97 protein-coding genes and 3 pseudogenes (1 of these 100 running past the window's edge) are annotated in these 115,343 nt (G+C 63.2%); 55 read left to right on the top strand and 45 right to left on the bottom strand.

All coding sequences use genetic code 11. The annotated features are described in order from the left end of the window. A protein-coding gene (locus BW995_RS08320; RefSeq protein WP_076399751.1) for a DMT family transporter crosses the window boundary here: on the top strand, nucleotides 1-546 show its 3' portion. The gene continues 342 nt to the left of window position 1, outside the view; the window shows 546 of its 888 coding nt (coding positions 343-888); the start codon falls outside the window, past its left edge; the stop codon is at nucleotides 544-546. A gap of 4 nt (nucleotides 547-550) precedes the next feature. On the opposite strand, the gene BW995_RS08315 is transcribed toward BW995_RS08320, so the two are convergent. Further along, complete coding sequence (locus tag BW995_RS08315; RefSeq protein ID WP_076399750.1) at nucleotides 551-1,465, bottom strand: trypsin-like serine peptidase; 915 nt, start codon at nucleotides 1,463-1,465, stop codon at nucleotides 551-553. A gap of 6 nt (nucleotides 1,466-1,471) precedes the next feature. Beyond that, nucleotides 1,472-3,916 (bottom strand): sensor domain-containing protein, encoded by a 2,445-nt coding sequence (locus BW995_RS08310; RefSeq protein WP_245821353.1) that lies wholly within the window; start codon nucleotides 3,914-3,916, stop codon nucleotides 1,472-1,474. A gap of 441 nt (nucleotides 3,917-4,357) precedes the next feature. Here BW995_RS08310 and BW995_RS08305 point away from each other — a divergent pair, with 441 nt between their 5' ends. Then, on the top strand, nucleotides 4,358-4,771 hold the full coding sequence (locus BW995_RS08305; protein WP_076399749.1) for a bacteriohemerythrin: 414 nt from the start codon (nucleotides 4,358-4,360) through the stop codon (nucleotides 4,769-4,771). Nucleotides 4,772-4,933: 162 nt separating this feature from the next. On the opposite strand, the gene BW995_RS08300 is transcribed toward BW995_RS08305, so the two are convergent. Further along, nucleotides 4,934-5,116, bottom strand: a complete 183-nt coding sequence (locus BW995_RS08300; protein ID WP_076399748.1) for a hypothetical protein — start codon at nucleotides 5,114-5,116, stop codon at nucleotides 4,934-4,936. 297 nt (nucleotides 5,117-5,413) lie between these two features. Here BW995_RS08300 and BW995_RS08295 point away from each other — a divergent pair, with 297 nt between their 5' ends. Next, nucleotides 5,414-5,827, top strand: coding sequence for a bacteriohemerythrin (locus BW995_RS08295; protein WP_076399747.1), 414 nt, complete (start codon nucleotides 5,414-5,416; stop codon nucleotides 5,825-5,827). 106 nt (nucleotides 5,828-5,933) lie between these two features. Here the strand turns inward: BW995_RS08295 and BW995_RS08290 are convergent, their stop codons facing one another. Further along, nucleotides 5,934-6,356 (bottom strand): MerR family transcriptional regulator, encoded by a 423-nt coding sequence (locus BW995_RS08290; protein WP_076399746.1) that lies wholly within the window; start codon nucleotides 6,354-6,356, stop codon nucleotides 5,934-5,936. Nucleotides 6,357-6,432: 76 nt separating this feature from the next. Here BW995_RS08290 and BW995_RS08285 point away from each other — a divergent pair, with 76 nt between their 5' ends. Then, nucleotides 6,433-8,412, top strand: a complete 1,980-nt coding sequence (locus BW995_RS08285; protein WP_076399745.1) for a heavy metal translocating P-type ATPase — start codon at nucleotides 6,433-6,435, stop codon at nucleotides 8,410-8,412. A 3-nt stretch (nucleotides 8,413-8,415) separates the two neighbouring features. Here BW995_RS08285 and BW995_RS08280 read toward each other — a convergent pair whose 3' ends face one another. After that, complete coding sequence (locus BW995_RS08280) at nucleotides 8,416-8,736, bottom strand: hypothetical protein (protein WP_076399744.1); 321 nt, start codon at nucleotides 8,734-8,736, stop codon at nucleotides 8,416-8,418. A gap of 394 nt (nucleotides 8,737-9,130) precedes the next feature. On the opposite strand from BW995_RS08280, the gene BW995_RS08275 reads away from it, so the two are divergent. The 3 genes from BW995_RS08275 (at nucleotide 9,131) to BW995_RS08265 (ending at nucleotide 13,332) form a co-directional block, all read left to right on the top strand. Further along, nucleotides 9,131-10,153 (top strand): aspartate-semialdehyde dehydrogenase, encoded by a 1,023-nt coding sequence (locus tag BW995_RS08275; RefSeq protein WP_407656305.1) that lies wholly within the window; start codon nucleotides 9,131-9,133, stop codon nucleotides 10,151-10,153. 153 nt (nucleotides 10,154-10,306) lie between these two features. After that, a complete protein-coding gene (locus tag BW995_RS08270; protein WP_076399742.1) occupies nucleotides 10,307-12,916 on the top strand; it encodes a hemerythrin domain-containing protein in 2,610 nt (869 codons plus the stop codon). 8 nt (nucleotides 12,917-12,924) lie between these two features. Next, nucleotides 12,925-13,332 carry a MarR family winged helix-turn-helix transcriptional regulator gene (locus BW995_RS08265; protein WP_076399741.1) on the top strand — a complete coding sequence of 136 codons (408 nt, stop codon included), beginning with the start codon at nucleotides 12,925-12,927 and terminating at the stop codon, nucleotides 13,330-13,332. Nucleotides 13,333-13,638: 306 nt separating this feature from the next. Here the strand turns inward: BW995_RS08265 and glgB are convergent, their stop codons facing one another. Beyond that, nucleotides 13,639-15,912, bottom strand: coding sequence for a 1,4-alpha-glucan branching protein GlgB (glgB, locus tag BW995_RS08260; protein WP_076399740.1), 2,274 nt, complete (start codon nucleotides 15,910-15,912; stop codon nucleotides 13,639-13,641). A gap of 214 nt (nucleotides 15,913-16,126) precedes the next feature. Next, on the bottom strand, nucleotides 16,127-17,035 hold the full coding sequence (gene fdhE, locus BW995_RS08255; protein WP_084194680.1) for a formate dehydrogenase accessory protein FdhE: 909 nt from the start codon (nucleotides 17,033-17,035) through the stop codon (nucleotides 16,127-16,129). A gap of 422 nt (nucleotides 17,036-17,457) precedes the next feature. Here fdhE and fdnG point away from each other — a divergent pair, with 422 nt between their 5' ends. The 5 genes from fdnG to BW995_RS08230 all read left to right on the top strand — a co-directional run bounded on the left by fdnG (nucleotide 17,458) and on the right by BW995_RS08230 (nucleotide 26,559). After that, nucleotides 17,458-20,508: a formate dehydrogenase-N subunit alpha gene (gene fdnG / locus BW995_RS08250; protein ID WP_076399739.1), complete on the top strand. Its 3,051-nt coding sequence runs from the start codon at nucleotides 17,458-17,460 to the stop codon at nucleotides 20,506-20,508. Nucleotides 20,509-20,522: 14 nt separating this feature from the next. Next, complete coding sequence (gene fdxH / locus BW995_RS08245; RefSeq protein ID WP_076399738.1) at nucleotides 20,523-21,398, top strand: formate dehydrogenase subunit beta; 876 nt, start codon at nucleotides 20,523-20,525, stop codon at nucleotides 21,396-21,398. Beyond that, nucleotides 21,395-22,012, top strand: coding sequence for a formate dehydrogenase subunit gamma (locus BW995_RS08240; RefSeq protein WP_076399737.1), 618 nt, complete (start codon nucleotides 21,395-21,397; stop codon nucleotides 22,010-22,012). The genes fdxH and BW995_RS08240 overlap by 4 nt, the downstream gene beginning before the upstream one ends. Before the next feature lie 483 nt (nucleotides 22,013-22,495). Beyond that, entirely contained in the window at nucleotides 22,496-23,800 is a 1,305-nt protein-coding gene (gene urtA, locus BW995_RS08235) for an urea ABC transporter substrate-binding protein (protein WP_217696061.1), read from the top strand. Next, on the top strand, nucleotides 23,797-26,559 hold the full coding sequence (locus BW995_RS08230) for a hybrid sensor histidine kinase/response regulator (protein WP_076399735.1): 2,763 nt from the start codon (nucleotides 23,797-23,799) through the stop codon (nucleotides 26,557-26,559). The genes urtA (BW995_RS08235) and BW995_RS08230 overlap by 4 nt, the downstream gene beginning before the upstream one ends. A gap of 89 nt (nucleotides 26,560-26,648) precedes the next feature. Here the strand turns inward: BW995_RS08230 and BW995_RS08225 are convergent, their stop codons facing one another. The 3 genes from BW995_RS08225 to BW995_RS08215 all read right to left on the bottom strand — a co-directional run bounded on the left by BW995_RS08225 (nucleotide 26,649) and on the right by BW995_RS08215 (nucleotide 31,232). After that, on the bottom strand, nucleotides 26,649-27,677 hold the full coding sequence (locus tag BW995_RS08225; protein ID WP_076399734.1) for a hypothetical protein: 1,029 nt from the start codon (nucleotides 27,675-27,677) through the stop codon (nucleotides 26,649-26,651). Nucleotides 27,678-28,170: 493 nt separating this feature from the next. Then, nucleotides 28,171-29,481 (bottom strand): sigma-54-dependent transcriptional regulator, encoded by a 1,311-nt coding sequence (locus tag BW995_RS08220; RefSeq protein ID WP_076399733.1) that lies wholly within the window; start codon nucleotides 29,479-29,481, stop codon nucleotides 28,171-28,173. Continuing rightward, nucleotides 29,478-31,232, bottom strand: coding sequence for a sensor histidine kinase (locus BW995_RS08215; RefSeq protein ID WP_076399732.1), 1,755 nt, complete (start codon nucleotides 31,230-31,232; stop codon nucleotides 29,478-29,480). Before BW995_RS08215 ends, BW995_RS08220 begins: the two co-directional genes overlap by 4 nt. Before the next feature lie 255 nt (nucleotides 31,233-31,487). Here BW995_RS08215 and BW995_RS08210 point away from each other — a divergent pair, with 255 nt between their 5' ends. Then, a complete protein-coding gene (locus tag BW995_RS08210; protein WP_076399731.1) occupies nucleotides 31,488-32,780 on the top strand; it encodes an MFS transporter in 1,293 nt (430 codons plus the stop codon). 60 nt (nucleotides 32,781-32,840) lie between these two features. Here the strand turns inward: BW995_RS08210 and BW995_RS08205 are convergent, their stop codons facing one another. After that, complete coding sequence (locus tag BW995_RS08205) at nucleotides 32,841-33,545, bottom strand: response regulator transcription factor (protein ID WP_076399730.1); 705 nt, start codon at nucleotides 33,543-33,545, stop codon at nucleotides 32,841-32,843. A 477-nt stretch (nucleotides 33,546-34,022) separates the two neighbouring features. Between BW995_RS08205 and urtA (BW995_RS08200) the strand changes: the two genes are divergently transcribed. From urtA (BW995_RS08200) to ureG, 13 genes are all read left to right on the top strand, one after another. Beyond that, entirely contained in the window at nucleotides 34,023-35,294 is a 1,272-nt protein-coding gene (gene urtA, locus BW995_RS08200; RefSeq protein ID WP_456152099.1) for an urea ABC transporter substrate-binding protein, read from the top strand. Nucleotides 35,295-35,395: 101 nt separating this feature from the next. Next, nucleotides 35,396-36,973, top strand: coding sequence for an urea ABC transporter permease subunit UrtB (gene urtB, locus BW995_RS08195; protein ID WP_076400393.1), 1,578 nt, complete (start codon nucleotides 35,396-35,398; stop codon nucleotides 36,971-36,973). Nucleotides 36,974-36,983: 10 nt separating this feature from the next. Continuing rightward, nucleotides 36,984-38,129, top strand: coding sequence for an urea ABC transporter permease subunit UrtC (gene urtC / locus BW995_RS08190; RefSeq protein ID WP_076399728.1), 1,146 nt, complete (start codon nucleotides 36,984-36,986; stop codon nucleotides 38,127-38,129). Nucleotides 38,130-38,151: 22 nt separating this feature from the next. Then, on the top strand, nucleotides 38,152-38,922 hold the full coding sequence (gene urtD, locus BW995_RS08185) for an urea ABC transporter ATP-binding protein UrtD (protein ID WP_407656314.1): 771 nt from the start codon (nucleotides 38,152-38,154) through the stop codon (nucleotides 38,920-38,922). 3 nt (nucleotides 38,923-38,925) lie between these two features. After that, on the top strand, nucleotides 38,926-39,636 hold the full coding sequence (gene urtE, locus BW995_RS08180) for an urea ABC transporter ATP-binding subunit UrtE (protein WP_076399727.1): 711 nt from the start codon (nucleotides 38,926-38,928) through the stop codon (nucleotides 39,634-39,636). Then, nucleotides 39,611-40,462 carry an urease accessory protein UreD gene (locus BW995_RS08175; protein ID WP_076399726.1) on the top strand — a complete coding sequence of 284 codons (852 nt, stop codon included), beginning with the start codon at nucleotides 39,611-39,613 and terminating at the stop codon, nucleotides 40,460-40,462. Before urtE ends, BW995_RS08175 begins: the two co-directional genes overlap by 26 nt. Nucleotides 40,463-40,503: 41 nt before the next feature. Next, nucleotides 40,504-40,806, top strand: a complete 303-nt coding sequence (locus BW995_RS08170) for an urease subunit gamma (protein ID WP_076399725.1) — start codon at nucleotides 40,504-40,506, stop codon at nucleotides 40,804-40,806. A gap of 24 nt (nucleotides 40,807-40,830) precedes the next feature. After that, the gene (locus tag BW995_RS08165; RefSeq protein ID WP_076399724.1) at nucleotides 40,831-41,148 is read left to right on the top strand and encodes an urease subunit beta; all 318 of its coding nucleotides are present in this window, start codon (nucleotides 40,831-40,833) and stop codon (nucleotides 41,146-41,148) included. Continuing rightward, nucleotides 41,145-41,915 (top strand): DNA alkylation repair protein, encoded by a 771-nt coding sequence (locus BW995_RS08160; protein ID WP_076399723.1) that lies wholly within the window; start codon nucleotides 41,145-41,147, stop codon nucleotides 41,913-41,915. The genes BW995_RS08165 and BW995_RS08160 overlap by 4 nt, the downstream gene beginning before the upstream one ends. Nucleotides 41,916-41,960: 45 nt before the next feature. Then, on the top strand, nucleotides 41,961-43,667 hold the full coding sequence (gene ureC, locus BW995_RS08155) for an urease subunit alpha (RefSeq protein WP_076399722.1): 1,707 nt from the start codon (nucleotides 41,961-41,963) through the stop codon (nucleotides 43,665-43,667). A 2-nt stretch (nucleotides 43,668-43,669) separates the two neighbouring features. Beyond that, nucleotides 43,670-44,152, top strand: a complete 483-nt coding sequence (locus BW995_RS08150) for an urease accessory protein UreE (RefSeq protein WP_076399721.1) — start codon at nucleotides 43,670-43,672, stop codon at nucleotides 44,150-44,152. Further along, nucleotides 44,149-44,859 (top strand): urease accessory protein UreF, encoded by a 711-nt coding sequence (locus BW995_RS08145; RefSeq protein ID WP_076399720.1) that lies wholly within the window; start codon nucleotides 44,149-44,151, stop codon nucleotides 44,857-44,859. Before BW995_RS08150 ends, BW995_RS08145 begins: the two co-directional genes overlap by 4 nt. After that, nucleotides 44,856-45,467, top strand: coding sequence for an urease accessory protein UreG (ureG, locus tag BW995_RS08140; protein WP_076399719.1), 612 nt, complete (start codon nucleotides 44,856-44,858; stop codon nucleotides 45,465-45,467). Before BW995_RS08145 ends, ureG begins: the two co-directional genes overlap by 4 nt. 316 nt (nucleotides 45,468-45,783) lie before the next feature. On the opposite strand, the gene BW995_RS08135 is transcribed toward ureG, so the two are convergent. From BW995_RS08135 to BW995_RS08100, 8 genes are all read right to left on the bottom strand, one after another. Further along, entirely contained in the window at nucleotides 45,784-46,395 is a 612-nt protein-coding gene (locus tag BW995_RS08135; RefSeq protein WP_084194678.1) for a serine integrase family protein, read from the bottom strand. 271 nt (nucleotides 46,396-46,666) lie between these two features. Next, the gene (locus tag BW995_RS08130) at nucleotides 46,667-46,864 is read right to left on the bottom strand and encodes a hypothetical protein (protein ID WP_076399717.1); all 198 of its coding nucleotides are present in this window, start codon (nucleotides 46,862-46,864) and stop codon (nucleotides 46,667-46,669) included. Between the two features lie 128 nt (nucleotides 46,865-46,992). Then, nucleotides 46,993-47,784: an SDR family NAD(P)-dependent oxidoreductase gene (locus tag BW995_RS08125; protein ID WP_076399716.1), complete on the bottom strand. Its 792-nt coding sequence runs from the start codon at nucleotides 47,782-47,784 to the stop codon at nucleotides 46,993-46,995. Beyond that, complete coding sequence (locus tag BW995_RS08120) at nucleotides 47,774-49,816, bottom strand: AMP-binding protein (RefSeq protein ID WP_076399715.1); 2,043 nt, start codon at nucleotides 49,814-49,816, stop codon at nucleotides 47,774-47,776. The genes BW995_RS08125 and BW995_RS08120 overlap by 11 nt, the downstream gene beginning before the upstream one ends. Further along, the gene (locus tag BW995_RS08115; RefSeq protein ID WP_076399714.1) at nucleotides 49,809-50,396 is read right to left on the bottom strand and encodes a thermostable hemolysin; all 588 of its coding nucleotides are present in this window, start codon (nucleotides 50,394-50,396) and stop codon (nucleotides 49,809-49,811) included. The genes BW995_RS08120 and BW995_RS08115 overlap by 8 nt, the downstream gene beginning before the upstream one ends. A 154-nt stretch (nucleotides 50,397-50,550) precedes the next feature. Continuing rightward, nucleotides 50,551-51,915 (bottom strand): sensor histidine kinase, encoded by a 1,365-nt coding sequence (locus BW995_RS08110; RefSeq protein ID WP_076399713.1) that lies wholly within the window; start codon nucleotides 51,913-51,915, stop codon nucleotides 50,551-50,553. After that, nucleotides 51,912-52,589 (bottom strand): response regulator, encoded by a 678-nt coding sequence (locus tag BW995_RS08105; RefSeq protein ID WP_076399712.1) that lies wholly within the window; start codon nucleotides 52,587-52,589, stop codon nucleotides 51,912-51,914. Before BW995_RS08105 ends, BW995_RS08110 begins: the two co-directional genes overlap by 4 nt. A 6-nt stretch (nucleotides 52,590-52,595) precedes the next feature. Then, nucleotides 52,596-53,243, bottom strand: a complete 648-nt coding sequence (locus BW995_RS08100) for a DUF6134 family protein (protein ID WP_076399711.1) — start codon at nucleotides 53,241-53,243, stop codon at nucleotides 52,596-52,598. 178 nt (nucleotides 53,244-53,421) lie between these two features. On the opposite strand from BW995_RS08100, the gene BW995_RS08095 reads away from it, so the two are divergent. The 5 genes from BW995_RS08095 to BW995_RS08075 all read left to right on the top strand — a co-directional run bounded on the left by BW995_RS08095 (nucleotide 53,422) and on the right by BW995_RS08075 (nucleotide 57,894). Then, a complete protein-coding gene (locus BW995_RS08095; protein WP_076399710.1) occupies nucleotides 53,422-54,135 on the top strand; it encodes an outer membrane protein in 714 nt (237 codons plus the stop codon). Nucleotides 54,136-54,534: 399 nt separating this feature from the next. Next, nucleotides 54,535-55,575: a methionine ABC transporter ATP-binding protein gene (locus BW995_RS08090; protein WP_076400391.1), complete on the top strand. Its 1,041-nt coding sequence runs from the start codon at nucleotides 54,535-54,537 to the stop codon at nucleotides 55,573-55,575. A 1-nt stretch (nucleotide 55,576) separates the two neighbouring features. Beyond that, complete coding sequence (locus BW995_RS08085) at nucleotides 55,577-56,236, top strand: methionine ABC transporter permease (RefSeq protein ID WP_245821349.1); 660 nt, start codon at nucleotides 55,577-55,579, stop codon at nucleotides 56,234-56,236. A 35-nt stretch (nucleotides 56,237-56,271) separates the two neighbouring features. Then, a complete protein-coding gene (locus BW995_RS08080; RefSeq protein WP_076399708.1) occupies nucleotides 56,272-57,054 on the top strand; it encodes a MetQ/NlpA family ABC transporter substrate-binding protein in 783 nt (260 codons plus the stop codon). Nucleotides 57,055-57,123: 69 nt separating this feature from the next. Then, nucleotides 57,124-57,894, top strand: coding sequence for a MetQ/NlpA family ABC transporter substrate-binding protein (locus BW995_RS08075; RefSeq protein WP_245821347.1), 771 nt, complete (start codon nucleotides 57,124-57,126; stop codon nucleotides 57,892-57,894). A 170-nt stretch (nucleotides 57,895-58,064) separates the two neighbouring features. Here BW995_RS08075 and BW995_RS08070 read toward each other — a convergent pair whose 3' ends face one another. The 10 genes and pseudogenes from BW995_RS08070 to BW995_RS08025 all read right to left on the bottom strand — a co-directional run. After that, the gene (locus tag BW995_RS08070) at nucleotides 58,065-59,639 is read right to left on the bottom strand and encodes a PepSY-associated TM helix domain-containing protein (protein WP_076399706.1); all 1,575 of its coding nucleotides are present in this window, start codon (nucleotides 59,637-59,639) and stop codon (nucleotides 58,065-58,067) included. A gap of 5 nt (nucleotides 59,640-59,644) precedes the next feature. Then, nucleotides 59,645-59,935 carry a hypothetical protein gene (locus BW995_RS08065; RefSeq protein ID WP_076399705.1) on the bottom strand — a complete coding sequence of 97 codons (291 nt, stop codon included), beginning with the start codon at nucleotides 59,933-59,935 and terminating at the stop codon, nucleotides 59,645-59,647. Next, nucleotides 59,932-60,243 (bottom strand): hypothetical protein, encoded by a 312-nt coding sequence (locus BW995_RS08060; protein WP_076399704.1) that lies wholly within the window; start codon nucleotides 60,241-60,243, stop codon nucleotides 59,932-59,934. Before BW995_RS08060 ends, BW995_RS08065 begins: the two co-directional genes overlap by 4 nt. 149 nt (nucleotides 60,244-60,392) lie before the next feature. Beyond that, nucleotides 60,393-62,735 (bottom strand): TonB-dependent receptor domain-containing protein, encoded by a 2,343-nt coding sequence (locus BW995_RS08055; protein ID WP_076399703.1) that lies wholly within the window; start codon nucleotides 62,733-62,735, stop codon nucleotides 60,393-60,395. Nucleotides 62,736-62,829: 94 nt separating this feature from the next. Then, nucleotides 62,830-64,020 carry an MFS transporter gene (locus BW995_RS08050; RefSeq protein ID WP_076399702.1) on the bottom strand — a complete coding sequence of 397 codons (1,191 nt, stop codon included), beginning with the start codon at nucleotides 64,018-64,020 and terminating at the stop codon, nucleotides 62,830-62,832. Nucleotides 64,021-64,081: 61 nt separating this feature from the next. Next, the gene (locus BW995_RS08045; protein ID WP_076399701.1) at nucleotides 64,082-65,134 is read right to left on the bottom strand and encodes a FecR family protein; all 1,053 of its coding nucleotides are present in this window, start codon (nucleotides 65,132-65,134) and stop codon (nucleotides 64,082-64,084) included. Continuing rightward, nucleotides 65,127-65,657, bottom strand: a complete 531-nt coding sequence (locus tag BW995_RS08040) for a sigma-70 family RNA polymerase sigma factor (protein ID WP_076399700.1) — start codon at nucleotides 65,655-65,657, stop codon at nucleotides 65,127-65,129. The genes BW995_RS08045 and BW995_RS08040 overlap by 8 nt, the downstream gene beginning before the upstream one ends. Nucleotides 65,658-65,789: 132 nt before the next feature. After that, nucleotides 65,790-67,889, bottom strand: a complete 2,100-nt coding sequence (locus tag BW995_RS08035) for a methyl-accepting chemotaxis protein (protein WP_076399699.1) — start codon at nucleotides 67,887-67,889, stop codon at nucleotides 65,790-65,792. 456 nt (nucleotides 67,890-68,345) lie between these two features. Then, complete coding sequence (locus BW995_RS08030) at nucleotides 68,346-70,445, bottom strand: methyl-accepting chemotaxis protein (protein WP_076399698.1); 2,100 nt, start codon at nucleotides 70,443-70,445, stop codon at nucleotides 68,346-68,348. Nucleotides 70,446-70,732: 287 nt separating this feature from the next. Then, nucleotides 70,733-72,415, bottom strand: a pseudogene (locus BW995_RS08025) (efflux RND transporter permease subunit); the annotation flags it as partial. Nucleotides 72,416-72,544: 129 nt separating this feature from the next. On the opposite strand from BW995_RS08025, the pseudogene BW995_RS08020 reads away from it, so the two are divergent. Then, nucleotides 72,545-74,011, top strand: a pseudogene (locus tag BW995_RS08020) (efflux RND transporter permease subunit); the annotation flags it as partial. A 120-nt stretch (nucleotides 74,012-74,131) separates the two neighbouring features. Here BW995_RS08020 and BW995_RS21345 read toward each other — a convergent pair. The 3 genes and pseudogenes from BW995_RS21345 to BW995_RS08005 all read right to left on the bottom strand — a co-directional run. After that, nucleotides 74,132-74,557: pseudogene (locus BW995_RS21345) on the bottom strand (TetR/AcrR family transcriptional regulator); the annotation flags it as partial. Between the two features lie 113 nt (nucleotides 74,558-74,670). Beyond that, nucleotides 74,671-75,411 carry a DUF3142 domain-containing protein gene (locus BW995_RS08010; RefSeq protein WP_139332828.1) on the bottom strand — a complete coding sequence of 247 codons (741 nt, stop codon included), beginning with the start codon at nucleotides 75,409-75,411 and terminating at the stop codon, nucleotides 74,671-74,673. 4 nt (nucleotides 75,412-75,415) lie between these two features. Continuing rightward, nucleotides 75,416-77,509: a hypothetical protein gene (locus BW995_RS08005; protein ID WP_076399696.1), complete on the bottom strand. Its 2,094-nt coding sequence runs from the start codon at nucleotides 77,507-77,509 to the stop codon at nucleotides 75,416-75,418. A 128-nt stretch (nucleotides 77,510-77,637) separates the two neighbouring features. On the opposite strand from BW995_RS08005, the gene BW995_RS08000 reads away from it, so the two are divergent. The 3 genes from BW995_RS08000 to BW995_RS07990 all read left to right on the top strand — a co-directional run bounded on the left by BW995_RS08000 (nucleotide 77,638) and on the right by BW995_RS07990 (nucleotide 82,060). Further along, the gene (locus tag BW995_RS08000) at nucleotides 77,638-78,897 is read left to right on the top strand and encodes an HD-GYP domain-containing protein (protein WP_076399695.1); all 1,260 of its coding nucleotides are present in this window, start codon (nucleotides 77,638-77,640) and stop codon (nucleotides 78,895-78,897) included. Nucleotides 78,898-78,981: 84 nt separating this feature from the next. Beyond that, entirely contained in the window at nucleotides 78,982-80,718 is a 1,737-nt protein-coding gene (locus BW995_RS07995) for a sensor histidine kinase (protein WP_076399694.1), read from the top strand. Continuing rightward, a complete protein-coding gene (locus BW995_RS07990) occupies nucleotides 80,708-82,060 on the top strand; it encodes a sigma-54-dependent transcriptional regulator (protein WP_245821346.1) in 1,353 nt (450 codons plus the stop codon). The genes BW995_RS07995 and BW995_RS07990 overlap by 11 nt, the downstream gene beginning before the upstream one ends. Before the next feature lie 7 nt (nucleotides 82,061-82,067). Here BW995_RS07990 and BW995_RS07985 read toward each other — a convergent pair whose 3' ends face one another. Genes BW995_RS07985 through BW995_RS20760 form a run of 3 tightly spaced genes read right to left on the bottom strand, consistent with a single transcriptional unit; the run spans nucleotide 82,068 to nucleotide 84,578 of the window. Then, nucleotides 82,068-83,432 carry an MBOAT family O-acyltransferase gene (locus BW995_RS07985; RefSeq protein ID WP_076399693.1) on the bottom strand — a complete coding sequence of 455 codons (1,365 nt, stop codon included), beginning with the start codon at nucleotides 83,430-83,432 and terminating at the stop codon, nucleotides 82,068-82,070. Nucleotides 83,433-83,441: 9 nt separating this feature from the next. Next, on the bottom strand, nucleotides 83,442-84,422 hold the full coding sequence (locus tag BW995_RS07980; protein ID WP_245821344.1) for an SGNH/GDSL hydrolase family protein: 981 nt from the start codon (nucleotides 84,420-84,422) through the stop codon (nucleotides 83,442-83,444). A gap of 3 nt (nucleotides 84,423-84,425) precedes the next feature. After that, nucleotides 84,426-84,578, bottom strand: a complete 153-nt coding sequence (locus BW995_RS20760) for a DUF5989 family protein (RefSeq protein WP_175617026.1) — start codon at nucleotides 84,576-84,578, stop codon at nucleotides 84,426-84,428. A 298-nt stretch (nucleotides 84,579-84,876) separates the two neighbouring features. Here BW995_RS20760 and BW995_RS07975 point away from each other — a divergent pair, with 298 nt between their 5' ends. The 12 genes from BW995_RS07975 to BW995_RS07920 all read left to right on the top strand — a co-directional run bounded on the left by BW995_RS07975 (nucleotide 84,877) and on the right by BW995_RS07920 (nucleotide 97,577). Then, complete coding sequence (locus BW995_RS07975; RefSeq protein WP_139332827.1) at nucleotides 84,877-85,197, top strand: hypothetical protein; 321 nt, start codon at nucleotides 84,877-84,879, stop codon at nucleotides 85,195-85,197. A 26-nt stretch (nucleotides 85,198-85,223) separates the two neighbouring features. After that, nucleotides 85,224-87,080 (top strand): carbamoyltransferase family protein, encoded by a 1,857-nt coding sequence (locus BW995_RS07970; protein WP_076399690.1) that lies wholly within the window; start codon nucleotides 85,224-85,226, stop codon nucleotides 87,078-87,080. 2 nt (nucleotides 87,081-87,082) lie between these two features. Continuing rightward, complete coding sequence (locus tag BW995_RS07965; protein ID WP_076399689.1) at nucleotides 87,083-88,105, top strand: hypothetical protein; 1,023 nt, start codon at nucleotides 87,083-87,085, stop codon at nucleotides 88,103-88,105. Between the two features lie 293 nt (nucleotides 88,106-88,398). Next, the gene (locus BW995_RS07960) at nucleotides 88,399-89,730 is read left to right on the top strand and encodes an ABC transporter substrate-binding protein (RefSeq protein WP_076399688.1); all 1,332 of its coding nucleotides are present in this window, start codon (nucleotides 88,399-88,401) and stop codon (nucleotides 89,728-89,730) included. 110 nt (nucleotides 89,731-89,840) lie between these two features. Then, nucleotides 89,841-91,175: an ABC transporter substrate-binding protein gene (locus BW995_RS07955; protein ID WP_175617025.1), complete on the top strand. Its 1,335-nt coding sequence runs from the start codon at nucleotides 89,841-89,843 to the stop codon at nucleotides 91,173-91,175. 205 nt (nucleotides 91,176-91,380) lie between these two features. Then, nucleotides 91,381-92,280, top strand: a complete 900-nt coding sequence (locus BW995_RS07950) for a branched-chain amino acid ABC transporter permease (RefSeq protein ID WP_076399687.1) — start codon at nucleotides 91,381-91,383, stop codon at nucleotides 92,278-92,280. A 2-nt stretch (nucleotides 92,281-92,282) separates the two neighbouring features. Beyond that, nucleotides 92,283-93,221: a branched-chain amino acid ABC transporter permease gene (locus BW995_RS07945; RefSeq protein ID WP_076399686.1), complete on the top strand. Its 939-nt coding sequence runs from the start codon at nucleotides 92,283-92,285 to the stop codon at nucleotides 93,219-93,221. Beyond that, on the top strand, nucleotides 93,218-94,006 hold the full coding sequence (locus BW995_RS07940; RefSeq protein WP_076399685.1) for an ABC transporter ATP-binding protein: 789 nt from the start codon (nucleotides 93,218-93,220) through the stop codon (nucleotides 94,004-94,006). The genes BW995_RS07945 and BW995_RS07940 overlap by 4 nt, the downstream gene beginning before the upstream one ends. Continuing rightward, a complete protein-coding gene (locus BW995_RS07935; RefSeq protein ID WP_076399684.1) occupies nucleotides 94,003-94,647 on the top strand; it encodes an ATP-binding cassette domain-containing protein in 645 nt (214 codons plus the stop codon). Before BW995_RS07940 ends, BW995_RS07935 begins: the two co-directional genes overlap by 4 nt. A gap of 48 nt (nucleotides 94,648-94,695) precedes the next feature. Next, nucleotides 94,696-95,853: an iron-containing alcohol dehydrogenase gene (locus BW995_RS07930; protein ID WP_076399683.1), complete on the top strand. Its 1,158-nt coding sequence runs from the start codon at nucleotides 94,696-94,698 to the stop codon at nucleotides 95,851-95,853. Between the two features lie 14 nt (nucleotides 95,854-95,867). Then, nucleotides 95,868-96,317: an acyl-CoA thioesterase gene (locus BW995_RS07925; RefSeq protein ID WP_076399682.1), complete on the top strand. Its 450-nt coding sequence runs from the start codon at nucleotides 95,868-95,870 to the stop codon at nucleotides 96,315-96,317. A gap of 105 nt (nucleotides 96,318-96,422) precedes the next feature. Continuing rightward, nucleotides 96,423-97,577, top strand: a complete 1,155-nt coding sequence (locus BW995_RS07920) for an iron-containing alcohol dehydrogenase (RefSeq protein WP_076399681.1) — start codon at nucleotides 96,423-96,425, stop codon at nucleotides 97,575-97,577. A gap of 232 nt (nucleotides 97,578-97,809) precedes the next feature. Here BW995_RS07920 and BW995_RS07915 read toward each other — a convergent pair whose 3' ends face one another. From BW995_RS07915 to BW995_RS07875, 10 genes are all read right to left on the bottom strand, one after another. Then, nucleotides 97,810-98,544, bottom strand: a complete 735-nt coding sequence (locus tag BW995_RS07915) for an ABC transporter ATP-binding protein (protein WP_217696060.1) — start codon at nucleotides 98,542-98,544, stop codon at nucleotides 97,810-97,812. Continuing rightward, nucleotides 98,528-99,241 (bottom strand): ABC transporter ATP-binding protein, encoded by a 714-nt coding sequence (locus tag BW995_RS07910; RefSeq protein ID WP_076399680.1) that lies wholly within the window; start codon nucleotides 99,239-99,241, stop codon nucleotides 98,528-98,530. Before BW995_RS07910 ends, BW995_RS07915 begins: the two co-directional genes overlap by 17 nt. Next, nucleotides 99,228-100,187: a branched-chain amino acid ABC transporter permease gene (locus BW995_RS07905; protein WP_076399679.1), complete on the bottom strand. Its 960-nt coding sequence runs from the start codon at nucleotides 100,185-100,187 to the stop codon at nucleotides 99,228-99,230. The genes BW995_RS07910 and BW995_RS07905 overlap by 14 nt, the downstream gene beginning before the upstream one ends. Beyond that, the gene (locus tag BW995_RS07900) at nucleotides 100,184-101,062 is read right to left on the bottom strand and encodes a branched-chain amino acid ABC transporter permease (RefSeq protein WP_076399678.1); all 879 of its coding nucleotides are present in this window, start codon (nucleotides 101,060-101,062) and stop codon (nucleotides 100,184-100,186) included. The genes BW995_RS07905 and BW995_RS07900 overlap by 4 nt, the downstream gene beginning before the upstream one ends. Before the next feature lie 70 nt (nucleotides 101,063-101,132). Then, nucleotides 101,133-102,332, bottom strand: a complete 1,200-nt coding sequence (locus BW995_RS07895) for an ABC transporter substrate-binding protein (RefSeq protein ID WP_245821342.1) — start codon at nucleotides 102,330-102,332, stop codon at nucleotides 101,133-101,135. 198 nt (nucleotides 102,333-102,530) lie between these two features. Next, complete coding sequence (locus BW995_RS20755; protein ID WP_175617024.1) at nucleotides 102,531-102,683, bottom strand: hypothetical protein; 153 nt, start codon at nucleotides 102,681-102,683, stop codon at nucleotides 102,531-102,533. A 39-nt stretch (nucleotides 102,684-102,722) separates the two neighbouring features. Then, nucleotides 102,723-103,556 (bottom strand): IclR family transcriptional regulator, encoded by an 834-nt coding sequence (locus BW995_RS07890; RefSeq protein ID WP_084194676.1) that lies wholly within the window; start codon nucleotides 103,554-103,556, stop codon nucleotides 102,723-102,725. A 180-nt stretch (nucleotides 103,557-103,736) separates the two neighbouring features. Beyond that, nucleotides 103,737-104,939 carry a 3-oxoadipyl-CoA thiolase gene (locus tag BW995_RS07885; RefSeq protein WP_076399676.1) on the bottom strand — a complete coding sequence of 401 codons (1,203 nt, stop codon included), beginning with the start codon at nucleotides 104,937-104,939 and terminating at the stop codon, nucleotides 103,737-103,739. Between the two features lie 39 nt (nucleotides 104,940-104,978). Further along, the gene (locus tag BW995_RS07880) at nucleotides 104,979-106,544 is read right to left on the bottom strand and encodes a 3-hydroxyacyl-CoA dehydrogenase (RefSeq protein ID WP_245821341.1); all 1,566 of its coding nucleotides are present in this window, start codon (nucleotides 106,542-106,544) and stop codon (nucleotides 104,979-104,981) included. After that, nucleotides 106,541-107,341, bottom strand: coding sequence for an enoyl-CoA hydratase-related protein (locus BW995_RS07875; RefSeq protein WP_076399675.1), 801 nt, complete (start codon nucleotides 107,339-107,341; stop codon nucleotides 106,541-106,543). Before BW995_RS07875 ends, BW995_RS07880 begins: the two co-directional genes overlap by 4 nt. A gap of 177 nt (nucleotides 107,342-107,518) precedes the next feature. Here BW995_RS07875 and BW995_RS07870 point away from each other — a divergent pair, with 177 nt between their 5' ends. From BW995_RS07870 to BW995_RS07835, 8 genes are all read left to right on the top strand, one after another. After that, entirely contained in the window at nucleotides 107,519-108,682 is a 1,164-nt protein-coding gene (locus BW995_RS07870) for an acyl-CoA dehydrogenase family protein (RefSeq protein WP_076399674.1), read from the top strand. Continuing rightward, complete coding sequence (locus tag BW995_RS07865) at nucleotides 108,676-110,241, top strand: class I adenylate-forming enzyme family protein (RefSeq protein ID WP_076399673.1); 1,566 nt, start codon at nucleotides 108,676-108,678, stop codon at nucleotides 110,239-110,241. Before BW995_RS07870 ends, BW995_RS07865 begins: the two co-directional genes overlap by 7 nt. A 5-nt stretch (nucleotides 110,242-110,246) precedes the next feature. Beyond that, entirely contained in the window at nucleotides 110,247-110,684 is a 438-nt protein-coding gene (locus tag BW995_RS07860) for a PaaI family thioesterase (protein WP_076399672.1), read from the top strand. A 190-nt stretch (nucleotides 110,685-110,874) separates the two neighbouring features. Then, the gene (locus BW995_RS07855; RefSeq protein WP_076399671.1) at nucleotides 110,875-112,236 is read left to right on the top strand and encodes an amino acid permease; all 1,362 of its coding nucleotides are present in this window, start codon (nucleotides 110,875-110,877) and stop codon (nucleotides 112,234-112,236) included. Nucleotides 112,237-112,255: 19 nt separating this feature from the next. Next, on the top strand, nucleotides 112,256-112,771 hold the full coding sequence (locus tag BW995_RS07850; RefSeq protein ID WP_076399670.1) for an Lrp/AsnC family transcriptional regulator: 516 nt from the start codon (nucleotides 112,256-112,258) through the stop codon (nucleotides 112,769-112,771). After that, complete coding sequence (locus tag BW995_RS07845; protein WP_076399669.1) at nucleotides 112,768-113,382, top strand: YitT family protein; 615 nt, start codon at nucleotides 112,768-112,770, stop codon at nucleotides 113,380-113,382. Before BW995_RS07850 ends, BW995_RS07845 begins: the two co-directional genes overlap by 4 nt. 33 nt (nucleotides 113,383-113,415) lie before the next feature. Further along, complete coding sequence (locus BW995_RS07840) at nucleotides 113,416-114,615, top strand: amino acid aminotransferase (RefSeq protein ID WP_076399668.1); 1,200 nt, start codon at nucleotides 113,416-113,418, stop codon at nucleotides 114,613-114,615. A gap of 237 nt (nucleotides 114,616-114,852) precedes the next feature. Then, nucleotides 114,853-115,343: hypothetical protein (locus tag BW995_RS07835; protein WP_217696059.1), on the top strand; the 491-nt coding region annotated here is incomplete at its 3' end.

The following is a 115,343-nucleotide window of genomic DNA, read 5'->3' as shown; positions in this document are numbered from 1 at the left end:
GCCGAATGGCTGATCCTGCGCGCCCGCCCCAGCCTGACCGGCCTTGCCGCAACCCTGCTGTCCCTGCTGGGGGCGTGGCTGCTGACCTCGGGCACCAGCATTGCGCTGAATGTCGGCGATGGGCTGATGGTGTTGGCCGCCATCCTGCGCGCCCTGATGGTCACCGCCACCACCCGATTGACCCGTGACCATCCTGTCCCGGCCCTGCCGTTGACCTCGGTTCAGACCGGAGTGGTCGGCATCGGCAGCCTGCTGGCTGGAACCGTGCTGCTGCCCGGCGGGCTGCCGCCGTTGCCCTCTGACCCGACATTCTGGACCGCAACGGCCTTTTTGATTGTCTTTTGCACCATGTTTGCCTTTTTCGCCCAGAATTACGCCCTGCGCCGCACCTCTCCCACCCGTGTTGCCCTGCTGATGGGGACCGAGCCCGTCTTTGGGGCGGTGTTTGCCGTGCTGTGGCTGGGGGAAAGTCTGTCGATGATGGCCTGGGCCGGGGGTGCCCTGATCGTCGGCGCCTCGCTGTGGGCCTCGCTGAAACGGGCCTGATACTCTACCGGAACGCCGCAGTGTTCCCCTGATCGCCCTGACCGGACGGTGCCACCCCGCCTGTCGGATGGCCCCGTTGCAAGATGGCCAGCAATCCCGACGCCAGCGGCGCGTCTCCCTGCTGCCCCCCGGCCAACACGCTGTTTGGAACGGCACGGTTTGCCAGCGCCTCGCGCACCAGCGGCCCGGCAGGAATGGCTCCGCCCCACACCTCCGGCGACCCCTCGCGGAAGGTCGAAACATGCAGCGCCAACACCCGGAACGAGCCATCAAGATAGGCAAACACCGGCGAGCCGGAATCGCCCTCGGTGGCGTCACAGTCATGGGCCAACAGCCCCGGGCGTGCCCAGCCGACAAGGTGGCAGCCAAGATGGGCATGGACCGTTGCCCGTCGGTCAACCGAATAGCCTGCCCGGATCAGCACCGGGGCTGCCTGTCGATAACGGTCATAGGTCTCGGGTGACAGATCGCTGACCCCCAGCCAACCGGCCCGCGTTCCAATCGGGTCGCGCAGGGTCAGAATGGCCCAGTCGTGGGCACTGTTGTCCAGCGACAGGTCACCGGGGCCATGGTACTCGCGCGGCCACTGGGTCCGCACCACCCCACTCAGCGCCGTCGGCAGGTCATCGGTCAATCCGGCGGCAAAGAACAGCTCGTCGGTGGCAGCCCATCCCTGCCGGGTATCATTCCACAGGCAATGAGCAGCGGTCAGAACCAGATCGGGGCCAATCAGCACCCCGGAACACAGCGAGCCATCCCCGCGCGTCAGCCGCCCGATGGTTGACCACGGATACCGGCGACCATCAACCGCGATGCGGTCATCCTGTCCCTTGATCCCCAGCGGCAGGTCATCGGCACGAACGCCCGCCGCTGCGATCAGCCCGACAAGACACACCACAGCGGCGCACAGCAGACGCACGACAGCTTACGCCCGTGGCGGAGACTTGCGAACGAAATCGGCAAAGGCTTCGCCCGGCAAGGGCCGTGAAATCCAGTAGCCCTGGAACACGTCACACCCCCGCGAGCGCAGGAAATCGGCCTGCTCGGCGGTTTCCACCCCTTCGGCCACCACGCTGAAGTTCAGGTTCATCGCCAGCGTGATGATGGTTGCGGCAATGGCGGCATCCTTGGGGCTGCCGGTGACATCGCGCACAAAGGTCTGGTCAATCTTCAGCGTATCAATGGGGAAGGTCTTGATGTAGTTCAGCGAAGAATAGCCGGTCCCGAAGTCGTCCATCGACAGCGTGACCCCCATGTCCTTCAGTTGCAGCAGAATCTGCACCGCCCGCTCGACATCGCCGGTCATGACGCTTTCGGTGATTTCCAGATCCAGCCGGTGCGGCTCGATGCCGGTCTGTTCCAGCACCTGCCGCACGGTCGGCACAAAGGTACTGTCGGAAAACTGCCGGGCCGAGACGTTGACCGACACGCTCGGCAGGTCCAGCCCCAATTCCCGCCATGCCAGCAGATCGGTACAGGCCTTGCGCAGCACCCAGCGGCCAATGGCCAGAATCAGGCCGGTTTCTTCCGCCAGCGGAATAAAGCGGGCCGGGCTGATCATGCCGTGAACCGGATGCCGCCAGCGCAACAGCGCCTCGGCCCCCAGCAGCGACAGGGTGCCCGAGGACACCTTGGGCTGGTAATGCAGTTCCAGCTCATCCCGCGCCAGCGCCAGCCGCAGATCGGTTTCGATGCCAAGCTGGTTGTTCAGGTGCTCGGTCATCGACGGTTCAAAGACGCAATAGCGCCGCTCGCCGCCCTGTTTGGCGTGGTACATCGCCATGTCGGCATGGCGCAGCAGGTCTTCGACCGTGGTTCCCTGATCAGGGAAATAGGCAATGCCGATCGACGGAATGCAGAATTGTTCACTTTCCATCAGGGTGAACGGTTCGGACAGGCTGTAGAGCACCTTTTCGGCAATATAGGATCCGATATTGCCCGGCCCGCAATCAGGCAACAGGATGACAAATTCATCTCCACCGATGCGGCCCACCGTATCCGACAGGCGAACACAATGCTTCAGACGGCGCGCCACCAGCCGCAGCAACTGGTCGCCCGCCGCATGGCCAAAGGTGTCGTTGATCTGTTTGAACCGGTCGAGGTCAAGAAACAGGATCGCCCCGCGCCCGCCGGTTCGCTGGCAGCGCAGCAACGCCTGTTCCAGCCGGTCCATCACCAGCCGCCGGTTCGGCAGACGGGTCAGGGTGTCGAAATTGGCGTGGAAGCGGATGTATTCCTCATCCTGCTTGCGGCGGGAAATATCCTGCAAGGTCAGGACAAAGTGGGTCATCCGGCCATCGGGATCACGGACCACCGAAATGGTGCAATCGCCGGGGAACGGGTCGGCGTGATTGCGCTCGCAAAAGATTTCTCCCTGCCAGTGCCCGGTCTCGCGCACCTGTTGCAGGGCCCCTTCGAAAAAGTTCTTTTCGTGCAGCCCCTCTGCCACCAGCCGCAGCGGCCCACCCTGCAGTTCGTCGATGGTAAAGTCGGTGATGGCGGAAAAGGCCGGGTTGACCGCCCGCACAATCCCGTGGACATCCAGCAGAACGATGCCTTCGGCAACGCTTTCAAATGCCTTGGCCAGCAGGCGGATGTTTTCTTCTGCCTGCTTGCGGTCGGTGATGTCTTCGACCGTGCCTTCGTAATAGCGAATGCCGCCGTTCAGGTCGCGCACACAGCGAGCGTTTTCGGTAATCCAGATCACTGCGCCATCACGGCGGCGAATCCGGGCTTCGAAATCACGCACCACCCCTTTGGCCGCCATCAGGGCCTTGAACGTCTCGCGGTCATTGGGATCAACATACAATTGTCCGGCAATGTCGGTCAGTTCGTCAATCAGGTGGCCGGGATGCTCATAGCCATAAATGCGTGCCAGCGCCGGATTGACGTTGATATAGGTGCCGTTTTCGGTGGTCTGGTAAATGCCTTCCTGCGCATTTTCAAAAATGGACCGGTATTGCTGTTCGGCATCACGCAGGCGGCGCTCAATTTCGGTGCTGGAACTGACATCGCGCACCGAGACAAGGGTCAGAGCCGCATCCCCCAGCATTGGCGCATCCATTCCCCGCCGCAGGGTCAGGGCCACCGATAATGGCGGTAATCCGGCACGCTGCAGACGCACCCGCATCGACTGGCCCCCCAGTTCATGCAGGTGGTGGCGCATCAGCAGGGTATCGGGATCATCACTGGCAATCAGGCTCTGGAATTCCCGGCCGAGCAAAACATCCACCGGGCAGTTCATCAGGGCAGCAAGAGCAAGGTTGGTCTGGATAATGATGCCATCCCGCAGGACTGCAAGGCCATCGGGCAGTGCATTCAGCGCACTTTCATCAAAAATCCGTTCAGCCATGGGGGCAGTGGCCGTCACGGGCGAACTCTCCTTGCTTGGAGCGGTGTACGCAAAAGCGGTTCCGGCTTTACGCACCAACGCTGCGGCATAACAAAAGGTAGACCATATGAAACGTGTGAACTGTCTTTAACGCAAGATACTGCCGGGCCTGTAATCCTGGATCGCAAGTTTAAGCGGTTGGACGAAAAGCTGCAATGACCGACAGCGGACTCCGGCTGCGTTTCCTGACTATAGCGCCAGTTTCTGCCGTTTATTAATGCATTAAAATCACATCATCTCTCTTGCCACAAAGATTTGCCACAGATATGGGCACGCTGCCGGAAAAACTGGCGTCCCCGAAATACCAAATCGTATATCTTTCGGATAGAAGCCATTTGACGGACAAGGCTTTGGTTGGCTTCTGGTCGCAAATCCTCTAAAAGAGAAGGTGTGGCGCAAAAAGTTGTGTAAGGGGCTGCGATGCCGCTCTTGGTTTGGAGAGATCAACTCAGCGTTGGGGCACCGGAAATCGATAAGGACCACAAGCAGCTTATCGAGTTCGTGAACCAGCTGAACGATGCCGTCACCGAAGCGCAGAGCGAAAAGGTGGTTGGCAAGATTTTGCTTGAACTGATCGAGTATACTCGCGACCACTTCAGTCGCGAGGAAAAGGTGATGGCCGCCGCAGGCTATCCCGATCTTGATCGCCATCGCAAAATCCACCTGGCCTTGACCAACAAGGTCCTGACCTTTGCCCAAAGCTATCTGCGGACGCCGACCGATCAGGTGAAGCGGGAGCTGATCGACTTTCTGGCCTCGTGGCTGATCGAGCACATCATCAAGGAAGACCGCAAGCTGGGGGCCTATCTGCAGAACAAGCGGATCTGGCTGTAAAGGATTTACGCATAAAAAGGGCGGCCCCGTCAGGGTGCCGCCCTTTTTTCATGTCGCCTACATGAAAAAACAGCGCATGACCAAAGCCATGCGCTGCTTTTTTCAGGCGTCAGGCGGACCGGGGCATTCCGCAGAAAGGCGCGAGCAATACCCCGAGCAGCGTCAGCCAGCGGCCAGGATCGACACCACGACCAGCATGGTGAAGGTCAAGGCAACGCCAAGGTAGCTGGCGGCATAGGCGACGCCATGCAGGCCGATGGCACCGCTGACATAAACGCCAACATAGCTGAGCAGGCCAATCAGGCCCACCAGAACGATCCCCAAAGTCTTGCCGGTAACGGACATGAATCTGCTCTCCTCGATAGCCGACCGCCGGTGGATCCAGTCACATGGCGCCATCCTGTCCTGCAGGATAACTCCCCTCCCAACGGTGTGACGGGGCGAGCGGTATAACAGCTTGGTGATAGTCCAAACTCGGGGAGCTGTCCAGCCAAACCACCCCTACCGTGTAAACATTCAAAACTTTTGTGGATTTTCCCCGGAACGGACATCTATCATAGTTCATACAAATCAAATCCCCCGGACGGAACGCCCCGGAAAGACAGGCGAATCGGTATCCAGCCCAGCAGGGAGACGCCCCGCATGTCCCTACGCCCCACAGCCTCCGAGCCACAAACGCTCAGCATCAAAAGCTTTCTCGAAGGCCACCACCGAGGGCTTCGCCAAAAGATCGACCACATAGCACAAAGCTGTCGCGCCTTGCCCGCCGACCAGATGATGATTGCCGAGTCTCTGGCCGCCCTGCAGGTTTTTGCTGCCACCCATTTTGCCGATGAAGAAAAGCTGATGGACGATGTCCATTACCCGGATCGCGGCAGCCATCATCACCAGCACCGCCATTTTCTCGACTTGATCCGCGATCTGCAAACAACGGTCTCACAAGACGGACTGTCCGACGGGATGGATGTGCCCGGCCAGATCGCCGCCTGGTGGGAACAACACAGTGTGATCCATGACCGCGCGCTGGTCGATTTCCTCTGTCGTGGCGGTATCTGAAAGCCAGCCTCTCTTTAGAGCATTTTCAAGTTGACCGTCTCCGGTCAACGGCTCGGAAAATGCGGCACTAAAAGGGAAGAGCGTTTTCGTTCGGTGTGAAAACGCTCTAATGCTCCGCATGCAGGCAATGGCTGTGATCGGCCAGCACCTCGATCACCTTGCAGCTATAAATATGATCCTGCGGACAATCGGCCAGCATGTGCTCGATCTCATCGCGCAGCGCCGTCAGGCGGGCGATCTTGTCATCAATCGCCGTAAGGTGCGCCCGGGCAATCCCGTCGGCTTGTCGGCAGGAGCGATCCGGCTGGGCGGCCATGCGCAGCAGATCGCGGATGGCGTCGGTTTCAAACCCCATCTCGCGGGCATGGCGGATAAAGCGCAGGCGGCGAACCGTTTCCTGATCATACAGGCGGCGATTGCTGTCAGTGCGGGGCGGTTCGGGCAGCAGGCCAACGGATTCGTAATAGCGGATGGTCGGCACCTTGACGCCGGTTGCTTCGGCCAGTTTGCCAATTGTCAAAAGGGACATCACAAAGCCTCTTGATCCTCTAGTGACTGGAGCTTTTAGCCTACGCTAAAGGATTCAGTTCGTCGAGGAGTGCGCCATGTCCACCCATCATCAGGCTTCATCAGGCTGCGGAGGCTGTGGGTGCCATGCCTCGCACGCTCCGGCCCACACCGAACCACACCATGATCATGGACATGATGATCACGGCCATGATCACGGTACCGGAGGCTGGCTGTCGCAATCGCGCCTGATCGTGCTGACCGGGGCTGCCTTGTTGCTGGCCTATGGAGCATCGTGGCAATGGCCTGCGCTGCACCACTGGATTTTCTGGCCGGTGATTGCCGTCTGTATCCTGCCCATTGCCCGTCATGCGCTGGCCGGCCTGCGGCGCGGGCAGGTCTTTTCCATCGAAACCCTGATGCTGGTGGCCACCATTGGCGCGGTTTTGATCGGGGCCAGCGAAGAAGCCGCCGCGGTCATCTTTCTGTTTCAGATCGGCGAAGCCCTCGAGGGACTGGCCAGCCGCCGGGCACAGGCCGGGATTCGGGCTCTGGCCGCCTTGCTGCCCAGTGAAGCCCGCTGCGAAGCCCCCGATGGCAGCCTGATCCTGCGTCCCGCCGATCAGGTGCATGTCGGTGACGTGGTACAGGTGCGGGCGGGCGACCGCATTCCGGTCGATGGCGAGGTGATCAGCGGCGACAGCACCATCAACGAGGCTGCCCTGACCGGCGAAAGCCAACCCCGCCACAAAAGCACCGGCGATGCCGTCTTTGCCGGGACCATCGCTCTGGACGGGACGCTGCGCCTGCGGGTTACGCAGGACCCCGGCCAGACCACGCTGGCGCGGATTGTCGCGGTGGTCCAGCAGGCCCAGCGCCAAAAAGCGCCGGTCGCCCGCTTTACCGAGCGCTTCGCACGCCTGTACACGCCGCTGGTGGTGGCGGGGGCGGCCGTGGTTGCCCTGACGCCTCCGCTGCTGTTCGACGGTGACTGGCAAACGTGGATTTACCGTGGTCTGGCGGTGTTGCTGATCGGCTGCCCGTGTGCTCTGGTGATTTCGACCCCGGCGGCGATTGCCTCTGGCTTGTCGGTCGGTGCCCGCCATGGATTGCTGATGAAGGGCGGTGCGGTGCTGGAGGCTTTGGGGCAAGTCACCACTGTCGCCTTTGACAAGACCGGCACCCTGACCAACGGAACACCCCGGGTCAGCGATCTGCTGTGCCTGCGGGACTCTCCGGCCGAAGTGCTGGCGCTGGCGGCCGGGATGGCACAGGAAGCCTCTCATCCTGTTGCGCTGGCCATCATCGACGCCGTGCAGGAGCAACAGGTTTCCGCCGTCCCGGTCACCGACAGCCGGACGCTGGGCGGCAAGGGTATGCTGGCCCGCTGGCAGGATCAGGAGGTCTTTCTGGGCGGGATCGCCGCCGCACAGGACCACTGGCCCGGCCTTGTGGTCCCGCCGCAGGCCGAACAGTTCCGCCAGCAGGGCAAATCGGTCTCGCTGCTGGTCTGCGCCGGCGTCGTCTGGGCCGTTTTTGCCGCCGAAGACAGCCTGCGCCCCGATGCAAAAGAGGGTGTGGCGGCACTGGCCCGGCGGGGCATTTCCATGATGATGCTGACCGGCGACCATCAGGCCGCCGCCGAACGGGTCGGCTCTGCGCTGGGGATTGCTGTCCATGCCGACTTGCTGCCCACCGACAAGATGCACCTGATCGAACAACGACAGGCGGCGGGCGAGCGGGTGGCCAAGGTCGGGGATGGTATCAATGATGCCCCCGGACTGGCCGCCGCCCATGTCGGCATTGCCATGGGGGCGGCGACCGACGTCGCCCTCGAAACCGCCGACGCCGCCAGCCTGCACGGGCGGGTTGGCGACATTGCCGCCATGATCAGCCTGTCACGCCAGACCCTGCGGACCATTTACCAGAATGTGGCGCTGGCGCTGGGGCTGAAAGGGGTGTTTCTGGTGCTGACGGTTGCCGGGGTCACCGGCCTGTGGCCTGCGGTTCTGGCCGATACCGGCGCGACGGTTCTGGTCACCGCCAACGCCTTGCGCCTGTTGCGTCTCCGCCTGTGACCGCTACAACGTACTGTCCAGAGCGATTCGGCCATCCTGCGTCACCCGCACCTGTTTTCTGGCTTTTCTGGCAAGGGGAATACTGTTTTTCATGCACCATGACAAAATGGCGGCACAGACAAACACCCCTTCCAGCTCCTCGCCAGCCTGACGACCGCCTTTGGTCGCCAGCGTACAACGCAGAAGAATGGGATCTTTCTGTGCAATCTGTACACTGATCACTTGACCTGGCTCGACATGTGTCTTGGTCGAATTGATAAAGGTGCTCAGGACGGCGCACATTTCTTCGTTTGAGAACAGCAGGCGGCGGATTTCTATCGGCATCGGACTGACTCGCAGGCAAGGAAGAGGCGTACTGCCCTCTGCTCAAATAACCACAAGAAAGATAAAATTGTTACGAATAATATCGCATGCCAGCCCTTCAGTAAAAGAAAGACCAGACTTTTGTCACATGCGGACACCCGATTATGCACCAGAATCCCCTCCCGGAGCCGACCAGCATGCGTTAAACCTGACGCGGGCACTCAGGTCTAACCTTTTGGTGTGCCGCAGTGATGGCGCGCAAAACCGGTTCCCACTTTTGCGCTCACGGCTCCGGATGATACAGAATCTGTAGAAAGGTGTTTGGTTACAGTTCAAATCATCGCCGCACTCTGATATAACGTTCGTCCTCGTTAACAACCCGATAGATGGGAAGTACATTATTATGGCTGAATACGTGGCTTCTGGTCCTAAGGTCGCCGTCATTGGTGTCACCGGAGCCGTGGGCAAGGAAATGGTGAACGTGCTGCACGATCGCGCGTTCCCGCTCTCCGAACTGCGGCTGTTCGCGTCCGAACGTAGCGCAGGCAAAACTCTGGAGACTTCCTACGGCAGCAAGACCATCGAAGCCTTCAGCGTGGACGCCGTGGCCGAATGCGATATCGCCCTGATGGCGGTGTCGGGTGATTTTGCCAAGGAATACGCCCCGCAGCTGGCAGCCAAAGGTGTCACCGTCATCGACAACTCCTCGGCCTTCCGCTACGACGCCGACAAGCCGCTGGTGATCCCCGAGATCAACCCGCAGGACGTCGGCGACGCCCGCATCATTGCCAACCCGAACTGCACCACCGCCATTCTGGCCGTGGCCCTGTGGCCGCTGCATCAGGCCTATGGCCTGAAGAAGGTGCTGGTGTCGACCTATCAGGCGGCTTCGGGCGCCGGGGCCGAAGGGATGGCCGAACTGGAAGACCAGGCCCGCGCCTATCTGGATACCGGTGTTGCCGCCAACAAGGTGTTCGCCCATCCGCTGCCGTTCAACCTGATCCCGCACATCGACGTGTTCCAGGACAACGGCTATACCAAGGAAGAGATGAAGGTCACCTGGGAAAGCCGCAAGATCATGGGTCTGCCCGATCTTGCGCTGTCCTGCACCGCCGTCCGCATCCCGACCTCGCGCGCCCATGCTGAAACCGCGGTGATCGAAACCGAACGTCCGTGCTCGCCCGACGAAGCCCGCGCCATCCTGTCAAAGGCTGCCGGGGTGAAGGTGGTCGATGATCCGGCCGCCAAGGTCTATCCGATGCCGCTGAACGCCTCGGGCAAGTATGACGTCGAAGTGGGCCGTATCCGCCAGAACCTGGTGTTCGGCGACCATGGTCTGGAATTCTTCGTCTGCGGCGACCAGCTGCTGAAGGGCGCGGCCCTGAACGCGGTGCAGATCGCCGAGGTGGTTCTGGAACAGCGGACCGTCGCCGCCTGATCTCCCGCCACGGAGAACAGGGGTGCAAAGACGCGGGGGGATGCTCTGTAACGGAGCATCCCCCTTTGTTTTTCAGGTGCTTTGATCCGTTGTCTTTTCCCCTCTGGCGCGTGATACTCGGGATCATCCACGCACGGGGCAAAGGGAACGGTCATGGAAGTGATCGAGGTAACTACCGGGGTTTACTGGGTCGACATTCCCGCCGCCGGCCTGAAAATCCTGTGCGGTTGCCCCGCCGATGCGGTCAAGCACCTGAAACAGCGCGGCCTGATCCGTCGGGTTGAAAGCAAGGGTGTGGTCACGGAAAGCGGCCCGAACGCCATTCTGTTGTCCGACCTGCCGCTGCAAGGCGGCGAATTCAGCAATCTGGCCGAATTTCCGGTCCTGCAGATGCTGTATCGTCAGGGCATGCTGTTGCCCGGCCACCCGAACAACACCGGGGCCAAACCGATCCTGATCGGACGGCAGGACCAGATCAAGGCCCAGATGGACTATATCCATCGCGGCAACTATGGCCTGACCTCGCAGGATGAAATCGAAGCCACCGGCGTCGCCCCCGCCATCGCCCGCGACTGGATGCGCATCAAGCTGTCCTTTGCCTTTGGCCGCATTTCCCAGCCATCGGACTTGCTGGATGTGCGGGTGCTGGACAACGAACCGATTGACATTGCCAAGGGCGTGATGATCCGCCGCCTTGACGTCAACCTGTTTGAAATCAGCCATGACGGCCAGCGCATCACCCTTGACCTCAACCTGGCCGATGGCCGGGTCTATCAGGCTCCGTTCCGCCTTGGCTATCGTAACTTGCGGCGAGAATATTTTGCCGTGGTCCATTCCGGTGACGGCGACGGTTGGGACGTGCACCGCCCGGCAATGGGATCCATCCTGATGTTTCAGGGGCGGATCTTCCTGATTGACACTGGCCCGAACCTGCAATTTGTCCTGCGGGCGCTGGGGATTGGCATCCACGAGATCGACGGCATTTTCCATACCCACTGTCACGATGACCACTTTGCCGGTCTGACCACGCTGGTGCGGGCAGACCACCGGGTCCGCTATTACGCCACCCCGTCGGTACGGGCGTCGGTGGCCCATAAACTGGCGGCCCTGATGGGAACCGATATCAGTGCCTTCGACGATTTCTTTGATGTCCACGACCTGGCCCTTGATACATGGAATGATATCGAAGGCCTGGAAGTCCGCCCGCTGTTCTCGCCCCATCCGGTCGAAACCACCATCCTGCAGTTTCGTGCCCTGTGGGAAAACGGCTGGAAGACCTATGCCCATTATGCCGACATCTCGTCGTTTCAGGTGATTGACCAGATGGTCACCGATGACCCGCGGCGTCCGGGCATCAGCGCCGAATGGGCGCAAACCATCAAACAGCACTACCTTGAACCGGCAGACCTGAAAAAAGTCGATATCGGCGGCGGCCTGATCCACGGCGATGCCAATGACTTCCGTACCGATGGCTCCGGGCGGATCATTCTGGCCCACACCGCCCGGGACCTGACGCTTGACGAAAAGGAAATCGGCTCGGGGGCTCCGTTTGGCACCGTTGACGTGCTGATTCCGGCCCTGCAGGAATACCCGTTGCGACTGGCACGATCCTATCTGGCGCAGTATTTCCCCGAAGTCCCCGAGCACCAGCTACGCATCCTGCTGAACCATCCGCTGGAGGTCATCAACCCCGAAACGATCCTGATCCGGGACGGCCACACGGTGGACAAGGTGTACCTGATCCTGACCGGGATTGTGGAATCCATTGCCTCGCACCATGAACACGGTGCCGCCCTGACCGCCGGGGCGATGGTCGGTGAATTGCCGGTGCTGACCGCCAGTCCGGCGCAGGAAACCGTCCGTGCCGCCAGCTTTGTGACCGCGCTGGTTCTGCCCGGTGCCTTGTACGCGACCTTTGTGGCCCACAACGGGCTGGACCAGCGGGTTCAGCGCATGGCCTCGATGCGACGGTTCTTCAACCGCACCTGGTTGCTGGGGGAACACCTGTCATCTATGGCCGAAACCCGCATTGCCACCGCCTGCCGTCCGGCGTCCTACCGGGCCGGACAGGAAATCAACATCCACGAATACGACGAGCTGCTGCTGATCAAGCGTGGCTGCGTCCGCATGGTGACCGACAAGACCGTCATCGAAGAGTTGGGAGACGGCGGCGTGATCGGCGTTTCCCGCGTGCTGTTTGGGGCTCCGCCCTTTTGCCGCTACATCGCGATGGCCGATACCGAAGTTCTGGCCATTCCCGGCGAGCTGATGCGCGACATTCCGGTCACCCGCTGGAAAATGATGGAGCTGCATAACCGCCGGATGACCCTGCTGGCCACGCCGCGCGGTGATGGCGACGCCTTTCCGTGGCTGGCAGACTACACCATCGGCGTCCCGGCCATGGACCGCCAGCATCAACACCTGCTGGAGCTGGCCAGTCAGGTGGCCCGCCACGCCCAGAACCACAACACGGATTCGTTGCTGCAGGCGCTGGACGATCTGGCAGGCTATAGCCGTCAGCACTTCATGACCGAAGAAGACATGCTGGGTGCGCTCGGGTACAAGGAAATCGCCGACCATCGGCGCATGCATGTGGCGTTACAGGACGAACTGAACGATATCCGCCATCATGTCCTGAACACCGGGCAATTTGATGTCACCGCCTTTCACCACTATATCCACGCCCAGGTTCTGGGGCATATCTTCCGCGAAGATTCCCGCTATGTGCGCTTCATCTCGTCGGCGGGTGAATACATTCTGTAAGGCGAACGATGTCCGAGGATATTGCCGACCTGCTGGGGGCGCTCAGCCACCGTTTCCGCAGCACCCTGCGTGCGGCCTTGCTACGTGACACCCACGACATTCCGCCGTTTCAGGCAAAAACGGTGGCCATCATCGGACGGCATCCCGGCATTCCGGCCAGCGCGCTGATCGAGCAGACCGGACGCGACAAGGCACAGATAGCGCGGGTTCTGAAAGAGCTGGACGAACGCGGTCTGATCGACCGCCGCCCCAATCCCGACGACCGCCGCAGTCAGAGCCTGTTCCTGACTCCCGATGGCGAAACCCTGTTCGCCACCCTCCGCACCCTGCGCGCCGAGGTCGGAACGCAGTTGCTGGCCGGGCTGAGCGCGGATGAACGCCAGCAGTTGGCCAGCCTGTTGCGCCGTCTGGTGTGAACGGGACCACAGGACACGACAGTTTGAAAACAAGAGCAGGCTGCCACCCGAACCTGCTCGGGGCCTGAGGCCCCGACCGTTCACTTGGGGGCGATGCCCCCGGGCCCCCATTTTTTTCTTTTATGATCAAAGGAATGGGGTCTGGGGCCGACTGGCCCCAGCGAGGTGTGGAGCAGCGCTCCATGATCCAGCCTTTCCCTCCTCTTGGATCAGCGTGCGTCAAATCTGACGCAGGCACGCTGATCTAACCTTTTATTCTGTCGCATTGTTGTTGCGAAAACCGGTTCCCACTTTCCGCACAATGCTCTAATCCGCTGGCGACAGCCATACCGTTGCCAGCGGCGGCAGGGTCAGGCTGATCGACACCGACTGGCCATGGAACGGAATGTCGTCGCTGTGGATCACTTCACGGCCATCGGCATCGCGGGCCCCGATGCAGCGCACACCACTGCCGCCATAGGCGGCATCGTCGGTGTTGAGCAGGCATTCCCACCGCCCGCCGCGCGGCAGGCCGATGCGGTACTCCTGCCGCACCACCGGGGTAAGGTTGCAGATCACCACCACCGGCCTGGCCCCTGCACTACGGGGGAAGCGCGCCCACGAAATCACCGAGTTGTCAGAATCCTGGCAATCAATCCAGGCAAAGCCGTTATGGTCAAAGTCCTGCTCGTACAGCGCCGGCAAAGCGGTGTAGCCGTGGTTCAGCACCGCCACCAGCCGCTGCATTCCGGCATGGCCGGTTTCAGCCAGCAGGCCCCACGGCAGGGAGTCGTCAAAGTTCCATTCGTCCGGCTGGGCCAACTCGCCGCCCATGAACAGCAGCTTTTTGCCCGGATGCGCCCACATGAAGGCGAAGTAAGCGCGCAGGTTGGCCAGTTTCTGCCACGGATCACCGGCCATCCGGCCATACAGGCTGCCCTTGCCATGGACCACTTCATCATGCGACAGCGGCAGGCAGAAGTTTTCACTAAAGGCGTACAGCAAGCCAAAGGTCAGTTGGTTGTGGTGGAAGCGGCGGTGGATCGGATCCTTGGAGAAATAGGTCAGGGTGTCATGCATCCAGCCCATGTTCCATTTATAGCCAAATCCCAGCCCGCCCAGATAGGTCGGTCGCGACACCATCGGCCACGAGGTGCTTTCCTCGGCAATGGTGATCGCCCCAAAGCCCTCGCTGTAGACCACTTCGTTCAGACGCTTGAGGAACTCGACAGCTTCGAGGTTTTCGTTGCCGCCGTGGTGGTTCGGCACCCACTCTCCATACTTGCGCGAATAGTCGAGGTACAGCATCGACGCCACCGCATCGACGCGCAGGCCGTCGATATGGAACTGGTCAATCCAGTACAGCGCGTTGGCAATCAGGAAGTTCCGCACTTCGGTACGGCCAAAGTTGTAAATCAGCGTGCCCCAATCCATGTGCTCGCCCTGACGCGGGTCGGCGTGCTCATACAAATGAGTACCATCGAACTGTACCAGTCCGTGGGTGTCCTTGGGGAAATGGCCCGGCACCCAGTCGATGATCACCCCCAGCCCGGCCTGATGGCAGGCATCGACAAACGCCTTGAAGTCGTCCGGGGTGCCAAAGCGGCTGGTTGGGGCATACAGGCCAATCGGCTGATAGCCCCACGAGCCGTCAAACGGGTGTTCGTGAATCGGCAGCAGCTCGATATGGGTAAAGCCCAGGCTTTTGACATAGGGCACCAGCTCGGCGGCCAGCTCGCGGTAGGTCAGGAAACGGTTGCCTTCGTCACTGCGTCGCCGCCACGATCCCAGATGCACCTCATAGATGCTCATCGGCTCGGCCAGTTGCGCGCCACCCTTCTGGCGCTGCTTCAGCCACTCGCTGTCGTTCCAGGCAAAATCTCTCAGGCCGTGCACCACCGAGGCGGTTGCCGGGCGCTGTTCGGCATAAAAGGCGCAGGGGTCAAACTTCAGCGGCAACAGGGTGCCGTCGGCGGCCTTGATTTCGAACTTGTACAAGGCACCGGCAGCCACATCCGGCACAAAGATTTCCCATACCCCGCAATCGGAGCGCAGGCGCATCGGATGAATCCGGCCATCCCAGCCGTTGAAGTCACCCACCACCGACACCCGGCGGGCATTCGGAGCCCAGACGGCAAAGGCGGTCCCGGCAACGCCATCGACCGTCACCGGATGGGCACCCAGCTTTTCATAGGCCCGCCAGTGGTTGCCCTCGGCCAGCAGGTGGCAATCCAGTTCCCCCAGATAGGGACCGAAACGATAGGGGTCTTCGACATCCCGGCTGGAGCCATGCCGGTGCAGGCGCAGCTTGTAGCGGCCATTCAGCCCCTTCAGCGCGGTCAGCGGCCCGCGCGCCACCCACACGCCACAGCCGGGGTGCTGGTCATCGGCGGTCTCGCCGTCAACGTCCAGTTGGCGCAGACGGGCCACCATGCCGCCGCGCGGGTCCACCATCTCGATGGCCTCGGCGTGGGGATCAAAGACGCACAGTTGCCAGTTATGGGTGGTCGGATCGGCATGCAGGCCCAGCAGGGAGAAAGGGTCGCAAGCGTCACCAAAGACCAGGGAAGCGATCTGCTCGGGGTTGAGGGGACGCGACATTGCTGGTGTTCCTTACATCACAAAAAGGCATGGCATGGCGGCAACAGACCCTGCGCAGGGATAACCTGTTGAAAACAGCGCGCAAGACCCCGCACCGCCCCGGCTCACAACCGGGGCGGCCACAGGATATCCCGAGCCGCCGTTCCTGAAAAGGTCGCAACGACGGTTCTTTGCAAACTTCCCGTCAGATATCAGCCGTCCGGCTGTTCCGCCCTCAGCCGTCCGGCTGTTCCGCGTCGTCGCCGTCTTCATCGGCCAGCAGCAGGAACGGGTTCACCCCCAGCGGCTGATAGCCGTCCTCGGCCAGCAGGATATCGAGCGCCAGCATCGCCAGATCATCGGCCAGCGGCTCCGCTCCCGGTGCCTTGTCGGCCATCACCTGCTTCAGATAGCTGTGGCAACAGTCGCAGGTTTCCGCCCGCACCGCCGTGCCCAGCTCTTCGATCAGACGATAGCTCAGGCCCTTGTCTTCACCACAGGCAACGCAGGTGGTGCGCACATGATGCCAGGCGGTATTGCACAGCGAGCAGTGCAGATAGCGCAAGCCACCGCTTTCCATGCCGATATGGATCATGCTGGCCACCGGCGCACTACCACAGACCGGACAGCCACCTTCGCGCGACTGTACGTGAATGTCTTCGGCCTGCTGGCTGGCAGCATGACGGGTCCAGGCCACTTGCAGGGCGGCGACAATGAACGGTGCCAGCGCCAGATCCTGCCCTTTCAGGCGGCCTTCCAGCAGGCGGGCGGCAATGTCGTGGATGTCCTGCGGATCATTTTCCGCCAAAGCCTGTTGCGCCGGGGTCGGAACCAGATCCTTGATCCCGGCGGTCAGGGCAGCGAAATCGTCAAGCCAGGCGGTTGCCGGGCTGTCTTCCACCCATTGAGGCAGGTCGCGGGCGCTGATGTCGGCCTGCGCGTCCGAGATCAGGGCGACAAACTCCAGCCAGTCCTGCAACGGATGATCCTTGGCCAGTGTGCGCAGCCGTTCGGCCCGCACCCGGAACACCAGCGCACCATCGGGCAGCAGCACCGGCACCGGCGAACGGCCGGGCTTCAGGCCTGCGTCGGCCATCGCTTCGCTCAGGTCGGGGCTGGCAGTGTTTGGGGTGGTCGGCTGCATCGGGTGTTCTCCGTAGACGGGTGATCAGGTGACAACAACGGAATGCAAAATTCGTGCTCTGACAGGAAAGGTCAATGGTGTTGGTGCGTTTTGCCATGTCCCGTGCCGCATTCAGACGGGCGGAGGCGTCGAAAATCCATCCTCTTTTTACCCTGCCTACACATGATCCATGCCCATTTCCACATCACCCGGAGGGGTTGGCCCGGCTCACCCGCTGCGACATTTTGTCCCTACCCGTGGGACAAAATGTCGCACTGGCCGGAGGGATTTTCCGAAAGACCTTGGATTTATGCGGCTTTGCCCAAGTGGCACGGAATCTGCCTAAAGAGGGCCAAAGCCGTGGGTAGGTCAGGGCGGGTTGCTCCCTGCTACCCCTCCACCCACCCAAGGGGCACGGCGCGTCTGGTAAAGAGGGAGTCGTTATGCAGCTTTCACGGCGGCAATTGTTCAAGGTCTCGGCAGGGGGACTGGCGGCCACGTCCAGCATGGCAACGTTGGGATTGTTCCCGACCGCTGCCCTGGCCGAAGTGCGGCAGTACAAACTGACCCGGGCCAAAGAAGTCCGCAACACCTGCACCTACTGCTCGGTCGGCTGCGGTCTGCTGATGTACAGTCTGGGCGATGGTGCCAAGAACGCCAAAGCCGAAATCATGCACATCGAAGGCGACCCGGACCATCCGGTCAGCCGTGGCTCGCTGTGCCCGAAGGGGGCTGGTCTGCTGGATTTCATCCACAGCCCGAACCGCCTGAAGTACCCGGAAGTGCGCGAACCCGGCACCAACGCCTGGAAACGCATCTCGTGGCACGAAGCCATCGAGCGTGTCGCCCGCCACATGAAGGCCGACCGCGACGCCAATTTCGTGGCGAAAAACGCCAATGGCGTGCCGGTCAACCGCTGGCTGAGCACCTCGATGCTGACCGCCTCGGCCTCGTCGAACGAAACCGGCATCCTGACCCAGAAATTCATGCGCGCGCTGGGGATCATCGCCACCGACGCCCAGGCCCGTGTCTGCCACGGCCCGACGGTGGCGGCGCTGGCGGCGACCTTTGGTCGTGGCGCAATGACCAACAGCTGGGTCGACATCAAGAATGCCGACTTTATTCTGGTGATGGGCGGCAATCCGGCCGAAGCCCATCCGGTCGGTTTCAAGTGGGCGATCGAAGCCAAGAAAAAGGGCGCCCGCATCGTCGTGGTTGACCCGCGCTTCAACCGCACCGCCGCTGTTGCCGACGAATTCATGCCGATCCGTGCCGGGTCGGACATCGTGTTCCTCGGCGGGGTGATCAACTGGCTGATCGCCAACGACAAGATCCAGTGGGATTACGTCAAGGCCTTTACCAACGCCACCTTCATCGTCAACGAAGGTTTCTCGTTCTCCGAAGGCCTGTTCTCGGGCTATGACGAGGCCAAGGGCCGCTACGACCGCAGCTCGTGGAGCTATGAGCTGGATGACAAGGGGCTGGCCAAGACCGACCCGACGCTCAGCCATCCGCGCTGCGTGTGGAACCTGATGAAGGCCCATTACGCCCGCTATACCCCGGACGTGGTGACTGACCTGACCGGCACCCCCAAGGATGCCTTCCTGCGCGTTTGTGCCCATCTGGGTGAAACCGCGGTGGCGACCAGGGTCGGGACCATCCTCTATGCTCTGGGCTGGACCCAGCACACCGTTGGTGCCCAGAACATCCGCACCATGGCGATGATCCAGTTGATGCTGGGCAACATCGGCATGCCCGGTGGCGGCGTCAACGCCCTGCGCGGTCACTCCAACATTCAGGGTCTGTCCGACCTCGGCCTGCTGTCAACCAGCCTGCCCGGCTATCTGACGCTGCCGAACGAACAGGCCCACCCGGACTTTGCCAGCTATCTGGCCAAAAACACCCCCAAGGCCCTGCAGCCCGGCCAGTTGAACTACTGGAGCAATACGCCCAAGTTCATGGTCAGCCTGCTGAAATGGTTCTGGGGCAAGAACGCCACTGCCGAAAACAACTGGGGCTATGACTGGCTGCCCAAGTGGGACAAGATGTACGACATTCTCCAGCTGATGGAGATGATGTATCAGGGCCAGATGAACGGCTTCATCGTTCAGGGCTTCAACCCGCTGACCTCGCTGCCGGACTTCAACAAGACCTCGGCGGCCTTTGCCAAACTGAAGTACATGGTGGTCATCGATCCGATGACCACCGAAACCTCCAGCTTCTGGCAGAACCACGGCGAAGCCAACAACGTCGATCCGGCCAAAATCCAGACCGAAGTGTTCCGCCTGCCGTCCACCTGCTTTGCCGAAGAAGACGGCTCGATCGTCAATTCCTGCCGCTGGTTGCAGTGGCACTGGAAGGGTGCCGAGCCGCCGGGCGAAGCCAAGCCGGACCAGGAAATCCTCGGCGAACTGTTCGTGGCCCTGCGCAAGCTGTATCAGGACGAAGGCGGCCCCGGTGCCGAAACCATCCTGAACCTGTCGTGGCCGTACCGCGACCCGGCTTCGCCGTCACCGGAAGAGCTGGCGAAGGAAATGAACGGTCGCGCCCTCAGCGACATCACCGACCCGACCGGCAAGGTGCTGCTCAAAAAGGGGGAACAGTTGCCGGGCTTTGCCGCCCTGCGCGACGACGGCTCGACCATGTCGGCCTGCTGGATCTTCTCCGGCTGCTGGACCGAAGCGGGCAACCAGATGGGCCGCCGCGACAACACCGACGTCGGTCTGGGCAACACCCCCGGCTGGTCGTGGTCGTGGCCGGCCAACCGCCGCATCCTGTACAACCGTGCCTCCAGCGATGCCCAGGGCAAGCCGTGGGACCCCAAGCGGGTGCTGATTTCGTGGACCGGCGACAAGTGGGCCGGGATCGACGTGCCGGACTTCAAGGCCGACGCCGCCCCGGACACCGGCATGAACCCGTTCATCATGAACCCCGAAGGCGTTGGCCGTCTGTTTGCGGCTGACAAGCTGGTTGATGGCCCGTTCCCCGAACACTACGAGCCGATGGAAAGCCCGCTGGGCACCAACCCGCTGCACCCCAAGGTCGTCACCAGCCCGGCGGTGCGTCTGTTTGCCTCGGACAAGGAACGTCTGGGCAAGCACGACGAGTTCCCCTATGTCGGCACCACCTATCGCCTGACCGAACATTTCCAGTTCTGGACCAAGAACGTTCGTCTGAACGCCATTGCCCAGCCGGAACAGTTTGTCGAAATCGGCGAAACGCTGGCCGCCGAAAAGGGCATCAAGGCCGGGGATACCGTCAAGGTCAGCTCCAAGCGCGGCTTCATCAAGGCCAAGGCGGTGGTGACCAAGCGCGTCAAGGCCCTGAAGGTCAACGGCAAAACCGTGCACCAGATCGGCATTCCGCTTCACTGGGGCTGGGAGACGGTGGCCAAAAAGGGCTATCTGTCCAACGCCCTGCCGCCCGCCATCGGGGATTGCAACACCCAGACCCCAGAATACAAGGCGTTCCTGGTGAACCTGGAAAAAGCGTGAGGCGCTGACTGATCATGGCATTACAATCCCTGGACATTATGCGCCGCTCCGCCAGCCCGACTCCCGCCCCCGAGGCGCGGAGTCCGATGGAAGTGGCCAAGCTGATCGACGTGACCACCTGCATCGGCTGCAAAGCCTGTCAGGTGGCCTGCTCGGAATGGAACGACCTGCGCGAAGACGTCGGCTCGTGCGTCGGCGTCTATGACAACCCGATCGACCTGTCGCCGCAGGCGTGGACGGTGATGCGCTTTGAGGAAACCGAGGAAAACGGCAAGCTGGAATGGCTGATCCGCAAGGACGGCTGCATGCACTGCTCGGACCCCGGCTGCCTGAAAGCCTGCCCGTCGCCGGGCGCGATCATCCAGTACAAGAACGGCATCGTCGATTTCCATCAGGAAAACTGCATTGGCTGCGGCTATTGCGTTTCCGGCTGCCCGTTCAACATCCCGCGCATCAGTGCGCAGGACAACAAAGCCTACAAGTGCAGCCTGTGTTCCGACCGCGTGGCTGTTGGTCAGGAACCGGCCTGCGTCAAGACCTGCCCGACCGGCGCCATCCAGTTCGGTTCCAAAGAGGACATGAAGGAAGTCGCCGAAACCCGCATCGCCGACCTCAAGCAGCGCGGCTATGACAATGCCGGTCTGTACGACCCCGAAGCCGTCGGCGGCACGCACGTCATGTACGTCCTGCACCACGCCGACAAGCCGAACCTCTATTCCGGCCTGCCGAAAGACCCGCAGATCAGCCCGGTGGTCAAGCTGTGGAAGGGGATGCTGAAGCCGGTCGCCACCCTGGGGATCGCTGCGGCCGGCCTGTTCGGCTTCTTCCACTACATCACCGCCGGTCCGAACCGGGCCGATGAAGACCACGACGAGGGGGCCCAGCAATGAAAGAGAAACTGATCCAGCGCTACAGCGCCTCGGAACGCATCAACCACTGGATCGTCGCCGTCTGCTTCGTGCTGCTGGCGGTCTCCGGGCTGGCGTTCTTTTACCCGGCGTTCTTCTGGCTGACCGGCATTTTCGGCACGCCGCAGCTGGCGCGCATCCTGCACCCGTTCATCGGGGTGGTGATGTTCCTCGGCTTCTTCATCCAGTTCTTCCGCTACTGGCACCACAACATCCTCAACCGCGAAGACGTCAAGTGGATGAAAAGCGTCAAGGAAGTGCTGAAGGGCAACGAAGTCGGCGACATTGGCCGCTATAACGGCGGCCAGAAAGGCATGTTCTGGGTGATGACCCTGTGCCTGCTGGCGTTGATCGGCTCGGGCATCATTGCCTGGCGTCCGTACTTTGCCATCCACTTCCCGATCCCGGTGATCCGTATCGCCCTGCTGGTCCATTCGGCCAGTGCGGTGGCGCTGATTGCCAGCATCATCGTCCATGTCTATGCGGCACTGTGGGTCAAGGGCACCATCCGGGCGATGGTCGAAGGCGTGGTGACCCATGCCTGGGCCAAAAAGCATCATCCGAAGTGGTACCGTGAAATGACCAGCAAAAAGTAGGCTGGCCTGATCACGCGCCAGCAACAGGCGCGGAGCCAACAGGCGCGGAGACTGCAACGGTCTCCGCGCTTTGTTTTGCGAGGCAGGATCGTGGAGCGCTGCTCCACACCTCGCCGGGGCCTTCAGGCCCCGGCCCCCATTGATTTGATAGTGAAAGAAAAAATGGGGGCTTGGGGGCATCGCACCCAAACGGGTATGGGCGGTAGCCCATTCTTCTGCACGGACTGTCGTGCCCTGTGGCCGTGCCCAACACGGATACTTGTCTTATGATTTGTCGCATTGTTCCTGCGAAAACCGGTGCCCACTTTTCGCACAATGCAGGTTTTGATTTGCCGCATTGTTCCTGCGAAAACCGGTGCCCACTTTTCGCACAATGCAGGTTTTGATTTGCCGCATTGTTCCTGCGAAAACCGGTGCCCACTTTTCGCACAATGCTCTACGCTCTCCTCCACCATCCTCGAACATCACCGGAGACGCGGGCGGGTGTCGGATTACGGTCAACGCAGACGGAACTTTGTCGGGGCAGTCCTGCTCGCCATGCTCAGTTGGGCGGCGATCTACACCGCCATTGCCGCCTGGCCCAACCAGTCGCGCAACAAGCCGATCAAGGTCGGCGTCCTGCATTCGCTGTCCGGCACCATGGCGGTGTCGGAACGCAACGTTGCCGACGCCACCCTGTACGCCATCGAAGACATCAACCGCCACGGCGGTCTGTTGGGGCGCAAGGTCGAAGCGGTGGTGGTCGATGGCCGGTCCGACTGGGGGGTGTTTGCCTCGGCGGCGGAACGGCTGATCACCCAGGACAAGGTCTCGGCGGTGTTCGGCTGCTGGACCTCGGCCTGTCGCAAGACGGTCAAGCCGATCTTTGAACGGCGCGATGCGGTGCTGTTCTACCCGGTGCAGTACGAGGGGCTGGAGCAATCGCCGAATATCGTCTACACCGGGGCCGCCCCCAACCAGCAGATCATCCCGGCGATCAAATGGACCCTCGACCATCTGGGCCGACGGCTGTTTCTGGTCGGGTCGGATTACGTGTTCCCGCGCACCGCCAACAAGATCATCACCGCCCAGACCACCGCCTTGCAGGGGCAGGTGGTCGGTGAAGCCTATGCGCCGCTGGGCAGTCAGGACTTTACCGCCATCATCGCCGCCATTCAGGCCAGCAAGCCGGAGGTCATTTTCAACACCATTAACGGTGATTCCAACGTCGGCTTTTTCAAGGCCCTGCGCGCGGCGGGCATCACCCCGCACGACATCCCGGTGATGAGCTTTTCGATTGCCGAGTCCGAAGTCAAGGCGATCGGCCCGGCGACGCTGGAAGGCGACTATGCCGCCCGCAACTATTTCCAGAGCGTCGATACCCCGGAAAACCGCGCCTTTGTCAGCGGCTACCGCGACCGTTACGGCCCGACCACCGTCACCACCGCCCCGATGGAAGCGGCCTATTTCGGCGTCATGCTGTGGGCGCGCGCGGTCGAAGAAGCCGGATCGCCCGATTTCCGCGATTTCCGCTCGACCATCAAGGGCCAGAGCATGGCCGCACCGGGCGGTACCGTCACCATTGACCCGCTGACCCAGCACACCTGGAAAACCGTCCGCATCGGACGGGTGCAGAAGGATGGCAATTTCCAGATTTTATGGGACTCCCAGCGACCGGTGCGCCCGGTGCCGTTCCCGTCCTTTCTGCCCAAAGCCGACTGGTTGCAGTTTCTCGACGGCCTGTATCGCGGCTGGAATGGCAACTGGCAGGCTCCGCTGCCGCTCCCTGCCGCCGAGCGTCAGCCATGAGCGCCCACCCCGTTTCCCCCCGCCCCGCCTCTCCCCGTCCGCCTCGCCGCATCCGGCTGGCGTCGGAAATCGCCGCAGGCTATCTGCTGTTGGGGGTTCTGCCGCTGGTGATGGTGGTGTGGGCCTATTTCAGCGCCTCGGAACAGGCGCTGGAAGACGAAATCCGCCACAACGTCGCCTCGCTGGCCGACCAGAAAACCGCCCGTATCGAGGCGCTGGTACAGGAGCAATTGCGGCAGGTCTCGCTGCTCGCCTACGCCCCGACGGTGCAAGAGGCAATGGCGGCACTGGTCGAGGACCGCGATATCGGATCGTTACGGCCCTTGCTGCTGCGCTCGGCGGAAACCTATGGGCTGCGCTCGCTGTTGCTGCTGAGTGCCGGGGGCGAAGTGGTGTTTGCCTCTGGCGATCAGGCCATCGTTGGCAGCAACGTGCTGACCGGCCCGTTGCGCGGCTCGCTGCTGACCAATGTGTTTGACCGCGCCCGCACCCTGCTGGAAAGCGAAATCTCCGACTTTGCCCAGATCCCGCCCAGCGGTCAGCCTGCCGCCTATGTCGCCGCCCCCATCCTGCGGGCGGGCAGCCTGATCGGGGTGGCGGTGGTGGAAATCGACCCCTCCCCGATCCACGAGGTTCTGGGCGATTACATCAGTCTGGGACGCACCGGCGAAACCCTCGCCGCCGGGCGCGATGACAGCGGCGGTCTGGTGCTCTATGGCCCGGTGCGCCATGACCCCGACATGGGCAATGGTCATCCGCTGGCCGGAGAGCAACCGCTGACCAAACTGCTGAACCGGGCCTTACGCGGGGAACGCGGCGTTGACTTTGCCACCGACTATCGCGGTGCCCGCGTGCTGGCGGCATGGCGTTATCTGCCGTCGTTCCGCTGGGCGGTGGTGGTGAAGATGGATGTCTCCGAGGCCCTCGCCAGCGTCGAGCGCCTGCGCACCGTCGGCTTCTGGATTGCCGGAATTGCCGCCCTGTCCGGGCTGATCGCCGCCACCTTCATGTCCCGCGCCATCACCGGCCCGCTGCGCGAACTGGGGCTGGCCACCCGCGCCCTGTCGCGCGGCACCTTTGACCAGCCGGTGACGCCGGAAGGCAGTCAGGAGATTGCCGAACTGGCCGTTGCCTTCAACGACATGGCGGTCGAGCTGCACACCTATCACCGCAGCCTGGAGCGCAAAGTCACCGAGCGCACGCAGGAACTGCGCGCCGCCAAGGACCGCGCCGAAGCCGCCACCCGCGCCAAGACCGAATTTCTGGCGATGATGAGCCACGAGCTGCGCACCCCGATGAACGGTATCATCGGCATGGCCGAACTGCTGCGCGGCCGCGTTGCCAGCGACCCGCAGGCGGCGGCGTGGATTGACACCATCCGCCAGTCGGGGGAAACGCTGACCGTCCTGCTGAGTGACATTCTCGACATGTCGCGGGTTGATGCCGGGGAAGTCGCCTTTGACCAGCGCCCATTCCGCCTGCACGAGCTGATCACCACTCTGGTGGCCCTGATGCGGGTTCCGGCGCAGCACAAGGGGCTGGTGCTGGATGCCGACCTGCCGCCCGATATCCCCGCTGATGTGGTCGGCGACCCGGCCCGCCTGCGACAAGTGCTGTTCAACCTGCTGGGCAATGCCATCAAGTTCACCGAGCGGGGCCGGGTCTGCCTGCGCGTCCGCCCCGAGACCGCCCGCCACGGGCTGGTGCGGGTGTCGTTTGCCGTGCAGGACACCGGCATCGGCATCGCCCCGGAGGCCTTGCCCGACCTGTTTCAGCCCTTTACCCAGGTCGATGCCTCGGTGTCACGCCGCCATGGTGGCGCGGGACTGGGGTTGGCGATTGCCCGCCGACTGGTTGACGGCATGGGCGGCACCCTGACGGTCAGCAGCCAGTACGGCAGCGGCAGCACCTTTACGGTGACGCTCGACTTCACCCCCACCAGCCCGCCTGCCCTGCCCGGCGATGCCTCGGTACCGCACATCCCCGCCCTGCCGCCGCTGTCGGTGCTGATGGTCGAAGACGAAGAGGTCAACCGGCAGGTTCTGTCCGGCCTGCTGACCCGCGCCGGTCACAGCGTCACCACCGCCAAAAGCGGCCCCGAAGCCGTTGCCGCCGTCGAACAGCGGGATTTTGACGTGGCGCTGGTCGATATCCGCCTGCCCGGCATGGACGGCTTCGAAGCCGCCCGCCAGATGCAACAGGTGGTCAGCGCCCGCGCTGGCCAGTTGCCGATTCTGGCCGTCACCGCCAACCTGATGCGCGAAGACCGCGACGCCTGTCAGGCCGCCGGGATGCTGGGCATCGTCGGCAAGCCGATCAATCCCAACGAACTGATGCGGGCTCTGGCCGCCGCCTGTCAGGGGCACAGCCTGCCCGTTGTCGATGAAGAGGCAGGCAAGGCCGCCCACATCCTGAACGAGCCGTTGCTGGAAGAACTGATCGAAGCCTTGGGACTGGCCGAAGTCGAGCGGCTGGCGCTGGTCGCCGAAGCCTCGCTGACCGCCAGCCTGCACCGCCTGCACCGATCAGCGCAGGACCGCAACGCCGAAGACATCGCCGACGCCGCCCACCGTCTGGCAGGCAGCGCCGGATCAAACGGCATGGCCGCCAGCCGCCTGCTGGCCAAGGATCTGGAAAGCGCCGCCCGCGACGGCGACTGGCCGCGCATCGAACAGGGCATCACCGCCCTGACCAGCACCTGCCCCGCCGGGCTGGCAGCCCTGCGCCAGTGGCTGGACCAGCAGGCGAAGGACGGGTAGGGCGGAGCTCTTGAACGCTCTTTCCGCAAGAAAAGCACAGTGGCTTCGGCCTCACATGCCACGCGCACGATCGCGGCTATCTGAGTCTCCTATGGTATCAGACTCAGAGCCTCTTGAAGTACTTTATCGGTTTTTAGCCCGACCTCTCCCATGTGCTCCGCCAAAATCTTTTTTGCCGTCTTCGCTTGGTCACCTGACACATAGGGGGCTGCTCCCTTCATGGTCAGCGCCAAATTGAACCGACCGTCATCGGACGTGACAGAGGGCCAAATGCTTGGCACGAGTTCGAATACTCTTGGGTCACCAAGATCAGAGAGAAACTCCCCCGCATAAATGCGCAGCGTACGGTCCGCATCCGTCGCCATTTTCAAGAATTGCGCTAAAGATGCCGTTTCAATCGCCGAGGCAATATTCGCACGCTCGCCTTTGTTTCCGCGCAGCATTTCCGTAAGCGCCACCATCAATCCCAAACGCTCGCGATACGACAAGTCGGGTGCCAGAAGTTCTGCTGTTGCGGGGCGAACCAACCCAGTCCCCATCCGGGCCATCGCAGAACGCGCGGCGCGGCGCGTAGATAAATCTGGAGAGTCAAGCTGTATCAGCAGGTCCTGAAACGACTCCATCACAATCGGGTTTCGCCCCCCGGCAGCCGCACTAACCTTCAATTGTTCAGCCTGAAGGTCTGCTGTAAGCTTTTCTTCATCAGAGGCGTCCTTCGACATACGTGTTGTCTCTGCCCTGATCTCTGACTGACGTAACTTTTCACGTTGATTCATCAGTTTATCGAGAAAATTTCCCCATAATTCTCGTGTCTGCATATCAGGGGAAACAGTGGCATAAAATTCCGCCAGAACAATTCGGTCTTCGAGATTTTTACTGCGGGCTTCCACCTTGAGGCTTTCCAAGAAGGAGCGATAATCGACCCTTTGCTCTGCCAGACTTCTGCGCTCTTCTATCAAATAACTGAACGCCACCTTCGCGGTTTCCTGCGCAAACGGGAAAAAGGCCAGCGCCACCGCGCCGATCGTAGTCCCATATATGACTTTTTTGATCCCCGCCTTGATCTCCATAATCCGAATATCACGGTCATCGGAAAGAAGGGTGTTTTCATCCGCCATTTCCAGCCTCCCAGTATATCGTTTTCCTTGGGCACAGCGTCTGTATGATGGAACTCATTCAAGCTTAGAGATACACCTTGAATAAATTAATTTCAAATAGCTCTACTATAAAGTGTCTAATCAGACATCATAACTCCACTCAGTGCCAGCCCTATGGACGCCCGACAGAACAGACTTCCAGCCGCCATAGAGACCCAAACCATAGCGAAGATCAGTGGACAGGAATTCAGGGACGCAGAACCCGGCAAGCAAAAGGCCGCTTTCCAGTCGGGAAAGCAGCCAGTGTCTTGTTGCCCAACCCGCAGTCAGGGCAATGACCTGACTGCGGGTTGGCAATGCGTCGATGTGAACCGGAGTGATACATCAGGCGATCATCTATTTCGCACTCTTTACAACGCTTTACAGCGTTCCACCTCCAACATTGCCCGTGACCGGTCCGCTCCTATCGTTTTTTCTTGTCTTCCATTTTTCCTGCCGTTTCCGCCAAAAACACTCACTCCCGCCCACGATAACTGCGCGGCACGATCCCGTGTTTCTGCAACCGCGCATACAGGCTGCGCCGGGGCAGGTGCAGGGCGTCGGCGGCGCGTCCGGCATCGCCATCACACTGTTCCAGCATCTTGCGCAGCACCCCGGCTTCAAAGATGTCCATCTGCTCGCTCAGCCCCAGCCCCTGCGCGGCGGCAATCGGGTCGCGGACCAGCCCCAGCGCCAACTGGGTGGCAAAGTTGCGCAGTTCCCGCACGTTCCCCGGCCAGTCGTCGGTCAGCAGGCGGGCTTCCACCTCGGCCCCGATCGCCGGGCGGGGAACGCCGTGCTGGCGGGAGGCTTCGTCGAGGAAATAGCTGAACAGCAGCCCGACATCGGCCCGCCGCTCCCGCAGTGGCGGCAGGTGGATTTTGACCGTGCCCAGGCGATAGACAAAATCGGCCCGCAGCCGGCCTTCCGCGACCGCCCGCTGTACATCCTGCGTTGCCGAGGCCACCACCCGCACATCAAGAACCGTCGTTTCCCCAGAGGGCGAGACCACTTCCCGCTCTTCGATGGCGCGCAACAGGCGGCCTTGCAGCGTCGGCGACAGGTGTTCCACCCCATCCAGAAACAGGGTGCCCCGGTGAGCTTCGGCCAGCCGACCGCGCCGGATGCGACCGCCGAACAGCAGCTCGTCCGCCTGCCCCTCGGGCAAGGCGGCGCAGTCGATGGTCACAAAGCTCCGCCGCTGGCGACGGCTCCAGCGGTGCAGCAGGTGGGCCACCAGTTCCTTGCCGGTGCCGGTTTCGCCTTCGAGCAACACATCAACGTCAGCTCCCGCCACTTGCCGGACGGTATCGCGCACCCGCGTCATCACCGCCGTTTGCCCCAGCAAGGGAAAGTGGCCCTCGTTTTCTGCCGCCATCTGGCGCAGGCGGCGGTTTTCCAGCACCAATCGCCGGGTTTCCAGCGCCCGCCGCACCGAGGCAATCAGGTATTCAGTGACAAACGGCTTTTCAATGAAGTCATAGGCACCGCGTTTCAGGGCCGACACCGCCATCGCAATGTCACCATGGCCGGTCATCATGATCACCGGCACCTCCGGGTCCACCGCCTGCACCGCATCCAGCAGATCATTGCCATCCAGCCGGGGCATGCGTACATCGGTGATCACCACCGCCGGCGGCGATGCGGTAATACTGCTCAGCGCCGACTGCCCGTCGGCGTGCAGCTCTACCTCCAGTTCGGCGATGGCAAAGGAATCCATCAGCGCCGCACTGAACGCTACGTCGTCTTCGACCAGCAGGATACGCAAGGATTCCGGGGTCATCATGCCGTCCTCATCGTCATTGCCAGCGCCGCACCGCCCAACGGAGACTCCGCCACCGTCAGCGTTCCCCCCAAATCCACCATGATGTCGTGGGCAATGCCCAACCCCAGCCCCAGCCCATCGGGCTTGCCGGTGACAAAGGGCAGGAAAATCTGTTTGCCCAGCGCCGGATCAATCCCCGGCCCGTTGTCGGCCACCGTCAGCACCACAGAGCCCTCCCCCTGCTCAACGGTCAGCGCGATGGCGGGGGCGGGGATGCCCTCGACCGCATCAAGGGCATTTTGCAGCAGATTGACCAGCACCTGCTCCAACCGCACCCGCTCGGCCAGCACCTGCGGCAAGGCCCCCTCCGGTCGTTGAAGGGTAATGCCCTGTCGGCGCAAACGATCCTCGACCAGCAGCAAGGCCCCGGCAATCACGCCCTCCAGCGGCTCGCGGCTGGTCTGTCCGTGCTTGCGGCGGGCAAAGCGGCGCATTTCCTGCGTGATGGTGGCAATCCGCTCGGTCATCGCAATAGTGACGTCCAGATTGTTTTTCACTTTCTCCAGTCGGTTGGCCGCCAGATGGTGGCAGGCATTTTCCGACAGGGTGCGGATGGTCGCCACCGGCTGGTTGATTTCATGCATCAACCCGGCGGCAATCGACCCGACCGAAGCCAGCCGGTTGGCCTGTTCCAGTTCTTCGCGGGTGTCACGGAACCGCTGATCGGCCAACGCCCGCTTGCCCATTTCTTCCTGTAACTGCTGCGTCCGTTCGGACACCGCCTGCTCCAGCGCCCGCCGGTCGGCGGCAAGGCGGGCGGCACGGGTCAGCCGGTTCCACATCAACAGCGCGATCAGCACCCCACCAGCAACAATCGGCACCGCCATCCCCCAGGCGCGATAGGTCGCCGCCCGCAAGGCCGGAGCCGTTTTCATCAGGTGCAGCAAACGGAGGTTGGTGCCCGCCACCGGCACCGTCACCATCACCGCCTCGTCCGTGCCGCCGATCAGCATCCGGTCTGGCCCCAGCCAGCGATAACGCCCCTCGCGCAATGCCGCCGTGCCGTACTGGCCGCTGGCCGCAATCGCCTGCCGGTCCTGCGTGGACAACGGCATCACCGTGGTCAGCAATTGCGACGGATCAGCGGCGGCCAGAATGATCCCGCGCTCGTCGGTGATCAGCGTTTCGCCCGGATCACCGCCCCAGTTCTGCGTCAGGGTGGCGAATTCGTACTTCACCACCACCACCCCCAGCGCACGGTCCGGCCCCTCCCCCAGACGGCGGGCAAGGAACAGGCCCGGTCGCCCGGTCAGGACGCCAGCGCCGAAATACTCGCTGCCCCCGTCGGCCATCGCCCGCGAGAAATAGGGCCGGAACGCAAATTCCTGCCCGACAAAACTGTCGGGCCGGTCAAAATTCGACCCGACCACCGCCCGGCCCGTGCGATTGAGTAGATACAGCACCGACGCCCCGGTCTTCCCGGCAAGGCCGCGCAGCTTTTCGCTCAGCCGCCGTTGATCGTCCACCGTCGGGGTCGCCAACACCGCTGCAAGGTCGCCATACTCACTCAGCACAATCGGCAACAGGCGAAAGCGGGCCAGCTCGCTGTCGATCACCCGGCCATGCTGGCGGGCCAGAGCATCGGTCTCGGCGGCCAGTTCGTTCAGGGCCTGATGGCGTGCCAGCACCAGCGCCGCCAGCCACAAGGCGGCCAGCAGCAACACCACCACGGAAACAAAAACAATCCTGATCTTGCGCGACGGGTCCAGCATTTGTGCAGGATATTGCGCAAACTACCATCCTGTCACGCAGAATCTTGCACAAACAGGCGGCGAAAAATGGCTGCCTTCGGCATTTTTTCCTGTGTTCATAGACAGATAGCGATGCCTCTACAGCAGCCTTGAAGCTCCGTTATCCCGAGTGCTCTAGTGCGGTGACCTCAAGATGACACCAACGTTCATCGGGTCCCGAGGGCAGGTGGTGACATCTACCTGCGACCAGAGACAATAGAGCCAGAGGAAACAACAGTGTCCACACAGGCCCCCATCGCGCACAACACGCGCCTGAAGTCGATCATCGGTGGTTCAACCGGCAATCTGGTCGAATGGTTCGACTGGTATGTCTATGCCGCCTTTGCCTTGTACTTTGCTCCGCACTTTTTCCCCTCCGGTGACCAGACCGCCCAGTTGCTGAACTCGGCGGCGGTGTTTGCCGTCGGCTTTGTGATGCGTCCGGTCGGGGCGTGGATCATGGGCCTGTACGCCGACCGCAAGGGCCGGAAGTCCGGCCTGACCCTGTCGGTGACGCTGATGTGCGCCGGGTCGCTGATCATCGGCCTGACTCCCGGCTATGACAGCATCGGTGTCGCGGCTCCGGCCCTGCTGGTGATTGCCCGCCTGATGCAAGGGCTGTCGGTTGGCGGCGAATATGGCGCCTCGGCCACCTACCTGTCGGAAATGGCCGGCAAGGACCGGCGCGGCTTTTTCTCCTCGTTCCAGTACGTCACCCTGATTTCCGGCCAGTTGCTGGCCATTGCCGTGCTGCTGGTCCTGCAAAACACCCTGGACAAGGCCGACCTCAGCGCCTGGGGCTGGCGCATCCCGTTCTTTGTCGGTGCGGCGCTGGCGGTGGTGGTGTTCTGGCTGCGTCGTGGGCTGGCCGAAACCGAAAGCTTCAAGAACGCCAAGACCGACACCAGCAAGAAGTCCGGCTTCTGGGAACTGGTCACCAAGCACCCGAAGGAAACCGCGCTGGTGATGTTGCTGACCGCAGGCGGCACGCTGGCCTTCTATGCCTATTCGATCTACATGCAAAAGTTCCTGGTCAACACCTCGGGCTTCAGCAAGGAAGCCGCCAGTGAACTGAACGCCATCACCCTGTTCGTGTTCATGCTGATCCAGCCGCTGGCCGGGGGCCTGTCGGACAAGATCGGCCGCAAGCCGCTGATGATTGCCTTTGGCGTGGCCGGTGTGCTGTTCACCTATCCGATCTTCTCGACGCTGGAAAGCACCAAAGACCCGCTGACCGCTGGCCTGCTGGTGATGGCCGCCCTGCTGATCGTGACCGGCTATACCTCGATCAACGCGGTGGTGAAGGCTGAACTGTTCCCCGCCCACATCCGCGCGCTGGGCGTCGCCCTGCCCTATGCGCTGGCCAACACCCTGTTCGGTGGCACCGCCGAATTCGTCGCCCTGCAATTCAAGAGCCGGGGCTGGGAACAGGGCTTTTACTGGTACGTGACGGTGATGATCGGCGTGTCCCTGTGCGTCTACCTGTTCATGCGCGACACCAGCAAGAGCAGCGCCATCAAGGAAGACTAAATCCTTCTTCCATGTCGGTGATCAATCGCCCCGCAGCCTGTCGGTTGCGGGGCGGTTCTGTTATCCCTTTTTCACCTTGGCGGTAAAACGGTAGCCATGCCCCCGGCAGGTTTCGATCAGCCCGCCATCGCCGGACGGATCGAGCTTTTTACGTAACCGGCTGATCAGGATGTCGATGCTGCGCGGCCCGGAGTCCGCCTCGGCGGAGCCCAGCGCGGCCATCAGTTGATCACGGCTTTGAATCCGTCCGGCCCGGCTGACCAGCACCACCAGCAGATCAAATTCTGCCGGAGTCAGCTCCAGCGCCCGCCCCACGGTGTCGACCACCACCCGTTCGACGGTATCGAGGCTCCAACCGGCAAAGACCAGCCGGTTTTTCGCGCTCGCCGGAGCAGGGGCACGGCGGTCCAGCACGTTCCTGATCCGCGCCAACAGCTCGCGCGGATAGACCGGCTTGGGCAGATAGTCGTCTGCGCCGATCTCCAGCCCCAGCGCCCGGTCATCCGGCGTCCCCCGCTCGGTGACCATAATGATGGCGGTATCGCCACTGGCCCGCACCTGTCGCGCCAGCGCCATGCCATCCCCATCCGGCAGATTGACATCCAGCAGGATCAGGTCCACTCCGCCGTGGTTCAGCCAGGCCTTCAGCCCGGCGGCGTCTTCGGCCTGATCGACGCGATAGCCCGCCGTGGTCAGACAGGCGCACATCACCGCCCGCACCGCCGGATCATCATCCACCACCAGAATATGCGGGTTAGCCGTCATCGCAAAAATCCACCCAGCCCTGCTTTCAGAAAAATACCAGAAACAAGGGCCACGTATAGTCATTCAGGTCAACCGGTTTTCATCGCTGTCCCGCTGGAAGAGAAGAAATTCTCTTGCCAGCCATAAATATTTGTCTATTATCAGAAATAATATAGAAATAAAAATTTCATTGAGTGATTAAAAAATAGGCTTTCAGAAATATATATGAAAAATATTTACAATCCTGTTTTTAAACATTTTTCACATCACTCAGAAAACTCACAAGATGCGCTGCACAATCCGCATTATGCCATATGAATGATTTTTAAGCCTGACGTGAATACCATTCCATCATCCGCGTCCCTTTTCGCCCCTGCCCCACCGGCCAGAAACATGGAAAATCATTCCATATCAAATGGATGACCAAACTGGCCCGCCTCTTGCGTTGTGTCCGCCGTCTTACGCAACGTCTCGAACGGGGGACACTCCATGAAGTTCATGCGCTCTTTGGGCCTCGGCCTGCTCGCTGCCGCCTCGATGCTGTCGGTTTCGTCGGCCAAGGCTGCCGATGACACCATCAAGGTCGGCGTGCTGCATTCGCTGTCCGGCACGATGGCAATCTCGGAAACCACCCTCAAGGACACTGTCCTGATGATGGTCGATGACCTCAACAAGCACGGCGGCCTGCTGGGCAAAAAGGTCGAAGCGGTGGTGGTTGACCCGGCCTCCAACTGGCCGCTGTTTGCCGAAAAGGCCCGCGAGCTGCTGGAAAAGGACAAGGTGGCGGCGATCTTTGGCTGCTGGACCTCGGTGTCGCGCAAGTCGGTGCTGCCGGTGGTCGAACAGCTTGACGGCCTGCTGTTCTACCCGGTGCAGTACGAAGGCGAAGAAAGCTCGCGCAATGTGTTCTACACCGGTGCCGCCCCCAACCAGCAGGCGATCCCGGCCGTCGATTACCTGATGAGCAAGGACGGCGGCGAAGTGAAGCGCTGGGTGCTGGCTGGCACCGATTACGTCTATCCGCGCACCACCAACAAGATTCTCGAATCCTACCTGAAGTCCAAGGGCGTCGCCGCCGACGACATCATGGTCAACTACACCCCGTTCGGCCATAGCGACTGGCAGACCATCGTCGCGGACATCAAGAAATTCGCTTCGGCGGGCAAGAAGACGGCGGTGGTTTCGACCATCAACGGCGATGCCAACGTGCCGTTCTACAAGGAACTGGCCAACCAGGGCATCAAGGCAGACCAGATCCCGGTGGTGGCGTTCTCGGTCGGGGAAGAAGAACTGGCCGGTATCGACACCAAGAATCTCGTTGGCCATCTGGCCGCCTGGAACTACTTTGAATCGGTCAAGTCGCCGGAAAACACTGCCTTCATCAAGCAATGGCACGACTTCACCAAGAACCCCAAGCGCGTGACCAATGACCCGATGGAAGCCACCTACATCGGCTTCAAGATGTGGACCCAGGCGGTGCAGCAGGCTGGCACCACCGACGTTGATGCGGTCCGTCAGGCGATGTACGGCCAGAAGGTCAAGAACCTGACCGGCGGCGTTGCGGTGATGAACACCAACCACCACCTGTCGAAGCCGGTGTTCATCGGTGAAATTCAGGCCGATGGCCAGTTGCAGACCGTGTGGAAGACCAACGGCGTGATCAAGGCCGATGCCTGGAGCCCGTACATCCCGGAAAGCGCCAAGCTGACCGCCGACTGGACCTATCCGTGGGTCTGCGGCAACTGCACCGAGCCGAAGTTCAAGAACTAACACCTACGCCCGGGGCCAGACTGCCGTCCGCCAACGGCAGTTCTGGCCCGCCGTGCCTCTGCCTCCCTTTCATCCTGCAACAACGGGGGTTGCCCGTGAAGATGCTCAAGCTGGTTCTGGCCCTTGTGGCTCTTTTGGTCTGCTCCCCCGCCTATGCCGACGATTTCGCCGGAGCGGTGCGGGCGCTGAACGCCGACAGTTTCAGTGACAAGCTGACCGCCGCCGACACACTGGCCGCCCTCGGCGATGGCCGGGCGGCAGCGGTCTTTGAAGCCATGGCCGATGGCCGTCTGTACGCCACCGCTGACGGCACCATCCTGATCGAACAGAGCGGCAGCTATCGCGATGCGGTCAGCGGTGCCACGGTCGCCGCCAGCGATGCGGCGGCAATCACCGTCAACAACCGCCTGCGCGGGGCCTTGCGCGCCGCTGCCGGGCAACTGGGCCTGCTGAACAGTGACCCGGTGATCCGCCAGCAAGCGGCAGAGTCGATGCTGGCCACCCCCAATCCCGATGCCGCCGACACCGTGCGCAAGGCGCTGGCCGCCGAAACCGTCCCGGCGATCAAGGCACTGTTGTCGCAAGCGGTCGCCCGCCTTGATCTGGCGGACAGCGACCCGGCTCACCGCCTGAGCGCCATTGCCCAACTGGCGGCCTCGTCCGATCCGCAAGTGCGCGGCCTGCTGCAACCACTGGCCGACGGTGACAGCGACCCGCAGGTGAAGGCCGCCGCCCAGAAAGCCGTCTCGTCGATTGAAAACCGCCTTGGCCTGATCGGCATTGGCGTCAACATCTTTCAGGGCATCAGCCTCGGCAGCGTGCTGTTGCTGGCCGCCATTGGTCTGGCCGTCACCTTTGGGGTGATGGGGGTGATCAACATGGCCCACGGCGAAATGATCATGCTGGGGGCCTATAGCACCTTTGTGGTGCAGGAGGCCGTCCGTGCCCTGCTGCCACCCGACTATTTCGGCCTGTATCTGGTGATCGCCGTGCCGGTGGCCTTTGTGGTGACCTTTGCCGTCGGGGTCCTGCTGGAACGGACGGTAATCCGCTTCCTCTATGGCCGACCACTGGAAACGATGCTCGCCACCTGGGGCATTTCGCTGATGCTGCAACAACTGGTGCGCTCGCTGTTCGGAGCCTCCAACCGCGAAGTCGCCAACCCGGCATGGATGACCGGCGGCATCGAGCTGATCGGCGGCTTCACCCTGACCTATAACCGGGTGGTGATCATCCTGTTCTGCCTCGCCGTGCTGCTGGCGCTGGCCGCCGTGCTGCGCTGGTCACGCTTTGGCCTGTTCATGCGCGCCGTCACCCAGAACCGCCCGATGGCCTCGGCGATGGGCATTCCGACCGGTCGGATCGATGCCGCCACCTTTGGCCTTGGCTCGGGGATTGCCGGGATTGCCGGGGTGGCGCTCAGCCAGATCGGCAACGTCAGCCCCAACCTCGGACAGGGCTATATCGTGGACTCGTTCATGGTGGTGGTGTTCGGCGGCGTCGGCTCGCTGTGGGGCACGCTGGTCGGTGCGCTGTCGCTGGGGCTGGTCAACAAGCTGCTGGAACCCTATGCCGGGGCGATGCTGGGGAAAATTCTGGTGCTGGTCGCCATCATCCTGTTCATCCAGAAACGTCCGCGCGGGCTGTTCGCCCTCAAGGGCCGTTCGGTCGAGGGTTAAGGAGACTATCATGACATCCTTCTCTGCCCGCCTGCTCACCTGTGGCAACCGCCGCCTGTGGACCGGCCTTGCGGTTGGCGCGCTGGTGTTTCTGGTGCTGGTACCGGTGCTGAATCTGGCCGTCCCGGTGGACTCGGCCCTGCATCTGCCCAACTACATGGTCACCCTGCTGGGCAAATACCTGTGCTATGCCCTGCTGGCGCTGGCGATGGATCTGGTGTGGGGCTATTGCGGCGTGCTGTCGCTGGGCCACGGTGCCTTTTTCGCCCTCGGCGGCTATGCCATCGGCATGTACATGATGCGCGCCATCGGCAGCCGGGGAGTGTACGGCAACGCCGACCTGCCCGACTTCATGGTGTTCCTCAACTGGCAAGAGCTGCCGTGGTACTGGTTCGGCTTCAGCCAGCCGTGGTTTGCCCTGCTGATGGTGGTGGTGATCCCCGGCGCGCTGGCCTTTGTATTCGGCTGGCTGGCCTTCCGCTCGCGCATCACCGGGGTCTATCTGTCGATCATCACCCAGGCAATGACCTATGCCCTGATGCTGGCCTTTTTCCGCAACGAAATGGGCTTTGGCGGCAACAACGGCCTGACCGATTTCAAGGACATCTTCGGCTTTGACCTCGCCTTGCCATCGACCAAAATGGGGCTGTATCTGGCCTCGGCGGTGGTGCTGGGGCTGGCCTTCCTGCTGGCCCGCTTCATCGTCACCTCGAAACTGGGGCGGGTGATGATGGCGGTGCGCGACGCCGAAAGCCGGGTGCGCTTTCTGGGTTATTCCCCGACCGCCATCAAGCTGTTCGTCTTTACCCTGTCGGCAATGCTGGCCGGGGTGGCCGGAGCCTTGTACGTGCCGCAGGTCGGGATCATCAACCCGTCGGAATTTTCCCCTGCCAACTCGATCGAGATTGCCATCTGGGTGGCGGTCGGCGGGCGCGGCACCCTGATCGGGGCCATTCTGGGAGCCTTTGCGGTCAACGGCGCCAAGACCTGGCTGACCGGTGCCGCCCCCGAGTTGTGGCTGTTCCTGCTGGGGGCGCTGTTCATCATCGTCACACTGGGGATGCCCAAGGGCCTGATCGGGCTGTGGGCCCAAAGCAAAGCACGCCTGTTCCGCCGTTCAGCCGTCACCGAAGAAAAGGAGGCCCGACATGCTTGATGACGCCATGCCCACCATCGACATGCCCGCCGGTCCCGGCGTGCTGGCAGCGGGTTCGATTTTGTACCTCGACGGGGTGACGGTCAGCTTTGACGGCTTTCGGGCGCTGAATTCGCTGTCGCTGGTGCTTGCCCCCGGCGAGCTGCGCACCATCGTCGGCCCCAACGGGGCGGGCAAGACCACCATGATGGACGTGATCACCGGCAAGACCCGCCCCGACAAGGGCGACGTGCTGTTTGACCAGAACATTGACCTGACCCGACTGGATGAATCGGCGATTGCCACGCTCGGCATTGGCCGCAAGTTCCAGAAGCCGACGGTGTTCGAGCACCTGAGCGTGTTTGAAAACCTCGAACTGGCGTTAAAGACCAACCGCAGCACCCTCGCTACGCTGTTTTTCCGCCTGTCGGGGCAGCAGGCCGAGCAGATTGCCGCCACCCTGCAGCGGGTCGGGCTGGCCGACAAGGCCCGCCAACAGGCCGGGTCCCTGTCGCACGGCCAGAAACAATGGCTGGAAATCGGCATGTTGCTGATGCAGGACCAACGCCTGTTGCTGCTGGACGAGCCGGTGGCCGGGATGACCGACGCCGAAACCGAGGCCACCGCCGAGCTGATCCTTGATCTGGCCCGCGACAAGACCCGCTCGCTGGTGGTGGTCGAGCACGACATGGAGTTTGTCCGGGCGCTGGGGGCAAAAGTCACCGTGCTGCACGAAGGCTCGGTGCTGGCCGAAGGCTCGCTGGATGCCGTGCAGGCCAATCCGAAAGTCGTCGAAGTCTATCTGGGGCGCTGAACCATGCTGAACATCGACACCATCAACCTGTTTTACGGTGCCAGCCACGCCCTGCGCGGGGTGTCACTGAGCGCCCAGCCAGGGCGCGTCACCTGCGTTCTGGGCCGCAACGGCGTCGGCAAGACCAGCCTGATGCGGGCGATCATGGGCTTGCAGGCGGTCAAGACCGGGGCGATCAGTTGGGAAGGCAAGGACATCACCCGCCTCAGCGCCCACGACCGCGCCCGCCACGGGATCGGCTTTGTGCCGCAGGGGCGCGAGATTTTTGCCCGCCTGACGGTGCGGGAAAACCTCGAAACCGGCTTTGCGCCACTGCCACGCGGCAAACGCACCATCCCCGATGATGTTTTCGAGCTGTTTCCGGTGCTGAAAACCATGCTGCACCGGCGCGGTGGCGACCTGTCGGGCGGGCAGCAGCAACAGCTGGCCATCGCCCGCGCGCTGGTCACCCGCCCGCGTCTGCTGATCCTCGATGAGCCGACCGAAGGCATCCAGCCGTCGATCATCAAGGACATCGGTCGGGTCATTCGCCTGCTGGCCGATGGCAAGCTGGCCGAATGGGGGAACATGGCGGTGGTTCTGGTCGAGCAATACTTTGACTTTGCGAAGGAATTGGCCGACGATTTCGCCGTGATGGACCGCGGCGAAGTGGTGCTGTCCGGTCAGGCCGCCACCATGGTAGAGGATGATGTTCGACGCTATCTTACCGTCTGAGAACCGGCCGGTTTCTCCCCCTCCCCTGCCGCGCATGACCGGGCGGGCCGAGCTGGCCTTTGCCGACGGACGATTGGCGCACCTGTACCAGCAGGCCCCGCTGCGGGTGCTGTTCCCCACCCCACCCACCGGCGAGCCGGTGCAGGCGGCGCTGGTTACCACCTCCGGCGGGCTGACCGGCGGCGACCGCCTGACCCTGACCGCCAGCGTGCGCGATGGCTCGCGGGCGACGGTGATCGCCAGTGCGGCGGAAAAGCTGTACCGCTCGACCGGCGACGACGTTGATATTGATGTCGCCCTCAGCGTGGCCGACGGCGGCTGGCTGGAATTTCTGCCGCAGGAAACCATCCTGTTCGACGGTGCCCGCCTGCGCCGCCTGACCCGTATCGACGCCAGCGGCAGCGCGCAGGTGCTGGCGGGCGAAATGCTGGTGTTCGGGCGCACCGCACGCGGGGAACGCTTTACCCGTGGGTTGGCGCGCGACGAATGGCGGGTGCAGCGGGACGGACGGCTGGTATGGGCCGATGCCCTGCATGTCGATGACCCCGCCGTTCTGTCGGCCTCTGCCGGGTTCGCCGGGGCGGTCGCCTGTGCCACTGCCCTGCTGCTGACCCCCGAGCCGCTGGCGTGGCGTGACGCAGTGCGCGAGCTACTGGCGAGCCATGGCGGACGGGCCGGGGCGACAGTGGTCAACGGCCTGTTGCTGGTCCGCTGGCTGGACAGCGACGCCCAGCGCCTGCGCGCCAGTTTCGGACAGGTATGGAGCCTGCTGCGCCACGGCACCGGCGGCGGGGCGGCCCGTATGCCGCGCCTGTGGGACATCTGACACTCATTTATCTTTGCAACCGCCAACAGGAGAAGGCCGGGATGAACCTCAGTCCACGCGAGAAAGACAAGCTGCTGGTGGCGATGGCCGCGATGGTCGCCGAACGCCGCCTGCAACGCGGGGTAAAGCTGAACTACCCCGAAGCGGTGGCGCTGATCACCGACCATGTGGTCGAAGGCGCCCGTGATGGCCGCCCGGTGGCCGCGCTGATGCAAAGCGGGGCCGAAGTGCTGACCCGGGCGCAGGTGATGGACGGCATTGCCGAGATGCTGCACGAAATCCAGGTCGAGGCCACCTTTCCCGACGGGACCAAGCTGGTCACCGTCCACAATCCGATCCGCTGATCCCCGCTGACAAGGACGCTCCCCATGATCCCCGGCGAAATCATCCCCCAGGACGGCGAGATCATCCTCAACGCCGACCGCCCGACCCTGACCCTGAGCGTTGCCAACACCGGCGACCGCCCGATTCAGGTTGGCAGCCATTACCACTTTGCCGAAACCAACCCGGCCCTGTCGTTTGACCGACAGGCGGCGCTGGGCTACCGGCTGGACATTCCGGCGGGCACCGCCACCCGTTTCGAGCCGGGCCAGACCCGCACCGTCGCCTTGGTGGCTTACGCCGGAACCCGCACCATCTGGGGCTTTCGCGGCGAGATCAACGGCCCCCTGCCGGGTGCCGAATGAGCACCGCGCGCAAGGGAGCCAGCCGCATGCAGGACATCCCGCCGGATGTCCTCGACGCCCTGAGCTGCGGCACGCTGGCCACCGCCACCCTCACCGAAGGGCTGGCGATTGATCAGGCGCGCCTGCTGCGCTGCGTTTTCCCCGACCTGCCCGCCGCCAGTCTGGCCGCCGCACAGGCCGCAACCGACCTGGGGATCGTCAAGCGGATGGCCGCCATCGCCGCCTTGCTGCTGGAAACAGTCGGGCCGTCGGCGATTGCCACCTGTCAGAGCCACCTGTCGGACACCGTGCGCGGCTGGGCCTGCTTCATGATCGGGGCCGATCCCGCCAGCGAGCCGCAGCAGCGGCTACAGACCATCCAGCCGCTGGCCGATGACCCGCATTTCGGGGTGCGCGAATGGGCCTGGCTGGCGGTTCGCCCTGCGCTGGTTCAAACCTTGTCCGACAGCATTGATGCCCTGATCCCGTGGACGGCCTCCCCGTCCGAACGGGTGCGCCGCTTTGCCAGTGAAGCCCTGCGCCCGCGCGGGGTGTGGTGCAGCCATATCCCGGCGCTGAAAAAAGACCCGGCACTGGGCTTGCCGCTGTTGGCTCCGCTGCGCACCGACCCGGCGGTCTATGTGCAGGACTCGGTGGCCAACTGGCTGAACGATGCTGCCAAAGACCAGCCGGACTGGGTGCGCGCCCTGTGTGAAGACTGGCGCAGCGACACCCCGACCCCGGCCACCGACCGCATCTGTACCCGCGCCCTGCGCAGCCTGACCTGATTCCCCCGCTCCCCCCTCTTGCCGCCCACAACAAGGACCAACCCCATGGCACATACCATCGAGCGCAAAGCCTATGCCTCCATGTTCGGCCCGACCACCGGCGACAAGGTCCGGCTGGGGGACACCAACCTGCTGATCGAGGTGGAACGCGACTTCACCACCTATGGCGAAGAGGTCAAGTTCGGCGGCGGCAAGGTGATCCGCGACGGCATGGGGCAGTCGCAACTGTCACGGGCCGAGGGCGCGGTTGATACGGTGATCACCAATGCGCTGATCCTCGACCACTGGGGGATCGTCAAGGCCGATGTCGGGCTGAAGGACGGGTTGATCTGTGCGATTGGCAAGGCGGGCAACCCGGACATTCAGCCGAACGTGGATATCATCGTCGGCCCCGGCACCGAAGTGATCGCCGGGGAAGGCCGCATCCTGACCGCTGGCGGTATTGACTCGCACATCCATTTCATCTGCCCGCAACAAAGCGACGACGCCCTTTATGCCGGTGTGACCACCCTGCTGGGCGGCGGCACCGGCCCGGCGGAAGGCACCAACGCCACCACCTGCACCCCCGGCCCGTGGCACATGGAGCGGATGTTGCAGGCCGCCGAAGGGCTGCCGGTCAACGTCGGCTTTTTCGGCAAGGGCAACGCCACCCAGCCGCAGGCACTGGAAGAAATGATCCGCGCCGGGGCCTGTGGCCTGAAGCTGCACGAGGACTGGGGCACCACTCCGGCGGCAATTGACGCCTGCCTGTCGGTGGCCGACCGTTTTGACGTGCAGGTGGCGATCCACACCGACACCCTCAATGAATCGGGCTTTGTCGAAGACACCATTGCCGCCTTCAAGGGCCGCACCATCCACGCCTTCCACACCGAAGGCGCCGGTGGCGGCCATGCCCCGGACATCATCACCCTGTGCGGGGTGGGCAACGTCCTGCCGTCCTCGACCAACCCGACCCGGCCGTTTACCGTCAACACCGTCGATGAACACCTCGACATGCTGATGGTCTGCCACCATCTGGACCCGCGCATCCCCGAAGACGTCGCCTTTGCCGAAAGCCGCATCCGGCGCGAGACCATCGCCGCCGAAGACATTCTGCACGATCTGGGCGCAATGAGCATGATGAGCTCGGACTCGCAGGCGATGGGCCGCATCGGCGAAGTGATCACCCGCACCTGGCAGACCGCCCACAAGATGAAGGCCCAGCGCGGCAACCTGCCGGGCGAGGTCGGCAACGACAACCTGCGCGCCAAACGCTATATCGCCAAATACACCATCAACCCGGCAATCACCCACGGCATCAGCGGCTACGTCGGCTCGATCGCGGTCGGCAAGCTGGCCGATCTGGTGCTGTGGAAACCGGCCTTCTTCGGGGTCAAGCCGGACATGGTGCTGAAATGCGGCACCATCGCCGCCGCGCTGATGGGCGACCCCAACGCCTCGATCCCCACCCCGCAGCCGGTACACTATCGCCCGATGTTTGGCGGCTATGGCAAGGCGTTGCAGGCGACCTCCGTCACCTTTGTGTCGCAGGCCGGGCTGGACGCCGGACTGAAGGAGCGTCTGGGGCTGGGCCGTCGCCTGCTCGGCATTCAGGGGGTGCGGACCATCGGCAAGGCCGACATGATCCACAACAACGCCTGCCCGCATCTGGAAGTCGATTCCGAAACCTATGAAGTGCGGGCCGATGGCGAGTTGCTGACCTGCGAACCGGCGGCGGAATTGCCGCTGGCGCAACGTTACTTCCTGTTCTGATCATGCGGCGCGCCTCTCTGGTACAGGCGGCGGCCAGCATTGATCCGGCCCGCGTGCAGACCACCGTCACCCTGTCGGCCCACGACCGCCACCGCCGCCGCATTCGGATGGTGGCCGATGACGGCGGCGACTTCCTGCTCGATCTGCCCAATGCCACCCATCTGCGCGATGGTGACGGGCTGCTGCTCGATAATGGCGGGGTGATCGTGGTGCGAGCCGCCGCCGAACAGGTGATCGACCTGCACAGCAGCACGGTCGAACAACAGGTACGGCTGGCGTGGCACATCGGCAACCGTCACCTGCCGGTGCAAATTCTGCCCGGCGGCAGTCTGCGCCTGCATCTGGACGAGGTGCTGGTGACGATGGCCGAAGGACTGGGGGCACGGGTTGAACGCCTGTGTGCCCCGTTCCAGCCCGAACCGGGGGCCTATGATCCGCATGGTCTGGTCGGGGCTGCCGAACCGTTGATCCGGTGGGCGCGATGAGCCTGCCGTCAGCCACCCTGCTGCGCCTGATGGCCTGGCTGTCGCCCTCCTTCCCGGTCGGGGCCTTCAGCTATTCCCACGGGCTGGAATATGCCGTCGAAAGCGGTCTGGTGCGCGACCTGCCGACCACGGTCGACTGGATCACGACGGTGCTGTTGCACGGCAGTGGCCGGATTGATGCCGACCTGTTCGTGCAGGCCCATGGCATCGCCTGCGGGCTGGGGGCTGTCGATGACGACCCGGCGGCCCTCGACGAGATCAGCATCCTTGCCGATGCATGGCGCGGCACGCCAGAGCTGGCGCTGGAATCCTCGGCACAGGGCAATGCCTTTGTGCTGGCGGTCGATGCCGCCTGGCCCGATCCGTTCTGGTCGCGCTGGCGCAGCCACCTGAAAGCCGACCGCCGCCAGCCTGCCTATGCGGTGGCGGTGGCGGTGGCCGCCGCCCGTGCGGACATCCCGCTGCCCACCGCGCTGGCGGCCTTTCTGCATGCCTTTGCCGCCAATCTGGTTTCCGCCGCCGTGCGGCTGATCCCGCTCGGCCAGAGCGACGGCCAGCGGGCGATTGCGGCGCTGGAAGCGGTGGTCCTGCACGCCACCGATGCCGCCCTGGTCCGCCCGCCCGAAGATCGCGGTGGCGGATTGCCGATGCTCGACTGGTGCAGTATCTCTCACGAAACCCAATACACGAGGTTATTCCGCTCATGACCGCTTTTCGCGTTGGTATCGGCGGGCCGGTTGGCTCGGGCAAGACCGCTCTGATGGATGCGCTGTGCAAGCGCCTGCGCGACGATTACAACATTGCCGCCATCACCAATGACATCTACACCCGCGAAGACGCCGAATTCCTCACCCGCTCGGGCGCACTGGCACCGGAACGGATCATGGGAGTGGAAACCGGCGGCTGCCCGCACACCGCCATCCGCGAAGATGCCTCGGCCAATCTGGCGGCGGTGGCCGAAATGCAGGAACGGTTCCCCGACCTGCAGGTCATATTGGTGGAATCCGGCGGCGATAACCTGTCGGCGACCTTTTCACCCGAACTGGTGGATGTGACCATCTATGTGATCGACGTCGCTGCCGGTGAGAAAATCCCGCGCAAGGGCGGGCCGGGCATCACCCGCTCTGACCTGCTGGTGATCAACAAGATCGACCTTGCCCCGCTGGTCGGGGCCAGTCTGGAGGTGATGGAGCGCGACGCCACCCGCATGCGCGGCAGCCGCCCGTTCCTGTTTTCCAACCTGAAAAGCGGCAAGGGTCTGGAAGAGATTGCCAGCTTTATCCTGAGCGCGGGCGGGATCGAGAGCATTGTGTGAAAAGTGGGAACCGGTTTTCGCAACAACAATGCGGCACTATAAAAAGAGAGCATTGTGTGAAAAGTGGGAACCGGTTTTCACAACAACAATGCGGCACTATAAAAGGTTAGATGGGCTATCGCCCAAACCCATTCGGGGCCTGAGGCCCCGAACCCCCGTTTTTTCTTTTATGATCAAAGAAATGGGGTCTGGGGCCTAAAGGCCCCAGCGAGGTGTGGAGCAGCGCTCCACGTCCTTGTTCCCAAACCGTCGTGTCCTGTGGCGTCAGGTTTCACGCACGCAGGTCGAGCCGTATCAGACATAAAGGGCGGCGCGGTTACCCCTGCGCCGCATCCAGCCGGTCGAACAGGCGTTTGATCTGCACCGCCTGCCACGGGCGGCCCTGCGGCGTCAGATGCCCGGCTTCGGTCAGGGCGGCAGCAATCGCCCGCAGGCTGTAGCCCTGCTCGCGCAGCGGCAGGATGATTTCGGCCAGTCCCTGCGCCCGGATGCGGGCTTCCTTTTTCAGCGCCTCGTTGCGGCGGCGGGTAGCCTCGCGCAGGCCACCCAGCTTTTTCTGCGACTGGGCCAGCGCTTCCTTGATGTTCTGGCGCACCTGCGCCCGCTCCTGCTGGGCCACGGCGGCATAGACCAGCAACTGGTACTTGTCGGAATCCGGCATGCGGGCGGCCAGCAGTTCCACCCGCGGGTCATCGACCACCTCGGACAGCGCATCGGCAGGCAGGCTTTCGACCCCGGCAACCAGCAGGGTCGCCTTGTCCTTGCGCGCCCGTTCGATGGCCTGCGCCAGCGCGATCACGCCGCCGTCGGCATCAACGAAGTCCGCCAGCACCTTGTACGAGCGAGCCTCAAGCGTGGCAAGATAGTCGGCAATGTCCTGTTGTTGCAGGGCGACAGAGTCGGCCAGAGCGGCCGCAGCATAGGTCACGTAACGGATCATCTTGATACAGACAGACAGGCAGGATTTGAAAGGGCGCGGATGTTACGCACACAGAGCAGAGAAGATCAATGCCTGTTTTCGGTGATCTGTCTGGCGAGACCGGCTTGACATGAAAACTGCATTTGCAGACGCTTGCCCGTCTTTCATTCCGATGTGGCAATGAAAGAGCATTCCATCTCGCTTAAGCGAGAAAAACAAACGTCGGCCTGCTTCTTTCTGAAACAGACCGACATCCCTCGCGCCACAGGGCACAAGATCATTACGCAAGCATATTGATTTTCTGCCCGCGCCCACTGGACGACAGGGCGGTGCTCGCCGAAGCGGCCTGAGCCGCCTGCATCTGCGCGCCGCCTTCATCGCCGTCATTGTCGGTGTCCGGGCCACGCTCGGCCCGTTCATTGACCATCGACATCATCGACGACGCACTGAACCCACTGTTTGATGATCCAATCTGCATGGTGTCCTCCTGTTTCAGGGCAAATCCCGAGCAGATGGACCCATCTGCGACGACGTATTTGCCTGTGCTCCAAGCACAGCGATCACCATAGCCACCGTTGCTGACCACAACCTGACCTCAGCCCGCGATCACGGCTCCATCCGCTGCCGCGCCGTGCGGAACTGCCCGATCACCCCCCGGTCAATCAGACGCGGGAACAGCCGCTGGATCAGGGCAAACAGCCGCTCCGGCCCCATGGGATAGATATCCCGCGCCTCCCGCGCAATCCCGGCCACCAGATGGGCGGCCACGGCTTCGGGGGTATCAAGGGTCATGCGGAATGCCTGCACATAGCGGGCAAAGCCATCGGCAGCTGCCGTCCGTGTCCCGCGCGGGGCGCAATAGGTGACACCGATGCCGTCCCCGGCCAGTTCGCGGCGCAGGGCCTCGGACCAGCCACGCAGGGCGAACTTGCTGGCCGAATAAGCGGCAAAGCAGGGAAAGGCGATATCGCCGAACATCGAACCGACATTGACCACCCGCCCTTGCCCGCTGGCCTTCAGCAGCGGCAACACCGCCTGGGTGATCACCATCGGGGCCAACAGGTTGACCTCGATCATCGTCCGCCAGTCCTGTTCCGGCTGGGTGGCAAAGTCGCCTGCCGCCACCACCCCGGCATTGTTGATCAACAGGTCCAGATGCGAGGTCAGGGCGGCCACCTTTCCGGCCAGCAGCCCGCGCTGTTCACTGTCGGCCAGATCGAGTGGCAGGCACTCGGCCAGATCGGGGCGGACCAACATCTGCCGGGTGTTGTTCAACTCCCCGGCCCGCCGCCCCAGCAGCAACAGCCGACAGCCACGACGGGACAACTCCTGCGCCAGCGCCCGCCCGATACCGGACCCGGCCCCGGTGATCAGGGCCACGGCTCCCTCAAGCTGCATCGGCCATCTCCTCCAGCGAGCGGAACACGTTGCCGTACAGGGTGTAAAATTCGCGGGCGGCGGCGATGACCGTCTGCCGCCGTCCGGGCTGATCGACGGCATCCAGCAGGCGGGCGAAGCCTGCCACATGATCCTGATCGAGCGCCCCATGCGAGCTGAGATAGCTGAACCCACCCTCGCCTTCGGCTCCCAGACTATGGCGGATGGCTCCGGCGGCCTGAACCGCCAGTGCAACAGACATGCCTTCCAGCACATGGACCATCCCCAGCAGGGCATAGGGGCCGTCTTCGGCAATCAGGTGAAAGGCGTGGGCGACCAGCACCCGCACCGCCAGCGCCGGACGGCCCGACCGGCAAGCCTCGGCATCGCCGCCCAGCGCCCGGATGTCATCCAGGATCCAGGCCTCGTGGCCGGTTTCCTCGGCAATGTACTCTTGCAGCCCTGCGGCCAGCACGGCGTCCTGTGGCCCGCAAGCCTGCAAGGCGGTTTGCAGCAAGGGCACGGTGTAGCGCACATGGTGATAGGCATGGCCCAGAAAGGCCAGATACAGCGCACGGCTGACCCCGGACCGCACCGCCTGGGCAATCAATGGAATCCGCTGGAACTGTTCCCGCTCACTGGCGGTATCCAGCAACAGCTGCTGATAAAACGACATCGGTTTCTCCTCGATGAAGCGCATGAGTGCGGCACGGCGCGGACGGCCATCCAGCGTGAACAGGGCATATTGGCGGGCGAGATCAGCGGGGATCACCGTCACCCGTTGCGGACGGGCATAGGCAGGCAAGTCCCGCACCGTCACCGCCACCCGCGCGTCCCAGTCCTGTTCCCCCGCCTGCGGATGCGGCACGATCAGCGCCTGAGTGCCACTGTCGCCACCGGTCCCGGCCAGCACCGCCGCACAGCGGATCAGCGGATCGGCCAGCATCCCGGCCTCGATCCAGTCCGGTGAAATGTTGCGCCCCTGAGCGGTGACGATCACCGCATCCTTGCGCCCCAGCACCCGCAGATAGCCGTCGTCGTCCAGACTGCCAAGATCGCCGGTATGCCAGCGACCGCCAGCAGGCGCACGCCCGAGATAGCCCGCCATCACCGTCGGGCCGGAGACGACGATTTCGCCGTCTTCGATCTCCACCGTGACCCCGGCCAGCGGCTTGCCGACCGTCCCGGCACGGCGTGCCCCCGGACGATTGACCGCCACCACCGAGCAACATTCCGACAGGCCATAGCCTTCGTGAACCGGCAGGCCACAGGCCCACGCCTGTTCGGCCAGCGCCTCGGCCACCGGCGCCCCGCCGACCGCCACCAGCCGCAACGACGCCGGAGCCTGCCGTCTGGCCGCCTGCAATCCGGCCACCCAGTCACGCAACAGGGCCGGGACCACTACCGCCGTTGTTGCCTGTACCGCCTCGGCCTCCAGCGGTGACAGGGCGATATGGACCCGCGCCCCGACCGACAGCGGCAGCAGCACGCCGCACAGGTGTTCGAGCAACAGCGAGAACGGCAGCAGCGACAGATGCACATCATCCGGGCGAGCACGGGCGGCAACCTTCAGTCCGGCTAGGCTGGCCGCCATCTGGCCTTCGTCCAGCACCACCCCCTTGGGCTGGCCACTGGTCCCCGAGGTATAGATGATCCGCCGCGACGGCTCGGCAACGGTCAGTGTGCTGCCGTCATCGGCTGCCGGGTACAGGACCGTCGGCACCGCAATGCCGGTCAGGCGGTCCTGCCATTCGGCCACTGTCACCACCACCGCAATCCCGGCATCGGCCACCATGTGCTGCCATTGCGCCGGTGAAAAGAAATCCGGCAGCGGCACCACCGTCCGCCCCAGCGACGCCAGCGCCAGTTCAGCCGCCACCGCCCGCCGGTCGCGCGGCATCAACACCCCGACCACCGGCGGCAACACCCGCCACGCCGCCGCCCGCCGGGCGATGGCCTGCACCAGCTCGCCATAGCTCCACTGGCCGCTCTGGTCACTCAGGGCCACCCGCCGGGGGTCACAGCCCCGGATGGCCGACACCACATTACGCATGCAAACGCTCCTCGGGGAAAGACAGACCAACCGGCAAACGCCACGACGACGACAGGCTCTCTGCCGTCACCGCAATCACCCGCGGGTCATGCTGGTAATAGCGGCCCCAGCGGGCGGCATCGCTCAACCGGTCAGGACGGGCAGGCCCCAGATCGACACAGGTCAGCCCTGACCGCCGCAACAGGGCGCGCAGGCGGTCGGTGGCGGTAAACAGGCCGTGACGGGCTCCGGCGGCCAGACACAGGCCGATCGCCGCCCCGACCAGCGGCATCGCTGCTCCGGGGCGGACGGCGGCAAGGCTGGAAAACTCGACGATTTCATCGCGGGCAACCCGGCTGCCACAGACGCTGGACAAGACGCTTTCGGCGCTGCCGTCGAGATAGACTTCCGAAAAGAAGCCATCGCGCACCGACCGCACTCCGGCGACGGCCACCGGAGAGCCGGTTTCATCCAGTGCCGCCACCAGATGATCGGGGAACGACGGGACATCCGCCTGATAACTGGCCTGAAAAACGTTGCGCACCATCTGTTCCAGCGCCGCGCGCTGGCTGTGGGTACGATCGGCAAGAATGATGACCATGAGACACCTCCGTTGTTAGACCAGCGCGCGTTAAACGTGACGCAGGCACGCTGGTCTAACCTTTCGATCTGTCGCATTGTTCTTGCGAAAACCGGTTCCCACTTTTCGCACAATGCTCTAGCGGAAAGCATCTCCCAACCGGCTGACAGCAACCTTACGGGACGAAGTGCAGACAAAATTCTGCCCCGCCCCCCGGTGCATCCTGCACCCGCACCTGTCCGCCATGGGCTTCCATCGTCCGCCGGACAATCGCCAGCCCCAACCCGCTGCCCGGCGTCTGCCGGTCGGCACGCCAGAATCTCTGGAACACCAGTTCCTTGCGCTCGTCAGGAATCCCCGGCCCGTGGTCACGCACCCGGATCAGCGGTGGCCTCGCCTCGACAGTAATCACCACCGCCGTTCCCGCTGGTGTATGACGCAAGCCGTTTTCGACCAGATTGCGCACCGCATGAAACAGCGCATCGGCCTGTCCCCGCACCCTCACCGGCTGGTCGGGGGCCTCCACCTCGATCAGGCGGCCAGCGCGGATGGCAACCAGTGCCAGATACTCGGCAACACCACGGGCGACCTCGGCCAGATCGGCCTGTTCGTCGGGCTGGATCACCAGTGCCTCACTGCGGGCCACCCGCAACAATTGCTCGACCAGATGGGCCATGCCATCCAGATCCCGCCGCAACTCGCGGGCGGTCTGGCGGTCCGGCAGGGTGTCGATATGGGCAATCAGCACCGCCAGCGGCGTCCGCAGCTCGTGCGCGGCATCGGCGGTAAAGTCGCGCTGAACCCGATAGCCCTCCTCCAGCCGGTCAAGGGCATCATTGACCGCCTGCACCAGTGGCTGTACCTCGTGCGGGACAGCGGTGGCACACAGGCGCACCCCCGGTGCCGTCGGGCCAATCCGTTCCGCCTGCTGCGAGATATCGCGTAGCGGTTTCAGCGTGCCGCGAATGGTCAGGATCGACACCGCCAGCAGGGCAATCAGGAACGGTGCCGCCAGCCAGCCACCATCTTCAAAGAAATCCAGCAGGACCGTATCAATCAGGTCACTTTCCCGCGCCAGCGGACGGACCACCTGCACCCCCAGCGCATGACCGGCGGCGGTGAAGGTCAGGTATTCCCCCAGCATCTCGCCGTCGCCGCTGTCAGGGGCCGGGAAAGTGTACAGAACCCCGTCCTCATCCTCGTCTTCGGGGCGCAGATGCGGCACGGGACCGACATCGGCCCCTTCGTGCAGCAGAATGGCACCGTTGACCTGATCGCGGATGGCATAGCCATAGGGCTGTTCGGCACGGCGATAGGGGGCAAGAAGATGCGCTGGCAAGGCCAGACGCCACTGACCCTCATCATGATGCACCGACTCTGCCAGCAGGCGGGCCGATTCGATCAGCGACTGTTCACGTAACGAACTGATCGAGCTTTGGAATTCAAACCACAGCCAGCTATAGGCACAGAGAATCGCGGCTGCCGTAGTCAACGACAGCCGCAAAACGATCCGGTGCAACAGGGACGGGCCAGCCTTCATGCCTCTTCCTCCACCAGCATGTAGCCGACACCGCGCAGGGTATGGATCGCCACCCCCGGACTGGTCGGCAGCAGGCGCTTGCGCAGGCGGGACAGCAGGACTTCGACCGTGTTCGACGAAATGTCGTCGTCAAAGCTGTACAGCCCCTCCTCCAGCGCCCGCTTGGGGACCACCCGCCCGGCCCGGCGCAGCAACAGTTCCAGCGCCTCGGTTTCCCGCCGGGGCACTGCCAGCGCCTGCCCGGCCACCGACACTTCGCGCGAGACGGTATCGAGCGCCATCCGGCCACAGGTCAGGACTGTTCCCAGCGAGGCCCCCGGACGCCGCAACAGCGCCCGGATGCGGGCCACCAGTTCTTCCATGGCAAACGGCTTGACCAGATAGTCATCCGCCCCGCCATTCAGGCCGCGCACCCGGTCTTCGACGCCATCGCGGGCGGTCAGGATCAGCACCGGGATGCTCTGTTTCTCCTGCCGCAGGGTTTTCAGCAGGTCAAAGCCGTCGCCGTCCGGCAGCCCGAGATCGAGCACCACCACCTGATAGACCACCGTCCGCAGGGCGGCCGAGGCGTCTTCCAGCGTGGCAAAGCTGTCCACCGTAAAGCCGTTGGCCTGCAGGCCCTGACTGACCAGAGCCGCCAGACGGAGGGTATCTTCGACCAGCAGAATGCGCATCGGGACCTACTTTTTCAGAACATACTGGATCAGCGAGTCGTCCTTGGCCTTGAAGCGGACCTGGACCAGAGCACCGCTGGGATCATACCACAGCTCCCGCGCGAGTTCGCCGGTCATGGCATAGTGGTGCGCCTGGGTCAGTTGCCCGCGCACCGTCACCATGTCGGTCCCCAGATCGGCCACCTTGACCGGCATCGCATGGCCGTCGAGGGTATTGAGCAGCGCGCTCTGGGAAACGGTCTGCGGCGACCACAGGCTGGCCGGAACCAGCGAACCCGGCAGCGTCACCGGCTTGTCGTCTGCCGTCCCGCTGAGACCGCTACCGCTGGCCTGCACATGGACCTTGTGATGGCTGCCATCGTCGTTGGTGGTGCTGTCCAGAACCTGCAACTGGCCGTTCTTCCACACTTCGACATCGGAATGCTCAAAGCGGTACACCGGCACCATCGCCATCTTCACCACCACCGAAGTCGCCACCGCCACCGACACATGATCCCCATCCGGGCGGACGGTCACCAGATGGGTGCCGACTTCGTCACCATTGCGCAGCACGGTGAACGACAGCACCTCATTGTCCGGCACCGGCGCGGCACTGGCCGCCCCGGCAACCAGCAGGAACGGGATGGCCATCACAACGGAACGTCCGATCATCATCACACTCACCTGTCAGAAAAGGAAACACTCGCGGCATCCTGCGCCCTGTGGCTGACAGCAACCTGACATCCCGGAGCATGGAGCGGGCAGCCAGTCAGGGTCACACATGTCAGGGTGCGGTCAGCAAAAGGTGCTTTTCTGGCAACCAGCCCCTTTCCCCTGACCGGATGTTCCCGCCATGCGCCGTCTGTCTGCCGTTCTGATCGTTGCCTCAGCCGTACTCCCGTCGCTGGCCCACGCTGCCAGCCCGCACCCTGCGCCGCCCCCTGATCCGGATCACGGCTGGTATGTGGCCGGGAAAGGCGGGCCGTCACTGGAAATGCTGTCGGGGGCTTCGGGCCACGCGGGGTCGGCGCCGCTGACCGAAACCGATGCCACCAATGCCGTCGGGGCCTTCGGGATGGCAGGCGGCTATGAGTGGAGCTATCGCTATCACATCCCGCTGCGCACCGAACTGGAGTTCATGAACCGCACCGAAATGACCTATGACGCCAGCCCGTTGCAGAAAGGCGGCTCGGGCGCGCTGGCCAGCACGGTGCAGAACGTCACCACCATGGCCAAGGCCTATTGGCATTTCCCGGTCGGCAGCACCCGCTGGTGGCCGTTCGTGTCCGGCGGGGTGGGCTGGGCGCACAACACGGTCAAGAGCGAGTATACCGCCAGCGGTCAGGCGGCCAGCAAGAACACCCATGCCGAAGACAGCGTGGCGTGGACCGTCGGCGCCGGGGCCACCTTCAAGCTCGGGCCGCAGGTGATGAACGATATCGAAATCCGCTATGTAGATCTTGGCTCGGTGGACTGGGGCCTGCCTGCCGACAGGAACGTGTCGGTCTCCGGTCCCGGCGGCCTGTCAGCAACCGAGCTGGTGTTTTCGCTGCGCTACATGTTTTAGAGCAGTGAGCGCAAAAGTGGTTCCGGTTTTGCGCGCCATCACTGCGGCACATCAAAAGGTTAGAGCAGCGTGTCTGCGTCCGATTTAACGCACGCTGCTCTAATCGTTTCTATTGATACAATTTTCCGGCCCGCTGTCCCCACAGGCGGGCCTTTCTTTTTGTGCGTTGCCGCATTATCGTCCTTTCCCTCACCCTTAATTTGTGCAAAAAATAAGTGGTGAATTTTTCACATACACATACCATATATGTGAAATTCGCGATTGCGACGCCAGCACCACCCATGATACCGCTTGATCATCCCTGACGCCCACCCGTACACCGAACGAGAAAGTCCCATGGCCGACATCCCGACCGCTCCTCCCCCCGGTGGACCTCTGCCCGCCGACACTGCTCCGCCGATGGTGGCGTTCGAGCAGGTTTCCAAGGTCTATGCCGCCACCGGCTCGCAGGCTGCCTTTACCGCGCTGGACGATATCAATTACAGCGTCCCGCGTGGCACCATCACCGGCATCATCGGGCGGTCGGGGGCAGGCAAATCGACCCTGATCCGGCTGGTCAACGGGTTGGAAAAGCCGACCGGCGGGCGCGTTTTGGTTGATGGCACCGATGTGGCGGCCCAGTCCGAAAGCGCCCTGCGCACCCTGCGCCGCTCGGTGGGGATGATCTTCCAGCATTTTAACCTGCTGTCGTCGCGCACGGTGTTTGACAACGTGGCGATGCCGCTGGAAATCGCCGGGCAATCGCCCGCAGAGATCAAGGCCCGCGTCGCCCCGCTGCTCGATCTGGTCGGGCTGGGTGACAAGGCCGGACGCTATCCGGCGGAACTGTCCGGCGGGCAAAAGCAGCGGGTCGGCATCGCCCGTGCACTGGCCACCAGCCCCAAGCTGCTGCTGTCCGACGAAGCCACCTCGGCACTCGACCCGGAAACCACCCTGCAAATTCTTGATCTGCTGAAAACCATCAACCACGACCTCGGGCTGACGGTGTTGCTGATCACCCATGAAATGGACGTGATCAAGGCGGTAACGTCGCATGTGGCGGTGCTGGATCAGGGGCGTGTGGCCGAAAGCGGTCGTACCTTTGACGTGTTCATGAGCCCGCAGCACGCCACCACCCGCGTCCTGCTGTCGTCGATGCCCGGTTCCGGCCTGCCCGACGCCATCCAGCGCCGCCTGAAGCCGACCCCGGCAGCCGGTGACAACGTGCTGGTGCGGCTGGTGTTCTTTGGCAAGACCGCCAACCAGCCGCTGACCGCCCGCATGGCCAGTACGCTGGAGGCCGACGTCAACATCATTGCCGGGGCGATCGACGAAATCGGCGGCGAGCCCTGTGGCACTCTGGTGGTGGCCTATCCTGCCGATCCGGCGGTGATGGAGCGTGCTGCCCAATTCTATCAACAGACCGGCCTGCGTGCGGAGGTTCTTGGCTATGGCGCCTGAGATGCTGCTTTCCCTGTTGACGTCCACCCTGTGGCAAACGGTCCAGATGGTGGTGGTAGCCGGTGTCATCGGCACCGCCATCGGCCTGCCGATCGGGGTGTTTCTGGCCACCAGCGGCAAGGGTGAACTGTTCCCTGCCCCGCTGACCAACCGCATCATCGGTCTGATCGTCAACGCCACCCGCTCGACCCCGTTCATCATTCTGGTGGTGGCGATCATTCCGTTCACCCGGCTGGTGGCGGGAACCTCGATCGGGACCGGCGCGGCGATTGTGCCGCTGACCGTCGCCACCATTCCCTTTGTCGCCCGCCTGATCGAAGCCGCCATCCGCGAAGTGGACAAGGGCCTGATCGAAGCCGCCCGCGCCATGGGGGCCACCCCGTTCCAGATTGTCACCAAGGTTCTGCTGGCCGAAGCCCGCCCGTCGATCACCATGGCCCTGACCCTGACCATCGTCAGCCTGATCGGCTATTCGGCGATGGTCGGTGCGGTCGGCGGTGGCGGTCTGGGCGATCTGGGGATTCGCTATGGCTATCAGCGCTTCATGCCCGAAGTGATGCTGGCGGTGGTACTGGTGCTGATCGTGCTGGTGCAGGCGGTGCAGAGCGCAGGCGACGCCCTCGCCCGCCGCTTCGACAAGCGCCACCGTAAACACGGATAAAGTCAACAAGATACCTGTCGAGAGGATTTTCCCGCATGAAAAAGCTGTTCCTGCTGGCCGCCGCTGCGGCAGCCCTGTTCACCACCAGCGTTGCCCAGGCCGAAACCAAAAAGGTTGGCGTCACCCCCGGCCCCCATGCCCAGATCATGGAAAAGGTCAAGGAAGTGGCCGCCACCAAGGGTCTGGAGCTGCAGATCATCGAGTTTTCGGATTACGTGGTGCCGAATCAGGCGCTGGCCGATGGCGACATCGACATCAATTCGTTCCAGCACAAGCCGTATCTCGACAATCAGGTGGCCTCGCGCAAGCTGGATCTGGCCAGCGTGGCACAGTCGGTGAACTTCCCGATGGCGGGCTATTCCAGCAAGATCAAGACCATGGCGGACATCCCCGACGGTGCCACCATCGCCCTGCCGAACGACCCCAGCAACGGCGCCCGCGCCCTGCTGATGCTGGCCGATCAGGGCCTGATCAAACTGACCGACGGTATCGGCGTGCGCGCCACCGTGGCCGACGTGATCGACAACCCGCGCAAGTTCAAGCTGGTTGAGCTGGACGCCGCCCAGCTGCCGCGCTCGCTCGATGATGTCGATGTGGCGCTGATCAACACCAACTATGCCCTGCAGGCGGGCCTGCATCCGGCGAAGAACTCGCTGTTCCGCGAAAGCACCAAGGCCCCCTACGTCGGCATCATCGCCGCCCGCAAGGCCGACGCCAACAGCGAGTGGGTGAAGACCTTCATCGACAGCTACCACAGCCCGGACGTGAAGGCGTTCATCGAAACCAAGTTCCAGGGCGCGATCACCCCGACCTGGTAAGCCGTTCAAGACTCCCCCCATCAATAAAACTCATAACAATTGAGAGGTCTCCCGATGAGAAAGGCATTCATGATCGCAGCGGCCGTTGCCGCGCTGTTCACCGCCAGCGTTGCCCACGCCGAAACCAAAAAGATCGGCGTCACCCCCGGCCCGCACGCCCAGATCATGGAAAAGGTCAAGGAAATCGCCGCCAAAAACGGCCTTGACCTGCAAGTGATCGAATTCTCGGATTATGTGGTGCCGAACCAGGCGCTGGCCGATGGTGATCTGGACATCAATTCGTTCCAGCACCAGCCGTACCTCGACCGTCAGATCGCCGACCGCAAGTTCGATCTGGTCAGCGTTGGCCAGACCGTCAACTTCCCGATGGGTGGGTACTCGAAGAAGGTGAAAGAGCTGAAGGACCTGAAGGACGGTTCCTCGGTGGCCCTGCCCAACGACCCCAGCAACGGCGCCCGCGCCCTGCTGATCCTCGCCGATCAGGGTCTGATCAAGCTGCGTGACGGCGCTGGTGCCAAGGCAACGGTGGCCGACGTGATCGACAACCCCAAGAATCTGAAACTGGTCGAGCTGGATGCCGCCCAGTTGCCGCGTTCGCTGGATGATGTCGATGTGGCGGTGATCAACAGCAACTACGCCATCGAAGCGGGCATGAACCCGTCCAAGGACTCGCTGTTCCGCGAAGGCCTGAAGGCTCCCTATGCCAACGTCATCGCCGTGCGCAAGGCCGATGCCAACGCGCCGTGGGTGAAGACCTTCCTCGACAGCTACCACACCCCGGAAGTGAAGGCGTTCATCGAAACGACCTTCAAGGGGTCGGTGGTTCCGGCGTGGCAATAAGCCTGTCACGTGACGCACAAAAGCCGGGGCAGTGTTCGCTGCCCCGGCTTTTTTTTACGCACGCTAGAGCAAATCCCGAGCAGATGGACACATCTGCGACGACGTATTTGCTTAGATAACAAGTCATTAGAGCATTTATCGTGATCCTTGGAGACCGAGAAATGCTCTAATCAGGCCGCCGACCACACGCTGTCGCGCGGCCCGTTGCGCAGCCGCCGGGCCGAGGCCCGCGCCATCCACAGCAGCAGGATGGCGCCTACCAGCGCCACCGCTTCCAGCACCAAACCACCGGGATCACCATTGGCCTGCGGCATCAGCACCTCGACCAGCGCCAGCAGCGGAATCAGGGCTGTCGCCAGCGCCGCCGCCCACAGCAACGGCACCGTTGCCCGCGCCGCCCCGCGCACCAGCGCCCACCCCACCGACAGCACCAGCGCCGCATAATAGGCCGCGTTCTGCCACGGCAAGGGATCATCGCCCAGCATCGGCATCAGCTTGCCAGCGATGATCGCCAGCGAAACCCCGCTGACACAGCCCAGACAGACGCCGACGGTCAGCGCCGCCATCACATGGGTCGAGCGGCTTTGCGTCACCGGCCCGGTCGAGCGTTTTTCATGGCGGCGACGGCTTTCGATCCACAGCAGGTTGCCGGAATAGAACACAAAGGCCCCGGCCAGCCCCAGCACCAGATAGCCCCACTTCACCGGCTCGCCGCCATAGGTCCCGAAGTGCAGGGAAAAGAACGCGGCCACCGTCGAGCCATAGCCGCCCTGCAACTCGGGGACATAATCGGTGTTGACCACCGCGCCGGTCGCGCCGTTGACCACCGCCAGCCCGGTGCGGTAGGCCAGATACTGTTCATCATTCCCCCACACCGAGACGCTGGCCCCTTTGGTCCCGGCCTGACGGATTTCCAGCATGTAGGGACGGAAGTCCGGTGCGGTTTCCCTCACCCGCTGCAACAGCATCGTCACTGGCTGCAACGGAGCCGGTTCGGCATCGGGCTTGATGGCAGAAAACGGGCTTTCCCGCTGGAACATCTGGCGGATTTCACCCTGAAAAGTCACCGGATTCATCACCGCATAAATCTCGTCGTGCAGTCCGAACACCACCGACGTCACCGCAATGATCAGATGGAACGGCAGGCAGACCAGACCGACCAGATTATGGGCATCCAGCCAGAAGCGTTTGACGTTTTTCCCCAGCCGGACCACGAACAAATCCTTGATCAGCGATGGCAACAGGACGATCAGACCCGAGACCAGCGCCACGAAGTACAGTGCGCTGACCACCCCCATGAACATCGATCCCAGTTCAACATCCACCGGCAGGCCCGCCGTCCGGTGCAGGGTGTCAATGAACTCCCCCAGCTCACGATGGGGCAGATCAACGATGGTCAGGCTGCCATCAGCCGCCAGCACCGCCCCGACCTCCGGCACCTTGTCGCGCGGCGAGGCCGGTCCGTTTTTCGGCCAGCTGACCCACGCGGCATTGCCTCCCGTCTCGTCCAGACGGATGCGGAACTGCTCGCGGGTCAATGGCACCTGCTCCATGGCGCGGGCAATCAGGCCATCGACCTGTTCCAGCGGGGTTGCAGGCAGGGTTTCCGGCGTTGCCCAGCGGGTCAGCGACGGCGCAAACACCGTCAAGGCTCCGGCATAAAACGCCACGAACAGGAACAGCCCGCACAAAATGCCGGTCCAGGTGTGGACCACCTTGTAATGGCGGATGGTTTCGTTGTGCATCGTGCTCAGCTTCCCAGTTTCGACACAAACACGGCCCCATAGGCCAGCACCGAGGCTCCGCCCAGCCAGCCCCACGCCCGCCAGCCATCGCGGAACAGGTAGACCAGCGAGGCAATGGTCAGCCAGAGCGGGGATATCAGCCACATCAACAGCATCAGCTTGCCCGGACCACCGGGGGTCAGCTGGTGGAACAGGGTTGCCAGCGCCAGCGCCAGCGCAAAGCCGCACAGCACGCCCGCCAGCGTCTTGGCCCACCAATGGGCCTTGATCGCCGGAGCCTCAGCAGGGGTACTCATGAATGGCCTCCTGACCGGGGAGCTGACTGGCGGGCCTGATGAGCCTCGCGCAGCACCGCCAGCAACGGCATCGCCACCAGCACCAGCATGCTGAGCATCAGGGCGACGAACAGCGCCGTCACCGGTCGGGTCTGGTCGCCCCACAGCCACCAGCCCGCCAGCCACAACAGCGCCCCGATCCCCCGCCAGTGGCGGGAGGACAGCGGACGGCCCAGCCATTGCTGCCGGGGGGCGGTCAGGTACAGGCTTGCCGTCCCCGCCGCCACCAGTGCCGTGGCCAACAGGACCACCGCTGCACTCTCATTCATTCACCCCTCCTCACATCCTCTTTCTGGTCACGCATCACCGATGCCTTTAGAGCATTTTCCGTTCTCCCTAGATCACTTCAAATGCTCTAATATATTGTATTTTCAGCAAATATGTCGTCGCAGATGGAGCCATCTGCTCGGGATTTGCTCTAGAACGACGCCTCAACCCCCATCACAAAGGTGCGCGACGGCAGCATCGAGGCATAGTCGTTCCTCTCGGTGGTCCCCAGACCGATATCGGTGATCGCGTCGGTATCGAGCAGGTTGCGGATCGAGCCAAACAGGCGCGGCCCGCCGAGGTCATAGCTGCCGTGCAGGTTGACCACCCAATAGGGATCGACCTTGCCGCGCGCGGTGTTGGCGACATCGGAATAATAGGCTTCGGAATAGCGTGCCTCACCGCCCAGTTCCCAGGCGTCGGTCGGGTGATAGCTGACCCCGACGGTGCCGGTCAGCGCCGGAGCCTGCGGGAATTCGTTGCCTTCGTAGCCCGATCCCGGATAGCTGAGGATTTCGGTTTTCAACAGGCCGATATCACCAAAGACTTCCAGTTCGGGAGTGGCGCGCCAGCGGGCGCCCAGTTCGGTGCCATAGGTGGCGGCTTCTTTGGCGTTGCGGATCACCGTCGAGTTGGCAGCCAGACGATAGGGCAGTTGCAGGTCTTTATAGTCGGCATAGAACACGTTGCCGGTCAGGCGCAGCGCCCCGTCCAGCAGGTCGGCGCGGGTATAGGCTTCATAGTTCCAGACATATTCCGGGTCATAGGAATAGCTGGTAAACGGTGCGGCAAAGGTCACGCCCGCCCCGCCACCATTATAGCCGCGCGACACGGTGGTGCCGACCGTCCACTGCTCATCCACCCGCCACGCCAGACCGGCCTTGGGCAGAAACACCTGATAGGTTTCATCGAAATCAACCGCAAACCGCCCGGTACCGCCGATGCGCTGGCGGGTTTCTTCTTCCAGACGCCCGCCCAGTGTCAGATCAAGGGCTGATGTCAGACCGACCGTGGCTTCGCCGAACACCGCGTCGGTTTCGGTCTTGTCCATGTAATAGCTGTTCAGCATGTCGATGAATTCGTCTTGCTTGCCGCGCATGCCATAATAGCCGCCAAAACCCTTCACCCGACCGTCAAAGCCGGTGAAATGCAGGCGTGGCTCAAGGCTGGCTTCGCGGCCATCAATCCTCACGTTGCCGGTTCCCGCCGGGGCATGACGCCGCACGCTGAGGTCCGACAGCGAGGCATGGTTTTCAAATGTCAGGCTGTCGGTCAGTTCCCAGGTGGTCTCGATGGTGCCGTTCAGGCTGCGCGGGTTAAAGGTGGCGACGTTGATCGAATAGGGCGTGCCGGTGCTGCCGTAGGGGGCCTTGACGTATTCCGCCTGCGGGCCTTCGTAATTGCTGTGGCTGACCGTCACCAGCGTGCGGAAGCCTTCGAGCTTTTTCGGCTCCAGCAGGATTTTGGCGCGCATGGTGGTTGCCTGATAGTCACCGGGATCATCCTCGCCCTCATAGGGCTGGAATTTCAGCTCGCTGGTGCTGGTGGCCCGCTCAAAGGCCAGACGCACCGCCACCTGATCTTCGACAATCGGGCCAGAGACCGCCCCCGCCACCTGCCGATAGTCATGGTTGCCCGCCGACAGGCGGATTTTGCCTTCCGGCTCATAGGTCGGGTCGGCGGTCTTCATCACGATTGCCCCGGCAATCGAATTGCGTCCCTGCACCGTGCTTTGCGGCCCACGGAAGACTTCCACCTGCTCGACATCCCACGTCGAGGCATCGCCAAAGATCATTTCGTTGAACGACAGCGGACGGCCATCCATCTGCACCGTCAGGCGCGGGCGCACCCCGGCAAAGAAGGCATTGGCCCCGATGGCCGGTCCGGCGCCTTCCAGCCCGCGCACCACCGGCGCATGGTTGCTGGGTTCGATGGTCACGATGTTGGCGACGTTCTCGGTCACCCGGTTGGCCCCCGAGATGTCGGGCCGCTCGTCGAGCGTCACGCTGTCCAGCACCGCCACGCTGGAGGCGGTTTCCCGCAACGACCGCTCGACACGCTCGCCCGACACCACCACCGGCGCCAGCATCAACGACGACGAATCCCCCGCCGCCGGACGCTCCAGCACCACCGAGGTCGGACTGGTGAACTGCCACACCAACCCCGAGCCGGACAGCAGCGAGGCCAGCGCCTGTTCGGCGCTGTAGGTCCCGGTCACCCCCGGCGAGGTCACACCGGCAATCGCCGCCGGATCAACCGCCACCTGCACTCCGGCCTGCACGCCATAAGCGGTCAGGGCACTGGCCAGCGGCTGCGCCGGAATGGCAAAGGCGGTGCCTTGCCGGGTCTGTCCCCCTGTGGTGTTGTCTGCGGCCACGGCGTTTCCTGTCAGTCCCCCCAGACTGCACAGCGCCATCACGGCCATCATGCTGACCATCCCCTGTCGCATGCGGTACTGGTGACGGCGCGGCAGCCGGCTCCCCTCGGTCTTCATCGGTGGTATCTCCTGAATCCTAAAATAGCAAGCGATTATCATTCGCATTTACTGTCAGGAAGAAGACACCCCAACGATCCGGATTTTCAGATTTTCACTCCATACCCCCATTTTTAGGGGTGTTTTGCGCAAAGATAGCCACCGCCGCCATCACCGTCGCCACCAGCCAGTAGGGACCAGAGGCTTGCAGGGCATAAATACCCGTCCCCAGCAACGGCCCGACCACCGTCCCCAGTCCCTGCGCGGCAGCGATGGCTCCGGCTGCGGCCCCCTGTTCGTGCGCCTCGACGGCACCGGCGGCCAATACCGACACCGACGGCCAGATCATCCCCATGCCCATCGCCGCCACCCCATAGCCCACGCACAGCAGCGGTACCGAAGAGGCCATCCCGGCTGCCAGAAAGCCCAGCGCCGCGCAGATGGCCCCCCAGCGGATCAACCACACCGGAGACATCGACAGATGCCGCACCAACGCCTGCGTCAGCACCAGCGATACCCCTACCGTTGCCAGCACCATCCCGGCGGCCTGCGCCCCCTGCTGTGGCGACAGCGCCAGCCGGTCGATGACATAAAATCCTACCACCACCTGCGCCACCGCCACCGAGGCCATGCTGGCAAAGGCGGCCAGAAGCGGCAGCCGCAAGCGGGGATCCTGCAGGCGGGGTGGTGGCAGGCTGGTGGTGCCGCTGACCGGGGCGGCATGGGGCACCCGCCACCACAACACCCCCGCTGCCAGCAGCGGCAGCAGGCAAATCACCAGCAACGGGGCTTCGATCCCCCACGGGGCCATCAGCCCGACCACCGCCGGTCCGATCACCATGCTGGCGCCGTTGGCCATCCCCATGGTGGCCATGGCCCGCGTGCGCCGTTCGGCGGGCACATGGTCGGCGATCAGCGCCACGCTGGCGGCAGGGACAGCGGCAAAGAACACCCCGCCGACACTGCGCGCCAGCACCAGCCCGAGCAGGATCAATCCCTCGGCAGGCAGGGTGCGCAGGGACCAGGCAATGAACAGGCACAGCACGAGGTACGACAGGGCAAAGCCCATAATGCCGGTCAGCAGGACCGGACGACGCCCCAGCCGGTCACTGGCCCGACCCCACAACGGCGCGGCCAGCACCCACGCCATCCCGGACAGGGTGACCACCGTGCCCATCTGCCACGGTGACAGCCCCACGGTGCGCCCGATCGGACCGACCAGCGCGGCAAAGGCCATCATCGCCATCGAGCAGGCGAAACTCTGCACCACCAGCGGTGCGAGCGAAAAGGCGCGGGACGGAAACATGGTCAGCAAGGCTCCTGCACAGGGTCGGTCTCCTGTCAGGACACCCACGGCGGCAGGATCTTCAGTTTTTTCCGTCTGCGGCGGACACCACCAGCACATAGGGGGTGATCTGGCGCACCGAACCACCGTGCAGGCGGGCGATGGTTTCCAGCGCCGTGCGGGGATCGCGCAGGTCAAAAACACCGGTCACCGCCCGCCCGGCCAGCATCTGCCCCTTGCCGTCGGCATCCTGGAGCACGATCAGGCCATGGAAGTGATGGCGCAGGGTTTCAATCACCTGCACCACCGGCTGGTTGCTGACCACCAGACGGCCATCCCGCCACAGGCCCAGTTCCTGCGCGGTCACCCGGTCCCGCTGTACCGCCCTGCCCGTTGCGGTCAGGCGAACCCGGTCTCCGGGCTTCAGCGACAGGGTTTCGCCGCCCTCTATCCGCACCTCGACCGCGCCAGAGGCCACCGCCACCACCGTTTCCGTCTCTTCGCGCTGCACGTCAAAGGCTGTGCCGGTAACGGTGATGGTCATCGCCCCCGCCGACACCACAAAAGGCCGCTGGCGATCCGGGGCCACCTGAAAAAACGCCTGACCTTCGCGCAGGATCACCCCACGACGATCGGCGGACAAGGCCGTATCCAGCGCACTGCCCGCCGCCAGACTGATCTGGCTGCCGTCAGCAAGGGTAATCTGCTGCATCGTGCCGGTGCCGGTGCGGTATTCCGCCCCCCATGGCATCCAGCCGCCGCTGATCACCACCAGCGCCAGACAGGCCGCTGCCGCCAGCCCGCCAACCCGGCGACGCCACGGAGTCTTGCGGACAGAGGGCGACGGAAAGGCCACCACCACCGGCGGTGTCTCGGCCATCGGCACAGACACACCCGGCTGGATCAGCGGCAACGCCTCGCCACTCAGGCGCCAAACCCGTTCTGCCTTGCGCCAGGCCTTGCCGCGCAGCGGATCATCGGCCAACCACTGGACGCGGGCAGCCTGTATCTGTGCCCGTTCGCTGGCCGTTGCCGCCGCCTGTTCGGCCATCAGCCAGTCGATGGCCTGCCCCAGTGCCTCGTCGGCCTGACGGCGCGCCGGATCATCCGGGGGAGTCTTTGCGGTATCAGTCATCATCATCCAGACGGCTTGCACAGAACGTCAGGGCATCGCGGACCAGCTGATGGGCCAGCCCCACCGAAATGCCGAGCGTTTCTGCCACACGCTGAAAGGTATAGCCGTTCAGCCGGTGCAGTTCAAAGGCACGGCGGGTCCGTTCCGGCAATTCTTCCAGCGCGGCCATCATCACCCGCAACTCATCGCGGTACAGGGCCTGCTCCTCGGGTGACGGGGTCTGGGCGGCAACGGCGTCCAGAATGGCGGGCTCGCTGGTTTCCCGCCCGATGTTTTTCTGGCTGCGCCGCCAGTTCAGCGCCAGATTGCGCACAATGCGATAGAGATAGGCCACCGGGTGCGTGATCGGTGGGTCCGCCTCGGTTGCTGCCGTGTTAAAGCGCAGAAACGCATCCTGTACGATGTCTTCGGCCCGCGAACGACAGCCAAGAATCGGCGTTGCGTAGTCCACCAGCGCCGCCCGGTGCGACACGAACACATCGACCGGTCCATCATGGAAAGTGCCGTGCCTGTTGCCTGTCATCAGCGTGCGACCCGCGCCTTTTTGTTGGCGTCGCCCATGACCACAAGCAGGTCATGAACGATCTGGAAAGACCGCACCCTTACATTTAATGAGAATGAATGTCAATATTAGTTGGGCCGCAAATTCCGAATATTAAGTACTTCGAATATTGATCAGAAACTGCTGAACCTGAGCCTGCAATGCAGCCGCCTGCCGGGCCAGTTCCGAAGAAACCTCCAGCATTTGACCGGCATCATCTTCGGTTTTCCCAGCCGACCGCGCCACATCGGTGATAATCACCGACACCTCGCGCGCGCCCGCCGATGCCTGCATCACACTGTCCACAATCTCGTTGGTTGCCATCAATTGCTGTTCAATGGTGGTCGAAATGACTTCGGTTGTTTCGCTGATGCCCGCGATCGTCTCCGCCACACCGGCCATCGCCTGCACCGCACGGGTGGTCGTTTGCTGAATGGCACCAATGTGCTGACCAATCTGCGACGTCGCCAGCGAAGTCTGAGATGCCAACCCCTTGACTTCATTGGCCACCACTGCAAATCCTTTGCCTGCGGCCCCGGCACGGGCGGCTTCGATGGTTGCGTTCAGCGCCAGCAGATTGGTTTGGCTGGCGATATGACTGATCAGGTCAACGATGCTGGTAATCCGGCCCGTTGCCTCTTCCAGCTCCCCGATAATCCCGGCAGCATCCTGAGCTTCTTCGACGGCGGTTCGCGCCCGTGCCACGGAAAACACCACTTGCCGACGGATTTCACCCACCGACGCCCCCAGCTCCTCGGCGGCACCGGCCACCGCCGCCACACTGGCCGAAGCCTGTTCGGCCGCCGCCGAAACCGAGGTCGATTGTTGCAGGGTCGAACTGGCAGACCCTGACATGCTGTGTGCGGTCCCCTTGACCTGCGCCGCCGCCGAAGACACCGAAGATACTGTGCCCCCGACCTGACGATCCAGATCAGCGGCAATCTCAAGCAACGTTTCCCGCCGACGGACTGCCTGCAATTCCCGCTGACGGGCGGCCTCTTCCCCCAGGTCCCGCGCACGTTTCAGACCGTCCTGAAAACAGACCACCGCCCGCGCCATGCTGCCGACTTCGTTGCCAACACGGGTATAAGGAATGGTCAAGTCCAGCGTTCCTGCCGCCAACGACTGCATGGATGTCTGTAACGCGGTCAGAGGCACCCCGATTCCCCGGTGTGCCATCCAGACTCCGCCAATACACAGCACCAGCACCAACACCAGTGCACCACTGGCAATCCACACCACCCTGAGCGCCTCGGCCTTCAACCGGTGCGATTCCTGCACAATCTGTTCGATGGCGATCATCGCCACATCGGCAATCATGGCACTGCGCGCGGCATTGAGGTCTTGTAGCTGCTGTAAGGTCAGGCCAGTCGGGCGACCGGCAACCAGATTGGCATACAGCGTGTGCATTTCCTGCCAAACGGCACTGCCAAAATTGTTTTCATCCGCCTTGCGCACCGCTGCACGAACCGTATCCGGCACGCCGGGTAACAGCAAGACATCCCGCACCTGTTTCCAGTCGGCCAGCACCGCCCCCCGGCTTTCGTACAGCTCGCGCGCCTCGTCCTGCGGCAAAGCCTGACCGCTGGCGAGCGCGCTTTCCGTTCTGGCCATCAGCGTGCCGTAATCACTGCGACTGGCCCAGCTTTCCTGCTTTAACGCCAGATAGTGGTCCAGCGTGCGATCAAGGCCATGTACCCCGTCATCAACCATTTCCGCCGTTTCATGCAGGGCGATCAGGAAAGTCTGGGAAACCGTCTGCGACTGTTCCAGAGAGGCGGCAGACCGGGCGCTACGAGCCACCGCCATCTCACGATCAAGTTGCCCACGCTGGCTCGCGAACGCCTCGTGGCTCGTGCGCAGGGACGCCAGTGTTGCCAGACTGCTTGCTCTCCCCTGCTGTTCGATCAGGCTCACCGCGGTGGCATAATTGTCCTCCGCCACCTGGCGATAGCGCTGGATTTTCGTCAACAGCTCCTGCTCGACCGGTCTATCGGTCATCAAGGCCGCGCGGTAAGCCCCCCGTTCCAGGCGGATGTTGGTCTGAGCCAGCAGCAGGCTCCGGCTGATGTCGGCGGCCTGCTCGACATGCAACGCATTCCGCCAGCCTTGTATGGCAATCCTCAGCTCAACCATTCCATATAGAATGACCACACTTGCAATTGCACCAAGGAACAGGCCGATCATCCACTTCAGAGACATGGTCTGCAGCATGAAGTCCCCCTTGGTGATGACACCGGGAAATAGCGGTGATGAGGGTGCAAAGCCCTGTCGCGATGAGATGGACCATGCTTGATGGCTCACTCATCAGGGTACCAGAATCATACAACAATCCGTCTGGCTTCCAGTGCCTGAGCGGGTTTCAGAGCCGGAATCCACCAACTGAATTTTTGTGTATAAAAATAAATATTAAATCCTTGTCCATCTGTCAACTATACAAACGAATAAAGGTTACCCCAAGAAGAAACCATCACGAAAATCAATCATAACCATTCATTAAATCAGCAAAAAGAAATTATTGGTACGCAAATTTTCACCCGTAAAAATAGTGAAAAATACCATTGCAGTCGCCCTTCCATGATCGCGACTCTCGCTGCCCCCTCGCTGTAATGGCCATAAAAAATGGCACGGACCCATCCCGATCCGTGCCATTCCGACGGTTCCAGATGTTCAGGCCGCGCGGATACTGGCAAGGAATTGCCGGACCCGCTCTTGCAGTTCTGCCGCCCGATGGGCCAGCTCGGATGCAACCTGCAACATTTCTTCTGAATCGCCTTCGGTTTCGCCCGCCGAGCGCGCCACATCACTGATGATCACCGTCACCTCGCGCGTGCCGGCCGACGCCTGCGAAACGCTATCAACAATTTCGTGCGTTGCCACAAGCTGCTGCTCGATGGTCACCGAGGTCGCCTCGGCGGTCTGATGGATGGCTTCGATCGATGCCACCACATCGGCCATCGCCTGCACCGCCCGCGCCGTCGTCTGCTGGATTGCTCCGATATGCTGGCCAATCTGTGATGTTGCCTGCGCCGTCTGCGATGCCAGCCCCTTCACTTCGTTGGCCACCACCGCAAAACCCTTGCCTGCCTCACCGGCCCGCGCAGCCTCGATGGTCGCATTCAGCGCCAGCAGGTTGGTCTGGCTGGCGATCTGGTTGATCAGATCGACAATGCTGCTGATCCGACCGGTTGCCTGTTCCAGATCCTGAATGGTCGCCGTGGCATCCTGCGCTTCGTCTACCGCCGAACGGGCATTTTGCCGCGAAAATTCGATCTGCCGCCGGATTTCGCCCACCGACGCCCCCAGTTCCTCGGTGGCACTGGCGACCGCCGCGACGTTGGCCGATGCCTGTTCCGCCGCGGCCGACACCGAGGTGGACTGTTGCAGGGTGGATTGTGCCGACTGTGACATGTTGCGCGCCGACGTTTCCATCCGGCTTGCCGCTGCCGAAACGGTGCTCACCGCGCCGCCGACTGCCGTATCCAGCTCTTCGGCCATCGCATGCAGGGTGTCCCGGCGGCGCTGTTCCTGCTGTTCCCGCTGACTGGATGCGTCCTGTTCCAGGGTGCGGGCATGCTGCAAGCCCTGCTGAAAGCAGACCACGGCGCGGGCCATGGTCCCCATTTCATTCCCGGCCCTGGCATAGGGAACCGTCAGGTCCAGAGTGCCTGCCGCCAGTTTCTCCATCGTGCCTTGCAACCTGTTCAGCGGCATGCCAATCGCCCGATGGGTCACCATCACCCCGATGGCACACAGCAGCGCCACCAGCAGCACGGCGGCCACCGCCAGCCACAACTGGGAATTGGCCGCATCCTGCAGGACTTCCGCCCGGGCAACCATCTGGTCAAGGGCAATCATCGGCACCTCGACAATCTGGCCACTGCGGGCGGTATTGAGAACCTGCAAGTCCTTGATCTCGATACCGGCGGGACGCCCGGCGACCAGATTGCCATGCAGGGTTTGCGTTTCCGCCCACACTGCGCCGGAAAAATTGGCGGCATCAGCCTTGCGCACGGCGGTAACAAGATCGTCGGCAACGTCGGCTGATCCCGCCATTTCCATCACCCGCCGCCAGTCAGACAGCGCCTTGCCCCGCATTTCGTACAGAGCAAGGGCATCCTGCTGTGAAACCGGCATCCCACCGGCAACGAATCCCTCGACCTTGGCCATCACCGCGCCGTAATTCGCCCGTGCATCCCACCCGTCGCGCTTGATGGTCAGGTAACGGTCCAGAGTGCGGTCCAGACCATAGATGCTCATGTCCACCATTTTGGTGGTGGCGTTCAGGGCGTCAAGAAAGCTCTGGGATACCGTCTGCGACAGGTCCAGCGAGTCCGCTTTGCGCGCCACTTTTGGCTGGGTCATGTCGCGGTCGAACTGTGCCCGCAGGGCAGCCAGCGCATCATGGGCCTTGTGCAGGTTTGCCAGCATCGCCGGGGCATCGGGGGCCTTGCTGGTTTCAAGGGCTTTCACCGACAGGGTATAGGCTTCCTCCAGTTTCTGCCGATAGCGCAACGCCTTGTCGATCTGTTCCTGCGGGGCGGGCCCTTCCCCCAGCAGTGCGGTCTTGATTGCTCCGCGCTCAAGGCGGGTATTGAGCAGGGTTTGCAGCAGGGACCGGCTCGCCCCCACTGCCGACGCCACCGCGCGCGCTTCCTCGCGGCCCACCAGAGCCTGTCGCAATTCAATCCCGCCATAGGTGAAGGCAATGGCGGCAATCGATCCCAGAAACAGGGCAATAATCCATTTAAATGATATGTTCTGTAACATGTTGCCTTCTCCGGAACAGGGTGCAGTCAACAACCAGTCAGACCATTTTTGCGGGCGTTGATGATTTCTGCCACGAGCTTCTTCGCTAACAGAGACTTTCAACCACAGACACGGATGGCCTCACCCACCATTCCTATTTATGCATACAAAAACAATCACCTGTCCGTGGAAAAGCGTTTCCAGCCACAAAACCGACAAGAAACCACAGCCCCCTCTCTCAAGGCCGTGCAGGGGAGAGGTGGCTACCAGCTCTCCCCAAAACAAGGCAGGATGAAAAACCGTCTGCCTCAGTCCTCGCGCACAGATACCCTTTTCGGCGATTTACCAAACCAGCGCTGGATCAGCACGAAAAACACCGGCACAAAGAAAATCGCCAGCACCGTCGCACTGATCATCCCGCCCATCACGCCAACACCAATGGCATTCTGCGCCCCCGATCCGGCCCCGCTGGCAATGGCCAGCGGCAACACCCCCAGAATGAAGGCCAGCGAAGTCATCAGGATCGGCCGCAGCCGCTGATGGGCGGCTTCGATCACCGCCCCTTTCAGCGAGCGGCCCCGGTCGTACAATTCCTTGGCAAATTCAACGATCAGGATGGCGTTTTTGGCGGTCAGACCAATGGTGGTCAGCAGGCCGACCTGAAAATAGATGTCATTGGGCAACCCGCGCAGCAGCACGGCAGCCACCGCCCCCAACACCCCCAGCGGCACCACCAGCATCACCGCGAACGGTACCGACCAGCTTTCATACAGCGCCGCCAGACAGAGGAACACCACCAGAATCGAGATGGCATACAGGGCCGATGCCTGCGAGCCTGCCAGTCGTTCCTCGTAAGACAGCCCGGTCCACGAGATGCCAATGCCAGCAGGCAGGCGCGCGGCCAGCTCTTCCATCACCGCCATCGCCTCGCCCGACGACACCCCCGGAGCCGCCGAACCGACAATCTTGCTCGACGGTGTGCCGTTATAGCGTTCGATCTGCGGCGGGCCATAGGTCCAGAAGCTGTCCATGATGGTGGCAAAGGGCACCATCTCGCCCGCACTGTTGCGGACTTCCCAGCGTTTCAGGTCGTCGGGCTGCATGCGATAGGGCGCATCGGCCTGCACATAGACCTTTTTCACCCGGCCATTTTCCAGAAAGTCATTCACATAGGCCGAGCCCCAGGCGGTGGACAGGGTGGTGTTGATATCGGTCAGCGACAGGCCCAGCGCACTGGCCTTTTCGTGGTCAATGCTGAGATTGAACTGTGGCGTGTCTTCCAGACCTTCGGGACGGACAGCGATCAGGCGCGGGTCTTCGGCGGCCATCCCCAGCAACTGGTTGCGCGCATTGATCAACGCCTCGTGCCCCAGACCGGCGCGGTCTTCGAGCTGCAGTTCAAAGCCGCTGGAATTGCCCAGTTCCAGCACCGCAGGTGGGGCAAAGGCAAAAATTTCCGCATCCTTGATCGCATACAGCGCCATCATCGCCCGTTCGGCCACCGCCGCGACATGGCTTTCCGCCGCCGTGCGCAGGCTCCAGTCCTTCAACTGGATAAAGGCGATCCCGGCATTCTGGCCGCTGCCGCCAAAGCTGAACCCGGCGACGGTAAAGATGCTGCCCACCACATCCCGCTCGCTGTTGAGGAAATAGTCCTCGGTCTGCTGCAACACCGCCAGCGTCCGTTCCTGACTGGCGTTGGCCGGGGTCGAGACCGAGACGAACATCAGCCCCTGATCTTCGTCGGGCAAAAAGGCCCCCGGCAATTGCACAAAGCCATAGGCCATCCCGCCGACCAGCAGCGCATAGAGCACCAGCATGCGCAGCCCGTGGCGCACCGATGCCCGCACGCTGTTGCGATAGACCCGCCGCAGCGCCTCGAACCCACGGTTAAAACCACCAAAGAACCCTTTGGTTTCCCAGCCGTGACCACGCTCGACCGGCTTCAGCAACGTCGCGCACAGAGCCGGGGTCAGACCCGCTGACACAATTCTGCGGGGCCGGGTGAGGATTTCACCGGCTCCGGCGTCTTTACAGTAAGGCACTGATCCACGGCCAATGGCAGCCTGCCGCCATGGCTCGGGACTGTGTTGCCGAACTCTCCTGCTGCGAGGCTTTTGATGTCCCGTTTCTTTATTGACCGCCCGATCTTTGCCTGGGTGATTGCCATCGTGATCATGCTGGCCGGGGCGTTGGCCCTGATGCGGCTGCCGGTCGAGCAGTATCCCGGCATTGCGCCACCGACGGTGGGGATTTCCGCCTCCTATCCGGGGGCGTCGGCCGAGGCGGTGGCGGACTCGGTGACGCAGGTGATCGAGCAGAAAATGAAGGGGATCGACAATCTGCGCTCGATGCGCTCGACCTCGGACTCGGTCGGCAATGTCAGCATCATCCTGACCTTTGAACCCGAAGCCGATCCCGACATTGCGCAGGTGCAGGTGCAGAACAAGCTGCAACTGGCGATGCCGCTGTTGCCGCAGGAGGTGCAGCAGCAAGGGGTGTCGGTCAGCAAGGCCAACGACAACTTCTTTATGGTGGCGGCACTGGTGTCGCAGGATGGCCGGATCAGTGACCTCGATCTGGCCGATTACATGGTGTCGAATTTACAGGACGATATCAGCCGCCTGCCCGGCGTGGGCGAGGTGACGGTGTTCGGGGCGCAACATGCGATGCGCATCTGGCTCAACCCGGACAAACTCAGCAGCTATGCTCTGGCGGTGACCGACATCACCGCCGCCATCACCGCCCAGAACGCCGATGTATCGGCGGGACAACTGGGCGGCACTCCGGCGGTGCGGGGCCAGCAGATCAACGCCTCGATCAAGGCGCAAAGCCGCCTGAAAACCCCCGAGCAGTTCGGCAACATCCTGCTGAAGGTCAAGACCGACGGCTCGCAGGTGCGGCTGAAGGATGTGGCACGGATTGAAATCGGCTCGGAAAGCTATGACTCGGTGGCGCGTTACAATGGCAAGCCAGCGGTGGGCATTGCGCTGAAGCTGGCGACCGGGGCCAACGCGCTGAAAACTGCCGAGGTGGTGCGTAAGCGGTTTGCCGATCTGACACCGTTCATGCCTGCCGGGGTGGAGGTGACCTATCCCTATGACACCACCCCGTTCGTCAAGATCTCGATTGAAGAAGTGATCAAGACGCTGGCCGAAGCGATCGTGCTGGTGTTCTGCGTGATGTACCTGTTCCTGCAAAACCTGCGCGCCACCCTGATCCCGACCATTGCCGTACCGGTGGTGTTGCTGGGAACCTTTGGCGTGCTGGCTGCGGCTGGTTTCAGCGTCAATACCCTGACCATGTTCGCCATGGTGCTGGCGATTGGCCTGCTGGTCGATGATGCCATTGTGGTGGTGGAAAACGTCGAGCGGGTGATGAGCGAAGAGGGCTTGCCGCCGAAAGAGGCCACCCGCAAGTCGATGGGCCAGATTACCGGCGCGCTGATCGGTATTGCACTGGTGCTGTCGGCGGTGTTCGTGCCGATGGCCTTTTTCAGCGGCTCGACCGGGGCCATTTACCGGCAGTTCTCGTTGACGCTGGTGGCGGCGATGGCGCTGTCGGTGGTGGTGGCGCTGGTGCTGAGCCAGCAGACGCTCTTTCAGCGCAGGAATGGAGTGCAGCAGGCACGTTTGACCCGGTGGCCCCAGATGGGCCAGCCACACACCATCCACCGCCAGCCGGACAACTTCCAGTTCCGGCGCGCTGTCGGTGCGGTGATGCCAGGCAAGACGGGTCTTCATCCACGCCAGCCACTTTTCCCCCAGCACCTCATCGCCCAGCGCCGCCATTCCCAATGCCATCGCCGGACTGGTGATGCCAAAGCGCGGATCGTCAAAGGTCAGTTCGATATAGGCACGGGTAAAGCAGCCATAGGCAGACGGATCATCGGCCATCAGTTCATCCATGCGCCGGTCGAGCTGATCGAGCATATGATCAAGGGCGGCCTCCAGCAGGATTTGCTTGCTGGAAAAATGGTGCAGCAATCCGCCTTTGGTAACACCTGCCGCGTCGGCAACCGCCTGCAGGGAAACATTGGAAAACCCTTGGCCAATCACCAGATCCAGCGTGCATTCCAGCAGGGCCAGACGGACGGCTTCGGGGTCTTTTTTACGGGTGTAGGCAGTGCTCATGTGGCTCTCGCAGGCAGGGAACGACCGAAAGATACCGGATGGTCGGTTTCTTTCAAGAGACAATCCACTCCCCTCCCGCAATCCTGCCAGAAAGACAGCCCATGGAAGACGGCTCACTCGGGTGTGGTCGGATTGAGCAGAAACACCACATAGCCCCGGAAATTGGCAGCACTCTCCACCGCCTCGACCGGCTGCCACTGCCCTCCCTGCACCAGCCCGACCCGAAACGGCAACGGCAACCGGGCGGCAGAGGTCAGATAGCGGCGATAGTCGGGGACCATCCGCCGCCCCTGATAGGCCTGAATCACCACCTCGTCCACCACCCCAACCAGCCCCGACAGGTCACCGTGGCTGGTCCAGTCAAGCAAGCCGGTAATGCCCAGACGGTAACGCGGCGGAACTTGTGTCCGCAGGCGGCGCAGAAAATCGCCATAGCGATCGAGCGCACGGGTTCCGGCGTCGAAATCAACCTGCACCCCGACCACCCGGTTGCCCGCCGCGCTCCACCGTTTCAGCCCATGGACCAGCGTTGCCGTGACCGCCGGAGTCCAGTCCAGCGTTTCAGCACGGATCACCAGCCACAGGTCCACCCCGGGCAAGCGCGGTGCTCCGGCCCGATGGGGCTGCCAGTGGATGCCGCCCTTTCGGTCTTCCTGCACGCTGGCATACAGCAGATAAAGCTCATCGGCCTGCCGCAGCACCGGCTGCGCCGTCACTCCGGCCCACAGCCAGAACGCCCGGTACGCGCTCGCCCGCACCTCGTCCGCCGATGCCGGGGTCAGCAGGGAGGCACTGGCGCACAGGATGCCCCCCAGCGCCACCGCCAGTATCCGGCGCCAGCCGCGGCCCGTCACCCGCTTACCAGTAATAGGTCAGCCCCTGCGCCCAACGGGATTTCGGATAGGACTTTTTCAGCTCGCTGAACCACGCCTTGCGCTGGCTGGGCGGCACCTCGGCCCCTCCGCAACTGTTGATGCCCGACGGTGCATAGCAGCGCACCGCCCGGAACAGGGCATAGGCCCGTTCATCCGCCGTTGCGGTCGGTGTGGCGAGGACTTTCTGATAGATCGCCTGCCGGGCATAGGCAGCCCCGGTGAACAGTGACGGCCCGCTGCCCAACTGGTCCCCTTCAACGGATTGATCCAGCACAAAATCATCAAAGCCATTCAGGCGCACAAAGTCGGCCAGACACAGCGACGCGCTGATATCGGCGGGCGATGCCGCCAGACGGCTGGCGGTGTCCTGCAACGACGGGCAAGGGTAATCGCTGGCCGTGGTGCCCTCGGTAAACACCTTCAGCGGCGGACGCTCGGGGGACAGCAGGGCAAAGACGCCCCCCTTGGCGGCATCGGTCGGGATCAGCGCCAGATGGCGGACGAAATCCCCCGGGGCTCCACGGGTCAGCTCCTTGTACAGCAGGGTGAACAGCGCCACCTCGCGCTCATGCGCCGGAGCCTGCGCCGAGCCGGCCTGCTGGAGCAACAAGGCGGCATCGGCGGTGCGGGTCAGCAGGGTTTCGCGCACCATCCAGCCCCGGATCGGGCTGTCGGCGGCGAACACCCGCCGCACATCACCATGCCGTTGCTCGTACAGTGCCAGCCCCAGTTCCACCAGCGTGCGCCGGGCCGGGTCTTTGGTCATCGCCAGCAAGGCCCGCCAGCTCTCGCCCTCTTCCGGCTTGTTCAGTGCCTGCACGGCCATCGCCCGCAGCATCTGGCGGCTGAAGGTCAGGGCGCTGCCATCGCCTGCCGGTCCCGGATCGGGGATCAGCGCCAGCACCTGTTCCGGCTTGTGATCAATGTAGAACGCCTGCGAGGCCGCCAGATAGTCATGCAGGGCCTTTTGGTCGGCATGCAGGCCGGCCACCGATGGCCAGAACGCCGGATCGCCATCATCGCGCTGGGCGGACAGCACCGCCGTCGCCCACAGGATCGGGTCGGACAGGGGAAGCTCCTGAGGGGCCATCACCAGCCGGTTATCCAGCTCCTGAATGAAATCGCGCATCGGTACCCCGCGTTCGGCCGGGGGACGCGTCAGCATCGCCAGATATTCGGCCTGCAAGGCCGCCTGATTCTGCCCCAGACGATAGCCCCAGCGGTACAGCCCCTTTGCCGATGCCGCATACAGGCCCGCCGGATAGTCCTTGAGATAAACGGTCAGCCCGGCCAGCCCGTCCTGTGCCGCCTTGTCGAGCGCCTGCCGCTTGGCCGGGTCTTCCGGCGGAGTCAGGTCGCCGTACTCATCCACCGCCAGCGTGCGGGCTTCGGCCAGCATCGCCCGCGCCTGCATGTAGCGGGCGGTTTCCTTCACCCACCCCTGCGGTGCCCCGCTCAAGGCGGCAAACATCTGTACCGCCTTCGGGTAGTCTGCGGCATAAAAGGCATCGGCAGCCCGGATATAAGCGGCAAGAGCCCGACCGGCGGGCGACAGGGCAACCCCCTTCAGTGCCTCGTCCAGCGCGGCGGGCTGATAGTCGGGACAGGTGGCAAACACCGTCCCGCGCAGGGCCAGCAGCGCCGCCCGTTCCGGCTCGGCCAGTGTTGCATCGGCTTTCACCGCCTGCTCAAAGGCTTTTTGCCCGGATTGCGCCTGCACACACGAGATGTCAGGCGGCGGAGACCACGGCTCTTCTGCGGCACCTCCGGCAGAAGCCTGCGGGGCCGGTGGATGCAGCAGGTCCGGCATCGCCGACCAGCTGAAGAACGGCGTTGAGGTCGGGATGTGCGGCGCATCCGGCGCAAAGCGGTCGCCCAGCAACAGCGCCATGGTCATTCTGGTATCCCCGCCCGGCGACAACATCGCCGACGACACACAGCCAGTCATCACCGGCTGAGGCAGCCGCAGGGCAGGGTCACACACCATGTCAAAACTGGCCCGGCCTGTCGCTGCCGTGCAGACAAGGACTCCGGTTGCGAGGCAGGTTGACAGCAGAACTCGGGACAGGCGGCGCATCGGAGTCTCCCGGCAGGATCGGCACGAAAACAGGGCGATAAACCATAGCAGACCTCTCCTTTTGGTAGAATGTTTTTCTCTGCTTGTTCAATCTGCTATCCTGTCGGTCGGCAACCAGGGGGTCCGTGATGAACAGCAGTCCCGATCACTACGACATGGCCTTTGGCACCACCGCCCACACTCTGGCCAAGGCGCTGGATTACGTCGGGATCGACGACTACAGCCATGGCCGCCGGGTCGGGCTGATGAGCTATCGCATCGCGCAAGCCCTGTCGTGGGACCGTCCGGCCCAGCTGTTCATGCTGGTGGCGGGCATGCTGCACGATATCGGGGTGTCCTCGACCAGCCATCACCAGAAACTGGTCGATGAAATCGAGTGGGAGGGTGCCGAGCTGCACTGTCTGCGCGGCGAAGACTTTCTCCGCAGCTTCGCCCCCTTTGCTCCCTATGCTCCGGCCATCCGCCATCACCACACCCGCTGGAACCGGATGCCGGAGTCCGTGCCCCGGCTGGTGGCCGAACAGGCCAACATGATCTATCTGGCCGACCGGCTGGACGTGTTTTACCTGCGCTTTCTGGCCGATCACCCGCACCACGCCACCTTGCTGCACAAACGCGACATTCTCGACAGCCTGCATCAAGCCGCCCCCGAGCTGTTTGCCACGCACCTGTGGGATGCCCTGTACGACGCAGGCAGCAAGGATCGGTTCTGGCTGGAACTACAGGAAGACTTTCTCGACGAAGCGATCACCGAAGCCATCGGCAGCGATGATCGCGTCCTGCATCTGGACTGGAACGGCCTGCGGGATCTGGGGGTGCTGATCTCCCGCATCGTTGACGCCAAAAGCCCGTTCACCCATTACCACAGCCTGCGGGTGGCCGATCTGACCGATGCCGTCGGCGGGCTGCTGGGCTTTTCCACCGCCCGCCGCCACCTGCTGCGCATTGCCGGATTGCTGCATGATGTCGGCAAGCTGCGCACCCCCGACGCCATCCTTGAAAAGCATGGCAGTCTGGATGGCGACGAGTTCGCCCAGATGCGCGCCCACCCGATGAACAGCAAGCGCATTCTGGCGGCGCTGTTCCCCGGCTCGCCGATGATTGACTGGGTGGTCCATCACCACGAAAAGCTCGACGGCAGCGGCTATCCCGATGGCTGCGACAAGGATGCCCTGCCGGTCGAAAGCCGCATTCTGGCCATTTGCGACATCTTTCAGGCCCTGTCGCAAGACCGCCCCTATCGCGGGCGGCTGTCAGTAGAACAGGTGTTGGCGATCATGCAGCCGATGGTCGATGGCGGCAGCCTCGACCCGGACATTTTTGCGCTGGTCTGTCAGCACCCGGCGCATCTTTACGCAATATCCACTCAAGAAGACACGCAAAAATAGAATTAAATTTCAAAGGAGTGGCGTTCCGCAGCAGAGTTGCTATGGTCATCCTTCCCCCGATACGGTTCCGGTACGGTTCTGGCGATGGCCCTGCACAGCTCACTGATCGACAAACCCCGCACCAGTCTGGTCTCGCGCTACAGCCTGCTGACCGTGCTGATCCTGCTCGGCGGCCTGATCAGCCTGGGAGCGCTGTATGAACGCTTTGCCAACGATCTGGAAACGGCACTGGTCGGCGAGCGGCTGACCTCGCAGGAAACCGCCACCGCCAGCCGTCTGGCCGCCTTCATGGAAACCTACCAGTACCAACTGGCGAAGATTTCCAACTATCCCGGCCTGACAGCCTATCTTGCCAACCCCACCGGCCCCGGCGCGCGCGAGGTTGCCAACCTGCTGCATCTGGAAGCCGATGTCCCCGACCTGTACGGCATCCTGTTCTTTGACCGTGACGGCCATTTACAGCATGTGGTGCCGGGACAGGCGGCCTCTGGCCCGCCCTACTGGTCGGCAGAGGACTGGTCGATCAGTGATTTGCCACGGGTCCGGCTGGGCGATGCCACCCTGATCGGTCCGCACCTGCCCTCGCCCGGCCGCTCGGGCTGGGTGTTGCTGCAACGCCCGATCCGCGACGCCGGGCAAGGCTCCGATGATCCGGTGACGGTGGCCCTGCACCTGCGGCTGTCGTCGATCACCGAACAGCTCGACGAAGCGATGGTGACGCCGGTGGTCAAGCTGCGCCTGCAAGCCGCGGATGGGGCGATCCTGGACGTCACTGGCCGCCCGCTGCACACCACCATCCCGCTGGGGGACGGCCCGGAAGTGTTCCCCGGCTGGTCCCTGAAGCGGGAAGTCCGCTCCGAAGTGCTGTTCGGCTCGCTGGAAAAGGCGCGTGGCTGGCTGTATGCCGGCGGGGCGGCGATCACCCTGATCATCGTCCTGCTGTTCGGCCATCTGACCGGCCGCTTGCGGCGGCGGGTTGACGACCTGATCGCCGGAGCCGACGCGCTGGCGGCGGGTGATCTGGAGTTCCGCCTGCGCGGCGGCGAGCGCAGCGATGAAATCGGCAGCATTTCGCGCGCCTTCAACACCATGACCCTGCGCCTGCGCGACATGATCGACCGCACCGTGCGCACCGAGAAAATGGCCGTTCTCGGCCAGTTCGCCACCGGTGTCGCCCACGAGGTGCGCAACCCGCTGGCCACCCTGAAGACCACCGTGCAGGCGTTGAGTCGCGACGAAGCAGACCCCGACCGCAAGGAACTGTTGCAGGACATGGAGTCCGAAGTGGACCGCCTGAACCGGGTGGTCAACGACCTGCTGACCTATGGCCGCCCCCATCCCGCCGAGCAACGCCAGATCCCGGTGCGCGAGCTGTTCCGCCGCACCGCCACCCTGTTGCGCCCGACCGCCGCCGAACGCGGGGTCAGCTTTGTCACCAGCGGCGAGTCCACCCTGACCCTGCTGGCCGATGGCGACCAGTTGCAGCAGGTGCTGGTCAACCTCGGCCTGAACGCCATTCAGGCCTGCCAGACTGGCGACAGCGTCACCCTGCGCGCCAGTCGGCAAGGCCCCGATGTGATCATCGAAGTCAGTGATAGTGGCTGTGGCATCGACCCGGCCCTGCTGGCCACCGTGACCGATCCGTTTGTGACCACCAAGGCGGGCGGAACCGGCCTCGGCCTGACCATTTCTGCGCAAATGATTGATGCCAACCACGGCACCATGCGCATTGACAGCCGCCCCGGCGAAGGCACGCGGGTTCGCCTGCGCCTGCCGGGGGAAAAAACAAAAAAGGGAGCCTGGGGACGAGATGATGCTTAACGGTATCAGCGTGCTGCTGATTGATGACGAGGCCCCGTTTGTGCGCTCGCTGTCCTACGCCCTGCGTCAGCAAGGGATGCAGGTGACCGGCGTCCATGACTGCCAGAGCGCGCTGGACGCCTTGCCCACCGCCCACCCCGATATCGCGCTGGTTGACCTGCGCATGCCGGGCATCGACGGCATGGGAACGATGGAGCGGCTGCGCGCCCACAGCCCCGATTTGCCGATGATCATGATTTCGGCCCACGGCGACACCCGCATGGCGGTGCAGGCGGTCAAGGCCGGAGCCGCCGACTACCTGACCAAGCCCTTTGAGCTGGACGAGCTGTTACACTGCATCAGCGGCACCCTCGACCGTGACCGCCTGCACAGCGAGGTCAGCTATCACCGCCAGCGGGCGATCTCGGAAACCGGCCTGATCGGCGACAGCGCCCGCATGGGCCAGTTGCGCGAAACCGTCGCCCGGGTGGCCGCCAGCAGCACCGCCCGCGTCCTGCTGTTCGGCGAGTCCGGCACCGGCAAGGCGCTGGTGGCCCGTGCCCTGCATACCCAAAGCAGTCGCCGGGATCAGGCGTTCGTCGAGGTCAACTGTGCCGCCCTGCCCGAGCAACTGATCGAAGCCGAACTGTTCGGGGCCGAGCGCGGGGCCTATACCGGTGCTCACCAGAAACGTACCGGTCTGGTGACGCTCGCCGATGGCGGCACGCTGTTTCTTGATGAAATCGGCGAACTCCCCCTGCCGTTGCAGGCCAAGCTGCTGCATTTTCTGGAAAATGGCACCTATCGCACCGTCGGCGGCACCAAAACGCTGCAGGCCGATGTGCGGGTGGTGGCGGCCACCAACCGCGACCTTGCCAAAGCGGTCAGTGCCGGGGGCTTTCGTGAAGACCTGTTCTATCGCCTGAACGTGATCCAGATTCCGGTGCCGCCCCTGCGCGAGCGCGATGATGACGTGATCCTGCTGGCCGAACACTTTGCCGCCCACTACGCCGCACAGGAAGGTGTCAGCGCCATCCGCCTGCCCGATCCGGTGAAGGACATCCTGCGCTCCCACCCCTGGCCGGGCAACGTGCGCGAGCTGAAAAACCTGATTGAACGGCTGACCATCCTGCTGCCCGGGCGTGATGTCTCGGTCGATGACCTGCCGGGCGATGTGCAGGATGCCCTGCCGGTGAGCGACTCCCCGGCCAGCGATGGCATCGCCGACCAGCTCGAACGGGCCGAACGGCAACTGTTGCTCGACGCCCTGAACCAGAACGGCGGCCACAAGGCACGGGCCGCCGAACATCTGGGGATTTCCCGCCACGCCCTGAAACGGCGTCTGCAACGGCTGGGGCTATGAGAAACCGTCAGAAGTCAAAGTAGTAGAAATTCTGCGGCCGCATCGAGGCCAGCAGCGAACAACCGGCAATCACCGCCAGCAACACCGGGATCAGCAGCGCCGCCGGAACCCGCTGCGCGGCTGCCCGGATGCGGTCGATCTGGTCAACCGGATGCAGCACCAGCAACAGCACCCCCAGTGCCACCGGAACGGTGGCAACCGCTGGCCACTGCGCCCAGCCGCCGCGTCCCCACGACTCACCCAGAATGCTCCACGCGGTCGCCAGATCGGGGGCGCGGAAGATCACGGTCAGCGCACACCACACCACAAAGGTCAGCACCACACAGCCTGCCCGCCGCAATCCCTTGGCATTATTGGCATAGCGGGAATAGCCGGTGGCGTTTTCAATCGCCATCACCAGCCCGTTCAGCGCCCCCCACACCACAAAGGTCCAGGCGGCCCCGTGCCACAGCCCGGACACCACCATGGTCAAGGCCAGAGCGAGTTGGCGGGCATGCCGGTAAAACCGCTGGTGCAATGGTTTCAGCACATAGTCCCGCAGCCAGAAACTGAGCGTCATGTGCCAGCGACGCCAGATTTCACTGATCGATCCGGCGGCATAGGGCGAATGGAAGTTTTCCGGAAAGGCTATCCCCAGCATCCCGGCCAGCGCAATCGCCATGTCGGAATAGGCGCTGAAATCGCAGTAAATCTGGATCGCAAAACCAAAGATGGTCGCCAGCGCATGCCAGCCGACAAGGGTGTCATGCACCTGATAGGATTGATCAACAAAGCTGCCCACCGGGCCAGCAATCAGTACCTTTTTCATCATCCCGACCGCAAACAGCGCCAGATTGGGGGTCAAGGCCGCCCATGCCAGCCGCATCTGGGGAAGCTGGGGCAAAATATGCTGTGCACGCAGGATCGGACCGGCCAGAAGGTGGGGGAAAAAGGTCAGAAAGACCGCTGTCGGCCAGAATTCCGGCGGACGTTTGGCCGGGTGGCGGGCGGTATCAATCAGGTAACACAGGATGGTGAAGGTGACGAACGAAATGCCCAGCGGCAACATCCAGCCCAGATGCGGCAGGCTGGCCCCGGTCAGCTCGCCCAGCGTCCGCAGCAGAAAATCGGTGTACTTGAACAGCAGCAACGGCAGCAGCGCCACCACCACCGCCGGAGCCAGCCAGCGCCGGTCGCGGTGCACCGCCAGCAGGGCCAGCCAGCAGAACAGCACCAGCCCCACCAGCAGGATCACATAGGGCGGATACCACCAGCCGTAAAAGAACAGGCTGGCCACCGTCACCAGCGGCAGACGCAGCGCCGCCGGAGAGACGGCAAAAAGGCCACAGAACACAACAAAGAATGCCAGAAAAGACGGCATCTGGAACAGCATGGCGTCAGCTCACTGTGCGGCGGGGGTCGTCAGGGACGGCAGCAGACGGCGGGCAACCCGCCCCAGCGCGTCCCCATTCGGGTGAGGGTCCTCGTCCATCGCCCAGTAACTGCGGGCCGGCCGGTCGGCCAGCTCGGGCAACAGGTCGATGAACGGCCAGCCGCGGGCGGTGGTTTCCGTCTGCATCACCTCGGTGATAAAGCCAAACGGATAGGGGTGGAACTCGTGCGTTTCCGGCATCAGGGCCACAATCACCCGGTATCCCCGCTGTTGCTGGTCAGCGCGCAGGGCATCCAGCGCCCGGACCATCCCGGTCCGTCCCGGCCCGTCGCCCCATGCCTTTTGATAAAAGGCGAGCAGGCTCTGCTGGCCCGGCTGCCCCGGTGTCAGCATTTTCGAGAACGACACCATCAGCGCATACAACTGGCTATGCTGCACCAGCCAGCCTGCGCGTTCCTGCTCCTGCACCTCGGTGGCGCGGGCGGTGGTCAGGACAATCACCGTATCGGCGGCAATCTTCGGGCTGTAGTCCAGCCAGTGGGCAACAATCTGCTGCATGTTCATGTTGCCGACGCCGGTGGTCATCACATTGACCGTCCCCCCCAGCGCCTGTGCCAGTTGCCCGCGCAGGGTACGGGCCTCCTCCACTCCCCAGCCAAAGGCCATCGAGTCGCCGATAATGACGATGTTGCGCCGTTTCGGGTCGCTGAGGTCAGGTTCCGGCCCCCGCATGCCCAGGCTGTTGATCGAGACATCGACACCCTGCAGGCGGGCGGAACTGTTGGGCACATGCTCGTGACCGACAGCCGGATTGGCGCTTTCCCGCTTCAGCAAGGTGGCATAGCGCCACATCTCGACCATGTAATTGCGCTGGTCAGCGGTAGCGAGGCGCACCAGCCCTTCACCGGCCAGACAGGCCAGCACCAGCCCGATGCACATCAGGCCGAGAGAGGAGAGCGCACGGGTCAGCATCGATCGGGACTCGCTCATGGTCTAGAAAACCGCGTAGACGAAGGGTGCCCAGGCGGAATTTCCCACCACCACAAACAGGATGGCGAAAATCAGCACCGCAAACAGGAACGGCAGCAGGATCAGGCGCGACTTTTTGGCGAACAGAAAGCCGAACAGGTCTTTCAGGAAATCCATCTCTCAGCATCCACACATCTGATGATCGGCACACGGGACACATGGCAGGGCAGTGCCAGAACACCCAAATCTCTACATACTGGAGAAAAATTATGTCCGCAATAAGCTAAAAACCCTTAATATTCTGTCACTCGTCCACATCACCATCTTTCCGTTGAACAACTGACGATATTTTGCTCAAAAAGCGTAATAGTATCGTTATCCATCTGGCGACCTTACTACTTACCACACGCAAAACGAGAACAGAATGTCTGACAAGATTTTTGGAACGGTCTGGCTTTTCATTTTATCCGGAATGATGCTACTTCCGTTAATTTCCGGGGTTCCGCCCCGCTGGCTACTGCTGTTTCCGATCGCCATCCTGGCCGCCATCGTCCTGCTCCGCCCGTCCTTGCTGGGACCGCTCAACCGGCTGTGGCAGGCCTTTGGCACGGTGATGCACACCTGCGTCAGCACGCTCGCCTTGCTTGTACTGTATTTCCTGATTTTTACCCCCGGCGCCTGGTTTGTGCGTCTGTGTGGACACAATCCGGTCACCCGGACCTTTGATCCAGCGGCAGACTCGTACTGGACCCGGCACCAGCCCCCCCAGCCGACCGACTTTACCCGCCCCTATTGACGCCTGCTCAGGTACTGGTCCAATCGATGCGCATCCTCGGAATTTCTGCCTATTACCATGACAGCGCCGCCGCCCTGATCGACGACGGGGTGATTGTTGCCGCCGCCCAGGAAGAGCGGTTCAGCCGCAAAAAGCACGATGAGTGCTTTCCCCATGCCGCCGTGCGGGCCTGTCTGGAGGCTGCTGGCTGCCGGATCGACGCACAGGGGGAACTGGACCCGGCGATTGATCACGTCGTCTTTTATGACAAGCCGTTCGTCAAGTTTGAGCGCATTCTGGAAACCTACCTGTCCTTTGCACCGCAAGGGTTCGCAACCTTTCGCACCGGCCTGCCGATCTGGGCGAAGGAGAAACTGTTTCAGCGGTCGTTGCTGACCAAAGAACTGAAAAAGATCGCGCCATCACTGGGGCAGCGGGACAAGCTGCTGTTTTCCTCGCACCACCTCAGCCATGCCGCCTCGGCCTTTTACCCGTCGCCCTTTGACGAGGCGCTGGTGCTGGTCCTCGACGGTGTGGGGGAATGGAGCACCACCAGCGTGGCGCTGGGGCGGGGATCTGACCTGCAGATCATCCGCGAAATCCCCTTTCCCCATTCCCTCGGGTTGCTGTATTCGGCCTTTACCACCTATGCCGGGTTCAAGGTCAATTCCGGCGAATACAAGCTGATGGGCCTCGCCCCCTATGGCGAGCCGCGCTTTGCCGATACCATCCTGCGCCACCTGATCGACATCAAGGACGACGGCACCTTCCGCCTTGATATGCGCTATTTCAATTATTGCACCGGCCTGCGGATGACCAACGCCCGCTTTCATGCGCTGTTCGGTCGCCCGCCGCGCCTGCCGGAATCGCCCATCGAGCCGTTCCATACCGATCTGGCAGCCTCGATCCAGCAGGTCACAGAGACCGTGCTGCTGCGCCTGACCCGCGCGCTGGCGCGGGAAACCGGCCAGAAAAACCTGTGCCTGGCCGGGGGGGTGGCGCTGAACTGTGTCGCCAATGGCAAGCTGGCCGCCGATGGCGCCTTTGAAAACATCTGGGTCCAGCCCGCCGCGGGCGATGCAGGCGGAGCACTGGGGGCAGCCCTTGCCGCCCATCACCTGCACGCCAAACAGCCGCGTTCTGTCGTCGTCCCCGATGCCATGCGCGGCAGCACCCTCGGCCCGTCCTTCTCCGACGCGCAAACCGAAGACGCCCTGCGCACTCTTGGCGTTTCCTACAGCGTCGTTGATGACACCGCCCTGCTGAACGATACCGCCGCTGCGCTGGCTGCAGGCGAGGTGGTCGGCTGGTTTCAGGGGCGGATGGAATTCGGCCCGCGCGCGCTCGGCAACCGCTCCATTCTCGCCGACCCGCGCAGCAGCGAGATGCAAAAGACGCTGAACCTGAAGATCAAGTTCCGCGAAAGCTTCCGCCCGTTTGCCCCCTCGGTCCTGCAGGAAGATGCCGCCGACTGGTTCGACATGCATCAGGCCACCTCGCCCTACATGCTGTTCGTCACCACCGTCGCCGACGCCCATCGCTGTCTCTCGCCCGCACAGGCAGCGGAACAGCGCGGGCTGGATCACCAGCACACCCGCCGCTCGGACATTCCTGCCGTCACCCACATGGATTTTTCTGCCCGTGTGCAGACCGTCAGCGCCCGGGACAATCCGCGCTATCACGCCCTGTTGCAGGCGTTCAAGCAGCAGACCGGCTGCCCGATGCTGATCAACACCAGTTTCAACGTCCGTGGTGAACCGATCGTCTGTACCCCGCAGGATGCCGTCCGCTGTTTCCTCGGCACCGGCATGGACCGGCTGGTGATCGGCAACTGCGTCCTGAAGAAAAGCGACCAGCCCCCCGCCCTGTTGTCCGACTATCACCTGTCTGTCGAGGCTGACTGACCATGCGCCGCCCCTCCCTCATTGCCCGCCTGCTCACTCGCCTGCTGCAGGGCTTTGTCGTCCTGTGCCTGATCGGTGGCTTCCTCGATCTGGTCTATCCACCGATTGCTGCCGCCAAGCTGTGGCTGGTGCGGAATATTCCGCCGCCGCCGGTTACCGCCGCCCCCGGCTCGGTGGAGGATGTGATCAGGATGCGGGTCCTGCCATACCGCTACCTGCCGAGTCTGGGGCGGGTCCTGACCACCTTTGAGGCCCCCGGCCTGCATATCAACGCCAACGGGATGCGGTCGAACGGTACCCCTCCACCAGTCTCGCCACGCGCCACCGGCTATGTCCTCGGCTCGTCGCAGGCGTTCGGCTTCAATATCCGGGACGAACAAACCCTGTCGGCCCATCTGGAACACGCCCTGCAGGACGTGCGGATCGAGAACTACAGCGGCCTGAACAAGAGCCTGCCCGAAACCGTCATGCGCTGGCAGGAACTGACGCAGCAAGCCAGCAAGCCGGATTTTGTGGTGATTGTGGACGGCATGATCTCCCTGTCGCGCGACTGCTTCATGCAGCAGGACCAGCAGGACGAAAAGCGCAGCACCATTTTCGGCTATCTGTACGACACCTTCCGCAGCAAGAAAGGCGAAACCGTCTATCACTGCCAAAGCGAAAACGGTGCCGAACAGGCGGTGGCCCACGCCGTGTACCAAGTCCAGTCGGCCATCGAGTACGGGCGACGACAAAAGACCCCGTTCCTGCTCGTCATCCCTCCCTATCCGTGGGTTTCCGGCCTGAACACCAGCAATCTGGCCGCCGAGGTGACCACCCCACAGCACCGGCAGATGATGGAAAGCGTCTATGCCCGCCTGTTTGAAAAACTCCAGGCGCTGAACGCTCCCGAACTCGTTGACCTGTCGCGCGTCCTGCCAGCCGATCAGCCGTACATGCTGGACAAGGGTGGTCACCTGTCCGGCAACGGCAACCGCATCCTCGCGGCGGGCATTGCCGATGTCATCAAGGCCCGTCAGTGGTGAAGGATCGGAGCGGAGCGAGCGGAAACCGCTCGCTCCGCCGCGCGCGCCAGAGCGGTTTCCGCTCGCCCGTCCCGCTCGACTTCGGCAGCGCAGCATCAATTTCCGCAATGCACACAACAGGATAGGCGGCGACTTTCCGCCATTAAATTCCCTGTCTTATCCATATGTTAAAGCAATATCAGCCATAACCTCCCTTCTTTTACGGCGGATTTCCGCCAGTTGGCATGACACTTGCCATTCTCCGGGCAGCGAAGGAGAACGGGTGAAGCAATCACCCACCCGGAGGAAATGTCATGCTGCCCCTGTCCCGAACCGTCATTGCGACGGCCCTCGCGACCGCCTGCCTTGCCGGTGCGCCCCTGCGTGCCCAGGCCGAGCGTGTTGTGCTGGGTGCGTCGGCCGCCAGCGCGGATGCGATGGTCGGCTGCGTCTACCCAATGACCGGACGCGCGGCAATCTATGGCCTTGATTCCGTCGAGGGCATCCGTCTGGCGCTGGCCGATCTGGATCAGGAAGCCGCCGTCGGCCTGCCGGTTCCCCGGCTCGGCGTGCTGGTCGATGATGCCCTCTCAAAGGCCTCCTACGCCCTGCGCATCGCCGAAGGCTACATCAACGATGATCATGTGCGCTTCCTGTGCGGCGAAGTCAGTTCCGGCGTTGCCAGCGCGCTCAGCGATCTGGCCCGCCGCCGCCAGATCATCATGGTCGGCACCGACCATGCCTCATCGCGGATGACCATCGAAGGCAAACACCCCTATTACTTCCGCGTCAGCAACGACAGCTGGATTTCCAACGCCGCCGGAGCCCGTTACCTGCGCGACATCCGCGCCGAACAGCCGTGGCAGAAAATCGCCTTCCTGAACCCCGACTATGACTATGGCCACGTCTCGCGCGATGACTTTCTGGCAGCGCTGGACGGGCTGGGCGAGCCCTATGAAGTGGTCGGGGAATTCTGGCCCAAGCTCTACGAGCCGGACTATTCGGCCTATATCGAGGCCCTGAAAGAGGCCAAACCCGACATCGTGATCACCGCCCTGTGGGGTGGCGACTTCATCGAGTTCATCAAACAGGCCAAGGCCGCCAACCTGTTCCCCCACATGCGGGTGGCCAACTTTGACACCGGTGCCAATTATGACGTGCTGGTGGCGCTGGGCGACACCCCGCCGCCCGGCCTGATCCTGTCGGCCCGCCATCACAACACCTGGCCGCAGAGTGGCTATAACCGCCGCTTTGTCGAACGCTTCCACGCCCAGACCGGCCGCTATCCGACCTACGCCGCCGAGGGAGCCTATTCCGGCATCATGGCCATTGCCCGCGTGCTGACCAAAGCCGGTGTTGATGCCTCCAACGAGCAGGTGATCGCTGCCTTTGAGCAGTTGCAGATCGCCCTGCCCGAAGACCCCGACGGCTACACCTCGCACATCGACCCCGACACCCATCAGATGGTGCAGGCGCAGGCCATCGGCACCCCGGTGCCCAACCACGATTTTCCTCCGGCGAAGGTGATGCTCGGCAACATCCGGGTCTATGACGCCGAGAGCCTGCGCCCGCCCCGTGAGCTGATCGACCGCCGCCGGGCGGCGGTGCGCGGCTCGCCCACCTTCAACGACTATCCTACCCCCTGACCACACGGCCCGTGTGGTCACGGTCCACCTGTCAACCTGTTGTTCATAAAAAGCAAACTCCCCGGAACGGGGTCATCCCCCGAACGGGATTTGCACAAGGGAGAACCGACGTGAAGACTGTTTCCACACACGCAACCACCTTTGCCCGCCGTCTGTCCGCTGGCGTTGCCGCGCTGGCCATCACCGCCTCGGCGCTGGCCGCCGGAACCGCACAGGCTGCTGAAAACGGCAAGTTCCGTCTGGGGATCGTCACCTTCCTGTCCGGCCCGGCAGCCGGTCCGTTCGGGGTGCCGTCAGCCAACGCCGCCAAGGTGGTGGTTGATGCGCTGAACGCCGGCAAGCTGCCCGCCCCCTACAACACCATCGGCATCAACGGCGTTGAAATCGAGCCGGTGCTGATCGACGAAGCCGGTGGTGCCACCAAGCAGGTGGAAGAATTCCGCAATCTGGTCGAGCGCCAGAAGGTCGATGCGGTGGTCGGTTACATCTCGTCGGGCGACTGTCTGGCGATTGCCCCGGTGGCCGAAGAGCTGAAGACCCTGACCGTGTTCTATGACTGCGGTACCTCGCGCCTGTTCGTTGACAACAAAAACCCGCAGTACGTCTTCCGCACCGGTCTGGATGCGGCGGTGGACAACATCGGCGCGGTGCGCTACCTCGCCGCCACCCACCCCGACGTCACCCGCATTGCCGGTATCCAGCAGAACTATGCCTGGGGCCAGGACAGCTGGAACGACTTCACCCAGAGCCTGAAGCAGGTGATGCCGAAGACCCAGATGGTGCAGGAACAGTTCCCCAAGGTGTTCCAGGGCCAGTATGGCGCGGAAATCTCGGCCCTGTCGGTGGCCCGCCCGCAGGTGGTCCATTCCAGCTTCTGGGGTGGCGACATGGAAGCCTTTGTCCTGCAAGCCAATGCCCGTGGTCTGCTCGATGACGCCATCGCCCTGCTGACCTGCGGCGAGTCCGCCATTGACCGCTACAAGGATCAGGCCCCCAACGGCATGATCATCGGTGCCCGTGGCCCGTTCGGGGCCTTTGCGCCGGAAAACGAGCTGAACACCTGGTTCAAGACCACCTACAGCGGTGCCTTCACCATGGCCCCGACCTATCCGGCCACCAAGATGGCGCACGCCATTCTGGGCCTGAAGTACGCCGCCGAAAAGGCCGGAGCCAAGCCCGGCAGCGTCCCGGCGTCGGATGCGATTGCCAAGGCTTTTGCGGGCGCCACCTTCCCGTCGGTGTCCGGCACCGCCACCATGGCCCGCGCCAACGGGCACCAGAACGTGCAGGAAATCGGCTACGGCGAATATGTCTACGACAGCAAGGCCGAAAAGGGCACCCTGCGCAACGTCAAGACCTTCTCGGGCGATTGCGTGACCCCGCCGGACGGCACCACCTCTGACGAGTGGATCAAGGCTGACTTCCCCGGTGCCAAGTGTAACTAGAGCATTTCTTGTTATCCAGGCAAATACGTCGTCGCAGATGTATCCATCTGCTCGGGATTTGCTCTAACCCCTGACTCGTCATCAGAGGGACCGAACCTCCCTCTGATGACTGTTTCCTTTCACCCTTCAGGACCCCGCAGGGCAGTGGTGCGCACAGCACCGCTGTCATTGACCCGGTGCGTCCTGCCTGCATGGGGGCGGACTTATGCAAAGTCTCTTCGCCGTTTTTATTGATGGCGCCATTTATGCCTCGTGGCTGTTTCTGGTCGCCGCGGGTCTGACCGTCATCTATGGCGTGATGCGGATCCTGAACATGGCCCACGGCAGCTTTTATGCCATCGGCGCTTATTCCGCCGCGTCGATGATCGGCTGGTATTTCGCCGATGGCAGCGGCAATGCATGGGTCAGCTTCCTGTTGCTGATTGTCTGCGCGCTGGCCGCCGGGCTGGTGGTCGGGACGATCATTGAACGCGGCCTGCTGCGCTACATGTACGGTCGCGATGAAATCCTGATGGTGATCATCACCTATGCCCTGCTGCTGATCCTCGAAGACGTGATGAAAATCGTCTGGGGTGTCAGCCCGTATTTCGCCTATCAGCCCTATACCGCGCTGGGGCGGGTGTCGATGATGGGCCTCAAGATGTCCACCTACGACCTGATGCTGATCGGGGTGGCGATCGTGGTCGGCGGTGCGCTGTATGCCTGGCTGGAGCGCACCACGCTGGGCAAGATCCTGCGGGCGGTGATCCACGACCGCGAAGTCGCCTCGGCGATGGGGGTCAACGTCGCCAAAATGTTCACCATCACCTTTCTGGTCGGCGCCACCCTCGGCACGCTGGCCGGAGCGCTGACCGCTCCGGCGATTTCGGTAGTGCCCGGCATCGGCGTCGAAGTGATCGTGCTGGCCTTTGCGGTGGTGGTGGTCGGCGGGCTGGGCAGCATCGAAGGTGCCGCCGCCGGGGCCTTGCTGGTCGGCCTGTGCCGCGCTGCCGCCGTTCACTACGCCCCTGAATTTGAACTGTTCGTCATTTACGGCGTGATGTCGCTGGTGCTGGCAGTTCGTCCGCAAGGGCTGTTTGGCCGAACCCTGGCACGAAAGATCTGAAGATGCGTTTCGACAAAACTGAAATCGCCCTGCTGGGCGTCGGCGTGGCATTGGCTATCAGTGGTCTGCTGGCTCCCGGCTGGCTGATTTTCCTGCTGACCGTGGCCCTTGCCAAAGGGCTGGTGGTGCAGGGCGTGGTGATGCAGATGCGCGCCGGGATGGTGTCGTTTGGTCAGGGCCTGTTCTATTGCGTCGGCGGCTATGCCGTCGGCATGGGCGGCCAGTTCCTCGGCGTTTCCAGCGCGGTGCTGTTGCTGGTGCTGGGGGTGGCCGCCGCCGCCGTGCTGGCGATGGTGCTGGGCCTGCTGCTGACCCGCTACCGCGAAATTTTCTTTGCCATGCTGTCGCTGGCCTTTTCGATGATCCTCTATGGCGTGCTGGTCAAGGGTCAGGCGCTGGGCAGCACCGACGGCTTCAACGTCCACAGCTGGGGCCTGTTCAGCGGCCCGGCCAGCAATCCGACGATGACCATTTTCTACCTGACGCTGGCCTGTGCGGCGGTGGTGGCGTTCTTCCTGCACCGCTACACCCGCTCGGGCGTCGGCGTGGTGTGCGAAGCAACGCGCGAAAACGAAGTCCGCGTCGAATACCTCGGCCTGTCGCCGCGCTGGATCCTGTACGCCAACTATGTGGTGGCGGCGGTGGTCTCGGCGCTCGGGGGTGGCCTGACCGCGCTGGCCGCCGGTCACGTTGACCCGGAAATGGCCTACTGGACCACCTCGGGCGAGTTCGTGTTCATCGCCATTCTGGGCGGCACCGGCAGCGTGTTCGCACCGTTCCTCGCCGCACTGGTATTCGCACTGGTCCGCACCTATGCCATCGAGCTGGTGCCCAACGGCTGGCAGATGATTCTGGGGATCACCCTGCTGGTGATCATCGTGTTCCTGCCCAAGGGCCTGTGGAGCCTGTTCAGCCGGAAAAAGGAAGGAGCGCACTCATGAGCGCCAGCATCATTCTGGAAACCCGCGGCCTGTGCAAAACCTTTGGCGCGGTGACCGCCGCCAAGGACCTGCATGTGACCATTGCCCCCGGTGAAGTGGTCGGGGTGATCGGCTCGAACGGAGCAGGCAAGACCACCTTCATCAACATGGTGACCGGCTATCTGGAACCATCCTCGGGGGAAATCCTGTTCAACGGCAAAAGCATTGTCGGCACCGTCCCGCGCGCCATCACCCGCATGGGTCTGGCCCGCTCGTTTCAGGTGGCGCAGTTGTTCCCCGAACTGAGCGTGCTCGACAACCTGATCATTGCGCTGGCCGCCGCCGAAAGCCCGCGCCCGAGCTTTTTCCGCCCGCTGCGCACCCGCGCCCGCGAAGCCCGCGCCGATGCCATCCTGGAAGAATTCCGCCTGACCGCCTTCCGCGATGCCCGCGTGACCGCCGTCCCGCAGGGCGCGCGCAAGCTGGTTGACATCGCCATGGCGCTGATTGGCGAACCGAAAATGCTGCTGCTCGACGAACCGACCAGCGGGGTCAGCGTCGATGAAAAGAATGCCCTGATGGATACGGTGATGGCCGCCGTCCGCCACCACGGCACCACCGTGCTGTTCGTCGAACACGACATGGACGTCGTCCGCCGCTACGTGTCGCGCATTCTGGCCTTTTACAGCGGCGAGATCATCGCCGACGGCACGCCGGACCATGTGCTGGCCGATGCCAAAGTGCGCGAGCTGGTCACCGGCCACGCCGCCGACGGCCACAGCGCCAGAAAGGGAGCCTCCGCATGAGCCTGTCGATCCGTACCCTCAACGTCGCCATCGAAGGCATTCCGATCCTGCGCGATGTGTCGCTCGACATTCCGGCAGGCTGCATGGTCGGCCTGATCGGCCACAACGGCGCGGGCAAGACCACCCTGATCCGCAGCATCATGGGCCTGTTGCCGATTGACGGCGAAATGCTGTTTGACGGCGCACCGCTGCACACCGCCAAAAGCCACCAGCGGGCGGCGCTGGGGATCAGCTATCTGCCCGAAGACCGCCGCCTGATCCCCAGCCTGACCGTGGAGGAAAACATCCTGCTGCCCGCCTGGGCCAACGGCCTGCGCGACGCCGCCCAGCGGTTGCAGTGGATTTATTCGCTGATGCCGGAAATCGCCCAGTTCCGCGACCGCCGCGCCCTGCAACTGTCGGGCGGCCAGCAAAAGCTGGTGGCTCTGGGGCGGGCGCTGATGCCTGCCCGCCAGATGCTGTTGCTCGACGAGCCGTTTGAAGGGGTCGCCCCGGTGCTGTCGCGCCGCCTGACCGAAGTGATTGCCGAGCTGCGCGGCGAAGGCCTGCGCATCCTGTTGTCGGAATCCGACGACACCCATTCCTCCGATCTGGTGGATCGGGTTTACCGCATCGAACGCGGCGCGGTGACGGCGGCCTGACGCCTGCCTGTCGCCCCCGTTCTTTCGCTGATTCAGGGATTTTGCACCATGAGCCTCGATTTCACCTTTGAAACCACCCCGCGCATCCTCTGCCAGACCGGCGCCGCCGCCTCGCTCGCCAGCCTGTGCGCCGAACTGGGGGCCACCCATACTCTGCTGATCACCGACCCCGGTCTGGAAAAGGCCGGACTGCTGGCCGATACGCTGGCCGGGTTTGCCAGCGCCGGGCAGGCGGTGACGGTGTTCACCGACGTGCAGGCCGATCCCCCGCAGCAGGTGATCGAACAGGCTGCCGAGGCCGCCCGTCAGGCCGGAGCCGACCTGATCATCGGCTTTGGCGGTGGCAGCTCGATGGATACCGCCAAGCTGGTGGCCCTGCTGGTCGGGTGTCCGCAGTCGTTGCCGGACATTTATGGCGTCGGGCTGGCCAAAGGCCCGCGCCTGCCGCTGATCCAGGTGCCGACCACCGCCGGAACCGGCTCGGAAGTCACCCCGATTTCGATTGTCACCACCCCCACCCACGAGAAAAAGGGCGTGGTGTCACCGCTGCTCTATCCCGACATTGCGGTGCTGGATGCCAGCCTGACCACCGGCCTGCCGCCCGCCGTCACCGCCGCCACCGGCATTGATGCGATGGTCCACGCCATCGAAGCCTACACCAGCCGCATCCGCAAGAATCCGGTCTCGGACGGGCTGGCGACCAAGGCCCTTGAGTTGCTGACCGCCAACATGGACACGGTGATTGACGACGGCGGCAATCTGGCCGCCCGCGCCGCCATGCTGCAAGGCTCGCTGCTGGCCGGGATGGCCTTTGCCAATGCCCCGGTGGGCGCGGTCCACGCGCTGGCCTATCCGCTGGGCGGCCATTTCCATGTGCCGCATGGCCTGAGCAATGCGCTGGTGCTGTGCCCGGTGCTGGCCTTCAACAAACCCGCCGCCGAACCGCTGTATGCCGAGCTGGCCGCCGCCGTCCTGCCCGATCAGACCTTTGCCTCCGACAGCGAGGCCGCCGATGCCTTCATTGCCTTCCTGTCGGCGATGGTCGCCCGCATGCCGTTCGCCCACACCCTGCGCGAGGTGGGTGTTACCGAAGCCGACCTGCCCCGGTTGGCCGAAGACGCCATGAAGCAGCAGCGCCTGCTGGTCAACAACCCGCGTGAGGTCAGCGAGGCCGACGCGCTGGCGATCTATCGCGCCATCCTGTAACGGAGCCTTTCGCCATGGCCGACACCCCCGCCCAACAGGGCCGCGATGCCTATCGCACCTTCCAGATCATTCCCACCCGCTGGATGGACAACGACGTCTATGGCCACGTCAACAACGTGGTCTATTACAGCTACTTCGACACGGCGGTGAACCGCTATCTGATCGAACAGGGCGCGCTGGACATCGAACACAGTCCGGTGATCGGGCTGGTGGTCGCCACCGCCTGCGATTACTTCGCGCCGGTCTGTTTTCCTGACCGCGTTGATGCCGGTATCCGGGTCACCCGGCTGGGCCGGTCCAGCGTGCGCTATGAAATCGGCCTGTTCCGCAACGATGATCCAACCCCGGCCGCCGCCGGGCATTTCATCCATGTCTACGTTGACCGCACCAGCCGCCGCCCGGTCCCGCTGCCCGACGCCCTGCGCGCCGCGCTGGAACCGCTGGTCATCCCGTCTGACGCCTGAGGATGGCGGACCGCGTCGGTAGTCTTGTCTGGCTCAACAGGTACACACAGCAGGCTACCGCCCCCCCTTTTTTCCTTGAATTTGAAATCAATAAGGAAGCCCGTCATGTCCCTGACCTTCCGCTCCACTCCCCGCATTCTCTGTCAGGCCGGAGGCCTGTCGAAACTGGGCGAGATCCTGCACAGGCTGAATGCCCGGCGGGTGATGATCATCTGTGATCCAGGCATCGTCGCCCTTGGCTTTGCCGAACAGGCCTGTCAGTCGCTGGCCAGCGCCGGTATCACCGCCGCCGTGTTCAGCGATGTCGCCGCCGATCCGCCGGTGGCGATGGTCCACGCCGCCGCCGATGCCGCCCGCGCCGTGCAGGCCGATGGCGTGGTCGGGCTGGGCGGTGGCAGCTCGCTCGATACCGCCAAGCTGGTGGCGCTGATGCTCAACAGCGATCAACCGCTGGAGCAGATGTACGGCACCAACCTCGCCACCGGCCAGCGCGTGCCGCTGGTGCAGGTGCCGACCACCGCCGGAACCGGCTCGGAAGTCACCTGGGTGTCGGTGGTCACCGATGATCAGGGCCGCAAGAAAGCCATCTACGCCCCGCAACTGTTGCCCGATGTCGCCCTGCTCGACCCGCTGTTGACCACCGGTCTGCCGCCAAAGATCACCGCCGCCACCGGGCTGGACGCGATGGTTCACGCCATCGAAGCCTACACCAGCCGCACCGGCAAAAACCCGATTGCCGACGGACTGGCCGCCAAGGCACTGGCGCTGATGGGGCAAAACCTGCGCACGGCGATGACCGATGGCAGCAACCTTCCCGCCCGCACCGCCATGCTGCAAGGCTCGCTGATGGCCGGGATGGCCTTTGTCAACGCTTCGGTGGCCGCCATCCACGCGCTGGCCTACCCGCTCGGCGCCCGCTATCACGTGCCGCACGGCCACAGCAACGCCATCGTGATGGCTCCGATCATGCGCTTCAACCTGCCGGTCGCCGCCCCGCTGTATGCCGAGCTGGCACGGGTGATGCTCCCCGGCCAACGCTTCGGCTCCACCGCCGCCGCTGCCGAGGCGCTGGTGGTTGCCATCGAAGAACTGGTGGCCGACAGCGGCCTCGAACGCCGCATGAGCGCCCTCGGCGTCCCCGCTGATGCCATCCCGTCGATGGCCGAAGAGGTCGATGTCGGCATCCGCCGCCTGATCGCCTGCAATCCGCGCGACATGACCCGCGCCGATATTGTCGCAGTCTATGAGGGGGTGTTTTAGGGGGGCAAATCCCGAGCGGGCATGGCCCGCGACGACGCATTTGCCGAAAAGCATCCTGAACGGGAGGAGCGGCGTAATGATGGGCTATCGCCCATGCCCATCCGGGGGCCAATGCCCCCGGTCCCCCATTTTTTCTTTTATTTCAAATCAACGGGGTCCGGGGCCTGAAGGCCCCGGCGAGGTATGGAGCAGCGCTCCATGATCTTGTTGTTTTTTATCATATACCGGTACTTCACCCCACCGCCGCCGATCCCCCATCGCGGGCAAAGTACAGATCATGCAAATGTCCCAGATCAACCTCTGCCGCAGGCTGTGACAGGATCGTTTTGCCCGAGCGCATCAGATAAACGTGGTCGGCCAGGTGCAAGGCGCGCGAGGTGTTCTGCTCGACCAGCACGATGGTCAGCCCCTGGGCTTTCAGGTCGGCGAGGATGGTGAAAATCTCGTCGACGATCACCGGCGCCAGCCCCAGCGACGGCTCGTCGATCAGCAGGACCTGCGGGTTTTCCATCAGCCCGCGCCCCATCGCCAGCATTTGCGCTTCGCCGCCGGACATCAGCCCGGCCATCTGGCCGCGCCGTTCCTTAAGGCGGGGGAACATGGCAAACACCCGCTCCAGCCGGGTTTCCCAGTCGGCCCGCCCGGCACGCGGATAGGCCCCCATCATCAGGTTGTCGAGCACGCTCATGTCCGGGAACACCATCCGGCCTTCCGGGATCATCACCATTCCGCGCTCGACGATATCCCAGGTCTTGCCGCCTTTCAGGGTCTGCCCGTGCAGGGTCATCGACCCCGCCGAGGCATAAACCAGCCCCATCAGCGTGCGCAGCAAGGTGGTCTTGCCCGCCCCGTTCGGCCCGACGATCACCGTCGTCTTGCCCTCTTCGACCGTCAGATCGACATCCCACAGGACGTTGATCTGACCATACCCGGCCCGCAGGCCGCTGACCTCAAGCAGGGGTGTCACCGGTGTAGCTCCTTATCACTTGCGGATCGTTGAACACCGCCTCGGGCGTGCCGTCGGCGATCAGTTGGCCAAAGTTCAGCACCACCACCCGCGGGCACAGTGCCTTGATGGTTTCGATATCGTGTTCGATGATCACCATCGTCAGCCCAAAGCGGGCCCGCACCGTTTCCAGCGTGCGGGCAAAGGTGCGCTTGGTCGCCATTTCCAGCCCGCCCAGCACTTCATCGAGCATCAACAAGCGCGGACGCACCGCCAGCGCCTTGCCGACCTCCAGCGCCTTTTGCTCGGTCAAGGCCAGCGAGGTGGCGGCGTCGGCGTGTTGCTTGTGCGCCAACCCCAGCAGGTCCAGAATCTCGTCAAGTGCCGCCGGGTCTTCCTTTCCGGCGCCGAATCGCTGAGCGACCCGCAGGTTTTCGCGCACCGTCAGTTCCCGCATCGGCTGGGGAATCTGAAAGGTGCGCCCGATCCCGACCCGCGCCCGTTTCCATTGCGGCAGGGCACCGACATCCTGCCCGCCAAAGCGGATTGTCCCGCCGCTGGGGGCATAGACGCCGGAAATGACGTTGAACAGCGTCGTCTTGCCCGCGCCATTCGGGCCAACCAGCCCCAGCGTCTCGCCCTCTGCCACGCTCAGGCTCATCGCATGCAGCGCGGTCAGGCCGCCAAAGCGCATGGTGATGGCGTCAAGCTCCAGCATGGGAAGCCTCCTTTTTGCTCCAGCGGCCCAACAGCGGCAGCAGGCCATGCGGCCCCAGAATGACCATCCCGCCCAACAGCACCCCAAAAACCAGTTGGTGCCCGCTGGGCATCAGTTCCTTGAACACCAGCTGATCGACCAGAAACACCACCAGCGCCCCCAGAACCGGACCCCAAACGGTGCGATAGCCGCCAAAAATGGCTGCCGCGATCGGCAAAACGGTCCAACTGGAGGCAAAAGCATACTCCGGGTCGAGGAAATTGATCTGATGGGCGTTAAATGCGCCGACAACCCCGGTCATGAAGGCTGAAATCACCAGCATCGCCGCTTTCAGATGGGTCGAGGGCACCCCGACCACCCGCGTTGCCAGCTCGCTGTCATGCATCGCCCGCAACGCCAGCCCATAGGTGCTGCGCCGGATCAGGCCATACAGCCAGGCGAACAGCAGCACGATGGTCAGGATCAGCGCATAGGCGCCGGTTTTGCTCGCCAGATTGATCCCCAGCAGGGTCGGAAAGCCGGGAATACTCAGCATCCCGGCTGCGCCGCCGGTCAGGCTGGTGGCTTCGACCGCCAGAATGCGGAAGATGTGACCATAGGCAAGGATTGCCAGCGCGAAATACGGCCCGCGCAGGCGCAGGGCAGGCATGGTTGCCACCGAGGCCACCGCCGCCCCCACGCCGCCAGCCACCATCGCCAGCAACACCGGCCAGTGATGATCGACCACCAGAATCGCCGAGGTATAGGCTCCGACGCCAAAGAACGCCGCATGCCCGAAACTGACCAGCCCACCGAGATTGCCCAGCAAGGCCCAGGCCAGCGCCACCCCGCCAATGGTCAGGGCGGCAATGATCAGGCTCATCACGTAATCCATCGACCCCAGCAGCAACGGCACCGCGCCATAGGCCAGCACCAGCGCCACCAGCACTACCATCCTGTGCTTCATTTCTTCACCATCCCCTTGCGCCCGAACAGACCGGACGGCCGCAAGAACAGAATCAGCAGAAAGATCACCATGCCGGTCAGCTCTTGCAGCGACGGCTTGGCAAGGGTGGTGGTCAGCGTCTCGCCCACCCCGATCAGCACCGCACCCAGCAGAACGCCGGGAACCGATCCCATGCCTGCCAACACGGTGATGACGAACGCCTTGATGGTCAGGTTGTGACCGACCGCCGGAAACACCACCGAAGCGGTATAGACCGCCACCCCGGCAAAGGTCGCCAGCACACCGGACACCAGAAACGACAGCGCTTCGATGCGAGCCGGATTGACCCCCATCAGCTTGGCGGCATCACGGTTCGACGCCACCGCCCGCAGGGCACGGCCTTGCCAGGTGTGGTTCAGCCACCAGTAGGTGGCCGCCAGCAACAGCACCCCAATCACGCAAAAGATCACTTCGCCGCGCATGCTGAACAGGGTATCCCCCAGCACCACGCCATCCATGAACCAGCTGTTGCTGGTCGAGCGGATGTCTGCCGACCAGATCATCAGGATCAGGTTGGTCAGAACGATGGCGATCCCGAAGGTCAGGATCAGCGAGTTCAGCTCGCGGTCCTGCCGGATGCGGCCAATCAGCAGATAAATCACCAGCGCGGTCAGCCCGACCACCACCAGCGCCACCGGAATGGAAGCCAGCGGCGTCCAGCCGAATGACCGCTCCATTTCAAAGGCGACATAGGCCGCCAGCAGCACCAGTTCCCCGTGGGCGAGGTTGATGATGCGCATGGTTCCAAACACCAGGGCCAGCCCCAGGGCGATCATGGCGTAGTAGCCGCCCGCCAGTAGCCCCGAATAGAGAGCCTGCAGGATCAGTTCCAGCATTGCCGAGTTCCCGTGCGAAGGCGAAAAAAGGGCCTGCCAGGTCAACCGGCAGGCCAGCGGACAAAACGGCTTACCAGGGAACCGCCGGATAGTTCATCTTGGCGGTCGCCGCATTGGCCGGCCACACCAGTTCCACCCGGTCGCCCTGATGCTGCCCCATGCGATGGGTGAAGTTCGGGTTGTCACCGTTCTTGTCAAAGGTTACGTCGCCGATCATCGTCGGGGTGGTGGTGGCGCGCAGTTCGCGGGCGATTTCACCGGCTTCGATCTTGCCGTCGTTGTCATGGGCGCGGGCGATGGCATCGATCAGCAGCATGGTCTGCACATAACCGAACTGTTGCAGGTAATCCGGCTCGCGGTTGTACTTGTTCATGTAGGCGGCGGCGAAATCCTGTGCTTCCCCCCCCTTGAACACCACCGGATAGGGCAGCGGCGAGGTGCCATAGACCCCTTGCACCTGATCATGGAATTCCTTGTTCATCTGGGCGGTGGCCAGCGACCACACTCCGACCATCGCCTTGACGTCCGGCTTCAGCACCGCACCGGCACGCAGGATGCCGATATAGTCGTTTTCATAACCGATCATCGCCACCACTTCGGGCCGGTCCTGCAACTTGACCTTGTTCATGATCGGCTTGAAGTCGGTGGTGGTGTCGTCGAATTCGTGCGAGGTGATCTTGATGCCCTTGTCGGTCAGTGCCTTTTGCACATAGGTCGCCATCGCGGCGGTGGCTTCCTTGTTGGAATAAAGGATCGCCACCGACTTGGCCCCCATCGTCTCAATCAGGCCGACCATCGCCTTGCCATAGCCATCGGCATTGTTGATGCGGAAAAAGGAGTCGAGGCCGCGCTGGGTCAGTTCGGGGGCCACCCCGCCAGAGGTCATGTACACCAGCCCGGCCTTGGCCGCCGCTTCGGACGCCGGGCCGATGATGTTCGAGCCATAGCCGCCGGTGATCGCCACCACATGGTCCGAGGCCAGCTTTTCCACCGCCGCCACCGCCTTGGCCGGGTTGGTTTCATCATCGATGGTCTGCACCGAGAAATGATGCTGACCGGCATACTTGGCATTCGCCAGATCAATGGCGATGGCAATGCCTTCGCTCATGCCGGTGCCGACGCGGGCCAGCTTGCCGGTCAGCGGCAGCTCCGAGCCCAGCACGAACTCTGCCGCCATCGCCGGAGAGGCCATCATCACCGCGCCAACGGCACAGCAGGCCAGCAACGCACGACGCTTCGACAGCACGGCAGAGGTAAAACGCTTCATCATGGACAGGTCCTCCCTGGATGATCCCGCGCCCTGCTTTTCGGGGACTGACGGGATGCCTTTTTGTGGACGAGGCGCCGTTTTGGCGCATTTTTGGCACGAGCCGCCCCATCACAGGCCCAACAGGGCCTGCGTCGCGGACATGCGGTACGGATCAGAACGGGTCCTTTATTGCGCCCCGCCACAGCGGAGCGGTCTTGCTTACTCCATCCCCATCTGCCGACGGATTGCCGCAGCAACCTGCACCAGACGGGGGCCGATATCGTCAATCAGCCGTTCAAACGGCAGCATGTAGGCCGGGCCTCCGCAGTTGAGGGCAAAGGCCAGACCGCCCTCACCCACCCCCAGCGGCACACCGACCGCGTTGACCTCTGACTTCCAGTCTCCGCTTGCTTACTCCATCCCCATCTGCCGACGGATTGCCGCAGCAACCTGCACCAGACGGGGGCCGATATCGTCAATCAGCCGTTCAAACGGCAGCATGTAGGCCGGGCCTCCGCAGTTGAGGGCAAAGGCCAGACCGCCCTCACCCACCCCCAGCGGCACACCGACCGCGTTGACCTCTGACTTCCAGTCTCCGGCGGACAAACAGAAGCCCCGGTTGGCAATGTCGGTCTTCGCCTGCTCCAGCCCGCGCAGGGCCTCGGGCCAGCGATCGCCTTCGTGCCTGGCCAGACTGGCAAACAGACCAGCCTGCTCGGCGGGTGGCAGCGCGCTCAGGTAGGCCCGCCCTATCGCCGAGGTGCTCAGTTTCAGATGCGAGCCGACATCGAGCGCCAACATGATCGCACTGTCGCCCCGGCAGCATTCCAGATAGACCATGCTCAACTGGTCACGGGTGCCCAGCGCCACCGACAGGCCGGAATAGGTCGCCAGTTCCTGCAGGAACGGGCGGGCAATCCGCCGCATGCCCATCGCCCCCAGCGCGGTAAAGCCCAGCGACAGCACCCCGACCCCCAGAGCGTATTTCCCCACATCGGACAAATGCTCGAGATAACCCAGCCGCGACAGGGTATAGGTCAGGCGCGAGACGGTCGGCTTGGGCAAACCGGTGCGTTCGGCCAATTGCTGGTTGCCCAGCGGACCATCGCCGGGGCGAAAGGCCCGCAGCACATCCAGCCCGCGCGCCAGCGCGGTGACGAACTGGCTGTCGCGCTCAGCGGGATCGGCCCCCTCAGGGAGCACGGTTTCTGTATGGGCTTCCAGCATTTCACCCCGTCGTTTCATCGTCTCGTCCCCCCGAGTGTGGCGTGTAACCGGCGGCTTACCATAAACCGTCCGGGCATTCCCTTTTACCTCGCAGGGACAAGCAGCGAACATCTTTTTGAGTGCTGATCGACAGCCTGACATGCTCCTTACAGAACGTCAATATTTCGGAATTGATTTTCGCATAGCGAAATTATGGGGTCACACCCGTTCCAGAATCACCGCGATCCCCTGACCGATGCCGATGCACATCGACACCAGCGCATAGCGCCCGCCGGTCTGTTCCAGATGCCGCAGCGCCGACAGCGCAATGCGGATGCCCGACGCTCCCAGCGGATGGCCCACCGTAATCGCCCCACCGTTGGGGTTCAGGCGCGGATCCGCCGGGTCCAGCCCAAGCTGCTGACAGCAACCGAGCACCTGACTGGCGAAGGCTTCGTTGATTTCGATAACGTCCATCTGCGCCAGCGTCAGCCCGGCGCGCTGCAACGCCTTGCGGGCTGCCGGAACCGGTCCCAGCCCCATCACCCGGGGCGGCACCCCGGCGACGGCCCCGGTGACAATCCGCCCACGCGGCGTCGCCCCGACCGCCTCGCCAGCAGCCCGCGAAGCCACCAGAAGCGCCCCAGCCCCGTCGTTGATCCCCGAGGCATTGCCCGCCGTCACCACCCCACCGGCAAACAGTGGCCGCAAGCTGGACAAACTGGCGGCGTCGGTCTGCGGACGCGGATGCTCGTCGTCGGCCACCAGACGCGGCGGCGTCTTGCGGCCGGTGCTAACCGCAATCGGCTGGATTTCGTCGGTAAAGAACCCCCGCGCCAGTGCAGCGGCATATTTCTGCTGCGATGCCAGCGCGAAGGCATCGGCGGCCTCGCGGCTGATCGCCAGATCGGCGGCAATGTTGTCAGCCGTTTCCGGCATGCTGTCGGCCCCGTGTTCACTGGTCAGCGCCGGATTGGGAAAGCGCGCCCCCATGGTGGTGTCATACATCTGGCTGGAGCGGGAATAGGCGCTGTCGGCCTTGGCCAGCACGAACGGTGCCCGGCTCATGCCTTCGACGCCCCCGGCGATGAACACCTCGCCTTCACCGCAGCGCACCGCGCGGGCGGTATCGAGCAACGCCGCCAGACCGCTGCCGCACAGCCGGTTGACCGTCAGCCCGGCCACCCCGACCGGCAACCCGGCCAGCAACGCCGCATTCCGCCCGACATTGCGGCTGTCTTCCCCGGCCTGATTGGTGCAGCCGACAATCACGTCCTCGATGCTGTCCGCCGCAAACGGCGACCGTGCCACCACCGCCCGCATCACCTGCGCCAGCAGATCATCGGTGCGCACCGATGCCAGCGCACCGGCATGACGTCCAAACGGCGAGCGCAGGCCGTCGTACACAAAAGCGTCTGTCATTACGATAACCCTTGTCCAAAAGAAGGAAGGAGGTGCCCGTTACGCTGCCCGCACCGGTGTCGCCGGAGTCGCCAGCGACACCCCCAGCCCGGCTCGCCGCCGCAGCCACAGGCTGGGGCGATAGCGCATGTCGCCGGTCCGCGCCTGCATGGCTTCCAGAATGCGCAAGACCCGTTGAGGTCCAACGGCATCGCCCAGCCGCAGCGGGCCATGCGGATAGCCAAGCCCCAGTTCCACCGCCGTATTGATGTCGTCCGGCGAGGCGACCTTTTGCTGGGCAATCTCGCAGCCGACATTGACGATCGCCGCCACCATCCGCTGGGCGATGAAGCCGGGGCTGTCTTCGATCACCGTCACCGCGCTGCCATCGGCAGCCAGCAGGGCGTGTATCTGGTCACGGCAGGCGACGTCGGTCAGCGGGGTCAGCATCATCGTCCGCCGTCCGCGCAGGCCGAACAGCATGTCCACCGCCACCACCCGCGCCGGGTCCAGCCCCTGCGCCAGCCCGCACGAGGTGGCATCGTCGCCATAGGGCATCACCACGCACACCGCCTGTGCCGAGGGGCGGTCGCCAGACTCCAGCGCCCCACCGGCGGCCTGCACCATCGCCCGCACCGCCTCGCGGTCCACCGGATCACCCGCACCAATCCACACCGACACGCCACCAGCAACGGGAACCGCCGGTTCGGGCGGCATTGCCTGCACCCCGTCGGGATAGCAGTAGAACCCCTCTCCGCTTTTCCGACCGAGCAGACCGGCGGCCAGCCGCTGGGCGGTCAGATAGCCGGGGCGATAGCGCGGTTCCTGATAGTACTGGTGATAGATGCTTTCCATCACCGCATGCGACACATCCAGCCCGGTCAGGTCGAGCAACTGGAACGGCCCCATGCGGAACCCGGCAGCCTCGACCATCACCCGGTCAACATCGGCAACCGAGGCCACCCCTTCGCTGACGATCCGTACCGCTTCGGTCCCAAAGGCCCGCCCGGCGTGGTTGACCAGAAAGCCGGGGGTGTCGGTGGCACGGACCGGGCGGTGACCGAGGCGACCGGCCAGGGTAATAAGTGCCTCGACCACCGCGTCGTCCGTGACCGTGCCACCGATCACTTCCACGATCCGCATCAGCGGAACGGGATTGAAGAAATGAAATCCGGCCACCCGCCCGGGACGGCGAGCCGCCGCCGCAATCGCCGTCACCGACAGCGACGAAGTGTTGGTGGCCACAATGCAGTCATCCGATACGGCCGCTTCCAGTCCGGCCAGCACCGCATGCTTGATCTCCAGCCGCTCGGCCACCGCTTCGACCACCACATGACAACCGGCGAAGGCGCCATAGCCGGTATCCGGCCCGGCATCGGTGACCACCAGACGCGCCAGTGCCGCCTCGAGCTGCTCCGCCGTCAGCGTGCCCTTGTCGGCCTTGCGGCGCAGCATTCCGGCAACGAAGTCGCGCGCCTCCTGCGCCGCCTGCGGACGGGCATCGGCCAGCAGCACGGTCACCCCCGCTTCGGCAGCAATCTGGGCAATGCCACGCCCCATGATCCCGGCCCCGACGATCCCGAGGGTGGTATCCCCCGCCTGCATCTGCATCACAAGATCGCTCATTGTTGCGGCTCCCCGGCGGGCTGGTTGAAGCGGGCCGGGCGCTTTTCGATGAACGCCGCCATGCCTTCCTTTTGATCGGCGGTGTCGAACAGCAACTGAAAAGCCTGCCGCTCCAGCCGCAACCCGGCCTCCAGCGGGCCATCCAGCCCGGCCAACACCACTTCCTTGATCTTGCGCGCCGCCATCCGGGGCAGCGCGGCGATGGTCTGCGCCAGAGCCACCGCCCGCGCCAGCACCGCCTCATCAGCCACCACTTCGGTGATCAACCCCATTGCCAGCGCCTCGGCGGCGCTGACCGGCTCGCCGGTGAGCAGGATTTTCATCGCCCGCGCCTTGCCGACCGCCCGCGTCAGCCGCTGGGTGCCACCGGCTCCCGGCATGATGCCGACCCGGATTTCCGGCTGGCCGAATTTTGCCGATTCGCCCGCAATGATCATGTCGGCGTGCATCGCCAGTTCACAACCGCCGCCCAGCGCCCAGCCGTTGACCGCCGCAATCAGCGGCTTGGGGAAATCCTTGATCGGGGCCCAGCTGCGTTCGCTGGCCCGCGCCACCATCTCGCCCGGCGACGCGGTGGCCATCGCCTTGATGTCGGCCCCGGCGGCGAACACTGTCGGGCCGCCGGTCAGCACCACGCAGGCCACCTGCGGGTCATCAGCCAGAGCATGGAAATGCTCGGCCAGTTCCTGCCGCAGCGCCGGGCTGAGGGCGTTGCGCACGTCGGGGCGGTTGAGGCGCAGCACCGCCACCCCATCCTCTGAAAGTTCCAGCACGGTCTGGCGTTCGATGCCGTCCACTGCGGTTTCCTCCCATCTGTTGGTTCTGGCTTTCGGCGATTTTAATTTCGCATGGTGAAAACCAATTTCGTATTCTTGACGGGCATCGTAGTTCGTGCCACCGTCTGCATCAACAGTTTTTTGAAACTGATTTTCACGATACGAAACATCACAAGACAAAACACGAGGAAACACACGATGGCTCTGGACCCGGAAACCCTCTCCCAACTGCTCGATACCGTCCGCCGCTTTGTGGACAACCGCCTGCGCCCGCTGGAAGCCAAAGTGGCCGAAGACGACGCCATTCCGGCCGAAGTGGTGCAGGACATGCGCGACATGGGCCTGTTCGGCATGTCGATCCCCGAAGCCTATGGCGGGCTGGGGTTGGCGATGAGCGAAGAAGTGCAGATTGCCTTCCTGCTGGGGCGCACCTCACCCGCTTTCCGCTCGCTGATGGGCACCAACAACGGCATCGGCTCGCAGGGGATCGTGATTGACGGCACCGACGAGCAAAAGAGCCACTACCTGCCGCGCCTCGCCTCGGGCGAGCTGATCGGCTCGTTCTGCCTGACCGAACCGGGCAGCGGATCGGACGCCGGGTCCCTGCGCACCAGCGCCCGCCGCAATGGCGATGATTTCCTGATCAACGGCACCAAGCGTTACATCACCAACGCCCCCGAAGCCGGGGTGTTCACCGTCTTTGCCCGCACCAATCCCGACAGCCGCGACGCCAGCGGCGTTTCGGCCTTTGTTGTCGATGCCAACCTGCCGGGCATCTCCCTCGGCCCCAATGACCACAAGATGGGGCAAAAGGGCGCGCACACCTGCGATGTCATCTTTGACAACGTGCGGGTACCGGTCTCGGCGATCATCGGCGGCGAAGCCCGCCTGCATCAGGGCTTCAAGACGGCGATGAAGGTGCTCGACCGGGGCCGCCTGCACATCGGCTCGGTCTGCGTCGGGGTGGCCGAACGCCTGATCGAAGACAGCCTGCGCTACAGCCTGGAACGCGAGCAGTTCGGCAAGCCGATTGGCGAGTTCCAGTTGATTCAGGCGATGCTGGCCGACAGCAAGGCCGAAGCCTATGCCGCCCGCTGCATGGTCGAAGAAACCGCCCGCCGCAAGGATCAGGGCATCGACGTCAGCACCGAAGCCGCCTGTTGCAAGATGTATGCGAGCGAAATGGTCGGTCGGGTGGCCGATCGGGCGGTACAGATTCACGGCGGCGCAGGCTATATTGCCGATTACGGAATCGAGCGTTTCTATCGCGATGTGCGCCTGTTCCGCATTTACGAAGGCACCACCCAGATTCAGCAACTGGTGATCGCCCGCAACATGTTGAAGGACGCGCGGACATGGTAACAGCCCCCCTGCCCGAGCTGCCTCGCCGCCTGCACCTGCTGGCCGACCGCTGGCGGGCTGAACGGCCACAGGCGGTGGCGTTGATCGACCACGACGGCCAGACGCTGACCTTTGCCCAACTGGGCGAGGCCAGCGATGCCGCCGTCACCCTGCTGGAGGCCGCGGGCGTCCGTGGTGGTGACCGCGTTTTGCTGGTCAACGAAAACTGCGCCGCCCTCGCGGCGATGATTCTGGCCTGTTCCCGGCTGGATGCATGGGCGGTGGTGGTCAATGCCCGCATCCCGGCGGTGGAAATCGACCGGATCGAGCAGCATTGCACCCCGCGCGCGCTGGTGTTCACCCCCCAGACCTCCCGCGATGCCGCCGCCCATGGTGCCCGCCATCAGGCCGACGACCATTCCCTGCCCCACGCCGGAACGGTGCTGATCGCCGGGCAGCGTCCGGCCACCCCCGAGCCGGTGGAGGACAGCAACGCCGATCAGGTGGCGGCGATGATCTACACCTCGGGGACCACCGGCACCCCCAAGGGCGTGATGCTGACCCATCGCGGCCTGCTGTACATCGCCACCATTTCCGGCCAGCAACGCGGCCTGACCACCGCCGACCATGTCTATGCGGTGCTGCCGATCAGCCATGTGTTCGGCCTGGCCTCGACCTTCCTCGGCACCCTCAAGGCCGGTGGGATGCTGGAGATGGTGCCGCGCTTTGATCCCCGCCATCTGGCGCGGGCGCTGGAAAACGGCGTGACCGTTTTTCAGGGGGTTCCGGCGATGTATGCCAAGCTGCTGGAGCATCTGGAAGCCGAAGGCCGTGCCCTGAAGGCGCCGCACCTGCGCTACATGTCATCGGGGGGAGCACCGCTCGATCTGGAGTGGAAACGGCGAATCGAGGGACTGTTCGGCACCGCCCTCAACAACGGCTATGGCCTGACCGAAGCCTCGCCGACCGTTTCCCAGACCCTGATCCCGTCACCGCGCGATGATGACAGCATCGGCCCACCGTTGCCGCATGTCGAGGTGCGCTTCATCGACCAGCTCACCGGCGATGATGTCGCCCCCGGCGAGATCGGTGAACTGTGGGTACGCGGTCCGAACGTGATGAAGGGCTATTACAACGACCCGATTGCCACCCGCGCCACCGTCACCGCCGACGGCTGGCTGAAAACCGGCGACCTGTGCCGACAGGGGCCGGACGGGGCGCTGTTCCTGGTCGGGCGGTGCAAGGAACTGATCATCCGCTCGGGCTTTAACGTCTATCCGCCCGAAGTCGAAACCGCGCTGAACGCCCATCCGCTGGTGATTCAGAGCGCGGTGGTCGGGCGGCGCATCCCCGGCAACGAGGAGGTGATTGCCTTTGTCGAGCTGTCACCCGGCAGTCAACTGGACGAAGACGCCTTAAAAGCCTTCATTCACGACCGGCTGGCACCGTATAAACGGCCTCAGCGCATTTTTATCGTTCCGGCCATGCCAGCCAGCGCCACCGGGAAAATCCAGAAACACCATCTGGTCCTGGCCGCTGACCGGCTGTGCGGAGCCAGTGACATCCCGGAAAGGCTATAGCGGTCATGGACGAGAATCTTCTGTGGGAACAAAACAGTGCCAGCGGGTTTTCCCGCCTGCTGGGCTACCGGATCACCGAATGGGAACAGGGCCGGGCGGTGGTCGAAATGACCCTGCGCCCGGAACACCTCAACCGGGCCGGTCTTCCCCACGGCGGATTGCTCACCACCCTGCTCGATACGGTCAGCGGCTATGCCGGGTGCCATTGCCCGGTGCCGGGAAACGTGCGTCGCACGCTCACCCTGTCGCTGACCACCAACTTCATCGGCATCGCCAAGGGTCAGCACCTGCGCGCCGAAGGGCTGGTCAGCGGCGGCGGCAGCAAGATCTTTTTCACCTCGGCCAGCATCCACGATGAACACGACTCGCTGATTGCCACCGCCAGCGGCACCTTTCGCTATCATCGCGGCAGCGAGAGCAGGGACGGCCAGCCGCGTGCATAATAAAAAAGCAGGGACGTGGAGCGCTGCTCCACACCTCGCCGGGGCCGCAAGGCCCCGGACCCCGTTCTGTTGATCACCATATCTCTCATTTTAATGGATATGTGCATCATTCCTGTGCTAAATGCCATCTTTGTGCATTTTTTCGGCAATCACGGGTGATTGTCCCTTTACAGGATAAGGATCAGGCTCGATGCAGAGCGAGCAGAACGACAGCCTCAGCCGGGGCCTGTCCAACCGACACATTCAGTTGATCGCGCTGGGCGGGGCGATCGGGACCGGGTTGTTCCTCGGGGTGGCACAAACCATCAAACTGGCTGGCCCGTCAATCCTGCTCGGCTATCTGGTCGCCGGGATCATTGCCTTTCTGATCATGCGCCAACTGGCGGAAATGGTCGTTGATACCCCGGTGGCGGGCTCGTTCAGCCACTTTGCCTATACCTATTGGGGCAATTTCGCCGGGTTCCTGTCCGGCTGGAATTACTGGGTGCTGTACGTGCTGGTCAGCATGGCCGAACTGACCGCCATCGGCATTTATGTGCAGTACTGGTGGCCCGACATCCCCACCTGGGCCTCGGCACTGGCCTTTTTCGTGGTGATCAACATCATCAACCTGCTGCACGTCAAGCTGTTCGGCGAGATGGAATTCTGGTTTTCCATCATCAAGGTTGCCGCCATTGTCAGCATGATCCTGTTCGGCCTGTGGCTGCTGTTCAGCGGCAGCGGCGGCCCGCAGACCTCGGTCAGCAACCTGTGGGCGCTGGGCGGCTTCCTGCCCAACGGCCTCGGCGGGCTGGCGCTGGCGATGGCCCCGATCATGTTCTCGTTCGGCGGTCTGGAGCTGGTCGGCATCACCGCCGCCGAAGCCCGTGACCCGCAGACCACCATCCCCAAAGCCACCAATCAGGTGATCTATCGCATCCTGATTTTCTACGTCGGCGCGCTGGCCGTCCTGCTGTCGTTGTACCCGTGGACGCAGGTGCAGGAGGGCGGCAGCCCGTTCGTGCTGATTTTCCAGTCGCTCGACAACGGGCTGGTGGCCACCGTGCTGAACGTGGTGGTTCTGACCGCCGCCCTGTCGGTGTACAATAGCTGCGTTTACTGCAACAGCCGGATGCTGTTCGGTCTGGCCCTGCAAAAGAATGCTCCGCAGGTGCTGACCCGCGTCAACAAGCGCGGCGTGCCGGTGCCCGCGCTGGCGGTGTCGGCGGTGGCAACAGCCATTTGTGTGCTGATCAACTATCTGATGCCCGGCAAGGCGTTCGGGTTGCTGATGATGCTGGTGGTTGCCGCGCTGGTGATCAACTGGGGCATGATCAGCCTGACCCACCTGAAATTCCGCCGCCACCTGCGCCAGCAGAACCGGCAGAGCAGTTTCCGCAGCCCGTGGCATCCACTGACCAACTACCTGTGCCTGCTGTTCATGGCCGGAATTCTGGTGGTGATGATGATGACCCCGGACATGACCCTCGCGGTGTGGGTGATGCCGGGATGGATCGTGGCGCTGGGGGTGCTGTACGCCCTGCGCACCCGGTTTGCACCGGTTCAACGCTGAGAAAAGGCGCTGGCTGATCATGAAACCCGTCGCCCTTGATGACCACGACCGCCGGATTCTGGCGCTGTTGCGCGGCAATGGCCGCCTCAGCAATCAGGATCTGGCCGACAGGATCGGCCTGTCCACCTCGCAATGCTCGCGCCGCCGGATTGCGCTGGAACAGTCGGGGATGATCCTTGGCTATTACGCCCAGATTTCCCCGCTGGCCGACAGCACGCCGATGGTCGGCATGGTCGAGGTCCGCATGGTCAGCCACGCCCCGCAGGCGGTGGCCGCCCTGATGGCCTTCATCGAGCGGGAAGCGGCCATCCGTGACGTGTTCAAGATCACCGGCGACTATGACTACCTGCTGAAAATTGCCGCCGCTGACCTGCCGGACATGAGCCGCCTGATCAGCGAGCTGGCCTCGCTCAGCGCCAGCGTCAGCCATGTGCGGACGGCGGTGGTGCTGGAGCGGGTAAAGGAAAACGGCCACCTGCCGGTTACGTCTCCGTCCTCTGCCTCTTCCGATCCGAGCATGGGAGCCACTCCATGAGCCAGACCACCACCGTCCCCAAAGTTCCCCATACCCTGATCGAAGACGTGATGGCCCTGCTGGTCGGCAGCCTGATCGTGTCGTTCGGCGTGATGCTGATCAAGGCCTCCGGCACCCTGACCGGCGGCACCGCCGGGCTGGCGGTGCTGTTGCACCACGTCCTCGGCGTCCGCTTTGGGGTGGTATTCTTCACCCTCAACCTGCCGTTCTACTATCTGGCCTTCAAGCGGATGGGGCTGGATTTCGTCATCAAGACCTTTTGCGCCATCGCACTGGTGTCGCTGTTCAGTGAACTGCATCCACAATTCATCCAGTTGGGCGACATCAACCCGTTCTATGCCGCCGTGATGGGCAATGTGGCGATGGGTCTGGGATTCATTGCCCTGTTCCGTCACCGCTCCAGCCTTGGCGGCTTCAACATGCTGGCCCTGTACCTGCAGGACCGCTACGGTATCCGGGCGGGCAAGGTGCAGATGGCGCTGGACTTTACCATCCTGATCGCCTCGCTGTTTCTGGTGTCGTGGCCGCTGCTGGTGGCGTCGGTCATCGGAGCCTTTGCGCTGAACCTGATCATCCTGATGAATCACCGCCCGAACCGTTATCTGGCGTGATCCGTTCCCCCCTTGCATGAGTGCGAGCCAACCATGTTCAATCATGTCGATGCCTATGCCGGTGACCCGATCCTGTCGCTGATGGAAGCCTTCCGTGCCGACAGCCGTCCGGCGAAAGTCAATCTCAGCATTGGTCTTTACTACAACGATCAGGGCATCGTGCCGCTGCCGCAGGCGCTGGTCGAAGCCCAGAGCCAACTGGCCGCCCGCCCGGCCGAAGCCAAGCTGTACCTGCCGATGGAAGGCATGGCCAGCTACCGCGACGGCGTGCAGGCGCTGTTGTTCGGCGCGGACTCGGCGGCCCGCACCGACGGACGGATTGCCACCATCCAGACCCTGGGCGGATCAGGCGCGCTGAAGGTCGGGGCCGATTTCCTGCGCCGCTATTTCCCGCAGTCCGAAGTCTGGGTCAGCAACCCGACCTGGGACAACCATGTCGCCATCTTTGAAGGCGCCGGGTTCAAAACCCACACCTACCCCTATTTTGACCCGCAGACCTGCGGCGTTGACATCGACGGCATGCTGGCCGCCCTGCAACAGCTTCCGGCGCAGAGCATCGTCCTGTTGCACCCCTGCTGCCACAACCCGACCGGCTCGGACCTGACCCCGGGCCAGTGGGATCAGGTGATCCGCGTGGTGTGCGAGCGCAACCTGATTGCCTTCATGGACATCGCCTATCAGGGCTTTGGCGGCGGCATGGACGACGATGCCTATGCCATCCGCGCTCTGGCCGCCACCGGCCAGCCGTTCCTGGTCAGCAACTCGTTCTCCAAGATTTTCTCGCTGTACGGTGAACGCGTCGGGGGCCTGTCCATCGTCTGCGACACCGCCGAGGCCGCCCAGCGGGTGCTGGGGCAGTTGAAGGCCACCGTCCGCCGCAACTACTCCAGCCCGCCGACCACCGGCGCGGCGCTGGTCGATATCGTGCTGCGCGACGAAGCCCTGAAAGCCTCGTGGCTGGCCGAAGTCGAACAGATGCGCACCCGCATCATCGCCATGCGCACCCAACTGGTCGATGCGCTGAAGCAGGCCCTGCCACAGCGCAACTTTGACTATCTGGTGCAGCAGCGCGGCATGTTCAGCTACACCGGTCTCAGCGCCGCACAGGTCGACCGCCTGCGCGACGAGTTCGGCATCTATCTGGTGCGCAGTGGCCGTATCTGCGTCGCTGGCCTGAACAGCCGCAACGTCGAGCGGGTGGCACAGGCGTTTGCGCAGGTTTGTCAGGGGTAAGACCACCGGCGGACAGGCTAAAGGAATGGGGATGGTGCCGTTTGGCATCATCCCTTTTTGTTGGTACGGTCAAGTATCAGGCCAATCGGAGATTATCTTTCATTTTTCTGCACTCACATAATCCAAACCACACAATTGTCCTCGCTACAGGTCTTAATTCCCCTACTTGAATAGATGGAAAATTTTCTCTATTAGATTGTTTGGGTATGGATAGTTAAAACAGGTGAGGCTGTTGCAATGACCGATACATCTATTGGTGGAAATTTCGCTTCTGCAAATGAAGAACAAATTATAAACACTGCCGTGTCCGGCGAGCAGACCGAGCCTTCGGTAACGGTTCTGGCCGATGGCGGCTGGGTTGTGGTGTGGCAGTCGAAGGATCAGGACGGCAGCGGCTGGGGGATTTACGGCCAGCGCTTTAACGCCGATGGCACCCGGTCGGGCGACGAACTCCGGGTCAACAGCCTGACGGCGGGCGATCAGACGGTGCCGTCGGTGGCGGCGCTGGCCGATGGCGGCTATGTGGTGGCCTGGACCGGGGCGGGCAACGACAAGGACATTTACCTGCAGCGCTACAACGCCAGCGGAGCGGCCGTCAACACGCAGGTGACCGTCAATCTGGTGGCCACCAGCGCGCAGGATTTCCCGACGGTTTGTGGTCTGCCCGACGGCGGCTATGTGGTGGCCTGGAGCTCGCTGGGGCAGGACAATCTGTCAGAAGCGGACCG

This window comes from Insolitispirillum peregrinum (genome assembly GCF_900156605.1).
Taxonomy (GTDB): domain Bacteria; phylum Pseudomonadota; class Alphaproteobacteria; order Rhodospirillales; family Rhodospirillaceae; genus Insolitispirillum; species Insolitispirillum peregrinum.
This window is presented reverse-complemented; position numbering and strand designations above follow the sequence as displayed.

What these genes read in the sequence shown, in the direction of transcription:
- BW995_RS07920 (WP_076399681.1), top strand. Translation starts at nt 96,423, where the DNA reads ATGTCCCTGACCTTCCGCTCCACTCCCCGCATTCTCTGTCAGGCCGGA.
- BW995_RS08240 (WP_076399737.1), top strand. Translation starts at nt 21,395, where the DNA reads ATGAAAGAGAAACTGATCCAGCGCTACAGCGCCTCGGAACGCATCAAC.
- BW995_RS07980 (WP_245821344.1), bottom strand. Translation starts at nt 84,422, where the DNA reads ATGAGCGAGTCCCGATCGATGCTGACCCGTGCGCTCTCCTCTCTCGGC.
- BW995_RS08295 (WP_076399747.1), top strand. Translation starts at nt 5,414, where the DNA reads ATGTCCCTACGCCCCACAGCCTCCGAGCCACAAACGCTCAGCATCAAA.
- BW995_RS07985 (WP_076399693.1), bottom strand. Translation starts at nt 83,432, where the DNA reads ATGCTGTTCCAGATGCCGTCTTTTCTGGCATTCTTTGTTGTGTTCTGT.
- BW995_RS08145 (WP_076399720.1), top strand. Translation starts at nt 44,149, where the DNA reads ATGAGCCTGCCGTCAGCCACCCTGCTGCGCCTGATGGCCTGGCTGTCG.
- BW995_RS07870 (WP_076399674.1), top strand. Translation starts at nt 107,519, where the DNA reads ATGGCTCTGGACCCGGAAACCCTCTCCCAACTGCTCGATACCGTCCGC.
- BW995_RS07930 (WP_076399683.1), top strand. Translation starts at nt 94,696, where the DNA reads ATGAGCCTCGATTTCACCTTTGAAACCACCCCGCGCATCCTCTGCCAG.
- BW995_RS08300 (WP_076399748.1), bottom strand. Translation starts at nt 5,116, where the DNA reads ATGTCCGTTACCGGCAAGACTTTGGGGATCGTTCTGGTGGGCCTGATT.
- BW995_RS20760 (WP_175617026.1), bottom strand. Translation starts at nt 84,578, where the DNA reads ATGGATTTCCTGAAAGACCTGTTCGGCTTTCTGTTCGCCAAAAAGTCG.
- BW995_RS07935 (WP_076399684.1), top strand. Translation starts at nt 94,003, where the DNA reads ATGAGCCTGTCGATCCGTACCCTCAACGTCGCCATCGAAGGCATTCCG.
- BW995_RS07995 (WP_076399694.1), top strand. Translation starts at nt 78,982, where the DNA reads ATGGCCCTGCACAGCTCACTGATCGACAAACCCCGCACCAGTCTGGTC.
- BW995_RS08120 (WP_076399715.1), bottom strand. Translation starts at nt 49,816, where the DNA reads ATGCGTAATGTGGTGTCGGCCATCCGGGGCTGTGACCCCCGGCGGGTG.
- BW995_RS07845 (WP_076399669.1), top strand. Translation starts at nt 112,768, where the DNA reads ATGAGCCAGACCACCACCGTCCCCAAAGTTCCCCATACCCTGATCGAA.
- BW995_RS08045 (WP_076399701.1), bottom strand. Translation starts at nt 65,134, where the DNA reads ATGACTGATACCGCAAAGACTCCCCCGGATGATCCGGCGCGCCGTCAG.
- BW995_RS07890 (WP_084194676.1), bottom strand. Translation starts at nt 103,556, where the DNA reads ATGAAACGACGGGGTGAAATGCTGGAAGCCCATACAGAAACCGTGCTC.
- BW995_RS08090 (WP_076400391.1), top strand. Translation starts at nt 54,535, where the DNA reads ATGGTGGCGTTCGAGCAGGTTTCCAAGGTCTATGCCGCCACCGGCTCG.
- BW995_RS07990 (WP_245821346.1), top strand. Translation starts at nt 80,708, where the DNA reads ATGATGCTTAACGGTATCAGCGTGCTGCTGATTGATGACGAGGCCCCG.
- BW995_RS08110 (WP_076399713.1), bottom strand. Translation starts at nt 51,915, where the DNA reads ATGAAGGCTGGCCCGTCCCTGTTGCACCGGATCGTTTTGCGGCTGTCG.
- BW995_RS07975 (WP_139332827.1), top strand. Translation starts at nt 84,877, where the DNA reads ATGCTACTTCCGTTAATTTCCGGGGTTCCGCCCCGCTGGCTACTGCTG.
- BW995_RS08285 (WP_076399745.1), top strand. Translation starts at nt 6,433, where the DNA reads ATGTCCACCCATCATCAGGCTTCATCAGGCTGCGGAGGCTGTGGGTGC.
- BW995_RS08160 (WP_076399723.1), top strand. Translation starts at nt 41,145, where the DNA reads ATGAGCACCGCGCGCAAGGGAGCCAGCCGCATGCAGGACATCCCGCCG.
- BW995_RS08175 (WP_076399726.1), top strand. Translation starts at nt 39,611, where the DNA reads ATGTTCGACGCTATCTTACCGTCTGAGAACCGGCCGGTTTCTCCCCCT.
- BW995_RS08055 (WP_076399703.1), bottom strand. Translation starts at nt 62,735, where the DNA reads ATGAAGACCGAGGGGAGCCGGCTGCCGCGCCGTCACCAGTACCGCATG.
- BW995_RS07970 (WP_076399690.1), top strand. Translation starts at nt 85,224, where the DNA reads ATGCGCATCCTCGGAATTTCTGCCTATTACCATGACAGCGCCGCCGCC.
- fdnG (WP_076399739.1), top strand. Translation starts at nt 17,458, where the DNA reads ATGCAGCTTTCACGGCGGCAATTGTTCAAGGTCTCGGCAGGGGGACTG.
- BW995_RS08230 (WP_076399735.1), top strand. Translation starts at nt 23,797, where the DNA reads ATGAGCGCCCACCCCGTTTCCCCCCGCCCCGCCTCTCCCCGTCCGCCT.
- BW995_RS08060 (WP_076399704.1), bottom strand. Translation starts at nt 60,243, where the DNA reads ATGAATGAGAGTGCAGCGGTGGTCCTGTTGGCCACGGCACTGGTGGCG.
- BW995_RS07900 (WP_076399678.1), bottom strand. Translation starts at nt 101,062, where the DNA reads ATGCTGGAACTGATCCTGCAGGCTCTCTATTCGGGGCTACTGGCGGGC.
- urtB (WP_076400393.1), top strand. Translation starts at nt 35,396, where the DNA reads ATGCTCAAGCTGGTTCTGGCCCTTGTGGCTCTTTTGGTCTGCTCCCCC.
- urtA (WP_456152099.1), top strand. Translation starts at nt 34,023, where the DNA reads ATGCGCTCTTTGGGCCTCGGCCTGCTCGCTGCCGCCTCGATGCTGTCG.
- BW995_RS07855 (WP_076399671.1), top strand. Translation starts at nt 110,875, where the DNA reads ATGCAGAGCGAGCAGAACGACAGCCTCAGCCGGGGCCTGTCCAACCGA.
- BW995_RS08130 (WP_076399717.1), bottom strand. Translation starts at nt 46,864, where the DNA reads ATGCAGATTGGATCATCAAACAGTGGGTTCAGTGCGTCGTCGATGATG.
- BW995_RS08215 (WP_076399732.1), bottom strand. Translation starts at nt 31,232, where the DNA reads ATGCTGGACCCGTCGCGCAAGATCAGGATTGTTTTTGTTTCCGTGGTG.
- BW995_RS07895 (WP_245821342.1), bottom strand. Translation starts at nt 102,332, where the DNA reads ATGATGAAGCGTTTTACCTCTGCCGTGCTGTCGAAGCGTCGTGCGTTG.
- BW995_RS08075 (WP_245821347.1), top strand. Translation starts at nt 57,124, where the DNA reads ATGATCGCAGCGGCCGTTGCCGCGCTGTTCACCGCCAGCGTTGCCCAC.
- BW995_RS08085 (WP_245821349.1), top strand. Translation starts at nt 55,577, where the DNA reads ATGCTGCTTTCCCTGTTGACGTCCACCCTGTGGCAAACGGTCCAGATG.
- BW995_RS07860 (WP_076399672.1), top strand. Translation starts at nt 110,247, where the DNA reads ATGGACGAGAATCTTCTGTGGGAACAAAACAGTGCCAGCGGGTTTTCC.
- BW995_RS08225 (WP_076399734.1), bottom strand. Translation starts at nt 27,677, where the DNA reads ATGGCGGATGAAAACACCCTTCTTTCCGATGACCGTGATATTCGGATT.
- BW995_RS08080 (WP_076399708.1), top strand. Translation starts at nt 56,272, where the DNA reads ATGAAAAAGCTGTTCCTGCTGGCCGCCGCTGCGGCAGCCCTGTTCACC.
- BW995_RS07840 (WP_076399668.1), top strand. Translation starts at nt 113,416, where the DNA reads ATGTTCAATCATGTCGATGCCTATGCCGGTGACCCGATCCTGTCGCTG.
- urtD (WP_407656314.1), top strand. Translation starts at nt 38,152, where the DNA reads ATGCCCGCCGGTCCCGGCGTGCTGGCAGCGGGTTCGATTTTGTACCTC.
- BW995_RS07940 (WP_076399685.1), top strand. Translation starts at nt 93,218, where the DNA reads ATGAGCGCCAGCATCATTCTGGAAACCCGCGGCCTGTGCAAAACCTTT.
- BW995_RS08100 (WP_076399711.1), bottom strand. Translation starts at nt 53,243, where the DNA reads ATGATGATCGGACGTTCCGTTGTGATGGCCATCCCGTTCCTGCTGGTT.
- BW995_RS08115 (WP_076399714.1), bottom strand. Translation starts at nt 50,396, where the DNA reads ATGGTCATCATTCTTGCCGATCGTACCCACAGCCAGCGCGCGGCGCTG.
- BW995_RS08050 (WP_076399702.1), bottom strand. Translation starts at nt 64,020, where the DNA reads ATGTTTCCGTCCCGCGCCTTTTCGCTCGCACCGCTGGTGGTGCAGAGT.
- BW995_RS07880 (WP_245821341.1), bottom strand. Translation starts at nt 106,544, where the DNA reads ATGAGCGATCTTGTGATGCAGATGCAGGCGGGGGATACCACCCTCGGG.
- BW995_RS08065 (WP_076399705.1), bottom strand. Translation starts at nt 59,935, where the DNA reads ATGAGTACCCCTGCTGAGGCTCCGGCGATCAAGGCCCATTGGTGGGCC.
- BW995_RS07965 (WP_076399689.1), top strand. Translation starts at nt 87,083, where the DNA reads ATGCGCCGCCCCTCCCTCATTGCCCGCCTGCTCACTCGCCTGCTGCAG.
- BW995_RS08165 (WP_076399724.1), top strand. Translation starts at nt 40,831, where the DNA reads ATGATCCCCGGCGAAATCATCCCCCAGGACGGCGAGATCATCCTCAAC.
- BW995_RS07960 (WP_076399688.1), top strand. Translation starts at nt 88,399, where the DNA reads ATGCTGCCCCTGTCCCGAACCGTCATTGCGACGGCCCTCGCGACCGCC.
- BW995_RS08125 (WP_076399716.1), bottom strand. Translation starts at nt 47,784, where the DNA reads ATGCAGCTTGAGGGAGCCGTGGCCCTGATCACCGGGGCCGGGTCCGGT.
- BW995_RS08305 (WP_076399749.1), top strand. Translation starts at nt 4,358, where the DNA reads ATGCCGCTCTTGGTTTGGAGAGATCAACTCAGCGTTGGGGCACCGGAA.
- BW995_RS08150 (WP_076399721.1), top strand. Translation starts at nt 43,670, where the DNA reads ATGCGGCGCGCCTCTCTGGTACAGGCGGCGGCCAGCATTGATCCGGCC.
- glgB (WP_076399740.1), bottom strand. Translation starts at nt 15,912, where the DNA reads ATGTCGCGTCCCCTCAACCCCGAGCAGATCGCTTCCCTGGTCTTTGGT.
- BW995_RS08220 (WP_076399733.1), bottom strand. Translation starts at nt 29,481, where the DNA reads ATGATGACCCCGGAATCCTTGCGTATCCTGCTGGTCGAAGACGACGTA.
- fdhE (WP_084194680.1), bottom strand. Translation starts at nt 17,035, where the DNA reads ATGCAGCCGACCACCCCAAACACTGCCAGCCCCGACCTGAGCGAAGCG.
- BW995_RS08035 (WP_076399699.1), bottom strand. Translation starts at nt 67,889, where the DNA reads ATGCTGCAGACCATGTCTCTGAAGTGGATGATCGGCCTGTTCCTTGGT.
- BW995_RS07910 (WP_076399680.1), bottom strand. Translation starts at nt 99,241, where the DNA reads ATGCTGGAGCTTGACGCCATCACCATGCGCTTTGGCGGCCTGACCGCG.
- BW995_RS08205 (WP_076399730.1), bottom strand. Translation starts at nt 33,545, where the DNA reads ATGACGGCTAACCCGCATATTCTGGTGGTGGATGATGATCCGGCGGTG.
- BW995_RS07850 (WP_076399670.1), top strand. Translation starts at nt 112,256, where the DNA reads ATGAAACCCGTCGCCCTTGATGACCACGACCGCCGGATTCTGGCGCTG.
- BW995_RS07865 (WP_076399673.1), top strand. Translation starts at nt 108,676, where the DNA reads ATGGTAACAGCCCCCCTGCCCGAGCTGCCTCGCCGCCTGCACCTGCTG.
- ureC (WP_076399722.1), top strand. Translation starts at nt 41,961, where the DNA reads ATGGCACATACCATCGAGCGCAAAGCCTATGCCTCCATGTTCGGCCCG.
- ureG (WP_076399719.1), top strand. Translation starts at nt 44,856, where the DNA reads ATGACCGCTTTTCGCGTTGGTATCGGCGGGCCGGTTGGCTCGGGCAAG.
- BW995_RS08070 (WP_076399706.1), bottom strand. Translation starts at nt 59,639, where the DNA reads ATGCACAACGAAACCATCCGCCATTACAAGGTGGTCCACACCTGGACC.
- BW995_RS08170 (WP_076399725.1), top strand. Translation starts at nt 40,504, where the DNA reads ATGAACCTCAGTCCACGCGAGAAAGACAAGCTGCTGGTGGCGATGGCC.
- BW995_RS07945 (WP_076399686.1), top strand. Translation starts at nt 92,283, where the DNA reads ATGCGTTTCGACAAAACTGAAATCGCCCTGCTGGGCGTCGGCGTGGCA.
- BW995_RS08265 (WP_076399741.1), top strand. Translation starts at nt 12,925, where the DNA reads ATGTCCGAGGATATTGCCGACCTGCTGGGGGCGCTCAGCCACCGTTTC.
- BW995_RS08005 (WP_076399696.1), bottom strand. Translation starts at nt 77,509, where the DNA reads ATGCGCCGCCTGTCCCGAGTTCTGCTGTCAACCTGCCTCGCAACCGGA.
- BW995_RS08030 (WP_076399698.1), bottom strand. Translation starts at nt 70,445, where the DNA reads ATGTTACAGAACATATCATTTAAATGGATTATTGCCCTGTTTCTGGGA.
- BW995_RS08095 (WP_076399710.1), top strand. Translation starts at nt 53,422, where the DNA reads ATGCGCCGTCTGTCTGCCGTTCTGATCGTTGCCTCAGCCGTACTCCCG.
- urtE (WP_076399727.1), top strand. Translation starts at nt 38,926, where the DNA reads ATGCTGAACATCGACACCATCAACCTGTTTTACGGTGCCAGCCACGCC.
- BW995_RS07885 (WP_076399676.1), bottom strand. Translation starts at nt 104,939, where the DNA reads ATGACAGACGCTTTTGTGTACGACGGCCTGCGCTCGCCGTTTGGACGT.
- BW995_RS08290 (WP_076399746.1), bottom strand. Translation starts at nt 6,356, where the DNA reads ATGTCCCTTTTGACAATTGGCAAACTGGCCGAAGCAACCGGCGTCAAG.
- BW995_RS08000 (WP_076399695.1), top strand. Translation starts at nt 77,638, where the DNA reads ATGAACAGCAGTCCCGATCACTACGACATGGCCTTTGGCACCACCGCC.
- BW995_RS08270 (WP_076399742.1), top strand. Translation starts at nt 10,307, where the DNA reads ATGGAAGTGATCGAGGTAACTACCGGGGTTTACTGGGTCGACATTCCC.
- BW995_RS08280 (WP_076399744.1), bottom strand. Translation starts at nt 8,736, where the DNA reads ATGCCGATAGAAATCCGCCGCCTGCTGTTCTCAAACGAAGAAATGTGC.
- BW995_RS07925 (WP_076399682.1), top strand. Translation starts at nt 95,868, where the DNA reads ATGGCCGACACCCCCGCCCAACAGGGCCGCGATGCCTATCGCACCTTC.
- fdxH (WP_076399738.1), top strand. Translation starts at nt 20,523, where the DNA reads ATGGCATTACAATCCCTGGACATTATGCGCCGCTCCGCCAGCCCGACT.
- BW995_RS08040 (WP_076399700.1), bottom strand. Translation starts at nt 65,657, where the DNA reads ATGACAGGCAACAGGCACGGCACTTTCCATGATGGACCGGTCGATGTG.
- BW995_RS07950 (WP_076399687.1), top strand. Translation starts at nt 91,381, where the DNA reads ATGCAAAGTCTCTTCGCCGTTTTTATTGATGGCGCCATTTATGCCTCG.
- urtC (WP_076399728.1), top strand. Translation starts at nt 36,984, where the DNA reads ATGACATCCTTCTCTGCCCGCCTGCTCACCTGTGGCAACCGCCGCCTG.
- BW995_RS08105 (WP_076399712.1), bottom strand. Translation starts at nt 52,589, where the DNA reads ATGCGCATTCTGCTGGTCGAAGATACCCTCCGTCTGGCGGCTCTGGTC.
- BW995_RS07905 (WP_076399679.1), bottom strand. Translation starts at nt 100,187, where the DNA reads ATGAAGCACAGGATGGTAGTGCTGGTGGCGCTGGTGCTGGCCTATGGC.